We start from the raw sequence: 114,890 nt of genomic DNA on the forward strand, positions 1-114,890 counted from the left end.
GTACGACGACCACCTGCGAGCCCGGCAACAATCCGGGACCCGCGCTGAGCCTCGACGTCACGGCCGCAGGTGGCGGCGGCGGTTCGTCGGAGACCTCCCCCGAGGGCGGCACCGAGAGCGGCGCGGACTCCGGCGCCGAGCTCCCGCAGACCGGCCCCGAGGACTCCGCGATCGCCCTCGGCACGCTCGGCGGCACTGTGCTCCTCGCCGGAGCGGCCGGGGTGCTGTGGCTGACCCGAAGGAACCAGGCGCCGCGCTGACCTTTCGTTTTCGCGTACGCGCAGGACTGGCCTCCCCCAGCCTTCGGCCGGGGGGACCTCCATCTCGCTGCGCTCGCCGTACGCCGCACCTTCTGGTCTGGAGCCGCCTGTGACATCCGTGCAGTCCGCCGCCCGTGGCCTCTGTGTCCTCGCTCTCGCCGCAGCAGTTCTGCTCGGCCTGCCCGGCGTCGCACCCACCGCCGTGGCCGACGAGGGCTGGTCCGTCGTGCCGTCGGCGGGCGGCCGGGAGGGGCGGCCGTACTTCTACGCGGAGGGCGCGCCCGGTGCGGTCCTGCAGGACACGGTGTCGGTGATCAACCCGGGCGAGGAACCACTCACCGTACGGCTGCGCGGCGCGGACGCCGACAACAGCCAGGAGGGTGGCGGCTTCGCGCTGCGGGCGAAGCCGCGTGACACCGGCTCGTGGATCACTTTCGCCGAGAAGACCGTGAAGGTGCCCGCGCGGACGCGCGCCGACGTTCCGTTCACCATCGGCGTCCCCGAGGGCGCCATCCCCGGCGACCACCCCGGCGCGATCGTCGCGAGCGGCGGCGGCCGGTCCGCGGCCGTACGCGTCCAGCTGCGGGTCGGCGGCCCGACCCTGTCCGCGCTCACGGTCGAGGACGTGGCCGTACGGGACGGCCGTATCTCGTACGACCTGGTCAACCGCGGCAACACCGTACTGACCCCGAAGCTCGCCGTACGCGCCGACGGACTGTTCGGCGAGGTGCTCGACCGCGCCCCGCGCGCCCTCCCCGTCGAACTGCTCCCCGGCCGCCGCGTCACCCTCCGCGAGCCCTGGCACGACCGGCCCGCGTTCGACTCGGTCGACGTGAGACTCACGGTCACGGCGGGGGACGGGGCGCACGACGAGGCGGGCACCGCGGCGCGGTTCGTGCCGTGGGGAGCGCTCGCGGGCCTGGCGGGCGGGCTCGTGCTGTGTGCGGGCGGTGCCGGTTGGTACGTACGACGTCGAAAGCGCATCGCGGAGTCCGGCGAGCCCGGTGGACCCGGTGGATCTGGTGGGCCAGAACAGCCGCGTACGGAAGTCGAGTTGACGGGAGCGGTGACGTGAGCGGGAAGGTGCGGATTCCGGCGTTGGTGGTGGCGGTGCTCGCGCTGCTCCTGCTCCCCCTGGGCGGGGCGGCTACGGGCGCGGACGGGAAACCGGAAGTCAAGCTGTCCAAGTCCCAGGCGGGAACGGGTGGTTCGATCACGGTGACCGGCTCCGGATGGCGGCCGGGCGCCCTCCTCATGATGCTGATCTGCGGTCAGTCCTCGCCCGACCGGGGCGTGATCGGCGGCACCAACTCCTGCGCCAACTCGGACGGTCGGGCCGTCACCACGGACGAGAAGGGCGCGTTCAAAAAGAAACTGCCGGTCGTCGAGCCGCCGCAGCCGTGCCCGTGCGTGGTGCACGTGGCGACCGTGACCGGTCAGAAGGCGGACGCGGACGCCGCGTTCCTGGTAGCAGGGCACGAGGTCGAGCCCCTGCCGAAGGAGGACACCAGCGGGCGGCTCTCGGTGCTCACCGACACCCGGCTCGACGGATCGAGCGGTCCGCTGACCTGGTTCGGCGCGCCGCCCTCCCGCGACTTCGTCTTCACCGTCGGCAACGTCGGCTCCCTGCCCGTCAAGGATCCCGTCTTCCAAGTCGGCACCTCGCACGGCGTGTTCGCCCCGCAATGGGAGGAACAGCAGTGGCGCGGCACCATCGAGCCCGGCAAGAAGGCGCAGATCGAACTGCCCGTCGAGCTGTCGACCGGCGCGCACGGCGACTACACGGTCTCCGTGAAGTACGGCGGCAAGGTGCTCGCCGAACAGCCCTGGGGCGTGGGCCGCCCCTGGGGCGTGACGCTCTTCTGGATCCTGCTCTTCATCGTCGTACCGGCCGCCGTGTTCCGGATCGGGATGGCCGTGGTGGACCGCGTACGTCCGCAGGGCAGGTCCAGGCCGGCCGGGCGCTGGGGCTCCCGCCCGAGGAGCGGTGGCGGTGGCGGGCACGCCGGTCCGCGCCGGAGCCTGCGGCTGCCCGAAGTAACCGTACGCATGCCGAAGTTGAGCCTTTCGTCCACGGCGTCGTCCCCCCACGCAGACGCCGACGGCGACACCCGTACGAACCCGACCTTGCCGTGGTTCACCCCGGACGCCGATCCGGGGGCCGAGGCCGGTCAGCTCTCCGCACCGCAAGAGAACAGCCCTTCGACCCCCACCAGAAAGGGAAACGCGTGAGCACGCTACGGAGAGTCCGGCCCGGAGACGGCGGCCTTGGGGCGCAGAAGCGCCCTGGAGCGAGCGCGGCCGGAGTCGCGCTGATGCTCGGTGGCGCGGGCATCCTGCTCGGTGTGGCCGCGGTGCCCGCCCAGGCGGCCGAGGTGTCGTACAAGACCGAGTGCGTACCGCCCGCGATCTCCGGGATGGATCCGGTGCAGGGAACGACCCAGGTGGAGATCACCGCGCCCGCCGAGGCGAAGGTCGGGGACGAGGTGCAGATCACCTGGAAGTTCGTGAAGGCCGCCTCCAAGAACCCCGACATCATCGATCTGGAGAAGGACACCGTCCAGCCGACCGGCACCCTCAAGGCGGGCGGCGCGCAGACCGGCGACATCGCCATGGAGGGGCCGCGGCAGAACCCCGCCATCCCGAAGAACAGCGACATGAAGCTCTCCGACATGAAGGGCACGCTGAAGCTGACGGCGGCCGGGGAGGTCACGCTGACCCCGGACGCGTACAACGTCAACGTCAACAAGCCCGTGTCCGCGGACACCAAGTGCACGCCGACGGAGGCGGTGAAGTCGGCAGCGACGATCAAGGTGAGCGGGGGAGACTCCGGGGGGACGACGGGTGGGCTGCCGACGGGGGTGCCCCCTGTGCCCACGGAGGTTCCGACGGAGCTGCCGACCGGGGGTACGCCTCCGTCCTCGCCGTCTTCGCCCTCCGAGAGCGCGACCGGGGGTGACGGCGGCTCCGGTGGTTCGGACTCCGGTGGGTCCGGTGGTGGGCAGACCGCGTTCACGGGCAAGGAGGTCGAGATTCCGTACGAGTGCAAGACGCCGATCGGAGACAAGAGCGCGACCTCTCCCGTGCAGATCGACGCCAAGAAGGACGGCGGGAACTTCGGGCTGACGGTGCAGTTCAAGAAGTCGGTCATGGACAGTCCCGCGGACATCCCGGCGGACTCCGTGAAGCCGTCGATGGAGGTTGCGCTGGGCGGCGCGGACAAGGGCACGGTGCGTGTGGAGGGTCCGACGAACCCGGAGCCGATCAAGTCGGGTGATCCGATCGAGATTCCCAACCTGACGGGCACCTACAAGCCGGGGGCGGACGGTGAGTCGACGCTTTCGCCGGGTGTGCTGACGGTGGAGGCGCTGGGTACGACGACTACGTGTACGCCGGCCAAGAGTGAGGTTTCGCTGACGCTGGATACCTCGTCTCAGCCGGGCGGCTCCGCCGGTGGAGCGGGTACGTCCGGTGCTGGCCCCGCGTCCTCCGGCGGTGGGCTTGCGGACACGGGCTCTGACGACAACGGGCTGTTGCAGGCGCTCGGCCTGCTGGCGGGCACGACGATTCTGTTGGGCGGGGCTGTGTTCACGTTTATGCCGCGAGGTCGCATGCGCTAGCGCTCCGCGGGGTGCGGTTTGAAGCTGCGGGTGCGTTGTGGCTGGTCGCGCCCCGCGGCGGAGCCGCTGATGTCACAGCCCCGCGCCCCTGGGTGCGTGGTGGGTGCGGGGACGTGGGCCGGTGCGTCAGCCCGTCGCCAACAGGGCATACGGCCCTTCGGCTGACACAGGGCGCAGGTGGGCCGAGACAGAACCTACGCGACGGGCATACGACGCACCGGCCCACGTCCCCTCCCGCCGGTGGGAGAGTGCGGGTGCGTGGGGGTGTGGGCTTGTGGTGGGGGAGAGATCCCGATCTTCCCTCACGATGGTTGTCCACGTCGGACTACCATCACCCCATGACCCGAGTACTGCTCGCCGAGGACGACGCGTCCATTTCGGAGCCGCTGGCCCGTGCTCTGCGCCGGGAGGGTTACGAGGTCGAGGTACGTGAGGACGGACCCACCGCGCTCGACGCCGGCATCCAGGGTGGCGTCGATCTGGTCGTGCTCGACCTCGGGCTGCCCGGTATGGACGGACTGGAGGTGGCCCGTCGGCTGCGTGCCGAAGGCCACACCATCCCGATCCTCATCCTGACCGCGCGCGCCGACGAGGTGGACACCGTTGTGGGCCTCGACGCGGGCGCCGACGACTACGTCACCAAGCCGTTCCGCCTTGCCGAGCTGCTCGCCCGGGTCCGGGCGCTGCTTCGGCGCGGGGCCACGGAGCCGCAGCAGGCGCCCGCCACTCATGGGGTTCGCATCGATGTCGAGTCGCACCGGGCGTGGATGGGGGACGAGGAACTCCAGCTGACGGCCAAGGAGTTCGATCTTCTTCGGGTGCTGGTTCGGGATGCGGGGCGGGTTGTCACGCGTGACCAGTTGATGCGTGAGGTGTGGGACACGACGTGGTGGTCGTCCACCAAGACCCTCGATATGCATATCTCGTGGTTGCGCAAGAAGCTTGGCGATGATGCGGCCAATCCGCGATACATCGCCACGGTACGAGGGGTCGGGTTCCGCTTCGAGAAGAGCTGAACCCTCTCCGGGGATGCGGAGCCGCAGATTGACGCGCCCCGCCCCCCTTCGGGGCACGGCACACTGGACCTCGTAAACCAGCTGCCCGGAGGGCCCCGTGCGTCGCCGTCTTATTCAGTCCACCCTCGCCGTGGTCCTTGTTGTGATTGCCGTGTTCGGGGTTTCGCTCGTCATCGTCGAGACCCGGACCATCAGTGCCAGTGCGCAGGAGCGCGTGGATCTGGAGGCGCTGCGGCTGGCCAGCATCGTCGACAGTCGGATTCTCGGTGATGAGCAGATCAGTGCCGAGATTCTCGAGGATCAGGTCACGGACGAGCGGTATGCGCTTGTCGAGATTCCGGGGCGGGATCCGATCGAGATCGGCACCAAGCCCAGCGGTCGCGTCATCCAGTCCAAGGAGGCCAGGGGCGAGGAGGGCGAGACGGTCACGGTCGAGGAGCCGCGGTCCTCGGTCACCCGCGAAGTCGGCCGTACGTTCCTGATCATCGGCGCGGTCGCCCTGCTCGCGGTGATCGCCGCCGTACTGCTCGCCGTACGCCAGGCCAACCGGCTCGCCTCCCCGCTCACCGACCTCGCGGAGACCGCGGAGCGGCTCGGCTCCGGGGACCCGAGACCGCGCCACAAGCGGTACGGAGTGCCGGAGCTGGACCGCGTCGCCGATGTGCTGGACAGTTCCGCCGAGCGCATCGCCCGGATGCTCACGGCCGAACGCCGGCTGGCCGCCGACGCCTCCCACCAGCTCCGTACGCCCCTCACTGCCTTGTCCATGCGCCTGGAGGAGATCACCCTCACCGACGACCCGGACACGGTGAAGGAGGAGGCGACCATCGCGCTCGGTCAGGTGGAGCGCCTCACGGACGTGGTGCAGCGGCTGCTCACCAACTCCCGCGACCCGCGCACCGGCTCCGCCGTCACCTTCGACCTGGACGAGGTCATCAACCAGCAGCTCGCGGAATGGCGCCCTGCCTACCGCAGCGCGGGCCGCGCCATCGTCAGCTCGGGCAAACGGCATCTGCAGGCCGTGGGCACCCCCGGAGCCGTGGCCCAGGTGCTGGCCGCCCTGATCGAGAACTCGCTCATGCACGGCGGCGGCACGGTCGCCCTGCGCACCCGCGTCACCGGAAACCAGGCCGTGGTCGAGGTGACAGACGAGGGCGAGGGCGTCCCCGCCGAGCTCGGCGCCCGGATCTTCGAGCGGGCCATCAGCGGCCAGAACTCCACCGGCATCGGCCTCGCCGTGGCCCGCGACCTGGCGGAGGCGGACGGCGGCCGGCTCGAAATGCTCCAGGCCCAGCCGCCTGTCTTTGGCCTGTTCCTGTCGCGTACGCCGAAGAAGCGGGCGTCGGCGGGCCAGGAGCCGGAGCAGACAGTGCGATAGCGCCGGGGCCGGTGTCAGCGCACGCGCTGGAACTGGCGGGTCGGGCGGTCCTCCGCCAGGAACGATTCGGCACTGGCCACGGCCTCGCGGGCCGGGAGCGTGCGGAACACCCAGCTGCGGTAGGACCAGAAGCGGAACAGGGTCGCGATGCCGATGCCGAGGAACTTGAAGACGTTGCTCTGCAGGGGGCTGTCGAGGCCGAGGCCGTAGGTGGCGGCGAACAGAATGCCGTTCTCGATGACCAGGCCAATGGCGCTGAACAGCAGGAAGAGCGAGAGTTCCTTGGTGCGGCCGCTCTTGTCGCGGTCGCGGTAGGTGAAATAGCGGAACCCTATGTAGTTGGAGACGATCGCGACCACCGTGGCGATCACACTGGCCCGCACGACCTGCAGGTCCGTGGCGCTGCGTACGAGGTTGAAGACGAGAAGGTTGACCAGCAGCCCCATGCCGCCGACCGCCCCGAACTTGGCGACCTCCCGTGTAAGCCGGTCGATGCGCTGGCGTACCGCGCTGCGCGGCGCGGCATGTGCCCCGCGTGAAGCACCTTTGCCCATGGTGTCGCCCAGCCCCCGTCTCGTCGGATATGCCAACTTCGTCAACTTCCGTCGACTCAGCCATGCTATCCAGCTCTTCCTGTCCAGTCCTGGGCAGAGCCGGAAGATGTGGCCAGTACGTGATGAACATGCGGATGTTTCGATGATCATGCGGGCTGCTTGGACGCCCCGGGGCGCCCGTTACCCTGGGTGCGTGACGTTCCCGGTAGTCGGCATGGTCGGCGGGGGCCAGCTCGCTCGTATGACGCACGAGGCTGGCATCCCGCTCGGCATCAGATTCAAGCTCCTCAGTGACACTCCCCAGGACTCAGCGGCGCAGGTCGTCAGCGATGTCGTCGTCGGCGACTATCGCGATCTCGACACGCTGCGTGACTTCGCGCGGGGCTGCGATGTGATCACCTTCGATCACGAGCATGTGCCCACCGAGCATTTGCGGGCCCTGGAGGCGGACGGCATTCCCGTACGCCCCGGCCCCGACGCTCTTGTGCACGCCCAGGACAAGGGCGTGATGCGCGCGAGACTCGACGCGATCGGGGTGCCGTGTCCACGGCACCGGATCGTGAGCGATCCCGAGGACGTGGCCGTGTTCGCGGCGGAAGGCGACGGCTTTCCCGTCGTGCTGAAGACCGTCCGCGGCGGCTACGACGGCAAGGGCGTGTGGGTCGTACGGTCCGCGGCGGAGGCCGAGGACCCCTTCCGCGCCGGTGTCCCGGTCCTCGCCGAGGAGAAGGTCGACTTCGTACGGGAACTCGCCGCGAACGTGGTCCGCTCGCCCCACGGCCAGGCGGTCGCATACCCCGTCGTGGAGTCGCGGCAGGTCAACGGCGTCTGTGACACGGTGATCGCCCCGGCCCCGGACCTGCCCGCGGAGCGGGCGCTCCAGGCCGAGCAGCTCGCCCTGAACATCGCCAAGGAACTCGACGTCATAGGCCACCTCGCCGTCGAGCTCTTCGAGACCCGCGACGGCCGCATCCTGGTCAACGAGCTGGCCATGCGCCCCCACAACTCCGGCCACTGGTCCCAGGACGGCGCGATCACCTCCCAGTTCGCCAATCACGTCCGCGCGGTCCTCGACCTGCCCCTCGGCGACCCGCGCCCGCGCGCCAAGTGGACGGTCATGGTGAACGTCCTCGGCGGCGACTACCCCGACATGTACTCCGCGTACCTGCACTGCATGGCCCGCGACCCGCAGCTCAAGATCCATATGTACGGCAAGGACGTGAAGGTGGGCCGCAAGGTCGGCCACGTCAACACCTACGGCGACGACCTGGCCGACGTCCTCGACCGCGCCCGTCACGCAGCCGCATACCTGAGAGGGACGATCACCGAATGAGCACTTCGGCTGAGTCTGCAGATTCTTCGGCGGGTCCCGTCGTCGGCATCGTCATGGGCTCGGACTCCGACTGGCCGGTCATGGAAGCGGCGGCCCAGGCCCTGGACGAGTTCGAGATCGCGTACGAGGTCGATGTCGTCTCCGCGCACCGGATGCCGCGCGAGATGATCGCGTACGGCGAGGAGGCGGCGGACCGCGGCATCAAGGTGATCGTCGCGGGTGCGGGCGGAGCCGCCCATCTGCCGGGCATGCTCGCCTCCGTGACCCCGCTGCCCGTGATCGGCGTGCCCGTGCCGCTCAAGCACCTGGACGGCATGGACTCGCTGCTGTCGATCGTGCAGATGCCGGCCGGGGTGCCGGTCGCCACCGTGTCGGTCGCCGGCGCGCGCAATGCCGGACTGCTCGCGGCCCGTATCCTCGGCGCCCACGACGAGGAACTCCGCGGCCGTATGCGGGAGTTCCAGCAGGAGCTGAACGACCAGGCGGCGGAGAAGGGCAAGCGGCTGCGCGCCAAGACCGAGGGCGCGGCGGGCTTCGGCTTCGGTTCGGGGAGCTGAGGGCGTGGCGCCGCTGACGTCCCTGGACGAAGCCCGGGAACTGCTGCGCCAGTTCCCGGTCGCCGACGGGCACAACGACCTCCCCTGGGCCCTGCGCGAGCAGGTCCGCTACGACCTGGACGCCCGCGACCTCGCCACCGACCAGAGCGCGCACCTGCACACGGATCTGCCGCGGCTGCGCGCGGGCGGCGTGGGCGCCCAGTTCTGGTCGGTGTACGTCCGCTCGGACCTGCCGGAGCCCGTGCCCGCCACGCTCGAACAGGTCGACTGCGTACGGCAGTTGATCGCGCGCTATCCCGCGGACCTGAGGGCCGCGCTGACGGCCGCCGACATGGAGGCGGCGCGCGCCGAGGGCCGTATCGCCTCGCTGATGGGCGCGGAGGGCGGCCACTCGATCGCGTGCTCCCTGGCGACGCTACGGGCGCTGTACGCGCTGGGCGTCCGCTATATGACGCTCACCCACAACGACAACATCCCCTGGGCGGACTCCGCGACGGACGAGCCGGGCGTGGGCGGCCTGTCGGCCTTCGGCCGCGAGGTGGTCCGGGAGATGAACCGCGAGGGCATGCTCGTGGACCTCTCGCACGTCGCGCCGACGACGATGCGCGACGCCCTCGACACGACTGTCGCGCCCGTGATCTTCTCCCACTCCTCCTCGCGCGCGGTGTGCGACCACCCGCGCAACATCCCCGACGACGTACTGGAGCGCCTGCCGGCCAACGGCGGCGTGGCAATGGTGACGTTCGTGCCGAAGTTCGTCCTCCAGGCGGCCGTCGACTGGACGGAGGCGGCGGACGAGAACATGCGCGAGCACGGCTTCCACCCCCTGGACACCACGTCGGAGGCGATGAAAGTCCACCGCGCCTTCGAGGACGCGCACCCCCGCCCGGCCGCCACGGCCGCGACGGTCGCCGACCACCTGGACCACATGCGCGAGGCCGCCGGAATCGACCACATCGGCATCGGCGGCGACTACGACGGCACGGCCTTCACCCCCGACGGCCTGCACGACGTCTCGGGCTACCCGAACCTCATCGCCGAACTCCTCAGCCGCGGCTGGTCGAAGCCCGACCTCGCCAAGCTGACCTGGCAGAACGCGGTACGGGTGCTGGGAGCAGCGGAGGACGTGGCACGCGCCGAGCGCTCCCGCAGGGGCCCGTCGAACGCGACACTGGCGCAACTGGACGGCTAGCCAGGGGGCTTCTGCCGCTGGACGGGATGCCCGATCAGCATGGTCGGAGCGCCCCGGACTCGAGTCAGGAACACCGTCGCCGAGTTCGGCCCCTGCGGCTTCACCTTGCGGCGGAGTTCCTCCGGCTCGACGGCCGAGCCGCGTTTCTTGACGGTCAGGGTGCCGACCTCGCGCTCTCGGAGCAACGCCTTCAACTTCTTTACGCTGAAGGGGCGTTGGTCGGTGATCTCGTAGGCAGTGGCGTACGGGGTCGGGGTCACGGCGTCCGCGGTGACGTACGCGATCGTCTCGTCGAGCAGTCCGCCGCCGACCTCCTCGGCGACCTCCGCGACCAGATGGGCGCGGATGACGGCACCGTCTGGTTCGTACAAGTACCGCCCCGGCGGCCGGACTTGAGGATCGGGCAACCCACGGCCACGCAGGCTGCGCGGCCCTGGCAACAGGGTGGCGCGCACAAGGCCGGGCTCGGTGCCGAACCACAGCACGGCCTCCTTCACGTCCCCGGAATCCGAGACCCACTCGGCCTCGGCGTCGCCCGGAACCGCCTCGTGCGGAATCCCGGGCGCGATCTTCAGCGCGGCACGAGGCGCCTTGAGTGCCGCCTCGACGGCCCAGGAGAGAGGCGGCGAATAGGCCTCGGGATCGAAGACGCGACCCCGCCCTCCACGCCTGGCGGGGTCGACGAAGACCGCGTCGTACGAGAACGTATCGACCTCCGTGACATCCGCCTCCCGTACCTCGATCAGGTCGCCGAGCCCGAGCGCGTCGGCGTTCGCTCGCGCCACCGCGCAGGTCAGCGGGTCGCGATCGACAGCCAGGACACGTACCCCCGCGCGGGCGAGGGCGATCGCGTCGCCGCCGATGCCGCAGCAGAGATCGGCGACGGACCGTACGCCGAGCTCCGTGAAACGCTCCGCCCGGTACGCCGCGACCGTCGCCCGGGTCGCCTGCTCGACCCCGTTAGCGGTGAAGAACATCCGCCCGGCGTCGGCGCCCCCGAACTTCCCCACCGCCCGCTGCCGCCACCGCGCCTGCGCGATCGCCGCGGACACGAGCTCGGCGGGATGCTCCCGCCGCAACCGCGTGGCCACGGCCAGCTCCTGCGCCGGTTCGACCTCCCGCACCTCGTCGAGGAGAAACCGTCCGCGGTCGGTGAGCAGCGCGGCGAAGGAGGCCAGGGGGTCGTGATCGTCCACGGTTCCATTGTGGGCCAGTCGGTGGATGGTGTGCGCCCGCCGGCGGTGTCGGGGGGCTCGTACGGCTCATGGCCTGTGAGGATCCGGGACCATGCGTTCAGTACGACAAGATGTACGACAAGATGGCAGAACTGGCTTCAGTCGCGCTCTCGCCGTGGCCGTACTCGCGTCCGCACTGCTCGCCGTCGGCGCCACCGGCTGTTCCCGGCCCGTCGACCCGGTCGAACGGCTCGACAAGAAGGCGACGTCGACGCTGCGGACCCGCAGCCTCCCGGCCGCGACGTACCGCCGCTGGGGCCTGGCCGCCCCGCTCCCCCCGGCGCCGAAGCCACCCGGCCGCCCCGCCGTACGCCCCGCGGGTCCGGGCCTGCCGCCCGTCGTCGACCGCGTCCCCACCCGCGACAAGGTGGTCTTCCTGACCTTCGACGACGGCGCCGAACGGGATCCGAGGTTCGTCGACATGGTCCGCGAACTTCGGCTGCCGGTCACCATGTTCCTCACGGACAGCGTCGTCGGACCGGGGTACGCGCACTTCGGCCGCCTGCGCGCGGTGGGCGCGAGCGTCCAGAACCACACCCTGGACCACCCCTACCTGCCCGGCCTCCCCTACGCCGGCCAGCGAGCCGAGATCTGCGGCCAACAGGAGAAACTCAAGCAACGCTTCGGAATCCGCCCCCGCCTCTTCCGCCCCCCGTACGGCGCCTACAACGACGACACGCTCAGAGCAGCCGCGGACTGCGGAGTCACGGCGGTGGTCCTGTGGCGCGGCCCCGACCGCCTCAGGCCGGGTGACATCCTCCACTGCCCAGAGGGCCAGACCGGCAGCACGCTCACGGAGACGACGACCAGATTGCTGCACCGCATCCAGGAGCAGGGCTACACGGTGGCGCGCTTGGAGGACTACCTCTAGCCACTTCAGCCTGTCCGGCGATTGAGGACGAGGCCGCAGGCCGATACGGGGGTCTGGGGGCGGAGCCCCCAGGGGTCGGCGACACCAGCCCAGGGTGCCCAATATCCGCGAACACGCCGGAGGCGATTGGCACTCCGCTTGACCGAGTGCTAATCGCGGTCATAGTCTCAGGTCTGGCACTCCCCAGTGGAGAGTGCCAACAACGCGACGGGCAGGTCCGGCACCCGCGACGACGGATCGACCTGGTCGCCACCTCAGACAGTTAACCCCGTGAGATCTCCGAAGGGGGAGGTCGGATCGTGACGACCGCCAGCTCCAAGGTTGCCATCAAGCCGCTTGAGGACCGCATTGTGGTCCAGGCCGTCGAGGCCGAGCAGACCACGGCCTCTGGCCTGGTCATCCCGGACACCGCGAAGGAGAAGCCCCAGGAGGGCGTCGTCCTCGCCGTGGGCCCGGGCCGGTTCGAGAACGGCGAGCGCCTGCCGCTCGACGTGAAGACCGGCGACATCGTGCTGTACAGCAAGTACGGCGGCACCGAGGTGAAGTACAGCGGCGAGGAGTACCTCGTCCTCTCGGCTCGCGACGTGCTCGCGATCATCGAGAAGTAATTCACCCAGGTTTGCTTTGAACTGCGCCCTTGGCCCCCCGCAACCACTAAGAAGCCGGGCGCCGGGGGCGCGGTTCGTTTTTTCCGAAAGGACTGACTCAGCTCCATGGCGAAGATCCTGAAGTTCGACGAGGACGCCCGTCGCGCCCTCGAGCGCGGCGTCAACAAGCTGGCCGACACGGTCAAGGTGACCATCGGCCCCAAGGGCCGCAACGTCGTGATCGACAAGAAGTTCGGCGCGCCCACCATCACCAACGACGGCGTCACCATCGCCCGCGAGGTCGAGGTCGAGGACCCGTACGAGAACCTCGGCGTCCAGCTGGTGAAAGAGGTGGCGACCAAGACCAACGACGTAGCGGGTGACGGTACGACCACCGCCACCGTGCTGGCCCAGGCGCTGGTGCGCGAGGGCCTGCGGAACGTCGCCGCCGGCGCGTCCCCCGCCGCCCTGAAGAAGGGCATCGACGCGGCCGTCGCCGCGATCTCCGAGGACCTCCTCGCGACCGCCCGTCCGATCGACGAGAAGGCTGACATCGCCGCCGTCGCCGGGCTTTCCGCCCAGGACCCGCAGGTCGGCGAGCTGATCGCCGAGGCGATGGACAAGGTCGGCAAGGACGGTGTCATCACCGTCGAGGAGTCCAACACCTTCGGTCTCGAGCTGGACTTCACCGAAGGCATGGCCTTCGACAAGGGCTACCTGTCGCCGTACTTCGTGACGGACCAGGAGCGCATGGAGGCCGTCCTCGACGACCCGTACATCCTGATCCACCAGGGCAAGATCTCCTCCATCCAGGACATGCTGCCGCTGCTGGAGAAGGTCATCCAGACCAACTCCTCCAAGCCGCTGCTGATCATCGCCGAGGACGTCGAGGGCGAGGCCCTGTCGACCCTGGTCGTGAACAAGATCCGCGGCACGTTCAACGCGGTGGCCGTGAAGGCCCCCGGCTTCGGCGACCGCCGCAAGGCGATGCTCGGCGACATGGCCACCCTCACCGGTGCCACCGTCATCGCCGAGGAGGTCGGCCTCAAGCTGGACCAGGCCGGTCTTGACGTGCTGGGCACCGCCCGCCGCGTGACCGTCACCAAGGACGACACGACGATCGTCGACGGCGGCGGCAAGTCCGACGACGTCGCGGGCCGCGTCAACCAGATCAAGGCCGAGATCGAGACCACGGACTCCGACTGGGACCGCGAGAAGCTCCAGGAGCGCCTCGCGAAGCTGGCCGGCGGCGTCTGCGTGATCCGCGTGGGCGCGGCCACCGAGGTCGAGCTCAAGGAGAAGAAGCACCGTCTGGAGGACGCCATCTCCGCGACCCGCGCCGCGGTCGAGGAGGGCATCGTCTCCGGTGGTGGCTCCGCGCTCGTCCACGCCGCGAAGGTCCTGGAGGACTCCCTCGGCAAGCAGGGCGACGAGGCCACTGGTGTCGCCGTCGTCCGTAGGGCCGTCGTCGAGCCGCTGCGCTGGATCGCGGAGAACGCGGGCCTCGAGGGCTACGTCATCACCGCCAAGGTGGCCGAGCTCGACAAGAACCAGGGCTTCAACGCTGCGACCGGCGAGTACGGCGACCTGGTGAAGCAGGGCGTCATCGACCCGGTCAAGGTCACCCGCTCCGCCCTGGAGAACGCCGCCTCCATCGCCTCCCTGCTCCTGACGACCGAGACCCTGGTCGTCGAGAAGCCGGCCGAGGAGGAGCCGGAGGCCGGGGGCCACAGCCACGGTCACTCCCACTGAGCCTCGGACAGCTCGGACAGTAGGGCGGTACGTCCCTGACGACGCCCGGCGAAAGGCCCGGTACCCCAAGCGCGGGGTACCGGGCCTTTCGTGCTGCCAAGCCGGATGCCCGGCCGTCTGCTCGGCTTCCCGGCTAGAGTTCGAGCGGGTCGAGCACCCCGAGCTGGGCCATCAGCCCCAGCCGGTCGTACTGCCACCAGCCCTCGACGATCTTGCCGTCCTCCCGGCAGCGGAAGATGGTCGTTCCCGTCATGCCGACCGTCCTGCCGGTCGACGGAATCCCCAGGAAGTCACCTTTTTGGGTGCCGTTCCAGGTCCAGCGCGTACAGACCCGGTCTCCCTGGGCGATCTGGTCGTCGAGGGTGAACGTGAAGTCGAACGCTCCGCGCCACATCCCCATCTCGCGCCGTATCGCGTCGAGTCCGATGACGTCCTGGTCGTTGGAGGGATCGTGGTCGTGGTAGTTCTCCGCGATCAGATCGTTGAGCGGAGGCAGTTCACCTTTCGTGCCCATCGCCTCGAAGAGCCTGCTGACGTTGGCCGCGTACAACTGCTCGTCCCGTACGACGTCCAGGTCCGTGAACGTCGGCATCTCCTCGCAGAGCGCCACCATCTCGCGGAAGACCTCGTCCGTTTCGGGCAGATTCGAGTTCCGCATAGCCTCCTCGTACGACGGGAACTCGACGATCTCGATGATGTGCGACGAGTCGGACCGGTCCTGGCCGATCAGACTGTGCGTCGCCGTCCGCTTCCCCTTGGTCCGCTCGACCCAGGTGTCCATGAGCTGGTTCACCTCGTCGAACCGATTCGTCTTGCAGTCGATGAGTTGCACAAAGGTCATGACGCCGCCTCCAGCCCCCCTGACTCCGGCTGAATCCCCCATTTTAGTGAAAATCGCCCAGGAGTGTCTTAGTTGAATGAGCGACTTGAACGCGTGCTTTGAATGAAGGCCTTGAAATTGAGGGGTTTGAAATAAGGGCTTGCGGCGACCAGGCGCCGGCTGCGACGGCCGGCCGCTACTGCGGCCCGTATTTCCGCCCCGTCCTCGAGCTGATCCCGCCGAGCAGACCGCGCGGGGCCACCTTCACCATGCCCATGAGGGCTTTGTACCGAGGGTCGGGGATGGACACCGACTTGCCGCGGGCCAGGTCCGCGAGCGCCGTCGTGACCAGCTTGTCGGCGTCGAGCCACATCCAGTTGGGGATGTTGTCCGTTCCCATCCCGGCCCGCTCATGGAACTCCGTACGCACAAATCCGGGGCACAGCGCCATCAGCCGGACCCCGGACCCGGCCAGATCCTTCGCCGCCCCCTGGGTGAACTGCACGACCCACGCCTTGGACGCCCCGTAGGTGCCACGCGGCAGGAACGCGGCCACCGACGCGACGTTGACGACACCCCCACGGCCCCGTTCCCGCATGGACTCCGCAGCCGCCGAGGTCAACCGGAGCACCGCCTCGCAGTGCACCTTGAGCATCTTCAGCTCGTCCGCCATCGGTACGTCCAGATAGCGGCCCTTGTTGCCGAAGCCGGCGTTGTTGACCAGCAGGTCGACCGGGTGCTTACGGTCCGAGAGGCGGCCGGCCACCGCCTCGATGCCGTCGTCCGTCGCCAGGTCCGCCGACAGCACCTCCGCCTCGATGCCGTGCCGGTCGTGCAACTCGGTCGCCTGCTCGCCGAGCCGCTTCTTGTCACGCGCCACCAGCACGAGGTTGTGGCCGTCGGAGGCCAGGCGCCGTGCGAAGGCGGCGCCGATGCCCGCGGTCGATCCCGTAATCAGAGCCGTTGTCATGGCCCAAGGTTATTGAGTACTCGCCGACTTGAGAGCACCGGATTCCCGGATTCCGCCCCGCTGGAGTGACGGTTCGTCAACTCTGCTGCGCCATATAGGTCCTTGCCCTCTCGATCGCCTCCGGATGCAGCGCATCGCCCGCCGCAAGCAGCCGCGGAAGCAGCTCCCGCTCGGTGGTGACCGCGCGGAACTGGAAGGCGACGGTCACCTCGTGGTCCGGCCGGTGCACGATCTCGATCGGGTCCCCGGAACGTATCTCCCCCGGCTCGATCACCCGCAGATACGCTCCGGGCGCCCCCTTCCGCGTGAACCGCCTGACCCAGCCCTTCTCCCCGAGATGGCCCTGGAACGTACTGCACGGAATCCGCCCGCTGGTGACCTCGAGGACCACCTCGGAACCGATCCGCCAGCGCTCCCCGATCTTCGCGCCGGACACGTCGAGCCCCTCCGTGGTGAGGTTCTCGCCGAACGTGCCGCTGGCCAGGGGCCGCCCCAGCTCCCGCTCCCAGTCGTCGAGATCCTCGCGCGCGAAGGCGTACACGGCCTGGTGGTCCCCACCGTGATGCCGCGTGTCACACACGGCGTCTCCGGCCACCCCACTGGCGCCGACCCCCTTGGGCCCGGGCGCCGCCACCCGCACCGGCCCGTCCACCGGTCGCTTGTCGATCCCGGTCACACGCTCCGGCTGATCCGTGTGCTCGCTGACCTCGGCCCGGCCCAGATTCAGAGACAGAAGCTTCATGTCGGCACGCTAGGCGATGGGCGACCAAAGGTGCGACGCAATATTCAGCAACATACCCAAGATGCGCTTATGCTCAGGATGTGATCGAAGCCCGTCATCTCCGTGTGCTGCGCGCTGTGGCCGCCACCGGTTCCTTCTCGGCGGCGGGGCGTGAACTGGGCTGCACCCAGCCCGCCGTCAGTCAGCAGATGAAGGCCCTCGAAGCCTCCGTCGGTACCCCGCTGCTGATCCGCACGGGCCGCGAAATGCGCCTGACCCAAGCGGGCGAGGCGCTTGTGCGCCATGCCGCGGGCATCATCGCCGGCCTCACCGCCGCCGAGGAAGAGGTCGCCGCGATCGCGGGCCTGCGAGCCGGACGGGTCCGCCTGGTCTCGTTCCCCAGCGGCAGCTCCACGCTCGTGCCGACCGCGCTCGCCGCCCTGCGCGCCGCACACCCCGGCACCCGGGTCTCCCTGGAGGAGGCCGAGCCTCCGCACTCGGTGAAGATGCTCCGCGAGGGCGACTGCGATGTGGCGCTGGCCTTCCGGTACCAGGGTGCGGCGGGCGCCGAGGAGTGGGACGACCTGGTGGTACGGCCCCTGCTCAGCGACCGGCTCGTCGGGCTCGTACCGGAGGGGCACCGGCTGGCCCGTGCGAAGTCGGTCGCCCTCGGCGAACTCGCCGGGGACCCGTGGATCGCGGGCTGCCCCCGCTGCCGCGGCCAGCTCGTCGAGGCCTGCGAGAGCGCCGGTTTCACCCCTCGTATCGACTTCGCGACCGACGACTACCCGGCGGTGGTCGGTCTGGTCGGTGCGGGTCTCGGCGTCGCCGTCCTGCCGGAGCTCGCCATCGAGTCCGTACGCCCCAAGAGGGCACGCACGGTGACGGTGGAGCCGGCGCTCCGGCGGGAGATCGTCGCGCTCACGCTGCCCGATCTGGCCCAGGTGCCCGCGGTGGCGGCCACGCTGAACGAGCTGGCCCGCGCCGCGGCGCGCTGAGAAGAGCGCAGCACCCAGCAGAGCATCTCCTGCGCGAACTCTGCGCAGAAACGTTCCTTCAATTGTTCAGTTGTTCGATGGAACGCCCCCGCTCGGCGCCGAGGCCGATACCAGCCGGCTGCGGGCGCGACCCATGAGCTCTTCGCGTTCGTCCTCGGTGAGTCCGCCCCATACCCCGTACGGCTCGCGCACCGCCAGCGCGTGCGCCGCGCACTCCGCGCGTACCGGGCACCTCATGCAGACCTCTTTGGCCGAGTTCTCGCGAGCGCTCCGGGCTGCCCCGCGCTCGCCCTCCGGGTGGAAGAACAGGGAGCTGTCGACTCCTCGGCAGGCCGCGAGGAGCTGCCAGTCCCACAGATCCGCGTTTGGTCCGGGAAGGCGGGAGAAATCTGCCATTGCGTTGTCCCCTTGTGGCCGTTCAGGCGGATGCATGCCCATGATCGCGTGTAGACGATCTAAGGAGATGAAAATATGACTCATTGCGAATCTAGCTACAGACACCAGCGAATGGGAAGAAAAACGTCTGAATGGGGCATGCCTTGTGATGAAACCTTGAGGGTCCTTTGCGGGTGTCTGCACCGTGTCCGCGCCCTCACGTAGAGTGCCGAACGTGGCTCACCGTCCCGTAACTCTTTCGAGTGACCGTCGTTGAGTGTGCTGAGGCGGTTGAAGGAACAAACGCTCGGTCGGACGGCAGAATCCGTCGGCGAGTATCGACCGCACAGGTGACGATTCGTACCAGCCTGGAGGCTCAAGGTGACGCGCAGCAGCTGTGAGAGCCGCGGAGGACAGCCATGACATCGGTCCTCGTCTGCGACGACTCCCCGCTTGCCCGAGAGGCGTTGCGCCGCGCGGTCGCGACCGTGCCCGGCGTCGAGCGTGTGACGACGGCGGCCAACGGCGAGGAAGTCCTCCGCCGCTGGGGCGCCGACCGCTCGGACCTGATTCTGATGGACGTACGCATGCCCGGTCTGGGTGGCGTGGAGACGGTCCGGCGGCTGTTGTCCGCCGATCCCGGTGCGCGCATCATCATGCTCACCGTCGCCGAGGACCTCGACGGCGTGGCGCTCGCCGTGGCCGCCGGTGCCCGCGGTTATCTGCACAAGGACGCCTCGCGCGCCGAGCTGCGGGCGACCGTGACGCAGGCACTCGCCGACCCGACCTGGCGGCTCGCTCCGCGCAGGCTGCGCTCCGCCGAGATGGGTGCCGCACCGACGCTCACCGCGCGTGAGATCCAGGTGCTCGAGGGCATGAGCCACGGCCGGTCGAACGCGGAGATCGGCCGTGAGTTGTTCCTCTCGGAGGACACCGTCAAGACCCACGCCCGGCGCCTGTTCAAGAAGCTCGGCGCCTCGGACCGCGCCCATGCGGTGGCGCTCGGTTTCCGGTGGGGCCTGGTCCGTTAGGTGAAGTGCAGCGGGGGTAGGAAAACCCCCGCCTGCCGCGTGGTGGGCGGGGGTGGAGAGAGGGCCCGACAGGTGCCCGCTGCTCGTTTCGGCGCCGATGCCGCATCCTTGAGGTGTGGAGTTCCTCGGGGACGAGTCGGTCGAGCGGGAGGGGAGGGCGCAGGAGATGAGTTCCGGCGCACCTGCTCATAACGCTTCGGTGCACAACAACGAACGCGGTGCCACGGATCGGACGACGCCAAGGCACCATGGACCGATGCGCGACGACGAGGCGGCCACTGCCCAAGGGGCAATCGGTTCCCTCGTGCATCGTGCTGTCGACGGTGACGAGCAGGCCACGCACGATCTGCTCGCCCACGTCCACCCCCTCGCGCTGCGCTACTGCCGCACCCGGCTGTCCCGGCTGCCTGGTGACGCACGGCACTTCGTCGAGGACCTGGCGCAGGAGGTCTGCGTGGCGGTGCTGCTCGCACTGCCGCGCTACAAGGACACGGGACGCCCCTTCGAGGCCTTCGTCTTCGCCATCGCCGCGCACAAGGTCGCCGATCTGCAGCGCGCCGCGATGCGCCACCCCGGCTCGACGGCCGTGCCCTCGGACGAGATGCCCGAGCGGCCCGACGACTCCCTCGGCCCAGAGGAGCGCGCCCTCCTCAGCAGCGACGCCGAGTGGGCCAAGAAGCTCCTGGCAAACCTTCCGGAGAACCAGCGTGAGCTGCTGCTCCTGAGGATCGCGGTGGGCCTCACGGCCGAGGAGACGGGACAGATGCTGGGGATGTCTCCGGGAGCGGTCCGGGTCGCCCAGCACCGGGCGCTGAGCCGCTTGAGGGCGCTGGCCGAGCAGTAGGGCCGGCTTCCGGGATCCCTGGATTGGCGGGAGGTCGGGGCAGGTGGTGAACGAGGAGGCCACCAGGACCGTACGAACCCACGAAGCGGCGGAGCAGCCCATGGTGTGGAATCAGAGCCCCCAGTTCGCCGTTAGCATGGACATCCGCACCGATCAAGGCCATTTGGGGAAGGTGTCATGACTGCCAACGTCGACGGAGTGCCCGAGAAATTCGCGACACTCGGGCTGACCTACGACGACGTGCTGCTGCTGCCGGGCGCGTCGGAAGTGCTTCCGAACGCGGTCGACACCTCGTCCCGCATCTCCCGCAACGTGCGCGTGAACATCCCGCTGCTCTCGGCGGCGATGGACAAGGTGACCGAGTCCCGCATGGCGATCGCCATGGCGCGACAGGGCGGCGTCGGCGTACTCCACCGCAATCTGTCCATCGAGGACCAGGTCAACCAGGTCGACCTGGTGAAGCGCTCCGAATCCGGGATGGTCACCGACCCGATCACGGTGCACCCGGATGCGACGCTCGCCGAGGCGGACGCGCTGTGCGGCAAATTCCGTATCAGCGGTGTCCCGGTGACCGACGGCGGCGGCAAGCTGCTGGGCATCGTCACCAACCGCGATATGGCCTTCGAGACCGACCGCTCCCGTCAGGTGCGCGAGGTCATGACCCCGATGCCGCTGGTCACCGGCAAGGTCGGCATCTCCGGCCCGGACGCCATGCAGCTGCTGCGCCGTCACAAGATCGAGAAGCTTCCCCTGGTCGACGACGCGGGCGTCCTCAAGGGCCTCATCACGGTGAAGGACTTCGTCAAGGCCGAGCAGTACCCCAACGCCGCGAAGGACGCCGAGGGCCGCCTGATCGTCGGCGCCGCGGTGGGTGCCAGTCCCGAGGCGCTCGAGCGGGCCCAGGCGCTGGCCGAGGCCGGGGTGGACTTCCTGGTCGTCGACACCTCGCACGGTCACAACAGCAACGCCCTGAGCTGGATGTCGAAGATCAAGTCGGGCGTCCGCGTCGATGTGATCGGCGGCAACGTCGCCACCCGTGACGGCGCTCAGGCTCTGATCGACGCCGGTGTCGACGGCATCAAGGTGGGCGTGGGCCCCGGCTCGATCTGCACCACCCGGGTGGTCGCCGGCATCGGCGTCCCCCAGGTCACCGCGATCTACGAGGCGTCCCTCGCGGCCCTTCCGGCGGGCGTCCCGCTGATCGGCGACGGCGGCCTGCAGTACTCCGGCGACATCGGCAAGGCGCTCGCCGCCGGCGCCGACACGGTGATGCTGGGCAGCCTCCTCGCCGGCTGTGAGGAGTCGCCCGGCGAGCTGCAATTCATCAACGGCAAGCAGTTCAAGTCCTACCGCGGGATGGGCTCGCTCGGTGCGATGCAGTCCCGGGGCCAGGGCCGGTCGTACTCGAAGGACCGCTATTTCCAGGCCGAGGTGGCCTCCGACGACAAGCTCGTGCCCGAGGGCATCGAGGGCCAGGTGCCCTACCGCGGCCCGCTGGCCAACGTGCTGCACCAGCTCGTCGGCGGTCTGCGCCAGACGATGGGCTACGTGGGCGCGGCCTCCATCGACGAGATGGAGACCAAGGGCCGCTTCGTACGGATCACCTCCGCGGGCCTCAAGGAGAGCCACCCGCACGACATCCAGATGACGGTCGAGGCGCCGAACTACAGCCGCAACAAGTAGTCGTACGACGCTGCAATCGGCATCCACGCGCGCGTGCAGCACGGCCAAGGGCGGCCCCGGGAGCTTCGGGGCCGCCCTTGTCATAGGCGTCGGGGATACTGGAAGACGCTGCAACGAAGAGGGAAAGGCCACAGAACGTGACTGAGATCGAGATCGGGCGCGGCAAGCGCGGCCGCCGGGCATACGCCTTCGACGACATCGCCGTCGTCCCCAGCCGCCGTACGCGAGACCCGAAGGAGGTCTCGATCGCCTGGCAGATCGACGCCTACCGCTTCGAGCTGCCCTTCCTGGCCGCCCCCATGGACTCGGTCGTCTCTCCGGCCACGGCCATTCGCATCGGCGAGCTGGGCGGCCTCGGCGTACTGAACCTCGAAGGCCTGTGGACGCGATACGAGGACCCGCAGTCGCTCCTTGACGAGATCGTCGAGCTGGACGCCGAGACCGCGACTCGCCGCCTCCAGGAGATCTATACGGCTCCCATCAAGGAGGAGCTGATCGGGCAGCGCATCAAGGAGGTGCGCGACTCGGGCGTGGTCACCGCCGCCGCGCTCTCGCCGCAGCGCACGGCCCAGTTCTCCAAGGCCGTCGTGGACGCGGGCGTCGACATCTTCGTGATCCGCGGTACGACGGTGTCGGCCGAGCATGTGTCGGGCGCCTCCGAGCCGCTGAACCTGAAGCAGTTCATCTACGAGCTGGACGTCCCCGTCATCGTGGGCGGCTGCGCCACGTACACGGCGGCGCTGCACCTGATGCGTACGGGCGCGGCCGGTGTCCTGGTCGGCTTCGGCGGCGGCGCCGCACACACCACGCGCAACGTCCTGGGCATCCAGGTGCCCATGGCCACGGCGGTGGCGGACGTGGCGGCGGCCCGCCGTGACTACATGGACGAGTCCGGCGGACGGTATGTGCACGTGATCGCGGACGGCGGTGTCGGCTGGTCCGGCGACCTCCCGAAAGCCATCGCCTGCGGCGCCGACGCGGTCATGATGGGCTCCCCGCTGGCCCGCGCCACGGACGGCCCCGGCAAGGGAAACCACTGGGGCATGGAGGCCGTCAACGAAGAACTGCCGCGCGGCAAGAAGGTCGACCTCGGCACGGTGGGCACGATCGAGGAGATCCTCGCGGGTCCGTCCCACACGCCGGATGGCTCGATGAACTTCTTCGGGGCGCTGCGGCGGGCGATGGCGACCACCGGGTACAGCGAGCTGAAGGAGTTCCAGCGGGTTGAGGTCACGGTGGCGGACTCGCAGCACAAGCGGTGACGTGACGCTGCGCTCGGCTTGAGCGGTGGGAGGGGCTCGGTTGCCCGTGTGGGTGACCGGGCCCCTTTGCTGTGCCCAAGTGGGCTGGTGGTGGCGCGTGTTGCGCGAGAGGGGCGCGTGGTGGCTTTCGGGGCGAATGTGGGCTGAACGGGCGTAGTGAGGCGATAGCGTCCGTGTTCGGCGACCCAGTTCTCTGGGGCGCCCCCTTCCAAGGAGAACGTTTCCGGACCCCGGCCCTCGGGGCCCGGCCCGAGCTCCAATGGGCCGTCCACCGGGCTACTGGGCGGCGTCATGGAAGGGGGCGCACCCATGGGTCGTCACCGCAAGCCCACCCGCTGGGACCGTATCCGTCTGCGGATGGTGAAGTGCCGGAGGAGGTGGATCTTGTGGATGTACGGAAGGTGGGCGGCCACCCCCACGAGGACTAGGGGTGGACACTCCGTTCACTTTTCAGGAGCCTGCCGCAGCAGCCACTGCGGTGGGCTCCACCCTTTTGTACGGTACCGGATCCGCCGACGGGCGGCGCGGCACCGGAGGAGATGGATCCTCGGTTGGTGAGTGGCCACCCCACAAGAACTAGGGGTGGACACTCCATTCACCATCCAGGACCCCGCCACCGGGCTAACAGAGGCGGGATCCCGCTTCCGTACGCTACCGATGCGAGGATGCCCCGTGCCACCAGCCCCAGAGGCACAAACCCCCGCACGCGCCCCCGTTCACAACCTGTGCGCCGCCCCCGTAGGCGTAGCCCCCCGCGTGTCCAGCAGCAACTGTGCCTTCACCGACAACCCCTGGAGGTCGTACGTGCGGTGGTGCTGGAGCAGGATCGTCAGGTCGGCGTCGGCGGTGGCCTCGTAGAGGGAGTCCGCGCGCGGGATCGGGTGGTCCAGGACGCTCCAGGACGGTACGTACGGGTCGTCGTAGGTGATGGCGGCGCCCAGTTCCATCAGCCGGAGCGCGATCTCCCGGGCGGGGGAGCCCTGTTGGTCGGCGTGGTCGGGCTTGTACGTCACGCCGAGGAGGAGTACGCGTGCGCCTCGGACCGACTTGCCGTGTTCGTTGAGGAGCGTGGCCGCGCGCTGGATGACGTACTGGGGCATGTGGTTGTTGACCTGCTGGGCCAGTTCGACCATGCGCAGGGCGCGGGTCTTGGGGCCCGCGAGGTCCCGGGGGACGGCGTGGCCGCCGACTCCGGGGCCGGGGCGGAAGGCCTGGAAGCCGAAGGGCTTGGTCTCGGCGCAGCGGATGACGTCCCACAGGTCGACGCCCAACTCGTGGCAGAGGACGGCCATTTCGTTGACCAGGGCGATGTTGACGTGCCGGTAGTTGGTCTCCAGGAGCTGCACGGTCTCCGCTTCGCGTGGTCCACGCGCGCGTACCACCTTGTCGGTGAGCCGGCCGTAGAAGGCGGCGGCCGACTCGGTGCAGGCGGGGGTGAGGCCGCCGATGACCTTCGGGGTGTTGGCGGGGGTGTGGTCGCGGTTGCCCGGGTCGACACGGCTGGGCGAGTACGCGAGGTGGAAGTCGCGGCCCGCGCGCAGCCCGGAACCCTCTTCGAGGAGAGGGCGCAGGAATTCCTCTGTGGTCCCCGGGTACACGGGTGACTCCAGGATGACCGTGGTGTGCGGACGCAGATGTGTGGCCAGAGCCCGCGCGGCGGCGGTCACCTGGGTCAGGTCGAGCCCGCCGTCCGCCCCGCGCGGGGTGGGCGTGCAGATGACGGCGGTGCGGACGCGGCCGAGTTCGGCGGGGTTGGTGGCCGGGCGGAAGCCTGACGAGAGCATCCGGCGCAGGTCGGCGGCGGACAGCGGTGCGGGGTCGCCGCTCTGGTAGCCGAGCGTGGGGATGCCGGCGGTGGCGGCGGCCTGGGCCAGGGGCAGGCCGAGCTGGCCGAGGCCGATGACGGCGAGATCTGCGGGCATGGCGGTGGGCCGTCCTTCCCAATAGCCGAGGCGGGACAACGGCGCAAGCCCTGTGGACAGAACGGGCGAGCGCAATGTCAGACTAGGAGTAAATATGACCGATTTGCGGGATTGTCCGGTGGTGATTCCTTGCGAGTCGCCGAGAGTTGTCCACAGGCTGGCGGTGGGTGGTGGCCGAAGTCGGGCAACGCCGTCAGACTTTGGGTGTGGGGGATGTGGGCCGAGCCTCACCGACCAGATGAGGCCGGCTCGACGGAAAGCGGGAGGCAGCGGTGAGGACAGCGACACTGGGACCGGCGGAGCGCGCCGAGTCACTCGCATCCATGGCCGAGCACGAGCTGGATCTGCTGGTCGTGGGCGCCGGCGTGGTGGGCGCAGGCACCGCTCTGGACGCTGCGACCCGCGGACTGTCCACGGGCCTGGTCGAGGCGCGTGACTGGGCGTCAGGCACGTCGAGCCGGTCGAGCAAGCTCATACACGGCGGGCTGCGCTATCTGGAGATGCTCGACTTCGCGCTCGTGCGGGAGGCGTTGAAGGAGCGTGGCCTGTTGCTGGAGCGGCTGGCACCGCACCTCGTGAAACCGGTGCCGTTCCTGTATCCCCTGCAGCACCAGGGCTGGGAGCGGCTGTACGCGGGATCGGGCGTCGCGCTCTACGACGGCATGTCGATGGCGCGCGGTCACGGACGAGGGCTGCCCATGCACCGTCACCTGACGCGCCGCCACGCCCTACGCGTCGCCCCCTGCCTGAAGAAGGACGCACTGGTCGGGGCCCTGCAGTACTACGACGCTCAGATGGACGACGCCCGCTATGTGGCGACACTGGTGCGCACGGCGGCGGCGTACGGCGCGAAAGTCGCCAACCGTGCGCGCGTGACCGGCTTCCTGCGCGAGGGCGAGCGTGTCGTCGGTGCCAGGGTGCAGGACGTGGAGGCGGGCGGGGAGTACGAGATCCACGCCAAGCAGGTCGTCAACGCCACAGGGGTGTGGACGGACGACACCCAGGCGATGGTGGGCGAGCGAGGACAGTTCCATGTGCGGGCGTCCAAGGGCATCCACCTGGTCGTCCCGAAGGACCGGATCCACTCGACGACGGGGCTGATACTGCGGACCGAGAAGTCCGTGCTGTTCGTGATCCCGTGGGGACGCCACTGGATCCTGGGTACGACGGACACCGACTGGGACCTGGACAAGGCGCATCCGGCGGCGTCCAGCGCGGACATCGACTATCTCCTGGAACACGTCAACTCGGTGCTGGCGGTGCCGCTCACACGTGACGACGTGCAGGGGGTGTACGCGGGGCTGCGGCCGCTGCTGGCGGGGGAGTCGGAGGCCACCAGCAAGCTGTCGCGCGAGCACACCGTGGCGCATCCGGTGCCGGGGCTCGTGGTCGTGGCGGGCGGCAAGTACACGACGTACCGCGTCATGGCCAAGGACGCGGTGGACGAGGCGGTGCACGGTCTCGACCAGCGCGTCGCCGACTGCGTCACCGAAGACATCCCGCTCGTCGGCGCCGAGGGGTACCGGGCGCTGTGGAACGCGCGGGCACGGATCGCCGCGCGGACCGGGCTCCATGTGGTGCGCGTGGAACACCTGTTGAACCGGTATGGGGCGCTCGCCGAGGAGGTGCTCGACCTCATCGCCAAGGACAGCTCACTGGGCGGGCCGTTGCCGGCCGCCGAGGACTATCTGCGCGCCGAGATCGTGTACGCCGCCTCGCACGAGGGGGCGCGGCACCTGGACGACGTACTGACCCGGCGTACGCGCATCTCGATCGAGACGTTCGATCGCGGGACGCGCAGCGCACGGGAGGCCGCGGAGCTGATGGCGCCGGTGCTCGGCTGGGACAAGGACCAGATCGAGCGTGAGGTGCAGCACTACGAGAAGCGGGTCGAGGCCGAGCGTGAGTCGCAGCGGCAGCCGGACGACCTGACGGCCGACGCGGCACGGCTGGGAGCGCCGGACATCGTGCCGCTGTAACGCAGCGTGCCCTCGCCGCGGTTGGGGGTGGCGCATTCCGCTCGTGGGCACCCTGGGCGCTGACTGGTCGTCGGGTGAGGGACAATGGAGGCTCTGTCGGGGCGGGTTGCATGAGGGGACGCATGTCGGAGCCGGAGCGGGACGGGACATCCCGTCAGGACAAGAGTGAACGTCTCCTCGCCGGTCGGTACCGGCTGGGAGAAGTCCTCGGCCGCGGCGGCATGGGCACCGTGTGGCGAGCCAAGGACGAGACGCTGGGCCGGACGGTCGCCGTCAAGGAGCTGCGGTTCCCGTCGAGCATCGACGAGGACGAGAAGCGGCGGCTGATCACGCGCACCCTGCGTGAGGCCAAGGCGATCGCGCGGATCCGGAACAACGGCGCGGTGACGGTCTTCGACGTGGTCGACGAGGACAACCGGCCGTGGATCGTGATGGAGCTCATCGAGGGCAAGTCCCTCGCCGAGGCGATCCGTGAGGACGGGCTGCTCACACCGAAGCGCGCCGCGGAAGTCGGGCTCGCCGTCCTCGACGTACTGCGTGCCGCGCACCGCGAGGGCATCCTGCACCGTGACGTGAAGCCGTCGAACGTGCTCATCTCTGAGGACGGCCGGGTCGTGCTCACCGACTTCGGTATCGCGCAGGTCGAGGGCGACCCGTCCATCACCTCGACCGGCATGCTCGTCGGCGCGCCCTCTTACATCTCGCCCGAGCGGGCGCGCGGCCACAAGCCGGGGCCCGCGGCCGACCTCTGGTCGCTCGGCGGTTTGCTGTACGCCTCGGTGGAAGGTGTGCCGCCGTACGACAAAGGGTCCGCCATAGCGACGCTCACCGCGGTGATGACCGAGCCGCTCGAACAGCCGAAGAACGCGGGGCCGTTGGAGGAGGTCATCTCCGGGCTCCTTGTGAAGGACCCCGAGCAGCGGCTCGACGAGGCGGGTGCGCGGGCGATGCTCACTGAGGTGATCCACGCGCCCGAGCCCAAGGAGACCGAGCCCGAGCCGATGGATGCGACGAAGGTCGTGCCCTTGCCGGACGTGCCGGAGGCCCCCTCGAAGAAGGGGAGTTCGGGCGGCGGGGCCGGGACCAGGCCGGGCAAGGCGAGCAAGAAGGGCGAGGAGGCGGCCGAGCGGTTGCTCGGGGCGTTTCGTTCCGTACGGAAGAGCGCTGCCGCGTCAGCGGGGGCGGCCTCGGCCGCTGTGGCCGGGGTGCGGGGGAAGCCGGACAGATCCACCGCCGACTCCGAGGGCTCTGCCGAGTCATCCGGCGCCACCGAGTCGGCCGAATCCGGCAGCTCCGCCGAGCCCGCCGCCACCTCCGCCGATTCAGCCGGCTCTACCGAGTCCGCCGGCTCTGCCGGCTCGACCGAATCAAAGGTTTCCTCCGGGGAGGGCGCGGCGACCCCGAGCGAGAAGACGCCCGCCGGCGAGAAGGCCGAAGCACCCGCGAAGGACAGCGAGAAAGCCGCTGTCGGGCTGAGCTCTGGAGGAGTGGACTCCCACGCAGCAAGCGGGACTTCGGAGGCCGGGACTTCGGGGGCCGGTGGCGGGACGCCGTCGTCCACCACCCCCAGGGCGCCGCTCAGCGATGTGGTGTCGCGGCGGACGTTGGTGATCGTCGCGGTGGCCGTGGCCCTCGCCGTACTCGGGACGATTCTTGCGGTCGTGCTGGACAGTGATGGCGATGCCGGGGCTCAGGGCGACAAGGGTGGAGGCAACGCAACCGCGTCCAGCGGGGCGAACGCCGGAAGCGGCACCAAGCAGGACGAGAACAGCGGTACCGGCACGGACGGCGGTGAAAAGCCGGAGTCCGCTGCCGGAGCCTCCGGAAGCCCGACCACGGGGGGCACGCCGAGCCCGAGCCCGACCCCGAGTGCGCCGAGTGGGGCGAACGGAGGCGGTGGCGGGGATTCGAAGGACATCGCCACGTCGACGTACAAGGCAGGCCAGGGATACTCGATCGGGCTGCCGAAGGGGTGGAAGTACCAGTCCACGAGCGCGAGCGGGGACAGGTTCGCCGGTCCTGACGGGCAGCAGCTGCTGGTCGCCTGGACGTCCACGCCCAAGGATGACCCCGTGGCGGACTGGAAGAGCCAAGAGCAGTTCATGGCGCGGTCGCAGTATCAGCGGATCCGCATCGAGAAAGTGGGCTACCGCGGCTGGAACGCGGCCGACTGGGAGTTCACGTTCACGGAGGGCGGGACCAAGTACCGCTCGATCGACCGCGGGTTCGTCGTCAACGACCGGCTCGGTCATGCGCTGATGTACACCGCGAAGGCCTCGGCCTGGCGCAGCGATCTTCGCAGGGACACCTGGCAGACACTCACGCGGACGTTCGAACCGAAGTCCTGAGGGACACAAGAGGGATACGGGAGTCTTGAGATCTGGCATCCCCTCACTGCGAGTTGTCTCCGGCACGTATCGTGAGTGGTTGCGGACCGTACGCAGCCGGATATGCGGCCACAACGGGACGTGTGACGAACGGATTTGACCGACCGGGCGGCCGGGGGAGGCGTCGTGGACGACTATGCGGGACGGGTACTCGCCGACCGCTACCGCCTGCCGCTGCCGCCCTCGGACGAGTACGAATTCGCCGAGAGCCGGGCCTTCGACACCTACAGCGGGCAGGAAGTGCTGGTCAGGCAGGTGCCCTTGCCCGAGGTCGTCGAGGCGGAGGTGATCGACGCCGACGGCCTGCCCGACGGGTTCGTGGCGCGGGACGGCGGGGCGCGGCGGTCGGCCGCGCGGCCCACCCGGCGGCCCACCGAGCCCGCCGTGCGCCGGGCGATCGAGGCCGCACAGGCGGCGGCGCAGATACCCGACCACCCTCGGCTCGACCAGGTCTTCGACGTGTTCGCCGAGGGCGGGTCGCTGTGGATAGTGAGTGAGTTGGTGCCCGCCCGGCCGCTGGCGGCGCTGCTCGCGGACCGCCCACTGACTCCGTATCGGGCCGCCGAGGTCGCCGCCGATGTGCTGACCGCGTTGCGGGTGCTGCATGCGCACGGCTGGGTGCACCGGAACATCACGGTGCGTACGGTGCTGGTCTGCGACGACGGCCGGGTGATGCTCACGGGGCTCGCAGCAGGTGCGGCCGAGGAGGCGCTGTGCGGGTACGACCCGGTGCCGGTTGCGGAGGGTGAGGGCGGCGGGGGGTCTGAGGGGGCCGATTCCGGTTCCGCTTCCGGAACGGCCGCCGGTTCGCCGGATCCGCACGGACAACCTGGTCAGTCCGGTCCGTCGGGTGGCCCCGGTCACTACGGCTCGCCCGCTGTGCCCCATACCCGAGTCCCCGGTGACGACCGCTCCGCCGTAGAGGCGGCGCCCGGCGGTCATGGAGCCGTGGCACCCGTTGCGCAGCCGCCGGTCGCGGGGCGGCGGGCGTTGGAGCCGAGCAATGACGTACGGGCGGCCCGGGCCGGAGCCATCGCGGCCTATCGCGCCGGTGCGCGGGCAGCCGCGCGGGTGCACGAGGAGCAGCGGGACGGACAGCACGGACAGAACACAGCGTTGCCCGCCCCGCGGCCCCGTCCCGCCGATAGTGACACCGAGGCCGGGCAGACCTCCGCGTACGGCGTGGAGCACACTGCGCCGCCCGGCCAGATCGCCGACCCTTACGGAGTGGGCGGGTCGAACCCTTGGCATGGCGCCGTTCCCCGGGCCGGTGCCCCCGCGCTGCCCGGCAACGGCCAGGGCCGGCCCGCGCTCCCGGGCCAGACGAACGAAGCCGGCACGGGCATACCGGGCAACGGATTTGGCGCTTCGGGCACAGGAACCGACGTACCGGGGAATGGAGCCGCCCCCGAGGCAAGCGGCGTACCCACCCGTTCCCCCGACTACCGCACCAACCCGCACGCCCCGGACCCTCACGCCCCTGACCAGCACACTTCCTCCGGGCCCACCCGCTGGACCCACCTCGTCCCCGAACGCACCCCCCACCGTGGCCCCACCACCGCCCTCGCCGCCGAGCGCGCACGCCAGGCGCGTATGGCGGTCGTGGGACCGGTCACCGAGCGGTGGGCGCCCGAGCAGGCCGGGCCGGTGCACGAGAACTGGCAGTTGGCGGCGCCGATCGGGCCCTCGACCGACCTGTGGGCGCTGGGCGCGCTGCTCTTCCGGGCCGTGCAGGGGCATGCGCCGTATCCGGAGGAGAACACCGCCGAGCTCGTGCAGCTGGTGTGTGCGGAGCCGCCCGCGTTCGCGGAGGAGTGCGGGCCGCTGAGGCCGGTCGTGGAGTCGCTGCTGCGTCAGGACCCCACCGAGCGGCTGGACTTCGAGGAGCTGCGCGGCTGGCTGCGTTCGCTCGTACGGTCGGCGCCCGAGCCAGAGGCGGGGACGTATGTGGTGGCGGCGCCGCCGGTGGATGCCAGGCGCCTCCCGGTCGTACGCCGCCGGGGCGAGCTCGTCCGCAAGCGTCGTGCAGGGTTGCCCGACCGGCATGCCCGTCACAAGCGGCAGGAGAAGGCGCCGAAGCCGCGCCGTCTCGGCCGCACCCTGCTGGTGCTGATCCTGCTGGCGCTGGCGGCGGCCGTGGCATACGCCATCGTCTTCATGCCCAAGGCCGAGCCGGACGCGAGCGGCGGTGCGCAGACCGGTGCCGCCGGGGACGCCGCGCCCGCACCCGAGGCCTCGTCCGACACCGACCCGAACCCCGGCACGGACGGAAACGCGGGCACGGATCCGCAGCCCGACGAGACCCCGAGCGCGACGCCGAGCAAGGAGAACAGCCCCAGCCAGTCGTCCAGTTCCGGCACGCAGACCACCGGCCCCGACCTCCCGCAGGGTTTCACGCTACGTAAGGACTCCGAGGGCTTCAGTGTCGCGGTCGCGCGCGGCTGGGACCGGACGCCCAAGAACGGAAGCGGGCAAGTCGTCTACTCCCAGGGCAACTTCGAGCTGCTGATCGTGCCCGGACGCGACACCGCCAGTCAGTACGGCGATGATCCGATGACGTATCAGCGCGAGGAGGAGCGCGAGTTGCAGCCGTTCCGCGACTCGACCTGGGCCACGTCCAGCGGGATGCGGCGGATCGACGTGGGCGGACGGACCATGGCCGAGGGCCAGTTCACCTGGCAGGACGCCGAAGGACGCGAGATCTACGTACGCAATCTCGCGATCCTCGTCGACGGCCGTTACCACGTGGTGCAGTTGCGCGGCCCCGAGGCCGAGCGGGACGAGGTGTCACGGCTGTACGAGCAGGCGTCGGCCACCTATCGGATCACCGGTTGACGGCCGGAACGCCCGGGCCGGATCGCCCCGCCGGGTGCGCCGGTGACTGCCCACCAGCCCTGCGGTTACCGCCAGTTCCCGCAGGTCCCTCCATTACGCACAAGGCACAACCGTCACAGTGCGGTACCGAGTGTCCGTGCGGGTTCCCCTGTTCGATGGCCGGTCCCTAGTCTGAGCCTGTCAAGAGCATTGCGGGGAAACGTGAATCAGATGCAGGGCGTGCTCCTCTCGGGCCGCTACCGGCTCGTCGACTCCATCGGGAGCGGCGGCATGGGCCGGGTATGGCGCGCGCATGACGAGGTGCTGAACCGTGCCGTCGCCATCAAGGAGCTGACGGCCGCACTGTACGTGTCCGAGAGCGATCAGGCCGTACTGCTCGCTCGTACCCGGGCCGAGGCGCGTGCGGCCGCGCGGATCAACCACTCGGCCGTCGTCACGGTGCACGACGTGCTGGAGCACGATGGCCGGCCGTGGATCGTGATGGAACTGGTCGAGGGTCACTCGCTCGCCGACGCGGTCAAGGATTCGGAGCGTGTCGAGCCCCGGGAGGCGGCACGGATCGGGCTGTGGGTGCTGCGTGCGCTGCGGGCCGCGCACTCGGCAGGCGTACTGCATCGCGACATCAAGCCCGGCAACGTACTTCTCTCCCGGGACGGCCGTGTCCTGCTCACCGACTTCGGGATCGCGCAGATGGAGGGGGACACGACGATCACGCGGACCGGCGAGATCGTCGGCTCGGTCGACTATCTCGCGCCCGAGCGCATTCGAGGCCATGACCCCGGCCCCTCATCCGACTTGTGGGCACTGGGCGCCACGCTCTACACGGCGGTCGAGGGGCGGTCGCCGTTCCGGCGGACCACGCCGCTGACCACCATGCAGGCGGTGGTCGAGGAGGAGCCGGGGGAGCCGGAGCACGCGGGCCCGCTCGGGTCCGTCATCACTGCCCTACTGCGCAAGGATCCGGCCACCCGGCCCGACGCGGCCGAGGCAGAGCAGATGCTGGCCGAGGCGGCGGAGGGACGGCGGCCGGACGCGGCGCAGGTGTACGTGCCGACTCAGCACGCCGTTCGGTACGAGCCGGAGGCGCGCATGGGGCCCGCCGGCACCGGAGCGGAGACGGACACGGGCACGCCGTATCCGCCGATGACGGGTCCGACACGGGTCGGAGCGCAATACGACACCGCGGGGACCGGGACGGGCACGGGTGGGGGCGACGCTCTCGTACGGCCGCCCAAGCGCCGTCGGCTGCGCACGCTCGCTCTCGTCGTGGTGCTCGCGGCGATCGTCGGCGGGGGTGTCGCGGTCGCGTTGCAGCAGTTCGGCATGGGCAGCTCCACCGACTCCGGCTCCGGCACGCCGAGCCCGAGCACCAGTGCCACGCCGACCGAGGAGGGGGGCCAGGGGGCGGTTCCCGCCAGTTGGGAGCAGTACGACGACCCGGCGGGCTTCAGCGTCCACCTGCCCAGGGGATGGAAACGGTCCGTCTCCATCAAGGAGCAGGACGGCCTCCAGCAGGTCGACTACTCGCCCGACAAGGGCAAGCACCTCCTCCGTATCGCCGTGGACACCTCGCCGGACTTCAGCAGCGCGTACGACCACCAGCGCGACCTGGACCAGCAGATTTCCCAGCGCCTTGTGGCCTACAAGCAGCTGAGCCTGAAGAAGGAGATCTTCCGCGACCTGCCGAGCGCCCGCTGGGAGTACACGTGGACCGCACTGGCGAAGGACCCGCCGTACTTCCCGGGGCCGCGCCGCGCGATCGACGTGGGGTACATCGCGCGGGACGGCGTCGAGTACGCCATCTACATGTCCGCACCGGCCGAGGACTGGGCCACCACGCGCAAGCAGTTCACCTGGGTCCTCCAGAGCTGGAGGGAGGGCTAGGGCCGGTCCGGTCGGGGGGCGCCGACATGATCAGTATAATCCCGCCGAACGTGATGTGAACATGCCGGAAAGGTCCGGCTGTCCATCGTGTAACGGGAGGCTCTCATGCTGAAGCGCATTGCTCGGATCGCGGCTGTGCCCGCGGCTGTGGTGCTGGGACTGGCGGCCGGCACCGGACCGGCGTACGCCGGCACCAACACGGAGGCGTACCTGGTCACGGGCGGGTACACCGTGGGCAGCGTGCACTGGACCGCCAACGGTGACTCCCTGCTGGTGTGCGACCAGCGGAAGAACGGTGAGGCGGTCTGGGGCGCTGTGGAGCACTACGAGACGGGCAACGTATTCGACAGCCTGTACAACAACGCCGGATCGGGCAGTTGCCTGGGCTTGACGGTCAACCTGGTGGAGGGCACGTACATCAAGCTCAAGGTGTGCAGCGCTTCCGGCGGCAACGTCAACTGGGACGACTGCGAGTACTCCCCGCGCGGCCGAGCCTGAGCTCCCGGAAGTGTGCCGCCAACCCCCGTGGGTCGGCGGCACACTTGGCCGGTCAGTGCCGCGGAAGGCAGGCGTCCGGCGGGGCATGATGGGGCGCATGGGGACCGAGGGCGAGAACCTCCGTGTCATCGCAGGTCGTTACCGGCTTGAGGGCTCGGTCGGTCGGGGCGGCATGGGTGTCGTATGGCGGGCCACGGACCTGTTGCTCGGCCGGCAGGTCGCGGTCAAGGAACTCGCGGTCGACCCGTCGCTCCCGGAGGAGGAGTCCCGCTCGCAGCGCGAGCGCACGCTGCGGGAGGCGCGGGCCGTCGCGCAGCTCGAGCATCCGAACATCATCGTGGTGCACGACGTGGTCGAGGACGACGAACGCCCGTACATGGTCATGGAGTTGATCGAGGGCAGCTCGCTCGCCGACCGGATCTCCGCGCACGGGCCCGTCGACGCGGCCGAGGCGGCACGGATGGGCATCGCCCTGCTCGGCGCGCTGAGCAGGGCGCACGGCGCGGGCGTTCTGCACCGTGACCTGAAACCCGCGAACGTCCTGGTCTCCGAGGAGGGCCGCGTCGTGCTCACCGACTTCGGGATCGCCCGGGTCGAGGGCGCGACGACGCTCACCGAGAACGGTTCGTTCGTCGGCTCGCCCGAGTACACCGCGCCCGAGCGCATGGCCGGGGCCAGGACGGGACCCGAATCGGACCTGTGGTCGCTCGGCGCACTGCTGTGCACGGCGCTGAGCGGCGAATCGCCGTTCCGCCGCGACTCGTTGGGCGGCATTCTGCACGCGGTGGTCTCCGCCGAGATCCATCCGCCTGACGAGGCCGCGCCGATCCTTCCCGTCGTACGAGGGCTCCTGGAGCGGGATCCCGACCAGCGCCTCGGCTCGGAGGAGGCGGAGCGGATGCTGCGGGCGTTTCTCGACACAGGCCGTACGCCACCGGTGCCGCCCGGGCCTGCGACGCCGGCACAGCGGGACGTACCGGAACGGCAGCCGGTGACCGCGCCGCCCCGCATCCCCTCGCTCACGCGGCCGGGGAGGCTGTCGCCCCGGAGCGCGCTGATCGCGGCGGCGCTGGTAGCCGCGATGGCGGGGGCGGGTGTGTCAGCCGCCGCGCTGCTGATGAGAGGGGGCGGGGACAACGACCGTACGCCGCCGCCCACGAGCTCGGCGCCCGAGACGAGCCCCGGTACGAGTCCGCCGACGAGCCCCACGCCCTCGGTGACCGTCACGCGCTCGCCGACGTCCATCGCGGACACGGCTCCGTCGCCGGACCGGCCGCCCAGGATCCCGTAGCCGGTCGCCCAGGACCCCGTAAAAGGAGCATAAGGAACGTCGTGCGTCACGGGTGTGTGACCGGTGGGCATCAGGGCTGGAAGCCGGCCACCTGGCGCGATAGAGATGGGTCCTATGAGCAGCAACGGGGGAGCCCCTTACGGGCCGAACGAGCCAACCAGTTTCGGTCTGCAACCGCCGCAGCCGCGTGTGCCCGGACAGCAGCCCGGCGCACCGCAGCCCGCCGGCGTCCCGCATCCGGGCAACCCGTACGCGGCGCCCACCCAGGTCGTGCCCCAGCAGCAGGCGCCGCAGGAGCCCGGCACGGGGCGCCTGATCGCCGGCCGTTACCGGCTGCTGGGCAAACTCGGCCATGGCGGCATGGGCACCGTATGGCGGGCTCAGGACGAGACGGTGGACCGTGAGGTCGCCGTCAAGGAGCCCCGCGTGCCGGACCATCTTCCCGAACGCGAACGCGCCAACGTCTTCGAGCGCATGCGTCGCGAGGCGCGCGCCGCAGCCCGGCTCGATCACCCGGCTGTCGTGAATGTGCACGATGTCGCAGTGGTGGACGACCGGCCGTGGATCGTGATGGAACTCGTGCCGGGACGCTCGCTCGGCGCCGCGCTGCAGGAGGGCACGCTCGGGGTGCGCGAGGCGGCGAAGATCGGCCTCGACGTCCTCGGTGCGCTGGACGCCGCGCACGCCGCGGGCATCCTGCACCGCGACGTCAAGCCCGACAATGTCCTGCTCGGCCCGCACGGCCGCGTCGTCCTCACCGACTTCGGCATCGCCCAGATCGAGGGCGAGACCAACCTGACGGACACCGGCGGCTTCGTCGGATCGCCCGAATTCATCGCGCCCGAGCGGGTGTTGGGGCAGCGGCCGGGCCCTGCCTCCGACCTGTGGTCGCTGGGTGTCGTCCTGTACGCGGCCACGGAGGGCATCTCGCCCTTCCGCCGCACCAACACGCCCGCCACACTCCAGTCCGTCCTCAACGCCACGCCGGCCGCACCGAACGCGGCCAAGGGCCCGCTCGCCGACGCCATCAACGCGCTCCTGAACAAGGACCCGGCCCGCCGACCGAACGTCGCCCAGGTCCGCCAGCTCCTGGAACAGGCCGCCCAGCCGCCGCAGGAGACCAAGCTCGTCCAACCCGCGTCCCCCGGCGGCAAGTCGGTCCGCATCGGCCGCAAGGGGTGGATCGGGATCGCCGCGGGGCTGGTCGTGGCGACACCGGTCACCGGGTTCCTGGCGATGGGCAACCCGTTCGCGGGGCCGCTGCCGGACGGCTGGAAGCAGCAGACACTCAGTGGGAAGGTGAGGGCGAGCGTCGGCGTGCCCGCCGGGTTCGTGAAGGACAAGCCCGACACCAATTCGGACGGCACATACGAGTCGTACAGCGACCCGAGCGGCCAGGTCTCGATCACCGTCGACCGCGATGTGAAGGCCGACGACACGAACAACGAGATCCCGGACTCCGCGTCGGCCAAGGCCTTCGAGGACTGGGCGGCGATGAAGGACGGCGAATACAGCTGGGACATCGCCGAGAAGCCCGCACCGAAGGGAGAGCCGAAGGAGGCCACGTACAAGGAGAAGAAGGCCGCCGAGAACACCGTCGTCTACACGAACACGGACACGCAGAACCCGCGTCTGCGCGAGGCCACGATCTTCTACTACCGGGCCGGGAACGGTGACATGTACCGGCTCTGGATCGACTACCCGGGCAAGGGAATTTTCACTGAAGAGGGCCGCGAGATCGCGAAGACCGCCATCGCCAATCTCGACATCGACAAGCTCTGAGGTGACCTCGGGTTCATCACCCGTCCTCTCCCTGGGTTCAGGTCCTTGAGCTAATGCCCTGATCAGGGTGTTTCCCGCCAGCGGCCACTGGCGTGATGTGTGTACTCCGTGAAGTCGGTTACCACCGGGTACCAAAAGTCTTCGGGCCGGAATACGCTGCGGCTCATGACGGACTCGCAGGCCCCGGCAAAGACCGGCACGAACCCCCTCGCACCCGCCCCCGAGGGCGCCCGCACGGCCGCCGACGTGGTCACGCCGGAGCTGGTCGCCCAGCTCACCAAGGGTGTGGCCGGCTCGGGGCGTACCGCCAACCACACGCCGTTCACCGGCGAGAAGCTGGCCGATCTGCCCGAGTCCACCCCCGAGGACGTTCAGAAGGCGTTCGAGCAGGCCCGCGCGGCCCAGGTGGTCTGGGCCCAGGTGCCCGTGCGGCAGCGTGCCGCCGTACTCCTGCGCTTCCACGACCTGGTGCTGGAGCGGCAGGCCGAAGTCCTCGACCTCATCCAGCTGGAGACCGGCAAGGCCCGGCTCCACGCGCACGAAGAGGTGCAGGCGGTGGCGGTGGCCGCCCGTCACTACGGCCGCAAGGCCTCCTCGTACCTCAAGCCCAAGCGGCACACCGGCGCCGTACCGACCCTCACCAAGGTCACCGAACTGCGTCAGCCACGCGGCGTCGTCGGGCAGATAGCGCCCTGGAACTACCCCCTGGAGCTGTCGGTCGGCGACGCGCTGCCCGCCTTCCTCGCGGGCAACGCGGTCGTGATGAAGCCCGACACGGAAACCTGCCTGACGGCACTGTGGGCCCGCGATCTGCTGATCGAGGCGGGGCTGCCGATCGAGGTGTTCCAGATCGTCATCGGCGAAGGCCCGGTCGTGGGGCCCGAGGTGGTCCGGCACGCCGACTACGTCTCCTTCACCGGCTCCACCCGCACCGGCCGCGAGGTTGCCCAGAGCGCGGCGGGCCGCCTGGTCGGCGTCTCCCTCGAGCTCGGCGGCAAGAACGCCATGCTGGTGCTCGACGACGCCGACATAGAGAAGGCCGCGGCGGGCGCCGTGCGCGCCTGCTTCTCCTCCGCGGGCCAACTGTGCATCTCCATCGAGCGGTTGTACGTCCATGAGTCGGTCGCCGACGCCTTCGTGGAGCGGTTCGCCGCCCGCACCAAGGCGATGCGGCTCGGTACGTCTCTGTCGTACGGCGCCGAGATGGGCTCGCTGGCCGGTGAACGCCAGCTCCAGGCGGTGACCCGGCACGTCGACGAGGCCGTCGCCAAGGGCGCCAAGCTGGTCGCGGGCGGCGTGGCCCGCCCGGACATCGGCCCGTACTTCTTCGAGCCCACGATCCTCGACGGCGTCGAGGCGCCGATGGCCGTCTGCAACGAGGAGACGTTCGGCCCGGTCGTCTCCATCTACCGCGTCAAGGACGACGACGAGGCGATCGAGCTCGCCAACTCCACGCCGTACGGCCTCAACGCCTCGGTCTGGACGAGGAACGGCCGCCGAGGTGCCGAGGTCGCCGCCCGGCTGCGTACCGGCACGGTCAACATCAACGAGGGCTACGCCTCCGCATACGGCAGCGTCCAGTCCCCGATGGGCGGCATGAAGGACTCCGGCCTGGGCCGCCGCCACGGCTCCGAGGGCATCCTCAAGTACACCGAGGCACAGACGATCGCCCACCAGCGGCTGCTTCCGATGGCCCCGTCGTTGGGCATGGACGACGAGAAGTACGCGCAGTTCATGAGCCGGAGCCTGCGCCTGATGAAGGCGTTGCGCTTCCGCTAGGAGTCACCGGTTCTCGAATGGTTCTCAACGAGGAGAGCACATGTCACAGGAGGACTCCGTCCAAGAGCGGGGCCACGAGGCGTACGACTATGACGTGATCGTCGTCGGTTCCGGCTTCGGCGGCTCCGTCACAGCCCTGCGCCTGACCGAAAAGGGCTACCGCGTAGGGGTGCTGGAGGCCGGCCGCCGCTTCACGCCCGGCACGCTGCCCAAGAACTCCTGGGACCTCAGGAACTACCTCTGGGCGCCGAAACTCGGCATGTACGGCATCCAGCGCATCCATCTCCTGGGCAACGTCATGGTGCTGGCAGGCGCCGGCGTCGGCGGCGGTTCGCTGAACTACGCCAACACCCTCTACGTACCGCCGAAGCCCTTCTTCGAGGACCCGCAGTGGAAGGACATCACGGACTGGCAGGAGGAGCTGAAGCCGTACTACGACCAGGCGCGGCGGATGCTCGGCGTACGGCTCAACCCGACGATGACGCCGTCCGACGTCCACCTCAAGGCAGCGGCCGAGCGGATGGGCGTGGGCGACACCTTCCATCTGGCGCCGGTCGGCGTCTTCTTCGGTGACGGCGAGGACGCCGACGGGACTGCGAAGGCCGGGCCCGGACAGCAGGTGAACGACCCGTACTTCGGCGGCGTGGGCCCGGCCCGCAAGGCCTGCACAGAGTGCGGCGAGTGCATGACCGGCTGTCGGCACGGCGCCAAGAACTCCCTTGTCGAGAACTACCTGTACCTCGCCGAGAAGGCTGGCGCGGTCGTCCACCCGATGACGACGGTCGTGTCCGTCACCGACGACTCGCAGGGCGGGTACGCCGTCGCCACCCTCCCGACCGACCGGAAGCGCAAGGGCGAGGGACGGGTCTTCAGGGCCCGCCGGGTCGTCCTCGCGGCCGGTACGTACGGCACCCAGACCCTGCTGCACCGTATGAAGTCGGGCGGTCAACTCCCGTACCTCTCCAGCAGGCTGGGCGATCTGACCCGTACCAACTCCGAGGCCCTGGTGGGCGCGCAGACCGACAACCGGCGCTACCGCAAGGTCACCGGCGAGGCGAGGGCCGACTTCACCCGCGGTGTCGCGATCACCTCATCGATCCACCCCGACGCGAACACGCATATCGAGCCGGTCCGTTATGGCAAGGGCTCGAACTCGATGGGCGGTCTGTCGATCGTCCAAGTCCCGTACGCGGAAGGGTCGTCGAGAGTCCTCGGCTTTCTGTCCCACGCGGCCCGGCATCCGCTGCTCGTGCTCCGCTCGCTGTCCAACCGCCGCTGGTCGGAGCGGACGATCATCGGGCTCGTCATGCAGTCCCTCGACAACTCCCTGACGACCTATCTGAAACCAAAGGGCGCGGGGAAGGGCCTGTTGACGGCTCGTCAAGGGCACGGGGCGCCCAACCCCAAGCAGATCAAGGCGGCTTCGGAGGCGGCGTCGGCGATCGCCGCGGAGATCAACGGCTTCGCGGGCAGCAATGTGGGCGAGCTGATGGGTACGCCGCTGACGGCCCACTTCCTGGGCGGCTGCCCGATCGGCGCGTCCGCCGACGAGGGTGTCATCGACCCGTACCACCGGCTGTACGGACATCCGGGCATCTCGGTCGTCGACGGCGCCGCGGTCTCCGCGAACCTCGGCGTCAACCCGTCCCTGACCATCACCGCCCAGGCCGAGCGTGCGATGTCGTACTGGCCCAACAAGGGCGAGGCGGACCCGCGTCCGGCGCAGGGAGCCGCGTACGAACGCCTGAAACCGGTCGAACCCCGCTCACCCGTCGTCCCGGCGGACGCCTTCGGCGCGCTGCGACTGCCGTTCCTGGGAATGCCGACGGTGCCGCCGAAGAAGTAACCCCCAACGACAAGACGAAGGACCTGCGCCCCCCTCCGAGCGCAGGTCCTTCGTCTCTTGCGTCACGCCCCTTCAGAGGGCGCGGAGTACTGCGCGACCGGCCCCCACCGGCCCGCAGTTCATCACCGCGCCTCCAACAGCGGAGCGATTAGGCGTCGGCGCCCGTCTTGCGTCGGCGCACGATGAACACCGCGCCCGCACCGGCGACGAGGGCGGCACCGCCGGCGAGGCCGATCATCGGCAGGGCGGAGCTGGAACCGGTCTCGGCGAGGTTGCCGGTCACCTTCGCGGTCTCGTTCTTGTTGGGCTTCTCGTTCGTGACCGGAACCTTGCCGCCTTCCTGCGGCTTGGTGCCGTCCGTGTCGGTGCCCGCGGCCACGATCTGGAACCTGTACGAGATCTGGCCGAAGCCCGTGCACTCGGCGTCCGGGTCGCCATAGATGCTTGCACCGAGAGAGAAGCCCGCACCGACCGGGGCGTTGGACTTCACGTTGATGCGCAGCGGGATGTTGACCTCGTAGTCGGGCTCGAGCTCGTCGGTGTAGCCGACGTATCCGACCGCGTAGCCGCCCTCGTTGAGGTCCTCCCAGGTCTTGTCCTCGGGGTTGTAGGCCTGGAGCTGGACCTGCTTGCTCTTGAACAGCTCCTCGCCGTTCTTGTCGGGGGAGGCCCCGGCGAAGAAGTCGAGGTCGTTGAGGGTGGAGTGGGAGTTGTTGGCCACGTTCAGCGAGAACTTGTGCCAACCGCTACCCGCAGCGATTTTGCCGGGCAGACCAGTGATGGTCACGTCGACCTTGGAGTCCTCGCACAGGGAGGGCTCCGGCTCGGGCTCCTCGGTGGGCTTCCCGGGCTCGGTCGTCGGAGCCGTCGGGTCCGTGGTCGGAGCCGTCGGGTCCGTGGTCGGCGCCGTGGGATCGGTCGTCGGAGCCGTCGGGTCCGTGGTCGGAGCCGTCGGGTCCGTGGTCGGCGCCGTGGGATCGGTCGTCGGAGCCGTCGGGTCGGTCGTCGGAGCCGTCGGGTCGGTCGTCGGGCCGGTCGTGGGCTCCGTGGTGGTCGTCGTGCTGGGACCGTCTGTGGCGAACGCGGCAGGAGCCGACAGCAGCGCGAGCGGGGCTATGACGGCCGTCGCGGCCGCAGCGGCCATGGCACGGCGAAGCTTCATCAAGACCTCGGTGAGTCCGGCGTACCGCAGCATCACGGTACGAGATGTGGATGGATGCCTCCCGCGCACGAGACGCGTTGTGGCTGTTGGTTCCGCAAGTGAGACACGGGAAGCCTGTGAATGGTTGTCCTCGATTTCACAGGATTCTTATGTGGGCTGAGTCACACATGTGAACTCCGAACTCGACTTGTGAACTTCCTTGGTCACGGCTTAGAACGGATCCTCGTCTGCCCATCGGGGGTGGGCAGTTGACAGGGGGAGAGGCGCGAGCGCCGTGGCCGAGAAGCCGTCCGAGGACCCCAGGGGCTCCGAAGGCCCCAAGGACTCCGCAGACGACCTGTGGGAGAAGTTCGTACGGGACAGCGAGCTGGACATCCGCACCTCCGACGCACCCAAGGAGCCCTCCGCGCGAGCCCGCATGGTGACGGAGCGGCTGCGTCACCAGGACGCGCGGGGCGAGGCGCCTCCGGGGTGGCGCACCGGTCCCGCTCTGCAGGGGATGAACGGGCGGCCCGCCCGCCGCCGCAAGCTCTGGGCGATCATCGGCTTACCACTGGCGCTCGCCGTCGCCCTGGTCGCCATGAAGCCGTCGTTGCTGCCCGGCGACCCGTTCGGCACGGGCAGTACGGGCGGTACGGGCACCGAATCAGCAGCTCCTCTGCCCGAGGAGACCGCGCCCCCGTCCACCGCTCCCTCCTCCGCACCCGGGACGCCCACACTGGACCGGCCGTTCGCCGGATCTCCGGCCGCTCGGTATGCCGACGGGGCGGCAGGGATCGTGCTGCCGGAGGCGACTGCGGTCGGCTCGTTCAGCAAGGACCAGGTGGGCCAGGCCCTGAAGCAGACCAAGGCCCTGCTCGTCGACGCGAACCTCGACCGCAAGACCCTGCTCGGCGGCACCCCGGAGACCGTGCTCGACATCCTCGACCCCAAGCAGCCCCGGATGCTCGCCGACGCGAGGTACTGGCTGCGCAAGCCGGACAAGCAGAATGACCCGTTGCTGCTGTTCAGCCGGTTCGACAAGGACGAGGTGCGCCTCGTCGGCGATGTGGTCAAGACCCGTGGCCGCCTGACGTTCGAGCGGGGCGAGAACGGGTCCGTCGTCGTCCACGCCGACTACACCTTCGTCTACGCGGTGGCCCCGGCCGACCCGGACTCGACGGAGGTGACCCGCGTCATCGTGCGCCGCATCATCGAGACGGAACTCGCCGACCCGACGCGATTCCAGGTCACCCCGGGCAAACTGCTGGTCGTCCGCTTCGACCAGGATCTCGCCAACTCCGCCTGCGGCATCTACGACGGCTACATGCACCCGCAGTTCGACTCGGGCATCACCCAGGGGCCGCCGCCGACTGGGCCCATGGTCGACCCGTACGACCGCAGCCGCGACATCCAGAACTCCGATACGGAGACGTGCGGCACGGTCTCGCGGACCTGAGGGGGACCTGACGGGCAGGCGCACAGTTCCGGGCAAGCGAAGGGCCCCGCGGCGGGGGATCCGCGGGGCCCTTCCTGGTCAGCACCGACGTCAGGGCAGCGCCGGTGCCTGAGGGGCGGCGCCGGGGGAAGCGCCGCTGGTTCGGTGGTGGTGCGGGTGTCCGCCGGTCTGCGCCCCGGAGCACTTGGGGAGCGTCAGTGGCGTAGACCTTTGGCAGTTGGGCGAGGCATTGCGGTTGTCTGCGCTGGGACTGGGGTGGGCTGTTCGATTTGGGACTGCTCCACGCATCGTGCTCGATGGGCGGAGGCCTCCGCAACCGTTTCGACCGCTCTCACACAGATTCGGCCGGTCGGCTCCGGGCGTCCCCGGAGCCGGCCTTCTCTGGTTGTGACCGGGCTGCTGTCCCCTGCCGTCCGGTCACGTCTACTGGAGCGAGGTCCCACGACGCACGTCCGTACGCCTCATCGCTCCAGCGGAGCCACGCGTGGTTTCTTCGGGCCCGCGCCTGGCTGGCACGGACACCGACACCAACGAAGCGCGTCGCGACACGGTCACGCGATTTCCGGGTGCGGGGACATGGGTACGTGCGTACACGGAACTCAGATGCGGAGACTCGGATACGGGACTCAGGTACGGGGACTCAGATGCGGCCCCGGCACAGCTCCAGCAGCGTCATCGCCAGCGACGTACCGGGCTTGCCCAGGGCTTCCCTGTAATGGCCGAGGATCTCCATCTCCCGTGACAGGTTCACCCGCCGGCCGCCGGACGCGATCCGCTCCTCCTGGATCACTGCCGACACGGCCATGCGTTCCTGTACGAGACCGATGATCCGGTCGTCTATCGCGTCGATACGCTCACGCGCACCGGTGATCACGCCGGCCGCCTCATCGGTACGCGCGCCGGTCTTGTTCAGTACGTCGGCCATGTCGGGCTCCTCTGCTTCGAGCGACGCCCTGGACCGGCAAGACCCGGAAACGTCAGGCGCCCCGGACCTTGTCGGCCCGGGGCGCCTGGTAAGTCGCTTGTCAGTAGCTCAAGCAGCACGACCATGGCAGCCGGTGGGCCGGTTGCCATAGGTAAAGACGAAGGTCTGGTGCGTGAGCATGAGGCGAGTATGGACCGGGCGGCAGGGGCGAGCCAAGCGGTTCCGGATGCTGAGACGACCGGAGCTTCTCAGCCCGGTCCCGCATCAATTCAGCCCGTCCGGCGCTTGAGGACGAGCCCGAAGGGCGACCGGGGGTCTGGGGGCGGAGCCCTCGGTGACGGCGCCACCACCCCCGAGCTCCCGGCTAAACTCGGGGACACAGCCCTGCTCAACCGCCGGAAGGCAACCCGTGCCAGAAGCGAACCCCACCGCCCCCGACACCGTCCTGGTCGTCGACTTCGGTGCGCAGTACGCCCAGCTCATCGCCCGACGGGTCCGCGAGGCCCGGGTCTACAGCGAGATCGTGCCGAGCACCATGCCGGTCCAGGACATGCTCGCCAAGAACCCGGCGGCGATCATCCTCTCCGGCGGCCCCTCGTCGGTGTACGCGGAGGGCGCCCCGCGCCTCGACCGCGGGCTCTTCGAAGCCGGCGTCCCCGTCTTCGGCATGTGCTACGGCTTCCAGCTGATGGCGACGACCCTCGGCGGCACGGTCGACAACACGGGCGCCCGCGAATACGGCCGTACGCCCCTGCACGTCTCCAAATCCGGCTCCACCCTCTTCGAGGGCACCCCGGACGAGCAGTCGGTCTGGATGTCCCACGGCGACGCATGCAGCGCGGCCCCGGACGGCTTCGCCGTCACCGCCTCCACGGACGTCGTCCCGGTCGCCGCCTTCGAGAACGACGAGAAGAAGCTGTACGGCGTCCAGTACCACCCGGAGGTCATGCACACCACGCACGGCCAGCAGGTGCTCGAGCACTTCCTGTACCGGGGCGCGGGACTCACCCCCTCCTGGACGACGGGCAATGTCATCGAGGAGCAGGTCGCGGCCATCCGCGAGCAGGTCGGTACGAAGCGCGCCATCTGCGGGCTCTCCGGCGGCGTGGACTCCGCCGTCGCCGCCGCCCTCGTACAGAAGGCCATCGGCTCGCAACTGACCTGCGTGTACGTCGACCACGGTCTGATGCGCAAGGGCGAGACCGAGCAGGTCGAGAAGGACTTCGTCGCGGCCACCGGTGTGCAGCTGAAGGTCGTCGACGCCGAGGAGCGCTTCCTCAAGGCACTCGCCGGGGTCAGCGACCCCGAGGAGAAGCGGAAGATCATCGGGCGCGAGTTCATCCGGGTCTTCGAGCAGGCGCAGGCGGAGATCATCGCGGACGAGGGCCCCGAGGTCGCCTTCCTCGTGCAGGGCACCCTCTACCCGGACGTGGTGGAGTCCGGCGGCGGCACCGGCACGGCCAACATCAAGTCCCACCACAACGTGGGCGGGCTGCCGGAAGACCTCGAGTTCCAGCTGATCGAGCCGCTGCGCAAGCTCTTCAAGGACGAGGTCAGGATGGTCGGCCAGGAGCTGGGCCTGCCGGACGAGATCGTCCAGCGGCAGCCGTTCCCCGGCCCCGGCCTCGGCATCCGTATCGTCGGCGAGGTCACCAAGGAGCGCCTCGACCTGCTCCGCGAGGCCGACGCCATCGCCCGCGAGGAGCTGACCGCGGCCGGCCTCGACCGCGACATCTGGCAGTGCCCGGTCGTGCTGCTCGCGGACGTGCGCAGCGTCGGCGTCCAGGGCGACGGACGGACCTACGGCCATCCGATCGTGCTCCGGCCGGTGTCGAGCGAGGACGCCATGACCGCCGACTGGTCGCGACTGCCGTACGACGTCCTCGCGAAGATCTCGACCCGCATCACGAACGAGGTCGCGGACGTCAACCGCGTCGTCCTCGACGTGACGAGCAAGCCGCCGGGCACGATCGAGTGGGAGTGACGCCCTGGAGAACGGGGTTTCGCCTCAAAGGCGAAAGACCGCCCACATGATTGGGTCGCATGAGCAGTGCGCGTCGCGAGAGCCAAGCACGTGCAAACTCCTTGTCTTTCGGGGCAACCGGGCTGGTTCCAACCCGGCTGGTGTTGAACGGGTAAGACTCGGACCTCGCTGAGGGACTGAGCGCCGTGAGTCAGGAATCCCCCTGCCTTTGGCTGGGGGAGGGTTCAATTGCGCTTGACGGTGCGCACTGGTTCGCCGGGCTTCCAGATCTGCACGACCAGGTACGTGTTGTCCTCGACGTAGGTCCGTACGACCTCCGTCAGCTCGGTGCGGAAGAGGTGGAACGACTCCGGTGGTTCCACCTCTTCCGCATACAGCGCCCTCGTTTCGGGATCGGTGACCTCGACGGCGCGTCCCGAGATCCGTACGTCGCCGCCGGCCATCTCCGTACCGGACCCCGGGTTCGCCTGGATCGCGAAGCGCGGATCGCGGCGCAGGTCCAGTGCCTTGAGCGAGTCCGGCATCATGCCGAGCCACAACTCGCCGTTGTTGAACTGGACTTCGAGCCCCGAGGTACGGGGCGACCCGTCCTTGCGAATCGTCGCGAGGATGTGGTGCGTGAAGGCGCCGAAGCGTTCCTCGGCCGTCTTGGCGAGGTCGGGTTCGGCGGTGGTGAAGGCTGCCCAGTTCGGTTTCTGGCTCGGGTTCGGTTTCGGCGTCATACGACGAGTCTGACGCCGAAACCCGACATCCACTGTCCCCTTTGATGGGCGGTGAAGAGCGGTGCACAGACGTTGAGCCGTGGTGCCTCAGAGCAGCCCGTGTGCCTTGAGCCGTCGCGCCAGCCGGTCCTTGCGTCCGAGTTCCAGGCGCAGGAAGACCGCGAACACCAGGCCCATCGCGCCGCCGGCGCAGAGCGAGGCCCTCCATCCCGCGGGGATCAGCAGCAGCATCATCAGGGCCGCGCTGGCGCTCATGAAGATGGCCTTGCGGCGCCAGTCGAGGTCGTCGTCCATGGCATCGAACTCGATGCGGGCCCTGAGTAAGCCGACCGCGGGCGCCGCGTCCGGAAGGGGTGTGAGGGTGCCGGGGCGCATACCCGGCGTGCGGCCGGCCGCCAGCCGGCTGAGCGCGGCCGTGCTCCGCTCGCGTGCCTCGGGGCGGTTGTCGCGGATCAGGCGGACCTGGAGCATCTGACCGTGCCTGGTCGTCTGCCCGTACCGGAATCCGTACTGGACGGCGATATAGGTGAGCGCGGCCAGTCTGCGCGGTGAGCCGCCGAAGTCGTTCAGCACGACCACGTCACGGGTCGCGATCTGCCGGAGCATGTCCGTGATCCGGCGTTCGGTTTTGTTCATGCCTCCCCTCATCTCTCCGCCCTTCCTAATGGCCCGACTGGATCGTGCCTGCTCGGACCGTGCCCGACCGGGCAGTTGGTCTCACTCTCGCAGACACGCAGACACTCGACCCCGCACAACGGTTGTGCACTCTCTTCACGAACATCTCTGTTCCTCTGCGCTGACCGACGGTAATTTCCGGGTTGCAAACAAGTCCGTACCTCTGGGCTGGAGGACATATGCACGGGCCCACCCCGCCCCTGCCCCGACCCACCGAGCAACTGCGCTTCGCCATGCCGCCGATGCACGAGTCGCTCGACGACGAGCGGCGGCATCGCAAGGAACGGCTCGCAGGGGCGTTGCGGATCTTCGGGCGGCTCGGTTTCGAGGACGGGGTCTCCGGCCATATCACCGCGCGAGACCCGGAGTTCAGTGACTGCTTCTGGGTCAACCCGTTCGGGATGCCCTTCAAACATGTCACCGTCGGCGATCTTGTCATGGCCAATGGAGAAGGTCAGGTGATCGAGGGGCGCTATCACGTCAACCAGGCGGCGTTCACCGTGCACGCCCAGGTGCACGCCGCCCGCCCGGACGTCGTCGCGGTCGCCCACTGCCACTCGGTGCACGGGCGCGCCCTGGCCGCGCTCGGCGAACTGCTCGACCCGATCACCCAGGAGAGCTGCGCCTTCTACGAGGATCACGCACTGTACGACGCGTATACCGGCGTCGCCGTGGACGCCGAGGAGGGGCGGCGGATCGCCACCGCGCTCGGCTCCCGCAAGGCACTGGTGCTGCGCAACCACGGACTGCTGACCGTCGGCGACTCGGTCGACGCGGCGGCCTGGTGGTTCGTGTCCATGGAACGCTCCTGCCAGGTCCAGCTCACCGCCCGCGCGGCGGGCCGGCCCGTGCTCATCGACCACCGGCAGGCGGTGGCGACACGTGAGCAGCTCGGCGGGGATCTGGTGGCGTGGATCAACTATCAGCCGCTGTGGCAGGACATCAGCCGGAGTGAGCCGGATCTGCTGTCGTGATCTGAGGGTTCCGGCCTGCGGGTTCCCGTTCCGGAGCCTGTTCTGGACTTCGGGTTCCAGGGCGTCCTGGTGCGTCTGGGTCCTCAGAATCCGCGGAGTACGGCGGCCTTCGTCGCCGCGAACTCCTCGTCCGTCAGCACGCCCTCGCGGTGCAGCTCGCCCAACTCCCGGAGGCGGCGAAGGAGTACGTCGTGATTTTCGGGCTGCGGCTCGGGCGGTACCGCATCCCTGGTCGTCAGCGCGAGGCGGGGCGCGTCGACGGGAAGATACTCGCCGGTGCGGGTGGACGGATGGGGGAGACGGGCCGTGACCGCGGTGGCGACCAGCGCCGTGAGCAGGTCGCGGCGGGCGCTGCCCCACAGGTCGAGGGCGTACGGGTCCTTCTCGGGCGGGAGTTTGGAGAACGCCGTCTCGCGGGTCACGAAGCGCAGGAAACCGTCCTCATAACCGGAGTTGGGCAGCCACTCCACCTGGACGAGATCCGGTACCTCGATGATGCGCGGACCCGTCGCGCGCTTCACCCGGTCCGAGGTGTCACTCCAGTCGATCCGGACCTGGGCTCCGTCGAACGACACCATGCCGTCGCTGGAGCGTACGGACACCGGCACGGGCGGGCCCGGCAGAAGGTACTCCTTCGCGGGTTCCTTGGGGATCTGCTCGAGGAGCAGCGCACGGCGTATCTCCTCGGCGACGTACTCGGCGATCCCCGAGCGGTCGAGGTCCACCGTCAGCCGGTACGGTTCCGCAGCGTCGGGAAGCCGGCCACCGGTCGCCTGGAGCAACGGGTCGGCGCCCTCCCGGAGTCTCAGGCGCAGTCGGCCGCGCTTGCGTTCGGGTTCGTACACGACGCTCGCGACCGCTTCGAGGGGCACGGCGATCTCTCCGTACGTCTGCCGGAACAGCGGTACGGAGCGGTGGAGTCCCGGCGTGATCCGGACCGTGTTGCCGTCGAAGGCCCAGGTCCCGTCACGCTGGATGATCTCGGCCATAGGGAAATTCTCGCAGCCGGGTCAACAAGGGGTCGGGGGTTGGGGCGACGGCCTCCCCGGTGGGGCGCGCTGGTTCGCCACCACTGGCGGACCTGCCGGGTGGGGGCGCAGTGGCGTACGGCACAATCCCGGTGCTTGGTACTTGTGGTTATGGGTTGGTTCTACGAGTCGGTTCTACGAGTTGGTTCTACGGAGCGGTGCGGGAAGGCGGCAGCGGGCGGTGGCGGTGCAGGAGGCTGGACAAGGCGCGCACGAAGGGGGCTGCACCTGCGGGGACTGTCCGCAGGGGGCGCGCGAAGGGCATCGAAGAGCTGTTGCCGCATTCCTTTCCAAACGGGACGAGTTGGCCTCCGGCCGGGGGTTGCCCGCCGCGGTCGCGCACTCGGCGGGCGCCTCGCGGCAGTGGGTGTCGGACGAGCTGACCCAGTCCGCGGACCTCGTCGTCGAGCGGAGCCGGGCCGAGGGTGAGGCATGGCTGGGGCTGCTGTGGCGGCGTACGGCGCTTGCGGTGGCGGGAGTCGTCGGGGGCCTGCTTCTGATGCAGGCGCTCACCGCGATCGGGGCGGGCTGGACTGCCGCGCGGACTGCCGGCTTCCTCGCCGCGGTCGTCGTGGGCGGGCTGCTGGTCGGGGCGTCGTGGTTCCACCGGGCGCGTGGAGGTGCGCTGGCGCCCGTCATCGGTGAGGACAATCGGCTGTCCACGTCCCGTGCGGTGGCGGCGAGTTGGGTGCTGTTCGTCGTCTACGCCGTGCTGGTGCTGGCGGGCCGGCTCGCGGGCGCGTCCTCTCCGGGCGAGCGTGACGCGTTGATCTCCGGGCTCGAACTCACCCGGGGCGCCGGGATCGTCACCGTTCTCGCCGTGGTGTGCGGGATCGCTGTGCTGGTGCGGCGGGTGGTGGGCCTGCGGGTGCTCGGTCAGCGCCTGCAGAAGATACGTGCCGACCGGCCGCGGGCCGCTGATCTGCTGACCGATGACTCGGGGCGGGGCAGCTTCACGGACACGCAGTACGTGGTGATCGCCGGTGCCGTGCTCGTGTTCGCGGCGGTACGGCTCGCTCGGCGGCCCGAGCAGTTGCCGGACCTGCCGTGGGGGCTGGCGTTGGTGGTGCTGGTGTCGGCCGCGACGTACGTTGCCGCCAAGTACGCGGAGGGTGGGCGGCCGGTGATCTATTCGGTCGTCCGGTCCCGCGAGGCCGGGGACCTGGACGCGCCGATCCGCACGGGGGACGACATCGAGATCCGGGGGGCCGGGTTTGTGCCTCCGGGTGCGCACACGGCTGACCGCCTGTCCCGGATGGTGGTCCGGATCGGGACCGTCCATGTGCATGTACCGCTCGTTCCTGTGGCCGGGGGCTTCCGGAATCCGTCCGACGCGGTTCTGACTGTGCCGGTGCCTGCCGATGTGGAGCCTGGGCGGGTGGATGTGCAGGTGGTTACTGCGGCGGGGGTGGAGACGAATCGGTACGGGATCGATGTGACGGATTGACTCCGTCGGTTGGGTCCATCGGTTGCGTCCGTTGTCGGGTGCCGATTCGTTGTGGTTGCTCGCGCCCACGCGGCGGAGCCGCAAATTGGCACAGCCTCGCGCCCCTGGGGGGCCGGTGGGCCGGTGGGTCGGTGAGGGCACGTCGGGCTGGTGAGCATGATGGCTGACGGCTCCAGGACGCCCCTTCAGGGGCGCGGGGCTGTATCAATCTGCGGCTCCGCCGCGTGGGCGCGACAAGCCACGACGGACCTGCACCCGCACCCGCCCATGAACCGAACCCACCATCCCCGTAGGCGCCCTGCTCATCCGCCGGAGGTAAAAAGTTCGGTCCAAGGTTGAGCCGCCCGCCTCAGGGCTACGTATGGTCTGTTGAGGGGTGGACTGTCGGTTCGGTGAGAGGTGGCGGAGAGCGATGGCTCACGGTATGCGGATGGATACGCACTCCGGTTACCTCGACGGTGGAGGCGGAGACTGGCGGGACGCCGCCACGCGGTACGCCCTGCTACCGCTGCGCGTCTTCCTCGGCGTCACCTTCATCTACGCGGGGATCGACAAGCTCACCGACAGCGCGTTCATGTCGGAGGCCGGTTCCGGTTCGATCGGCGACATGATGCGCACGGTGCGTGACTCCTCGGCGATCCCCGAACTCGTCGACCTCTCCCTCAAGAACCCCGTCGGCTTCGCATATGCCATCGCCTTCGGCGAGCTCGCCGTCGGCATCGCCACCCTGATCGGACTGCTCGCCCGGCTCGCTGCGTTCGGTGGTGCCATGATCTCCCTCAGCCTCTGGCTGACCGTGAGCTGGCCCTCGGACCCGTACTACTACGGCAACGACCTCCCCTACCTGATGGCCTGGCTCCCCCTCGTACTGGCCGGCGCCTCCGTGTTCTCGATCGACTCGATGCTGCGATCACGACGAAGGCAGCGAGCCGGCGCGTACTAGGGCTGGCCAGGGTCTCCGGCGATCAGACTTGGCTCCTAGCTCTGCATCGGCGCCTCCCGTGTCTCCCGGGAAGCGAGCCTCCTGCGGCGGTGGCGTATCGCGTGTGTCACCGTGCCCGCTACTGCCGCCAGGCACAGGCCGCCGGTGACGAGAGGGATCACCGCGAACCAGGGGGTCTCCCAGAGCCCGCCCGCGTCGCCGGCGTAGATGATGCCGGTGAGCGTGAGGAAGAAGCCCGCTATCAGTCGGCCGGGCTGGAAGTCATGACGTAGCACGGGCCACCTCCGCCTGTCCGACGCCGACCTCGAGGGTGAGGTCGAGCGTGCCGCCGTTCTTGGTGCTGCTCGTGGGCCTGAGAGTCCGTTCCTCATACTTGCCGGGGGCCACGTCCACGTCCTGCTTGCCGTCGCCGGGCAACTGGATGTCTCCGACGCCCACTTCGACGTTCAGCTTCACCGTCGCGTCCTTGGGCACGACGACCTTGAGCCGGCCCACGCCCACCTCGACGCTCGTCGTCACGGTCTGGCCCTCGGCGAGGGGTATCCGGGTCAGATCGAGCGTGCCGACGCCGGTGCCGAGTTCATAGGCAGGCCGTACGTCCGCCACCGCGGCCGGTGTCCAGTTCGTGCGCACCCAGTGCGTGCTGATGTCCTTCGGGAGCGCCGCCGAGCAGGCCAGCAGGGCCGCGGTGATGATCGCGAGGAAGACCGACCCCGCCCCCGTACGCCCCAGGAACGCGCTGACCGCTATGCCTGCGCCAAGAACGATGAGAGCGCTCGCCAGACCGGCCTGGAGGCTGGTGCCCAGCGCGTGGTCGTCCCAGGTCGCACCGGTGCCGAGGGCGCCCGCCAGCAGGGCGAGCAGGAACACCCAGCCGCCGATCCAGCGAGGGCCGCGCGGCTTCGGCTCGCGTGCGCGTATGTCCCTGCCGTAGTTGCCCTGCGCGATATTGACTGCCGCCGTGATGTCCCGGTCCCGGGTGTCACTCGGCCCCCATAGATAACCCGTGCCTCCTACGTGGGTGCCGTCCTTGACGATGGGGTCGCGCCACCAGGAGGAGAAGGAGTGGGGGACGGGCGGTGCCTGGGCTTCCGGTGGCGCGTCGGCCACCGCCTGCGCGGCGAGCGGGTCGGGGCCGGGTGCGCCGCGCTGCCGCGACCAGTAACCGGCGCCCGTCAGAACCAGCGCGAGCGTGGTGGCGAAGGTGAGCACCCCGCCGTTGCCCAGCATGGACAGGAACACCCCGCAGCCGACCAGCGCGAAGAGCACGGCCGTCAGCGCCTGGCCGTCGACGCGGCCGGTGAGCAGCTTGCGCAGCTCGTTCTCCTCCTCGTCGTCGTACGCCACGAACAGCCAGGCGAAGCCGTAGAAGATGAGGCCGATGCCGCCGCTCGCCGAGAGCACTGCGAGCCCGATGCGGAAGATCACCGGGTCCATGTCGCACTGCCGCCCTAGTCCCGCGCACACGCCGCCCAGCATCTTGTGCCGCCGGTCGCGCCGGAACTTCTGCGGGACCTCGGGCACGACCGGATCTCCGGGCGCGGGCGGGTCCCCGTGCGCGCGCGGTTCCTCACCCGCGGTGGCCGGGGCGCCGGCCGCGGGCACCGCGTCCCGCGGCCCGGCGGGCGAAGCCTCGCCCGGGCCGGAGCCGGGTACTGGACCCGTCGCGGCGTGCTGGTGATCTGTCATGTGTCCATGGTGACGGGCGCGGCGGCCCGGCGGCAGTCGGGACGACCCTGGCCGAACCCTGAAATCGTCCCCGAGGCATCAGGCCCTTGATCCCCGAGACGCCCCGGGCGTCGAAGATCAGGGGAGTCTCGGGGGTCGACCCTGATGTCCTGGCTCGACTCGCGTGTGAATATCGATGACATGCCGGAAGTCGCAGCTGTGCCCGTCGAGGACCCGCGGCCGCCGCGCAAGCTCTACCGCAGCAGCGACGGACGCTGGCTCGGTGGTGTGGCGCGGGGGCTCGCCGGGCATCTCGGGCTGCCCGTCATCTGGGTGCGGCTGGTCTTCGTCGGTCTGTTCATGGCCGAGGGCCTCGGGGCCTTGCTGTATGCCGCGTTCTGGTTCTTCGTGCCGCTCGGCGTCGGAGGCGTGGACACCGGACGACCTCCGTCCATCGCCACCGAGACCTCCACCGACGGGCGCCGCAGACTTGTCGCCCGCAAGCCCGACAAGGGCCAGATCGTCGCGCTGCTCGCGATGGTCGTGATCGCGATGATCTTCGTCGGCAACGTGGACCTGAGCGGCGGGGCGAAGGTGTATCTCTGGCCCCTCGTCCTCGTCGGCGCGGGCGTCGCCCTGGTCTGGCGCCAGGCGGACAATGCGCGCCGGGCCCGCTGGATGGAGGTCGGCCGCCACCGGCGCACGCTGACGCTGGCCCGCTCCGCGGCCGGAGTCCTGCTGGTCACCGTGGGCGTCTCCGGGATATTCGTCCTTCAAGGCTCGGCCGCCCACCTCGGCTCGGTGTTGCAGGCGGCGCTCGCGGTCCTCGTCGGCATAGCGCTGCTCGCCGGCCCCTATCTCGTACGCATGACCCAGGACCTCTCCGAGGAGCGGCTGATGCGTATCCGTGCCCAGGAACGGGCGGAGGTGGCCGCCCATGTCCACGACTCGGTACTGCACACCCTGACGCTGATACAGCGGAACGCGGAGAACGCGGGCGAGGTCCGCCGCCTCGCCCGCGCCCAGGAGCGCGACCTGCGCAACTGGCTGTACAAACCGGAGGGCACGGGCAAGGACGAGGCCGACGAGCCGGACACCCTCGCCGAGGCGGTCCGGCGCAGCGCGGCGGAGGTGGAGGACAAGCACGGCGTCCCCATAGAGGTTGTGGTCGTCGGCGACTGCCCGCTCGACGACAGAATCGGTGCCCAGATGCAGGCCGCGAGGGAAGCGATGGTGAACGCGGCCAAGTACGGTGGCGAGGGCGGCGCGGTGCAGGTCTACGCCGAGGTCGAGGGCAGGACGGTCTTCGTGTCCGTCAGGGACCGCGGCCCCGGCTTCGACCTGGAAGCGATACCCGACGACCGCATGGGCGTCAGAGAATCGATCATCGGCCGCATGGAGCGCAACGGCGGCACGGCCCGGCTGCGCGCCGTACCGGACGGCGGCACGGAGGTCGAGCTGGAGATGGAGAGGGCGGAGACATGAGCGACGCGAACGAGCCGGCCAGGACGGTCGAGCCGGGCGGTGGCGCTACCGGCGCGGGTGCGGCCGACGGCCCTGCCGCGGAGACCGGCTCTGCCGCGGCCGACCCGCCGCCGCAGGCCGCCGCCGAAGCCAACGACCCGGCGGGCACGCCTGATTCGGCGGATGCCGGGCCGGTTCGGCGGGTCCGGGTGGTCCTCGTCGACGACCACCGCATGTTCCGAACGGGGGTCCAGGCGGAGATCGGGCAGACCGAGCGGACGGGTGTGGAGGTGGTCGGGGAGGCCGCCGACGTCGACCAGGCCGTCTCGGTCATCACGGCCACACGGCCCGAGGTCGTCCTCCTCGACGTGCACCTTCCGGGCGGCGGCGGGGTCGAAGTCCTGCGCCGCTGCGCCCCGTTGATGGCGGATGCCGAGCAGCCCGTACGGTTCCTCGCGCTGTCCGTCTCCGACGCCGCCGAGGACGTCATCGGCGTCATCCGGGGCGGCGCCCGAGGCTATGTGACGAAGACGATCACCGGCACGGACCTCGTCAACTCCGTCTTCCGCGTCCAGGACGGCGACGCGGTCTTCTCCCCGCGCCTGGCCGGTTTCGTACTCGACGCCTTCGCCTCCACCGACGCACCGCCCGTCGACGAGGACCTCGACCGCCTCACTCAACGCGAGCGCGAGGTCCTCCGCCTCATCGCCCGCGGGTACGCCTACAAGGAGATCGCCAAGCAGCTGTTCATCTCCGTCAAGACCGTCGAATCCCATGTCTCGGCGGTGCTCCGGAAGCTCCAGCTGTCGAACCGGCACGAGCTCACCCGCTGGGCCACGGCACGACGGCTGGTGTGACCGTGAGTCGTCACAGCGCCGCGGCGACGAGCGCGGTGAGCGGTGGCAGGCTCTGGGCAAGCGCCCCGCTCAGCCCCGTTCCCCGCTCCCGCCCCATCGCCAACCGGTCGGCCATGAAGAGCACGATGCCGGAGAGGAACATGAACAGGCACGTGTAGATGACGAGCGCTTGGCCGACCGTCTCGTAACCAGTACTCCACGCGATGACTCCGGCGACAGTGCCGCAGGCGAGGAACAGGTTGTAGAAGCCGACGCCGAATGCCCACAGCCGGACGGCCGCGACGTCCGCGGCCGGGATGGAGAAAACGCCCTGATGCACGCCGGGGCGTTGAAGCAGCAGGGCCTCCCAGACGAAGGCAACGATGTGCAGCACCGCTGCCAGCAGTGCGAAGGTCCACACGACCGCGGTCATCGGGCGGCCTCCAGGCCGGCCACGGTCACGTCGTGGCGAGCCAGGACCTGCTGGATCTCCTGTGCGGCCTCCTCGATCGGGCGCCCGTGGGGCACCGTGGCGTCGAGGTCGGCGTGGAAGCTGCCCATGGCGCCGGTCAGGCTCATCACCAGGAACTTCGTCGTTGGGCTGAGCACAGTGAAGGTGTGGAGGGCTCCTGGTGGGATGGTGATCGACGACCCTGGTCCGAGGTCGAAGCCCTCGGCCTCGATCTGGACGATCATGCGGCCGTGGAGTACGTAGTAGGCCTTGCTCCAGCCGGTCCGGTGCGGTGGTGTTGTCGGCCCACGCGGCGCGTCGACCTCGAAGAGCTCGTAGTGACCGTCGGTGTGCCCCGCGTCGATCTTCACGGTGAGGACGGCGTCCGGGGCGGTGAGTTCGGCGCCTTCGCCGGCGGAGGTGTGCTGAATGTGGTGCGTCATGCCTTCGACGCTAGGCAGCCCGCCCGGCGGGATCGATCCCAGAATTCTGGGATTACGTATCGGACCTGACGGCGACATACTTCCCATGTGTGGGAGGAACGGGCTCATCGTGCCCGCCGGGAGATAGCGGCGCTGGCCGCCGCGGGACTCGGCGTCGGCGAACTCCATGCCGCGGCGATCCAGGTGATCGGCACCGCGGTCGGCACCGAACTGACCTGCTGGGCGGCCATCGACCCGGAAACACTGGTGATCAGCACCATGATCAGCGGCGAGACCCGGATACCACCGGAGTACGAACCACGGCTGGCCGAAGCCGAATACTCCGCCGCCGAGCCCCACACGTTCGCCGCGCTGGCTCGGCGCAGGGAACCCGTGGCGAAGCTCTCCGATCTACCCGACCGCGAGCGAGCCCGAAGCGCCAGACTCAACAACGTGTGGCGGCCCTTGGGGCTGGACAGTGAACTGCGCATGCTGTTCCTGGCCGACGGGGCCTGCTGGGGCGCGGCGGGCCTGGTGCGCGTGGGCCGTGACTTCACCGACCGCGAGACGGAGTTCCTCGCCGCAGTGGCGCCAGCCATCGCGGGGGCGACCCGGCTGGCGGTGCGCTCGGAGGCACGCGCGGGGGCTCCGGGCGGGCATTCGGCCATCGTCGTCCTCGGTCCGCGCGGCGAACTTCGCTCGGCCACCCCGGCCGCACGGGAATGGCAGGACGGGATCGACGAGATCGCCCCCGGGCGGTTCATGTTGATGATGCAGGTCATGGCCGTAGGTGCCCGTGCCGCAACCACGGGGGCTTTCCGCGCGCGGTTGCGAGACGTACGGGGCAGGTGGGCCTTCCTCCAGGCCAGCCCGCTGATCGGCGGGGACGACGAGCAGGTCGCCGTGACCATCGAACCGGCGAGCGGCGACCTGCTGATGAGCCTGCTTCTCGTGGCGTACGGTTTGACGTCTCGCGAGCGCGACATCTGCCGCGAGGTGATCGCCGGCCATTCGACCGCCGACATCGCCGGCCGCCTCTTCATCTCCGCCCACACAGTGCAGGACCATCTGAAGTCGATGTTCGCCAAGGTAGGCGTCCGTAGCCGTGGCGAGCTCGTGGCTCGGCTTCGACCGGACTCGCCCGGCTCGCCCGGATCGCAGGTCTGATCACGGCGACTGCGGGTTCACAGCGACCGCCTTGAAGAACGTGTAATGGAACGTGCCGTCATCAGCCGCTGTGCGGTGGAGGTCGGCTATGCCTCGATCCCAGTCCGACGGGGTGATGAGGCCCGCCGCCAAGGCCTCCTTGCGTACGGATTCGATCATGGCGATGAAGGTGTTGCGGGTGAAGCCGTCCACCAGGGTGGGCCGGGAGCGGTCGGTGTTGACGGTGCGGGGGCGGACGGTCACGTCGTCGTATCCGGCGCCGGCTATGAGGGGATGCAGTTCGCGGCCGATCAGGGCGTTTGCGCCGGGTGCGGCCTGGAGTTGGATCAGGCAGTCGATGGCGGCGTGGGCGTACGGGCTGTGGGGGTGGAAGAACGTCGAGCCGTGGTCGCCCTCGATGACCGTGAGCGTGCCGCCGGGGCGGAGGACGCGGCGCAGGGCACTCAGCGCCTGGCGCGGGGCGGCCAGATGTTCCAGGACGAAACAGACGAAGATGTGGTCGAACTCGGCGTCAGCGAAGGGGAGTTCAAAGAGGTTCGCCTGGTGCCACGTCACGTGGGCCTGGGGGAAAAGGGCCGTGACGCGGGCGCGGGCCTGGGCGAGGGATGCAGCTGAGACGTCCACCGCCGTGAAGTGCGCCTCCGGGCTCGCCTCGACCAAGTGGACCGTCTGGGCGCCCACTCCGCAGCCCACCTCCAGGACCTCGCTGCCCGCGGGGTAGGCCGTGTCGGCGTGGAGCAGTTGCGCCAGGGTGTCGGCCTGGTCGCCGAGGCGGCGGGTCTCGTGGGCGGAGTAGCCGTGGACGTAGTCGATGGGTGTGGTGGTGGTCATGAGGCGAGCCTCGTCCGAGAATGGTCCGGTGGACAGGTCCAATGGGCGTGCTGTTGAGGGAGCCAAAGATGTCCAGGACGGGGACGTGACTGCCGGTTCCGACTTCCTGCAGCTCGACATACGGGATGCGCCGCTCGGCGGGCGGGCCGACTGGCTCGCCGGGCGGTTGCGGCGCGCGATAGCCGACGGGCGGCTGCCGCTCGGGAGCCGGCTTCCCGCGACGCGTGTGCTCTCCGCGGAGTTGCGAGTGTCGCGCGGGGTGGTGACCGAGGCGTATCAGCGGCTGTCGGAGGACGGGCATGTGGAGGGGCGGGGGCGAAACGGGACCGTGGTGGTGGCGGTGCCGGTCGGCGTGGCAGAGCCTGCGGCCATGACAGTGGCTTCGGGCATGGCAGAGCCTGTGGGCGTGGTGGGCAGACGGGTGCGGGGAGCGCCAGTCGGCTTGGGCGCGGGTGTACGTCGCCTCCGGCCGACTCATCCGCGCCAACGGCCTGTCGCCGCCGCTCTGTTCGGCCTTCCGCCGGGCGAGGACGTCTTCGACCTGATACGTGCCGCGCCCGCGCGGATCGATCTGTCGCCCGGAGTGCCCGATCTGGCGGCGTTCCCGCGGGCGGCCTGGCTGCGGGCCGAGCGGGAGGTACTGGGGGAGCTGGCGGCGGTCGGGTTCGGGTACGGGGATCCGCGGGGGACTGTGGAGTTGCGGCAGGCGGTCGCGCACTGGCTGGGGCGGAACCGGGGGATCAGGGTCGAGCCCGATGAGGTGCTGATCGTCGCGGGGACCGCACAGGCGCTCGCGCTGATCGGCGGCGTGCTGCGCAAGGACGGGGTCGAGGAGCTCGCTGTGGAGGATCCCGGATCGCTCGGGATTCGACAGCACCTGGCGAACCAAGGACTTCGTACTCCGCCGGTGACGGTCGACGGCGAAGGCGTGCTCGTATCCGAACTGGCCGAACCGGGCGATCACCGGGCGGTGTTGCTGACCCCGGCTCATCAGTTCCCGACCGGGGTTGTGCTCGGGGGCGCGCGGCGCCGGGAGTTGCTGCGGTGGGCCGAAGGCGGCGGCCTGGTGGTCGAGGACGACTACGACGCCGAGCACCGTTACGACCGGTCGCCCGTACCCGCGTTCCGGTCGATGGCGCCGGAGCGGGTCTGTTACCTGGGGAGCGTGTCGAAGCTGCTCGCGCCGGCGCTCCGTATGGGGTGGATGGTGGCCCCGCCGCGGTACCGGGACGCATTGGTGTCGGCGAAGCGGTTCGCTGATCTGGGGAATGCGGTGTTGCCGCAGCTCGTGCTGGCCCGGTTGATGGAGTCGGGGGAGTTGGAGCGGCATCTGCGGCTGCTGCGGCAGCGTCATCGTCGTCGGCGGGACGCCATGATCAAGGCGATAGGGGCGCATCTGCCGGGGTCGGTCGTGCACGGGGCCGCAGCTGGGCTGCATCTGCTGGTGACGTTCGAGGGGGTCGGTCGCGCCGACACCCACCTCACCGCAGCCGCACTGGCCCGCGGCGTCAAGGTGCACCCGCTGTCGTGGCACCGGCAGCGGCCGGGAGGTTCGCCGGGAGTGCTTCTGGGATACGCGGCGACTGCGACGACCGCGATTGAGGAAGGCGTGGCCACGGTGGGGGAGGCGCTGAGAGAGGTGGCATAGGTGGGCGCCCCGTCAGAGGCGCGGGGCTGTATCACTGTGCGGCTCCGCCGCGTGGGCGCGACCAGCCACAACCGACCCCGCACCCGAGGTACTTCCTGAGGGGGGGCCTGGGGCGTAGCCCCCGGCCCCCCAGGGATGATTGGGCCTCCGCCCGAACGCAGCCGAGAGCGGAGGAGGGTAAGGGCGGCGGGGGCGAGGCAACCTCACACCACCCTCGTGGCCCCCGCGAACGGCATCTCGTCGAGCGGAGCGAGCCGCACAGGCGCCGAAGGATTAGGCGCGTGGATCATATGCCCGTTCCCCACGTAGATCCCCACATGGCTGATGCCGGAGTAGAAGAACACCAGGTCCCCAGGCCGGAGGCCGGCGCGCGAGACGCGCTCCCCGGCGTCGATCTGGGCATACGTCGTCCGAGGCAGCGAGATCCCCGCGGAGCGGTACGCGGCCTGCATGAGGCCCGAGCAGTCGAAGGCATCGGGACCGGTGGCACCCCACACGTACGGGCTGCCGAGCTTCTCGTATGCGTACGAAATGGCGGCCGCCGCCCGGGAGTTGGGAGCGGCATCGGTCGATCCCGGAGCCGGCGGAGCGGAGCGTGAGGAGCGGGCCGTGGCGGCGTCGTCCGCGCCGATCCGTGCGCGCTGTTCGTCCGTCAGGCGGGACAGCAGCCGGCGGGCCTCGCCGAGCTTTCCCGTGACCGTCTTCTTGTGCCGGTTCAGCGCCGCTTGCTGGGACTTGAGCGAGGCCAGCTCGACATGGGCGGCCCCGCGCAACTGCTCGATCTCGCGCAGTTGGCCGCGTACGCGCGAAACGGTCGAGGCCTGCCGGCTGCCGGCGCGTTCGGCGAACGCGGCCTCATCCAGGTACTGATCGGGCTCCGAGGAGAGGAAGAGCCGCAGCGCGGGGTCCAGCCCCCCGTCCCGGTACTGCGCGGCAGCCACCGAACCCAGCGCGTCCCGCTCGGAGTTGAGCCGCTCCGTCCTGCGGGCGGCCTCGTCCTGGAGGGAGTCCACCCGCTCCTCCGCCTTGTCGGCCTTCTCCTTCGCCCCGTTGTACTTCTCGGTGGCGATCTCCGCCTCCTGGTACAACTTGTCGACTTTGGCCCGCACCTGATCCGGGGTCAACCGTGGCTCGGCGTGCCCCGCCCCGTCGAAAGAGGTGGCGCTCGCCGCGCCCGCGAGTGCGATCGTGAAGGCGGTGCGGGCCGTATTGCCACCGAGCGAGCGCTGTCTTGGCTTGCGGTGCGCTGCCACCTGGACCACTTCCTTCCCGAACGGGCCGGTCACGCGTCCGGCGGCGGCCCGCACAGGGGGAGCGGGCCGCCGCCGGATCTTCTCGGCGGTGATGTCCGGCTGCCGCCCCTGGTCCGGACGGCGGTGGGGAGCCGGTCACCTGGGGAAGGACGCTAAACCTGAGCGTGCCGGCTCGGTAACGCCATGTACGGAACTGACGGGACTGAGCCGCGAGATGACCGTGTACGACCGTGATCCCGGCCTGACGGCGCCGAGTTGCCGCGAGGCGTTGACCGATGCAGCAGTCGTGGAGGACCGGGCGGTTCGGCGGTGCTATGGGGCCGTCAGTGTCCGTAGGCGTCCGTCAGGGCCTGTACGGGTTACGCCCAGCGGCGCGGGGTGGTGTGAGGCCGTGCACGAGCCCCCGGTTAGGCTCCGGCGTCATGGACGTACTCATCCATCTCTTCGTCGCCCTGCACATCATCGGTATCGCCGCACTCCTCGGCGGCTTCCTCACCCAGATGAAGGCGATGGGCGAGGGCACGGCCCGCTTCGGCCCCGCGATGCTCCACGGCGCGTTCACCATGCTCGTCACGGGCGTGATCCTGGTCGGCCTCAACCAGGCCGACGACCAGGCGGTCAACAACATCAAGATCGGCGTCAAGCTGGCGTTGCTGATCGTGATTCTGGGTCTCGTGTATGTGAAGCGGGACGAGGAGAAGGTGGACAAGGGCTTGTTCGGCCTGGTCGGCGGGCTGACCACCGCGAACATCTTCATCGCGGTGCTCTGGACCTGACGGCCTGAAGAGCCTCAAAAGCGGCCCCTTGAAGAGCCCCAAACGGGCTCACGCGCGCGTGCACCCCGAAAAGGGGCCCACGCGCGCGTGCCTCACGCCGGACGGACCACGCTGTGGATCGGCATGTAGTAGATCGACTCCTCGCGGACATACGCACCCGGCTTCGGGGCGTGGATCATCATGCCGTCGCCGAGGTAGAGGCCGACGTGGCTGATGTCGTCGTAGAAGAAGACGAGGTCGCCGGGCTGGGCGCTGGCGACCGAGACCTGGGTGCCCACCTTGACCTGGTCCCAGGTGGTGCGCGGGAGGGTGACGCCGGCGGCTTTCCAGGCGGCCTGGGTGAGGCCGGAGCAGTCGTAGGAGTCCGGTCCTGACGCGCCCCAGACGTACGGCTTGCCGGTCTGGGAACGGGCGAAGGCGATCGCCTTCTCGCCCTTGGCGGTCGTGGTGCCCGCGGAGGTGCCCGTGCCGGTCGAGGTCCCCACGTCGGTGGAGGGCGTGGGAGTCGGCTGGGCCTGCTGCTGCTGCTGCTGCTGTTGGCGGCGCAGCTCCTCCGCGGCCTGTTGCTGCCGCGCCAGCTCCTCCGCCTTGCGCTGGGCCTCCTCGCGCTTCTCCCGCTCGATCGCCGCGAGCCGCGCCTTTTCCTCGGTGGTCAGCTGCGAGAGCAACTGGCGCGCCTCGGCGAGCTTCCGCTGAACGTCCGCCTTGGACGACTTCAGGGTGTTCTCGGTCTTGGTGAGCGCCTGAAGGCTCTCAGAGGCCTCCTGACGCTTCTGCGTCATCTCGGACTGCTGCGTCGCATAGTCATCGACGGCCTGCTGCTGGCGGCTGGTCAGCCGGTCCATCAGCTGGTTCTGGTCGAAGTAGTCCTGCGGGTTGTCCGCGAGCAGCAGGGACGCGGTGTCAGGGGCGGCGGCGCCCGTACGGTACTGCGCGGCGGCGAACGTACCGAGCTCCTCACGCGCTTCGTTGAGCTTCTGCGTGCGGGAGGCCACGTCGTCAAGGAGGTTGTCGACCTTCTTGCGCTGCTTGCCGGTCTTCTCCTTGGCACCGTTGTACTTCTCGGTCGCCGTCTCCGCCTGCTGGTAGAGGTCGTCGACCTTCTTCTGGACTTCGTCGAGGCTGGGCTTCGGCTCCGCCGAGGGCGAAGCGTTCGCCGTCTGCGACAAGAGGGCCACCGAGGTGAGAGCGGCGGTGGCGAGGGCAGGGGTCCGTATGCCCATGGGACTGGACGACCGCGCTTTGCGGTGTGGCGCCACGAAGGCGACTCCTTCCGTGCTCCGCCTACCGAGTTAGCTGTCGGGTTCGGGCGTGTGCTTCGGAAGGTTTGCCCTACGGTCTTTGTCCCCTGAGGGAGTTGGACCGATTCACCCCAAGGTCGGTGGGTCCCCGGCTCCGGGTGGCCCGCAAGGGCGTACCGGACTCGGCGGGAGCCGCACGGCCCGGCGACGTTCGCCGGTGGGGGTCGAGCGGCCCACTGCGAAAGCTAACCAACTCGTGTGGCTCCTGTGAAGGTTGATGTGCGAATTGTCCGATACGTTTTCGTGACCTTAGCCTCAGGCGCCATGATCCGTCGCCGACCGTGACAGGACGGTCCTGGAGAGTGAGAGGATTCCTGGCAGGCTCGTACCGGCAGAGCCTTCAGGGTTTTGAGCGCAGCTTTTCAGGGCGGCCGCGAGGTGTCAGTGGGGGAGCCTAGACTCGGAGAGCGATGAGCAGCCTCTTTGATGACAGCTTCCTGGCGGACCTCAAACCCTCGCGGGACCACGAGGAAGAGCCCCCGCCGCAGCCCGAGGACGAGCACGTACCGGAGCAGGTTCCGGACGATCTGTTCGGCGGGAAGTTCGACGTGCCGCCGGACCGGGAGGCCTACTACCGCGATGGTGCCCCCCGTCCCCATGTGGACGCGGCCGCGCTTCTGGAGGGGCTGAACGACAACCAGCGCGCGGCGGTCGTGCACTCCGGCTCCCCCCTGCTCATCGTGGCCGGCGCCGGGTCCGGCAAGACCCGTGTGCTCACGCACCGGATCGCGTACCTGCTCGGCGAGCGGAAGGTGCACCCGGGCCAGATCCTCGCGATCACGTTCACCAACAAGGCCGCGGGCGAGATGAAGGAGCGCGTCGAGCACCTCGTCGGCCCGCGTGCGAACGCGATGTGGGTGATGACTTTCCACAGCGCGTGCGTACGGATCCTGCGGCGGGAGTCGAAGAGGCTCGGCTTCACGTCCTCGTTCTCGATCTACGACGCCGCCGACAGCAAGCGCCTCATGGCCTTGGTCTGCCGCGACCTGGACCTCGACCCGAAGCGCTTCCCGCCCAAGTCCTTCAGCGCCAAGATCTCGAACCTCAAGAACGAGCTGATCGACGAAGAGGACTTCGCGGCACAGGCCTCCGACGGCTTCGAGAAGACCCTCGCCCAGGCGTACGCGCTCTACCAGTCGCGACTGCGCGAGGCGAACGCCCTCGACTTCGACGACCTGATCATGACGACGGTCAACCTCCTGCGTGCCTTCCCGGACGTCGCCGAGCACTACCGCCGCCGCTTCCGCCACGTCCTCGTGGACGAGTACCAGGACACGAACCACGCCCAGTACGCCCTCGTACGGGAACTCGTCGGCACCTCCGAGCACCCCGTGGACGTACCCCCGAGCGAGCACGACGTGCCGCCCGCCGAGCTGTGCGTCGTCGGTGACGCCGACCAGTCCATCTACGCCTTCCGCGGCGCGACCATCCGCAACATCCTCCAGTTCGAGGAGGACTACCCGGACGCGACGACGATCCTCCTGGAGCAGAACTACCGCTCCACACAGACGATCCTGAGCGCGGCGAACGCGGTCATCGAGCGCAACGAAAGCCGCCGCCCCAAGAACCTGTGGACCAACGCGGGCGCGGGCGCGCGCATCACCGGCTACGTCGCCGACACGGAGCACGACGAGGCGCAGTTCGTCGCCGACGAGATCGACCGGCTGACGGACGCCGGTGAGGCGAAGGCGGGCGATGTCGCCGTCTTCTACCGTACGAACGCCCAGTCCCGTGTCTTCGAAGAGGTCTTCATCCGCGTCGGCCTGCCCTACAAGGTCGTCGGCGGCGTCCGCTTCTACGAACGCAAGGAAGTCCGGGACGTCCTCGCGTACCTGAGGGTTCTCGCCAATCCGGAGGACTCCGTACCGCTGAGGCGGATTCTCAACGTCCCCAAGCGGGGCATCGGTGACCGGGCCGAGGCGATGATCGACGCACTCGCCTCGCGGGAGACGATCAGCTTCTCCCAGGCGCTGCGCCGCGTCGACGAGGCGTACGGCATGGCGGCCCGCTCCACGAACGCCGTCAAGCGGTTCAACACGCTGATGGAGGAGCTGCGGACCATCGTCGAGTCGGGCGCGGGCCCGGCCACGGTTTTGGAGGCCGTGCTCGAACGCACCGGCTATCTGGCCGAGTTGCAGGCCTCCACGGACCCGCAGGACGAGACCCGCATCGAGAACCTCCAGGAACTCGCCGCCGTGGCCCTGGAATTCGAGCAGGACGCCGGTGAGGGCGAGGCTGCGGGCGGGCTGTCGGACTTCCTGGAGCGGGTCGCGCTCGTCGCCGACTCCGACCAGATCCCGGACGAGGAGGAGGACGGCTCCGGCGTCATAACGCTCATGACCCTCCACACCGCCAAGGGCCTCGAATTCCCCGTGGTGTTCCTGACCGGCATGGAGGACGGCGTCTTCCCGCACATGCGCTCTCTCGGCCAGACCAAGGAGCTGGAGGAGGAGCGGCGGCTCGCCTACGTCGGCATCACACGCGCGCGGGAGCGGCTGTATCTGACGCGGTCCTCGATGCGGAGTGCCTGGGGGCAGCCCTCGTACAACCCGCCGTCCCGCTTCCTGGAGGAGATCCCGGACACCCATCTGGAGTGGAAGCGGACGGGGTCCATGGGAGCGGTGGCCTCCGGCCCCGCGGCGGGCGTGGCGGCCTCCCTGTCCTCCTCCCGCTCGCGCTCGGCGGCCTCGGGCGCCTCCGGCTTCGCCACGCGGCGGGGCGGTGCCACGGAGAAGCCGGTGGTGTCGCTGGCCGTGGGGGACCGGGTCACACACGACCAGTTCGGGCTCGGCACGGTGGTCGGCGTGAAGGGCGCGGGGTCGAACGCGGAGGCGACGATCGACTTCGGGGACACAAAGCCGAAGCGGCTGCTGCTGCGGTACGCGCCGGTGGAGAAGCTGTAGCCCTGCCGGGCTCGGTGGCCGCGCGGCGGGGCGGTTACGTCGGGTTGAGGCCGTGGCTGCGGAGCCACGACAGGGGGTCGATCGCGTCGCCGCCGCCAGGGCGAACCTCGAAGTGGAGGTGCGGGCCCGTCGAGTTGCCGGAGTTGCCGGAGAACGCGATCGGATCGCCTGCCTTCACCTCGGTCCCGGAAGCGACCTTGTAGGTGGAGAGGTGGCAGTACCACAACTCCGTACCGTCCTTCGCGGTCACGATCACCATGTTCCCGTACGCGCTGTTCCACTGCGTACGGACGACGCCGTCGGCCGCTGCCATCACTGTCGTGCCATACGAGACGGGAAAATCGATGCCCGTGTGCACGGACATCCAGTTGATGCCGGACTGGCCGTAGTAGGCGCTGAGCCCCTTCTGCTCGACCGGCAGCGCGAACTTCGGACGCAGCCGCTCCTTGCGCGCCGCCTCCGCCGCCGCCCGCTTCTTCTCGGCCACCTGCTGGGCCTTGAGATCGATCCGCTCCTGCGTACGGCTCGCCCGGTCGGCGAAGTCGTCCGCGTCCGCGGTCAGGCTCTCGAGCTGGGTGTCGAGCTTGTTGTTGGCGGTCGCCGGCTGCACAGCCGTCGTGCCGGTCGCGGCCGTCGTCTCATTGCCTTCGTTCCCGTTCCCGCTGCCCACGGATGCCGCCGCGATCCCGGCCACACCCATCACGCACGCGGACGGCACGGCGACGGTGAGCAGAGCGGAACGCTTGGGAGGGGTACGGCGGCGGGAGCGGGAGGCTGCGCGGGACCCCGGGCGGGGGGCCGGCAGGACGGCGGTGGCGTCCGGGGCGAGCTCTTCGGGGCCGTCGAGGAGAGGGGCTTCGTCGTGGCTGCCGGCGCTGATACCGGTGCCGGCGTCCGGATCCAGGTCGCCGGAGGGGGAAAACTCGTCTTCTATGGCGGCCTGTTGTTCGTATGTGACCGGCTCGAAGATCGCTGTGGCCGATTGATCGTACGGCTCATGCGGCTCGTGTTGGTCGTACGACTCGTGCTGTTCGCCGCCGTCGGAGTTCCATGCCGTGGCGTCGTACGCACCCGAGTCGAAGGTCTGCGTGTTCCACTGCTGAGGCTGGCCGAACGGTTCGGCCTGCAGCCAGGCGTTCGCGTCCCACTGACCGCTGATGTCGGGGCCTGTGGACTGCGCAGGGATCCCGACGAGCGGCTGGTGACCGGAGGTGTCCGTCCACAGGCCGGTCGCGTCATGGCCGCCGGTGTCGTACGCGGCGTGATGCTGGGCCGCGTAAGGGTCGTAGTTCAGCGTCTGGTGACTGCCGGTGGACGTGTACGAACCCGTAGCGCCGCTGCCCGGCATGTCGCCGAAGAGGGGATCGGTCTCGAAACTCGTCGTGGCCTCGAAGGGAGGCGCCGCGCAGGCGCCCGGTGTGCCGTATGTGACGTAGATGCCGGTGGGCGCCGCGTCAAATCCGGTGGCGGTGTAGGCGTCGTACGTGGTGAAGTCGTCGTACTGGACCCCGTGCTCGCCATGCGACGCGAAGTGCGTCGAGGCAGCTTCGGGAGCCGCGGCCGGGGGCGGCACGGTCCCCGACGGGTGACGGTCGTTCACCAACTTCTCTTTCGCCTCGACGACAGGGGCGCTGGCAGAGCAGTGCGGTGACTGTACCCGGCTGTTGACGGGCGCGACAATCTTCGGCCGTCATCCCCCGCTCGGGAAACGGGCATTCGGCCGCCTTTCGGCGGACTGCGGGTGCGACTTTGGCCTTTCGTTCGATGAACGTTCGAGGGCGCGGGGGTGTTCCCAGCTGTTCGGCGTTCGATGTCCGGCCGGTGTGCGGGGCCTGTTGTGACTTACGCCACGGTCAGTCCGCCGGTGCGTGCGGCGGCAGGGGCTCCCGCGGTCTCCTCGAGGTCGAGCGCCTGCCGTATGCCGGCTGCTACCGCCGGGTGCACGGGCAGGGCGAGGTGGCCTATCCCGCTCACCCGTACGTTCTGCGCGAGCAGGTCCGGGTGCTCGACGCAGGCCGTCTCCAACGGGTCCATCAACTGGTCGAGATCGCTCCAGAAACTCACAAACCGGGTCCGGCAGGCCGGTGCGGGCCCGCGCAGTTCCTCGAGCACGGTGGAGCCGGGCCGCATCTGCCGCACGATCGGATGCGCGTTCATCAGCGGTGCCACGCGCGTGCCCGAGTGCGGTGTGCCCAAGGTCACAAGCGTCCGTACGCGTACGTCGCCGCCCAGACGCTGCACGTAATAGCGCGCGATCAGTCCGCCGAGGCTGTGGCCGACGATGTCCACCTCCTGCTGACCGGTGCGCTCGCAGATCTCCTCTATGTGCCGGCCGAGCAGTTCGGCGGCGGTACGTATGTCGCAGGTCAGGGGGGAGTAGTTGAGCGACTCGATCTGTTGCCTGCCGTGCTGGGCCAGGGAGCGGCGCAGCAGCACGAATACCGAGCGGTTGTCTATGAATCCGTGGAGGAGGACGACCGGGGGTTTGGGCTGGGTGGGCAGGCGGTGCGCCTCGGCGTCACGGTCGGTGCCGGTCTCGGTCCCCATCTCGGAGGTGAGGTCGTCGGGTGCACGGCGGGGCCTGGGCAGTGAGGCCGAGGGGAGCGTGGGGGCCGGGGAAGGCGAAGCGGCGCCCAGGCGGCGCTCTTGGGTGATGCCCGTGGGATAGAGGATCAGGTGTCCCGCGAGGATCGCGACCTCAAGGGCCGTGGCCTTCAGGAGAGTCAGTGAGAGTCCGGCCAGTCTGCTGGGCAACAGCCGTTGACAGAGCGGCAAAAGCGGATAAAAGGGCGCTACTGCCCTGGTGACCTTCATGGCCGACCTCCCGTCGGCGCACGGAAGGACGGCTCTGTCCCCCGTGTGCCCTCATGGGAAACCGCCGACGAGGAGTACGACGGTGCACGGGTGGCGTATGTCACGCCCGTTGAACGACGGGGGCTCCCGTCGTCGTGCGATCGCCGAAATGCCGCGCCGTCCTGCCGCCCGGCTGGCGGCGCGGAGGTGCGACGACCTCGTGGCGGCTCCCCTTGCGCCCGGCCCGGCTGTGGCCCATGTGCCTCAGGGTGCGGGATCGGTGCGCGGCGAACTTGTCCCATCGTGTGATTTCCCCCTCGGTCTCCACCGTGAAACTGCCGGTTGCGGGATGCTGGCGATAACGTTCGTTCACTTCCCCGGCCGACGCGGTGCGGGGTGGCTGTGCCGCTGGGTACACCTGACGTGGGCTGACCTGTTGCGGTTGCGACGAGTCGCCGTCAGCGTCTTGAGGTGTTATCAGTCGATACAAGCCGGTGCGGGACGGTAACAGTTCAAATCGGGTTTTTGCTAGATACGGATTTTCGCAGTCCGGTTCGCTGGAGATCCTTTCTCAGCGGGGCGGAAGTCGGTACATGGAGGCAACAGTGATGGGTGTGGCAGCCGGTCCGATCCGCGTGGTGGTGGCCAAGCCGGGGCTCGACGGTCACGATCGTGGGGCCAAGGTGATTGCGCGGGCCCTGCGTGATGCGGGCATGGAGGTCATTTACACCGGCCTCCACCAGACGCCGGAACAGATCGTCGACACCGCGATCCAGGAGGACGCGGACGCGATCGGGCTCTCCATTCTTTCCGGGGCCCACAACACGCTTTTCGCCGCCGTCATCGAACTCCTCAAGGAGCGCGAGGCATCGGACATCAAGGTCTTCGGTGGCGGAATCATCCCTGAGGCGGACATTCCGCCCCTCAAGGAGAAAGGTGTCGCCGAGATCTTCACGCCCGGGGCCACGACGGCGTCGATCGTGGACTGGGTCCGAGCGAACGTGCGGCAGCCGGCTGCCTCTAGTTGAGCGGGCGCGCCTACGGGGGTGGCGGGTTCGGTTCGTCGGCGACTGCGGGTGCGTCGTGGCTGGTCGCGCCCACGCGGCGGAGCCGCAAATTGATACAGCCCCGCGCCCCTCAAGGGTGCGCCCCTGGAACCGCCGGCCACCATGTTCACCAGCCACCTACCAACCCGCACTCGGCTGTGAACCCGAACCCACCACCCCCATCGGCGCCCCGTCCAATTCGAGCCGCATAGTCGCGCGCAACCGCAACGTCCCCACCAGCCGCTGGAACGACTCCGCCCAGTACTCCCCGGCACCGGGCGACGCGTTCTCCGGCTCGTCAGGAACGGCCGTGAGGGCGTCGAGACGAACCGCCTCCGACGGGTCGAGGCAGCGCTCCGCGAGCCCCATGACCCCGCTGAAGCTCCACGGATAACTCCCCGCATCCCGCGCAATATTGAGCGCGTCCACGACAGCCCGCCCCAGAGGGCCCGCCCAGGGAACACCGCACACCCCGAGCAGCTGAAACGCCTCGGACAACCCGTGCACGGCTATGAACCCGGCCACCCACTCGGCCCGCTCGGCGGAGCCCAACGTGCCGAGCAGTTTGGCCCGCTCGGCCAGCGACACTGCACCCGGCCCGCCGGCCTCCGGCGCCGAAGGTGACCCCAACAGCGCCTTCGACCAGGAGGGATCGCGTTGCCGCACCGCCGCCCGGCACCATGCGGCATGCAGTTCGCCCTGCCAGTCGTCCGCCACGGGCAACGCCACGATCTCCTCCGGCGTACGCCTGCCGAGCCGCCGGGACCAAGTGGCGAGCGGGGCTGCCTCGACCAACTGGCCGAGCCACCAGGACCGTTCGCCCCGGCCGCCCGGCGCCTTGGCCACCACCCCGTCGCGCTCCATGCCCGCATCGCACGCATGCGGCGCCTCGACCACGATCGTGGGCCCGCGGCCCGTATGGTCGACGGCCACGCACGAGCCCGCGCGGTCCGCCATCCGCCCAGCCAGCGCCGAACTCGGCAGCGCGGACAGCAACTCCGCCGCCGTGGCTCGCACATTGCGGCTCCGGTCGGCCAATGCCTGTTCCAGGAACGGCTCGTCCGCCGCGCTCAGCCCGGTGCGCAGAGAGTCGAGGAACATCAGCCGGTCCTCGGCCCGCTCCGTCGCCCAGGTCGTGGCGAGCAGTTCGCGCGCGGCTGCCGCGTCCCGCGCCCGTATCGCCGCGAGGAGTGCCACCCGCTCGGCGAAGAGGCCCTCCTGCCACAATTGCCGTGTCCGCTCCGGTTCTCCGATACCGGGCAGCGCGGCTCCGCCGCCCGGTGTCGCCCGCAGCGCGAACCGCCAGTCCGGGTTCAGCCGTGCCAGCCACAGCGCACGCGGACCCGCGAAGGTCAGCGCAGCCGGCCGCAGATCCGTACGCCCCCTGGCCGCGTCCAGGAGCGAGGGCAGCAACTCCGGGGGTGCCGCGAACCCGCGCTCGTTCGCCAGGGCGAGCCACTGCGGCAGCAACTCCATGAGGTCGGGCGCCGTTCCTCTGCGGCCGCCGCTCCCCGTGCCAGGCCGGTCGGTGAGGAGCATCGCCAGCCTGCGCGCGGCGGGGCGGGGAAGCGCCGGGCGCGGATCCTCCGCCGCCCGCTCCGGCCGTGCCGCCGCCCGCCCCGGCCGCAATCCGGCCCGCCGCCGCACCGTCTGTACCGCCGCCGCGTCCAGCAGTGCTCCCGGGGCCTCCCGTCCGGGCGCCGTCCCCGGCAACGTACGCCGCTCGGTCCCGAGCAACGCCACGGTCACCAACTCCTCCCAGGAGCTCCCGCTGGGCGTGTCCGTGGCAGTGAGGGGGCTGTTCATGAGCGTCCCTTCCGTGCGGGGGTGAGGGAATCAGGTGAGCTGGTCGATGTCGATAGGGAGAGACCTTGCGCCGGCGTCAGCACAGCGGCACCGCCTCTCCCGCTTCCTCAGGCCACGCCGTCAACGGCGTGAAGCCGCGGTGGCCGCACTCTCCGAAGACCGTGACCGGGGCTCCGCCCGACAGCGCGACCAGGCGCCACAGGCCGGAGCGGGACTGGGCGGCCGGGGTGAGGGGGAGCGCCAGGTCGCTGTCGGCGTCCGCAAGTTGCCAGGAGTCGGCGTCCGGTGTCGGTATGACGCGGGCCAGCGTCACCGGGTGGGAGTCCAGCCATGGGTCGTCCCGGAGGGCCTGGCCGTACCGGGCCGCCGCCTGTGCCACGCTCACCCCCGGTGGGCGGAGCGTCACGGGGGAAGGGGGCGTGAACTGCTCGCCCAGGGCCACCCGCAGCTGGCCCGCGCCCGGGTACGCCGACACCTCCGCGTCGAGAGCGAGTCCGACGGGCAGTGCCAGTTCGGGTGCGCGGCCGGCAGCTCCGTATGACAGGAGCAGGACCGTGCGTCCCGACTCCGCTCCGTGCAACCAGATGCGGCGGGTCGTGAGGCGGCTGTCCGCCGTGTCGTACTGGGCGAGGACCAGCCAGCGGTCGCGCGCGGGTGGGCCGTCCGCCGAGCCGGTCAGCCCTATCCGGGAACGGACCGTCGCCGCGAGTCCTTCCGGTAGCCGCTCGCGCCGCAGCCAGCCCTGGTCGAGCAGGTGGAGCAGGGCACACTCCTCGAGCAGCCGGACCGGCCAGCCGGGGCCGGAGGACGGAATCGCCCCCAACTCCCGTACGCGCGCGGCCAGTCCCGGTGCCTGCGCGTCGACCATCCGGGCCGCCGTCTCCTCCCACAGCCCGTACCCCGCCTGCTCCGCCGCGGCCAGACCGCCGCGCAGCAGGTCCGTCAGCCGCTGCTCCAGCTCCGTCGCGCCGGCCGTGATCCGCTCGGCACGCCGCTCCGCCCGGCGTCGCGCCGCCTCGGGATCACCCGCAGGAGAGCCGGACGGCCCGCTCGTCGTCCGCTTCTCCTCCGCGCGCTGCCTTCTCCCCTTTATCCACTGCTCGGCCCAGTCCGGCGCCGCCTGCCCCCGCGGCACCGAGCTGTCCGTCCCGCTCTCGCCCGCCCAGAGCAGCAGCAGTCCCAGCGCGTGCTTGCACGGGAACTTGCGGCTCGGACAACTGCACTTGTACGCGGGCCCCGTCGCATCCGCGAGGTCGATGACCGTTTGATACGGCTTGCTGCCACTGCCCCTGCACAGTCCCCATACCGTCCCCTCGTCAGAACTGCCCGCCTCCGACCACGGCCCGGCCGCGCCGAGTTTGCTTCCCGCTTTGCGTGACGCCGAGTCAGGTGCCAGTGCAAGCACCTGACCCGCAGTCCAGCGCACCCCCTGCTGAGTCATGACATCGAAGGTAGATCCCACCACTGACAATCGACCCTCGCGAGAGCATTTGCGCAGGTCAGAGCGCATTGTCAGTGGTGTGGTGCAGGGTGGACACCAGATCCGAACCGGCCGACCCGGCCGAGCTGGAGGGGGACCTAGCGATGCCTGTTTCCGTTGACCCGACGTCTGTCGACCCGAGCCGCGACCAGTCCGCGCCCGCGAACACGAGCGCGGGCGGGCGTACGTCCGTGCAGGCGCCCGCGGGACAGAAGGGCGAGGAGCTGCGGCCGCACGCCGAGGACGCGTTCGCCGCCGAGCTCGCAGCGCTGGCCGCGCAGGACGACCGCCCGCGCCCGGCCCGCTGGCGGATGTCGCCATGGGCCGTCGCGATGTACCTGCTCGGCGGCACCCTGCCGGACGGCACGGTGATCACACCGAAGTATGTGGGCCCGCGCCGCATCGTCGAGGTCGCTGTCACCACACTCGCCACCGACCGGGCACTGCTCCTGCTCGGCGTGCCCGGCACGGCGAAGACATGGGTGTCCGAGCACCTGGCCGCCGCGGTCAGCGGTGACTCGACGCTGCTGGTGCAGGGCACGGCCGGCACACCGGAGGAGGCGATCCGGTACGGCTGGAACTACGCGCAGCTGCTCGCCCACGGCCCGAGCCGCGACGCACTGGTGCCGAGCCCCGTCATGCGCGCCATGGCGGAAGGAATGACAGCGCGCGTCGAGGAGCTGACCCGTATCCCCGCAGACGTACAGGACACGCTCATCACGATCCTGTCGGAAAAGACGTTGCCGATACCGGAGCTGGGGTCGGAGGTGCAGGCCGTACGCGGCTTCAACCTGATCGCGACCGCCAACGACCGCGACCGCGGCGTCAATGACCTGTCCAGCGCACTGCGCCGCCGCTTCAACACGGTGGTGCTGCCGCTGCCGGAGAGCGCCGACGCCGAGGTCGACATCGTCTCGCGACGCGTCGACCAGATCGGCCGCTCCCTCGACCTGCCGGCCGTGCCCGACGGCATCGACGAGATCCGCCGCGTCGTCACCGTCTTCCGCGAGCTGCGCGACGGCATCACCGCCGACGGCCGTACGAAGCTGAAGTCGCCCAGCGGCACGCTGTCGACCGCGGAGGCCATCTCCGTCGTCACCAACGGACTTGCCCTGTCCGCCCACTTCGGGGACGGCGTCCTGCGAGCGAGTGACGTCGCCGCCGGCATCCTCGGCGCAGTCGTCCGCGATCCGGCGGCCGACCGCGTCATCTGGCAGGAGTACCTGGAGGCGGTCGTCCGCGAGCGCGACGGCTGGAAGGACTTCTACCGCGCCTGCCGGGAGGTGAGCGCGTGAACGGATCCATGCCGGAGGCCGCGCGGGCCGCAGGTGCCGGGCGCGGTTCGGGGCCCTTGCTGCTCGGGGTGCGGCATCACGGGCCCGGTTCGGCGCGGGCCGTGCGGGCGGCCCTGGAGGCGGCGAACCCCCGGACGGTGCTGATCGAGGGCCCACCGGAGGCCGACGCGTTGATCGCGCTGGCCGCCGAGGAGGGCATGCAGCCGCCCGTCGCGCTCCTCGCGCATGTCGTGGACGAGCCCAGGCGGTCGGCGTTCTGGCCGCTGGCCGAATTCTCCCCGGAATGGGTGGCCATCCGCTGGGCCTTGGAGCACGAGGTTCCGGCCCGCTTCATCGACCTCCCCGCCACGCACACGCTGGCGTGGGGTCAGGAGGAGGCGCCCGACGCGACCGCGACACCGGACGGGCCTGATGCGTCCGCGACACCGGACGGGCCCGAAGCGCCGGAGACGTCAAAACCGGATACGTCGCAGACGTCGGACAGCGGTGCGTCCGAGGAGGCCATCCGGATCGATCCGCTCGCCGTCCTCGCCGAGACCGCCGGGTACGACGACCCCGAGCGGTGGTGGGAGGACGTGATCGAGCACCGTGGGGTGCGGGGCTCGGACGCGTTCGGGCCCTTCGAGGTGCTGGGGGAGGCCATGGGGGCGTTGCGGGAGGCGTACGGGAGCGGGGGACACGAGCGGGATCTCGTACGGGAGGCGTATATGCGGCTCCAAGTGCGCGCGGCACAGCGGGAGTTCGGGGACGACGTGGCCGTGGTGTGCGGGGCCTGGCATGTGCCCGCGCTGCGGCACAAGACGGCCGTCGCCGCCGACAAGGCGCTGCTCAAGGGCCTGCCCAAGGCGAAGGTGGACATGACGTGGGTGCCGTGGACGCACCGACGGCTAGCCCGGTCCAGTGGTTACGGCGCGGGGATCGACTCGCCCGGCTGGTACGGGCATCTGTTCAGCGCCCCCGACCGGCCGATCGAGCGCTGGATGACAAAGGTGGCGGGGCTGCTCCGCGGCGAGGACCGGATCGTTTCGTCGGCGCACGTCATCGAGGCGGTGCGGCTCGCCGACACGCTCGCCGCGATGCGGGGCCGGCCGCTGCCGGGGCTGACCGAGAGCACTGACGCCGTACGGGCCGTGATGTGCGAGGGCTCGGATGTGCCGCTCGCGCTCGTGCACGACCGGCTCATTGTCGGCGACGTACTGGGCGAGGTGCCCGAGTCGGCGCCCGCGGTGCCGTTGCAGCGTGACCTGGACCGGATCCAGCGGCGGCTGCGGCTCAAACCGGAGGCGCTGGAGCGGGAGTTGGAGCTCGACCTGCGCAAGGAGAACGACGCCGGGCGCAGCAGGCTGCTGCACCGGTTGCGCCTCCTCGGCATCGAGTGGGGTGCGCCGACGGAGTCGCGGGGGAGCACGGGTACGTTCCGGGAGACCTGGCGGCTGCGCTGGGAGCCGGAGTTGGCGGTGCGGGTCGCCGAGGCCGGGGTGTGGGGCACCACGGTGCTCGCCGCGGCGACCGCGAAGGCCGAGGCGGACGCCGTCGCTGCGGGCGCCCTGGCCGACGTCACCACCCTCGCGGAGCGCTGCCTCCTCGCCGAACTCCCGGACGCCCTCCCCGTGGTGATGCGGATCCTCGCCGACCGCGCGGCCCTCGATGCGGACGTCGGCCACCTCGCCCAGGCCCTCCCCGCCCTGGTCCGCTCGCTGCGCTACGGCGACGTACGCGGCACGGGCACGCACGCCCTGGCCGAGGTCGCGGCGGGTCTCGCCGAGCGCGTCTTCGTCGGCCTGCCGCCGGCCTGCGCCGCCCTCGACGCGGACGCCGCAGAGGAGATGCGTCGCCATGTCGACGCGGTGCATGGAGCGGTGGGCTTGCTGGGGGAGGTGCGTACGGAGGCGTCGTCTGTAGCCGAGGGCCAGGACCCTCGTCCGGAGACCGACGGCACCGGTATACGCACCCGCTGGCACACCGTGCTGCGGACGCTCTCCGCGCGCGAGGCGATCCCGGGGGTCATTCGGGGGCGGGCCGTTCGACTGCTGCTGGACGACGGGGAGTTGGTGGAGGGAGAGGCCGCGCGGCTGATGGGGCTTGTGTTGTCGCCGGGGACGGTGCCGGGGGACGCGGCGGCGTGGATCGAGGGGTTCGTCGGCGGAGGCTCCGGAGGCGGGATGCTGCTCGTGCACGACGAGCGGCTGCTCGGGCTGGTCGACGCATGGCTGACCGGGGTGCCGGGGGACGCGTTCACGGACGTACTGCCCCTGCTGCGGCGGACCTTCTCGGCGTACGAACCCGGGGTGCGACGCACGCTCGGCGAACTGGTCCGCCGCGGGCCGGGAACGCGGGAGCGTGCCGCGGCCACCGGCTCCGCCATACCCGGCTTCGCCACCGACCTCGACACCGACCGCGCGGACGCCGCCCTCCCGATGCTGCACCTGCTCCTGGGGCTGGACGAGAACGACGCCGACGCGGACGACGCAACTGGCAACGACGTGAACAACAGCGACGTGAACAACAGCGACGCGAACGACAACGACGCCAACGACCTTGCGGGGGTGGGCAGATGAGCACGGAAGCGACGGGCCGGGCCGGCGCGGCCGTCGAGGCCGGTGCCTGCGACGAGCGGCTTCGGCGGTGGCGGCTGGTGCTGGGTGGGGCGGAGGCGGACGGTACCGGGTGTGAGCTGACCGGGCAGGACGCCGGGATGGACGGGGCGTTGGGGGCGCTGTACGGGGGCGGGGCCGCAGGCAAGGGACGTGCGGGGAAGGACCGGTCGGCGGGGCTGGGGGGCTCCGCGCCGTCGGTCGCCCGATGGCTGGGGGACATACGGACGTACTTTCCGTCCTCCGTGGTCCAGGTCATGCAGCGGGACGCGATCGACCGGCTCGGGCTGTCCACGCTGTTGCTGGAGCCGGAGATGCTGGAGGCGGTGGAGGCCGATGTCCACCTGGTCGGCACGTTGCTTTCGCTGAACAAGGCGATGCCCGAGACGACCAAGGAGACGGCACGTGCCGTCGTGCGCAAGGTGGTCGAGAACCTTGAGAAGCGGCTCGCGACCCGCACCCGGGCCACGCTCACCGGCGCCCTGGACCGCAGCGCCCGCATCAGCCGGCCGCGCCACCACGACATCGACTGGAACCGCACGATCTCGGCCAACCTCAAGCACTATCTGCCCGAGTACCGGACGATCGTGCCGGAGCGGCTGATCGGTTACGGGCGCGCGTCCCAGTCCGTGAAGAAGGAGGTCATCCTCTGCATCGACCAGTCGGGTTCGATGGCGGCGTCCGTCGTCTACGCGTCGGTCTTCGGCGCCGTACTGGCCTCGATGCGATCCATCAACACCCGGCTCGTCGTCTTCGACACGGCTGTCGTCGACCTCACCGACCAGCTCGACGACCCGGTCGATGTCCTGTTCGGCACCCAGCTCGGCGGCGGTACGGACATCAACAGGGCGCTCGCGTACTGCCAGTCGCAGATCACCCGCCCCGCCGACACCGTGGTCGTGCTCATCAGCGATCTCTACGAAGGAGGCATACGGAACGAGATGCTGAAGCGGGTCGCGGCGATGAAGGCGTCGGGGGTGCAGTTCGTGACGCTGCTTGCGCTGTCCGACGAGGGGGCGCCCGCGTATGACCGTGAGCACGCGGCGGCGCTCGCCGCGCTGGACGCACCGGCGTTCGCGTGCACGCCCGACCAGTTCCCGGAGGTGATGGCGGCGGCGATCGAGAAGCGCCCGCTGCCGATACCGGACACCGGGAGCCCGGGACGGTAAAAGGGGGGCATGCGGGGCTGGTTGAAGGAAACCGGACATGAATGCCCAACGGGAACGGGGGGCTTGCGCAACCTCCCGACTCCCATGCAAGGATCGTCGCGACTTCAACGGTGCGCCGTGTGCCGCCCCGTCCTACTTCGTACCCGCCTCATCCCGCCTCACGGGAGGCTCTCCCCGTCTTGACCGTGTCGACCCTGTCAGCCGCACTGCCTGGTGCCGCTCTGCGCATGACGCGCACGGCGGCCGGACGGCGTGCGCTGCAAGTGGGGTTGCTGGTGGGTGGGTTGTTCGTGCTCGGGATGCTGTGCGGGGCGCGGGCGGGTGCGGCGGACGGTGCGACTTCGGGTGTGACGGCGACGGGCGTCGTGCGGTCGGTGACGGGTTCGGCCGAGCGGGTTGTGACGGGGTCGGTCGGAGCGGTTGCGCGGGGCGCGGAGCAGTGGCGTGCGGAGCGGCCGGGTTCGGAGCAGCGGTCGGCGACTGCTGAAACCTCCAGGGCAGGAGCCGCCGGGGCTGAAACCTCCGGGGCTGCAACCCCAGGGGCTGACGGGTCTGGAGCCTCCGACGGCATCAGGCTCGACGGCATCGGGCTCGACGGCCTCGCCGGCCTCAGCGAAGCCGCGTCATCCGAAACCGAAGCCGCCCCCGGCGCCGCGTCGGGGTCCGGGGCCGCGTCGGGGTCCGGGGCCGGCTCGGAGCCCGGCGTCGAGAACCCGGTCCGCCCCCGCACCATCGCCCCCCTTGATCCCGTCCACGAGGTGACCGCCCCGGTGACCGACCCCGTGACCGACGGAGTCCACCGCGTCGTACACCCGGTCACCGAGCGAGTCGTGCGCCCGGTCACCGAGCAAGTCATACGGCCGGTCACCGATGGCGTCGTACGGCCCATAGGTGGCCTGGTGGAACAGGTCGTAGGCGGTGGCGTTGCCAAGCCCGAGGCGCCCGCCTCGCCATGGTGGCCGCCCCGGGCCGTACTCCCCGGACTTGAACTCCCCGCTCTCCCGCACCTGCCGGGACTGCCGGTTCTGCCGGGCGAGACGTTGCCGGTCGGTTCGCAGCCTCAGTTGCCCGGTGGGGCGGCGGACGAGAACGGGTCGGCCGGGCAGGACGCCGGAGAGAAGTCCGGCGACCGTTCCACGGGCGCGCCCGGGCCGAGGTTCAGCGGCGGCCACGTGACGCCCGACGCCGGTGCGAGCGACAACGACGAGGTTGCGCGGCACCCCGCGCAGCCGCCGGCGCACCAGGAGCACGAGGGTGCCCCGAGGGGTGCGCTCGGGCATGGTTCCGCGGCCGACAACGGTTCGCCGCGGCACGGCGACGCGCATGCCGTCGCGTTCAGCAACCGGGCTCAGCAGAAGCTGGTGCCCGGTATCGCCGCGGCGGTGACCGCGGCCGAGACCAGGGACAGATACCGGGACATTCCCGTTTTCCCCGGCTAGGGCAGCCCTTCCCGCGCTGACCTGCCGCGCGGGGGCGGAACAGGTCTGCCCGTCGTCCGGACATCCCTCCGATCTCCGGACACAGCCAACGGGATCCGGACCGGAGCCGCTGCCGACACCACCGGTCCTCAACTCCCCGGACCGGTAAGGGGATCGGCGCCGCATCCGACACCGGAAGCCCCCCACTCCCGAAGTCCTCAAGTCTCGGTATCCCGAAGGATCTGAAGCACGCATGCACAAGAACATTCGCCGTTCCATCGTCATCACCGCCGGGGTCACCGGCGCGTGGGCGCTCGGCTCAGCCGTCGCCGGCGCTGACGAACTGCCCAAGTCGACGGCCTCCGTACCCGACGCGTCCCTCTCCGTGGACGAGGCGACCGGCGACGCGGTCGACAGCCCCGTCGGCGAAGGGGTCGATGACGTCCTGCACGACGTCTCCGACGTCTCCGACACCACCTCAGACGCTGCCACCGTCACCGTCACGGACACGATCACCGGCATCACCGGCGCCCCGACCACCAAGGCGCAGAGCACGGCCTCACACACGACGGTCAAGGCGCACGACGCCGTCACCGGTGCCACCGCCAAGGCGAAGACAACCGCCTCCGCGAAGACGAACACGAAGGCGGCCGCCGGCGTAGCCGACCAGGCCCGCCAATACGTCGAGGCCGAGCTGCCCGCCCACGAGGTCGCCCGGGCGAAGGCCGCCGCGCAGGAGGCCAGGTCCGCGGCGGCGAACAAGGCGGCGAACGCTGTGTCCGACGCCGCCGGCCCCCAGGACGAGGTCGACTACCTCTTCGGCCCGCTGTCGACGTTCGCCCCGGAGCTCGAGCAGGCGCTCGCCGCCGCGCAGACCAGACTCGCGGCCACTGAGCGCACCGCGACGGGCGCACCGTCCGACGCCCGGGCCGCGGTCCGGCAGACGGTCGCCACCACCGACAGGACCGTCGCGTCCGTGGGCAGGACGGCCGCTCCCGTCGGCACCACGATCGACGCCACCCGCCAGACCGTGAACGGTGCCCCCGCCCAGGTCCAGGCCACCGTCACCTCCCTCCCCTCCACCATCCAGGGCATCCACGACACCGCCACCCCGGTCGTCGACGAGACCGCCGCCTCCGCCCTCCCGCCCCTCGCCGCCGACGCCGTCCACGGCGTCACGCCGGTCGCCGGTGAGGCGTTCGGCGGTGTCACACCCATAGCCGACCAGGCCGTTCACGACGTCACCCCTGTCGCCGGCCAAGCCGTCGGCGGGACAAAGGCGCTGGCGTACGGAGTCGTGGCCGACGCCCGGACGTACGCAGGTGGAGTCGCCCAAGGCACCACCCCGTACGCGCACGGCGTCGTCGGTGACGCGCAGACGTACGCGAACGGCGTTGTCGGCGACGTCCCCCCGTACGCCACCGGCCTCGTGGGCCAGGTCACCGAGGACGCCGCCGCCTCCGTTCTCCCGCCGGTCGCCCGTGCCGCCGTGGACGGTGTGGTGCCGGCTGCCGGGCAGGCCGTGGGTGACGCGGGCGTGCTGGCGGACGGTGTCGTCGGTGATGTGCGGCCCTTCGCGGACGGCGTCGTGGGTGACGTTCCGCCGGTCGCGTACGGCATGGTGGGCCAGACCGGCCCGTTCGCGCAGGGCGTCGTCGGGCAGGTGCCGCCGTTCGCCGAGGGCGTCGGCGGGGCCGTGCGGCCGGTCGTGGACACCGTCGTCGGCTACGCGCAGCCCGTCGCGCAGGGCGTCGGCGGCAGTGCCACGACGTTGGCGTACGGCGTCGCGGGCGATGTGCAGCCCTTCGCCTACGGCCTTGCCGGCGAGGTCTCCCCGTTCGCCGGCGGTGTCGCCGGACAGGCCGCGCCCCTCGCGCAGGACGTGACCGGAACCGTCGAGACGGCCGGTGGGCCGCTGGTCCACAACGCGGTCACCGGCGTCCAGGGCGCGGCCGAGTCCGTCACCCCGAACTACCTGCCGGGCGCCGCACACAGCGCCGCGTACGGCATCTGACCGGACCGCCGTACGCCCAGCCGTACGGCACCCGACCGACTCCGCGGGAACCAGCGCCGGGCAGCCGAAAACCATCGGCCGGCCGACCGAAATCCCGCGGACAGGGGCGGGTGGTCCCCAATGGGGTGGGGACCGTCCGCCCCGCAACCCCTGAGTGGCTGTTCGCGCGTTCCTCAGGGGCTGTTACAGGGGCCTCACCAGGCCAACCCCAGCCTGGTGAGGCCCTGATCAGACCCGCATCTGTGACCGTAATCACCGCTCAGGTGTGATCTGCGATTTACGACCCCGCCGTCAGCGGCGATAACCTGCGAGACGGACATGCCGCGTGCCGGCCACCGTGCCCACGCCCTCCTAGTGACCGCGCAGTCACGTTGCCCTCGCGGCACGCCCACGGAGACCAACGAACCGCGAGATACCTGATAGGGACGGACGCGCGTGGACCTGTTCGAGTACCAGGCGAGGGACCTCTTCGCCAAGCACGGTGTACCGGTGCTGGCCGGTGAAGTCATCGACACGCCTGAGGGGGCGCGCGCGGCGACCGAGCGTCTTGGCGGCAAGTCCGTCGTCAAGGCCCAGGTCAAGGTCGGCGGCCGGGGCAAGGCCGGCGGCGTGAAGCTGGCCGCCACCCCGGACGAGGCCGTCGCCCGCGCGACGGACATCCTCGGCATGGACATCAAGGGCCACACGGTCCACAAGGTGATGATCGCCGAGACGGCTCCCGAGATCCTCGAGGAGTACTACGTCTCGTACCTCCTCGACCGTACCAACCGCACCTTCCTCGCCATGGCGTCCGTACAGGGCGGCGTGGAGATCGAGGTCGTCGCGGAGGAGAACCCCGACGCCCTCGCGAAGGTGCCGGTCGACGCCAACGAGGGCGTCTCGATCGAGAAGGCCCGCGAGATCGTCGCCCAGGCGAAGTTCCCGGCCGAGGTCGCCGACCAGGTCGCCGACATCCTCGTGACGCTGTGGGACACCTTCATCAAGGAGGACGCCCTCCTCGTCGAGGTCAACCCGCTCGCCAAGGTCGCCTCCGGCAAGGTCATCGCCCTCGACGGCAAGGTCTCGCTCGACGAGAACGCCGACTTCCGCCAGCCGGAGCACGAGGCGCTGGAGGACAAGCAGGCGGCCGACCCGCTCGAGGCCGCCGCCAAGGCCAAGAACCTCAACTACGTCAAGCTCGACGGCGAGGTCGGCATCATCGGCAACGGCGCGGGCCTCGTCATGAGCACCCTCGACGTGGTCGCGTACGCCGGTGAGAACCACGGCGGCGTCAAGCCCGCCAACTTCCTCGACATCGGCGGCGGCGCCTCCGCCCAGGTCATGGCCAACGGCCTGGAGATCATCCTGGGCGACCCGGCCGTCAAGTCCGTCTTCGTCAACGTCTTCGGTGGCATCACCGCCTGTGACGAGGTCGCCAACGGCATCGTGCAGGCCCTGGCCCTGCTCGCCGAGAAGGGCGAAGAGGTCACCAAGCCGCTGGTCGTGCGCCTCGACGGCAACAACGCGGAGCTGGGCCGTCAGATCCTGTCGGACGCCAACCACCCGCTCGTTCAGCGCGTGGACACCATGGACGGCGCGGCCGACAAGGCCGCCGAACTCGCGGCTGCGAAGTAAGGAAGAGGGACTCAGACCACCATGGCTATCTTCCTCGACAAGGACAGCAAGGTCATCGTCCAGGGCATGACCGGTGCCACAGGCATGAAGCACACCAAGCTCATGCTGGCCGACGGCACGAACATCGTCGGCGGCGTGAACCCGCGCAAGGCCGGCACCTCCGTCGACATCGACGGCAACGAGATCCCGGTCTTCGGCACGGTCGCCGAGGCGATCGAGAAGACGGGCGCCAACGTCTCCGTCCTCTTCGTACCGCCGGCCTTCGCCAAGGCCGCCGTGGTCGAGGCCATCGACGCCGAGATCCCCCTCGCGGTCGTGATCACCGAGGGCATCGCGGTCCACGACTCCGCCGCGTTCTACGCGTACGCGGTGGAGAAGGGCAACAAGACGCGGATCATCGGCCCGAACTGCCCGGGTCTGATCACCCCCGGCCAGTCGAACGCCGGCATCATCCCGGGCGACATCACGAAGCCGGGCCGTATCGGCCTGGTCTCGAAGTCCGGCACGCTGACGTACCAGATGATGTACGAGCTCCGTGACATCGGCTTCTCCTCGGCCGTCGGCATCGGTGGCGACCCGGTCATCGGTACGACGCACATCGACGCGCTCGCCGCGTTCGAGGCCGACCCCGACACCGACCTGATCGTCATGATCGGTGAGATCGGCGGCGACGCCGAGGAGCGCGCGGCCGACTTCATCAAGGCCAACGTGTCGAAGCCGGTCGTCGGTTACGTCGCGGGCTTCACCGCGCCCGAGGGCAAGACGATGGGCCACGCCGGCGCCATCGTCTCCGGTTCCTCCGGTACGGCCGCGGCCAAGAAGGAAGCGCTCGAGGCCGCCGGTGTGAAGGTGGGCAAGACGCCCACGGAGACGGCGAAGCTGGCGCGCGCGATTCTCGCCGGCTGAGGTCTCTGCAGCTGAGCGGTTTCTTCAGCTGAACGTCGGGTGGGCTCGTATCCCTTGCCGGGATGCGGGCCCATCGCGCGTTTCCCGCAGCGTTGGCGGCTCAGTGGCTCTGGGGAATCAGTCTCTCGGGGCCGTTCGCCGATTCCGACTTCAGCTTCGCCCGTAGTTTCTGCTCTTTGTCCGAGAGGGTGCCGGGGACCGCTCGGGGCGGTACACCGTGGATCTTCTCGCCCGGCGGCACCGGAGGTTCGTAGTGGCTCGGGGCCGTTTTGACGGTGATGGCCGTGGCGGTGACAAGCAGGATGGTGAAGGCGATGGCCGCGCGGGTCCAGTGCTGGGCCCGACGTTCGCTGCTTATGCGGACTGTTACGGGTTTCGGGGCGGTCCGCAGGCGCTCCTTGTCCGCCAGTTTCATCAGCCTCGTCAGGCGGCGTCGTAGCTCCTGTGGATCCATCAGGTCAGGGAAGTGCTCGGCGATGGCCTGGCGTGCGTGCAGCAGGCGGTTCGCAGCCGCGACGGTGCTCGCCTCCGTCTCGGCCGCGGTCTCCGGCAGACCGATGCCGAGGCCGTCGTGGAGGAGCAGCGTGCGACGGTACGCGGGCGGAAGGCTCAGCAGTACGGAGAGCAGGCGGCGATCGCTCGGGGCGGCGGGCGGTGCGTCCGGGCGCCGTTGGCGAAGGCGCATCCGGTGCCAGGGCGACAGAGCGTATTCGTAGGCCACCGCCCGCACCCAGCCCGCCGGGTCCGGGTCGACCGCCACCTCCGGCCAGCGTTGCCAGGCCAGTTGGAACGCACGGTCCACGGACTCTCGCGCCAACTTGCGCCGCCCGGTGAGGAGATACGTCTGCCGTACGAGGCTCGGTTCGCAGAACGAGTAGAGCGCGTCGAAGGCTTGGGCGGGGGTCAGGGTGGGGGTGGAGAGCTCGGCCACGGGTTCGGCTTCGGCCACCGGCTCAGCCGCAGGTTCGGGTTCGGCCACCGGCTCGGGCTCGGGCTCGGGTTCGGGTTCGGGTTCAACCTCAGGCTTCGCATCGAGCGGAGCCAACTCCGCCAACAGCCGTGCGTACGCTTCCCGCCTGCGCCCCCGTGGCGTAGTGCGGCCGGTCTCCCAGGAGTGAACCGTCTTGGGGGTGACGCCCACCCTGGCGGCGACCTCGGCCTGGCTCAGGGAGCGGGCCTGGCGCAGACGGCGACGTTCCTTCGGGGGCGGCAGCGGGCTGGCGAAGCTTCTGGCAGGGCTTTGTGTCACTGGACGCCCCTCCAGACATAAAAGTGCATAAAACAGATTTTGAGCGACGCGTCCAGAGTTCGCCCATTACACCGGGAAAGTGTGTGTCGTTGGGAGTATGGCGGCGTGACTCACCCGACCCACTCGGCCTACTCGAGGCACCCGGCCCGCGTGGCCCGTCCGACCCACCTGACCGACCGCGGCCCGATGCCGTCGCACCCGCCCGCCCGGTCGCCTGCGCTGGTGGTCGGCCTCGTGGGCGGTGTTCTCGCGGCCGGGCTGGGGCTCGGCTCGTTCGCCGTCCTCGTGATGCTCCTGTGGATCAGTTCGCCCTACCCGGACAGCGGTCCCGACGGGGCGTTGCACATCGCCGCCGCTCTGTGGCTGCTGGCGCACGGCGCCGAGCTCGTCCGCACCGAGACCCTTTCCGGCGTACCCGCGCCAGTCGGCGTCACCCCGCTGCTCCTGGTCGCGCTGCCCGCGTGGCTGCTGCACCGGGCGGCGCGCGATGCGGCGGAGGGCGACGACGGGGGCGCGGTGCCTGCCGCCCGCAGCGCGTGGGGCGGTGTGGTCGCGGGCTATCTGGCGGTCGGCGTGGCAGTCGTGCTGTACGCCTCGGGCGGTACGTTCCGCCCGTCCTGGACGGTGGGCGTCGTGTGGCCGCCACTGTTCGTCGTGGCCGCGGCGGGGGCGGGGGTGTGGACGGCGTACGGGCGCCCTGGCGGGCCCCTGCCGCCGTTCGTCCGTCGTGCCCTTCCCAAGGGCGTACGCCGTCTCGTCGCGGGCGGCGTTCTCGCCCCCGCCGGGCGCGCGGCGGGGGCCGGGGCAGCGGTGCTCGTCGGGGGCGGGGCTCTGCTGGTGGGCGTTTCGCTGGTCTGGCACGGAGCGCCGGCCCGCGCCTCGTTCCTGGAGCTGACCGAAGCGTGGTCGGGTCGTTTCGCCGTACTCCTGCTGGCGCTGGCCCTGTTGCCGAACGCGGCGGTATGGGGCGCGGCGTTCGCACTCGGCCCGGGCTTCGCTCTTGGGGCCGGGCACGTGACGGATCCCCTGTCCTCGTCGCCCGCGCCTATGCTGCCGCCCTTCCCCCTGCTGACGGCGCTACCGGACGCGGGCCCTGGGACCTGGCTGAACTGGGCCGCGGCGATGGTGCCGCTGGTGGCGGGGGTGGCGGTGGCGTGGTTCGCGGTGGCGCCGGGGTTGCCGAGGGGTGAGGGCCGGGGGGACATGGGGGCGACGGCGCCCGCGCGTGGTGAGGCCTGGTCGTGCGGGCGGATCGCCGGAACCGTGACGCTCGCGGCGCTCCTGTGCGGGCTCGCCCTCGCGGTACTCGCCGCCCTGGCCGGTGGACCGCTCGGGGTGGCCGCACTCGCCGACTTCGGCCCCGTCTGGTGGCAGACGGGGCCTGCGGCGGCCGGGTGGATCGCGGGGGTCGGGGTGCCGGTGGCGGTGGGCTTGCGGGCGTGGCGTCTGCGCGAGCCGCGGGCACGGAAGATCTGGGGACGCGAACCGCAGGCGGGCGAGGCGTCGGCATCCGCGCCCGAGGCCGAGCCTCAGGCCGCATCGACGTCCCGGCCCACCTGGTCTTGGCCCACTTCGTCCTGGCCCACCTGGCTGAGGCTGCCCCGCCGGCGTCGCCGGGAGACGCCCACCGCCCCCGAGGACCCCGACTTCGAGCCGTACGACTTCCTGCCCGTCGACGTTGTCGACTCCTCGGACCCCTTCGCCTCGCTCCCTCAGGACGCCGTGCCCGGCGAGCGTGGACGGGCGCCGGGTCAGTAGGCCGCGTCCAGCCTCGCCCGCTGGTCCGGTGTCAGTCGCAGGTCCACCGCGGCCAGGTTCTCGTTCAGTTGGGCCACCGAGGAGCAGCCGACCAGGGGGATCGACGGGATGTCGGCGTCGATCAGCCAGGAGATGACCACCTGGTTGACGGTGGCGCCGGTTTCCTCGGCGACCGAACGGAGTGCGGCCAGGCGCGTGGGGGTGCCGGCATGGTCGAACTCGGGGCCGAGGGGCTTGTCCTCGCGGACGTAACTCCCCTTCAGCAGCGGGGAGTAGGCCACGAGTGTCAGCGAGGGCTCGGCGCGGAGATAACTGAGCAGGTCGCCGCCGGTCGCACCCTGGTCGCCGTCCGGCGAGAGCTGGCCAGGCAGGTCCGCGCGCCTGCGCAGATAGCTGTGCTGGTACTGGAGGATCTCGTATCCCGGCAGACCGGCCCCCGCGGCGAGGCTGCGGGCCCGCTCCAGGCGCCACGTCCAGTGGTTGCTCGCTCCGAGGAGGCCGACGGTGCCCTCGGCGACGAGATCCGCTAAGGCCTCGACGGTCTCTCCCAGAGGCACGGTCGGGTCCTCGATGTGGGCGTACAGGAGATCCAGTTTCGGTACGCCGAGCCGTTCGCGGCTGCCCTCCGCCGCCGCGCGGATGGCCTTGGCGGACAGGCCCTCGGGGTTGTCGATATAGCTGTTGCCGGGGGCGAGCGGGCGTGCGCCCAGCTTCGTCGCGATGACGATCTCGTCTCCGATGCCGCGGCTGCGACGCCAGCGGCCCAGCAGAGCCTCGCTCTCGCCGCCCTGCGTGCCGTTGATCCAGAACGCGTAGTTGTCGGAGGTGTCGATGAAGGTGCCGCCCGCCTCGACGTAGCGGTCGAGGATGGCGAACGAGGTCTCCTCGTCGGTGACGGTGCCGAACAGCATCGCGCCGAGGCTGAGGACGCTCACCTCGCGGCGGGTCTTCGGGTCCGAACCGATCGTGCGGTAGCGCATGCGGGTGTCCTCCCCTTCCGGCCCGCCGAATGGCGGGGCGTTGAGCGGGAGTATGCAAGTTGAAGCGCTCTCCAAGTCAACGGTGGCCTCCGGCGGTTGAGCAGGGGCGCCTACCCAGGGGTGGTGGGTTCGGTTCGCTGGCGACTGCGGGTCCGTCGTGGCTTGTCGCGCCCCCCGGCGGAGCCGCTGATGTCACAGCCCCGCGCCCCCTAAAAGCAAAAGCCTGCGACTCCCCCGGGCCCTGAAAGCCCGCACCCCCGACTACCCGCGCCCTCCCACCGGCGGGAGGGGACGTGGGCCGGTGCGTCGTATGCCCGTCGCGTAGGTTCTGTCTCAGGCCGCCTGCGCCCTGTGTCAGCAAAGGGCCGTATGCCCTGTTGGCGACGGGCTGACGCACCGGCCCGCGGCCCCGACCCACCACGCACCCAGGGGCGCGAGGAACTGCGCGAGCAACCACCCACCCACCCGCACCCAAAACACAACCAAAGGATGAGGGCGGAGTCAGCTCCGCGACCCCAGCAACCCCCGCAACTCCTCCGGCAGGAGCTTGTCGCAGGACTGCCTCGCCGTGTTGGTCAGGGAGTCGTTCACGCACGTGTAGTAATCGCGGTACACCAGCTGCGCCGTAAAGCCCGCCGCGACCATGGCGAGGGCCAGCGACGCGGTGACCAGGCCGCTGATCGCCGCCGTGGTCTGGGGGCGGGCGCCGGAGCCGGGCGGGGGAGCCGGGGTGTCCGGGTCCGCGGTGCGGGGCTTGGCGCGCAGAGTGCTGATGCCCCAGTACAGGGCCAGCGCGCCGAGCAGCAGTGCTACGTACGGCCAGCTGAAGAGCGCGAAGAAGAAGGCCCATATGCCCGAGAGCAGGGCATAGCGGGCGCGGCGCTGGGTCGGGTCCGTCGGGTCCCAGCGCAGACCGGTGTTGGGGCCGCCGGATCCCTCCGGGCTGCCCTGCCCGCCGGGACCGCCCGAGGGGCCGGGCCGGTCACCGAAACCGCCGCCCTGCGCAGGCCCCGGCTGCCGGTCGCTCCACTGGCTGCCCCAGGGAGAGTGCCCGCCGTTGCCGCCCTGCCCCTCGTCCGACCCCTGCCCGTCCGCGGGCCGGCGCGGCTGCCACGGCCGGTCGGGGGCACCCTCCGGCGGAGGCGCGAACGGGTTGTCGTCCGCGGGCGGCGGGGCTCCCTGCCCGCCCTGCGGCGACGAGTCCCCGCCCGGGTTCCCGTCACCGGAGGCACCGGAGGCACCGGAGGCGTCCGAGGGTCGCGTCGAGTCGCTCCCCACCCCCTCGCCCTCACGCGGCGGAGTGGCCGACGAGGACGAGTGCCGCTCCCGTAGCAGCAGCCCTTCGCGCCCGCCCCCCTGCGCAGGCGTGACCCCGGACGGCCGGTCGGACGCGAACGACGGGAAGGACGGGTCGAACGCACCCCGCCCCCCTCCCTCCGCGACCCCCGAAGGGCCGGACACGAGGGAGGGGAGGAGTGGGAGGAGTCGGAGGCTGCGGTCCGGCATCAGGTGTGCGTCTTCCCCTTGGCGAATCAGGCTGGCGAATCAGGTCTGCGAATCGGGTTGTGGAGCAAAATCGATGGGTCGCGCTGGTCGAGAGGGTGGTGAAGCAGGCGGCGGGCGTCATGCCCGAGTTTCGTCCCCGCCCCTGGACAACGACCCATGCGTCGGAGGCGTTCCCCCCACGCGGTCCTTGTTCCCCGGCGGATCCTTCCCAGACGCTACCTTCCGGCCACGCCCCCGTCCCAAGAGGGCCGATCGCTGTGCCGGTATCGTTGCTGACGGTCGGCCGCTTCGTAGACTTCCCCGTATCAGGGGGCGTGAAGCATTCGTACGACCCTACAAACGCTCTCCCGAGAAAGGGCCCCGCCGTGGCCGCCAATCCCGTGGCCAAGCGCCTCGTCGTGCTGGTCTCCGGATCAGGTACGAACCTGCAGGCTCTCCTCGACGCGATCGCCATGCAGGGGCGGGCCGTCTACGGGGCCGAGATCGTCGCGGTCGGCGCCGACCGTACGGACATCGAGGGCCTCGCACGTGCCGAGCGCGCGGGCCTGCCCACCTTCGTGTGCCGTGTGAAGGACCACGCGACCAGGGAGGAGTGGGACAGTGCGCTGACCGAGGCCACGGCGGCGTACGAGCCGGATCTGGTCGTCTCGGCCGGGTTCATGAAGATCGTTGGCAAAGAGTTCCTGGCCCGCTTCGGTGGCCAGTTCGTGAACACCCACCCCGCGCTGCTGCCCAGCTTCCCGGGAGCGCACGGTGTCCGCGACGCCCTCGCGTACGGCGTGAAGGTCACCGGCTGCACCGTCCACTTCGTCGACGACGGCGTCGACACCGGCCCGATCATCGCTCAGGGCGTGGTCGAGGTCCGGGACGAGGACTACGAGGACGAAGGTGCCGCTCTCCATGAGCGCATCAAGGAAGTCGAACGAAGGCTGCTCGTCGATGTCGTGGGGCGGCTCGCCCGTCACGGCTATCGCATCGAGGGACGAAAGGTAGTTATCCCGTGACCGCCGAAGTGACCACGGAAGGCACACAGCGCCCGATCAAGCGTGCGCTCATCAGCGTCTACGACAAGACCGGGCTCGAAGACCTCGCCCGCGGGCTGCACGAGGCCGGGGTCGCACTCGTCTCCACCGGCTCGACCGCCGGCAGGATCGCCGCCGCCGGCGTCCCGGTCACCAAGGTCGAGGAACTCACCGGGTTCCCCGAGTGCCTCGACGGCCGGGTCAAGACGCTGCACCCGCGCGTGCACGCCGGGATCCTCGCCGATCTGCGGCTCGAGGACCATCGCAACCAGCTGACCGAGCTGGGCGTGGAGCCCTTCGATCTCGTCGTGGTGAACCTCTACCCCTTCACCGAGACCGTCGCCTCGGGCGCCTCGCCCGACGAGTGCGTCGAGCAGATCGACATCGGCGGGCCCTCCATGGTCCGGGCCGCCGCCAAGAACCACCCCTCGGTCGCGGTCGTCGTCAGCCCCGACCGCTACGGCGACGTCCTCAAGGCGGTCGCGGACGGTGGCTTCGACCTCACCGCGCGCAAGCGGCTCGCGGCGGAGGCGTTCCGGCACACCGCCGAGTACGACGTGGCGGTCGCGGGCTGGTTCGCCGGTGACTACGCGGGTGACGGCGGGGAGTTCCCGGGCTTCATCGGCGTCACGTACGAGCGCAAGAACGTGCTGCGGTACGGCGAGAACCCGCACCAGCCCGCCGCCCTGTACACCGGAGGCTGCGGCGGTCTCGCCGAGGCGGAGCAGTTGCACGGCAAGGAGATGTCGTACAACAACTACACGGACACCGACGCCGCGCGCCGGGCCGCATACGACCACAGCGAGCCCTGCGTCGCGATCATCAAGCACGCCAACCCGTGCGGCATCGCGATCGGTGCCGATGTCGCCGAGGCGCATCGCAAGGCCCACGCCTGCGACCCGCTGTCCGCCTTCGGTGGCGTCATCGCCGTCAACCGTCCGGTGTCCGTGGCGATGGCCGAGCAGGTCGCCGAGATCTTCACCGAGGTCATCGTGGCCCCGGACTACGAGGACGGCGCGGTCGAGATCCTCGCCCGCAAGAAGAACATCCGCGTCCTCCGCTGCCCCGAAGGACCGCAGCCCCCGGCCGAGTTCAAGCCGATCGACGGCGGCGGTCTCGCCCAGATCACGGACGTACTCCAGGCCGAGGGCGACGCCCCGGCCAACTGGACGCTCGCGACCGGCGAGGCCCTGTCCGCCGACGAGCTGGCGGACCTCGCCTTCGCCTGGCGGGCCTGCCGGGCCGTGAAGTCCAACGCCATCCTGCTCGCCAAGGACGGGGCTTCGGTCGGGGTCGGGATGGGGCAGGTGAACCGGGTCGACTCCTGCAAACTGGCCGTTGAGCGCGCCGGGGCCGAGCGGGCACGTGACTCGTATGTCGCGTCGGACGCGTTCTTCCCGTTCCCCGACAACATCGACGTCCTGAGCGCCGCCGGCGTCAAGGCCATCGTCCAGCCGGGCGGTTCGGTTCGTGACGAGCAGGTCGTGGAGGCCGCGCAGAAGGCGGGCATCACGATGTACTTCACGGGGACGCGGCACTTCTTCCACTGACACCGACTGGAAGCGCGAACGGCCCGCCGGTGGTCCACCGGCGGGCCGTTGTCGTCTGCCGTTACGTCTTCTACGTCCTACTGCGCAGCGCCGCCCACGTGTTGGGCCCCACGTCGCCGTCGACGCTCAGTCCCTTGTCGCCCTGGAACCGCTTGACCGCCCTCAAGGTGTCCTGGCCGAACTGGCCGTCCACCCCTGCAGCCCCGACGCCGTATCCGCGTTTGGTGAGCATGCACTGCACCTGCACCACCCGCTGGTTCTTGTCGCCGAGCTGCGTGAGCTGGGTGCCGGAGTAGTACGTGCACTGGGAGAGCCACGGCGGAGTGGCCGGCTCGGCCGTGCTCTTCGTCGGGGAGGGGCCCGGGGTGGTGCCGCCACCGCTCCCGCCGCCGTTCCCACCGGACGGCGTGGGCGTCGGGGTCACCGTGGGCTTGGTGTCCTCAGCACCGCCCGCGCCGCCTCCGGCCGTGGATCCGGCTCCGCCTCCTCCGGAGGAGGCGTCCTCCGCGTCCTTGTCCTCCTCGCCGCTCCCGTCATCCTTCTCCTTGGTGGGGGAGGGGGAGGGTTCGGCGGAACCGGGCAGTGGTGCCCTCGCCTTGTCATCGGGCGTGCTGGTCTCGGATGCAGTCGGCGACGAAGAGGCCGCCGTGTCCTCGGTGGCCGGCCGGGTGAGCAGGAAGGCGCTCACGACGACGGCACACACGGCGAGCACCGCGGTGACGGCGAAGTACACCTTCTTGCGACCGCCACCGCGACCGCCGGCCGGAAGGTGACTGTGGGTCGGTCCCGTCTGCGGTACGCCGACCGGGGGCGGACCGAACTGCCCCGGCGGCGTCGGTGCACCGTACGCACCAGGCGGTGTCTGTGCTCCCGCCCCGTACGCGCCTGGGGGAGTTTGCGCCCCGGGCCCGTACGCCCCCGGTGGCGTAGCCGGCCCGAACGCCGGCCCCGGAGCAGGAGCAGCCACCCGCTGTGTAGGCGTGCGTGAGTGACCGGTCTGCTGCACGGAGGCGTGCCGCAGCACCTCGCAGGCCTGGCGGCGGTCGAGGAGCCGGGAGACGAGCGGCGCCTGCCAAGGGGGCGCCGTGGAGCTGCTGTCGCCGTACGCCTCGGCCGCTTCGATCAGCTCCTGCGGGCTCGGCCGTCCGGCGGGATCCTTGGTCAGGCAGGTGTCGAGCAGGTCGGCCAACGAGGCGTCCATGGCCTCGAGTTCGCGCATGACCTCCGCATTGGGCTCCTCGTACGCCACCCGGTGCAGTACGTCCACTCCGGTGCCGTCGCCGAACGGGGCGTGCCCGGTGGTGGCGTACACGAGCGTGCCCGCGAGCGAGAACACGTCCGAGGCGGTGTCGCAGCGGCCCTCCCTGAGGTACTCGGGCGACATGAAGGAGGGGGTGCCGACCCTGTTGCCGGTGCCGGTGATCGCGCTGGCGTCCACGGCCTGCGAGATGCCGAAGTCGATGACGTGGGCGCCCTGTTCGGACAGGATCACGTTGGACGGCTTGAGGTCCCGGTGTACGACCCCTTCGGCGGACAGCGCCGACAGGGCCCGGCCGAGCTCCGCCACGAGCCGCCAGGCGCCGGCCGGTTCCAGTACGCCGCATTCCTTGACGGCGTCCGAAAGGCTGAGGCCGGGCAGATACTGCGTGGCCATCCACAGCAGCTCGTCCTGGAACCCGGTACTCAGCAGCTCCGGCGCGTGCGGCGGTCCGACCCGGGCGTGCACGGCCGCCTCACGCTCGAACCGCCGCCGGAAGTCGGCGTCCTCGGCGTACTCGGGCCTGATCACCTTGACCGCGGCGAGCCCCGGCCCGTCGTCGACGGGCCGCGCCAGATAGACCCGGCCCATCCCGCCGCTGCCGAGCCGCCCCAGCGGTACGTACGGGCCGATCTGCCCCGGATCCGAGGGCTGCAGCGGGGTGGCGCCGACCTGCCCCAGCGCGGCGTTCCCGGTCGCCGGCGAATACGGCGACTCGGGCCGCTGGTCTGACATGGGTCCCCCCGATGCGCTGTTCTTCCACAGCCGGTCTTACGCAAATGGCTGGTTCGTCACCCCAGTTGACACGAGGCTATCGCGGCCTCGTGTGTCCCGCCGTCGTCTCAGGCCAACGGCGGCTGTGCATCGAGCCGTTGCCGCAGTAACTCTGCGGCGGTACGGCCGGAGCCTGGCGCGGTTGGGCAGGGAACCGCCCGCTGCCGTACGACTGAGCGGCCGGTTGGGTACGGGCGAACCGGTGGTGCCGGGGGTTCCGGCGGCGCGCCGACGGGCGCCGCCGCCGGAGACGGCCGCGGCGCCGATCATCAGGCCGACGCCGGCGAGGGCATCGACTCATCCCTCATTCGTTCTCGTTCTGCTGCCTGACGTACCTGCGGGGTGTTACGGAAGGGTCCCGCAGACGCCGTCGTGGGCCCGCCACCTCAGCTTGTCGCGGGTCAGGGGGCCATACACACCGTCGTCTTCGAGGTCCAGGCGCCGCTGCACGATCTCCAGCTGCGTTTCGGTGATCTCCCCGAAGTGGCCGTCGACTTCCACCGTGCTCCGCCCGTGGCAGTAACGCAGCGAGCGCTGGATCGCCTTCACATGCGAACCGGAGGCTCCCCGGGCGGTGATGCAGTCCCGGTTCGCGTTGTAGGCGGGGATCTGGGCCAGGCTGTGGTCGCCGCCGCTGATGAAGTCGCCCTGTGTGGTGTTGCACCAACTCGCCGCCGCGGCCGGAGTCGCCGTGGCGACCACACCCAGCCCGGACAGCAGCATCATTCCCGCGACTACGCTCGCCTTGGCGCGTACTGTGCGGATCCTCTTCATACGTCACTCTCCCCGTTGGCTGTGAATGGGATTGGGCTGGAGGGCTCGGCGCTCACGCGAGAGCGCGGGGCGGTGCTCAGAACGACCCACAGCCCTGGTAGCTGCCGTCCAGCTTCTTGTAACGCGGCCACTTCAACGCGTCGCGGGTGTTGGGACCGTAGATCCCGTCCTGCTCGGTACCGGCCTTGCCCTGCGCGGCCCACAGGGCCGAGTAGGTCTTCGGGCCGAAGATCCCGTCGACATCCCTCTCCGATTCCAGGCCCACGTCGTAGCAGTCCTTCAACGCCCGCTGCAGCGCCTTGACGTGGTTGCCGCTGGCGCCCTGGGCCATGGTGCAGTTGGTGCTGGTCCCGTTGGCCGGAACGAAGATGTGGTTGTAGGTGCCCTTCATGATCGACTTGCCGGTGTTGCAGTAGCCGGCAGCCGCCGCCGGAGAGGCCGTAGCGGCCACGCCCAGTCCGGCGACCAGCATGAGCCCGGCCGTGACACCCGCCCTGGTGCGCAGCGTGTGAACCTTCTTCATGAGTTGCTCCCCCTTGTTCTCGGTGTGCGTGGGCGTTTCAGTCGCACCTGCACGCGACGAGTCTCGGGGACAGCCACGCCGCGGCATACCTCAAACGTTTCAGGGTCGGCCCCGAAGCCGCCCGTGGCCCGTACGCGACTCCAAGAGCACCCGGGGCCCTGCCCTCCTGTTCCCCGCGAGCGCCCGGGCCCCTTCGTGGATGCGCTCAAGGGCGAGGCCGCGTCGGCACGTTGATCAGAAGGTGATGGTGAGAGAGGCCCACAGGGGCAGGTGGTCCGAGTAGAGGGACTTGGTGGGGCCGGCGGAGTTCACCTCGACCACTCCCCGGGTCAGGAAGATGTAGTCGAACTTCTCGCCGCTCAGAGTGGTGGCGCCCCCGGACAGGCAGGCGGGACCCGGGGTGGGAGGTGTGTCGGTCTCGCAGGGGCTGTCGACTTCTCCGTACCGCCCGGTGGTGTCGGTGGAGTAGCGGCTGCTGTAGATCTGCTTCATCTCGTTGTCGAGCGGTTCGGCGTTGAAGTCACCGCCCAGGAAGTGGACGTATCCCGCGTACTCCGTCTCAAGGATGTTCACGGCGTTGGCGATCTCCGTATCGCGATAGTCCGCGCCCTGATCGGTGCGTGCGGAGGTCGTGTGCGCGGAACATGCCGCCGTGCTGAGGAAGTTCGACGTGACGCACAACATCTCGCGCTGTTCGCCTGAAGGGGTACCGAGGCTGTGGCTCTTCGCGGTGGCTCCGGTGCCGAAGTACGTGTTCTTCGTGATCATGGCGTTGCCGTAGAGCGAACGAGGACTGTTCCTGTCCGGGCCTCCGTAGCCGGGGTCGTTCTCGTCCTGGATCGGGTTGTAGCACTGGGCGTCCGCACCGGATCCCGTCTTCACCGGGTCGAAGCTGATGGTGTACGTGGGCAGCTTCTCGGCCAGCTCGTCCATCCAGTCCCCGCACGCCTCCTGCACGGTGAGGAATGCGGGCTGGTGGTCCGCGATGCTCCTGTAGAGGGCGTCCACGGCGTGCTGGCCCGTGTAGGTGTCCTCTTCCTCCTCCCACACCTCCTCCGGGATGCTGCGCTTCACGTTGCCGCCGGCCATGTTGAACGTGCCTATCTCACCGAGGTCGTACCGGTTGTTCCGGCTGACGGCCGAGTCGGCGGTGGCAGCGACCGAGGTCGAGGTGAAGGCCGACGTACCGAGCAGACCCAATGCCAGCGCTGTGGCCGCGGCGCGAGCCGTTCGTGTACGGGTCCTACCGGTGGACCTCTGGCGGTTGTCCCGGGACTGGCTGCCGAACATGAGGACTCCTACTCCTGCTGTCTCTGTGCCGGATGAGGGAAACCGTCGTCATGGAGGGACGCGTGGTCCCCATGGCGTACGTACCTCACCTTGGCCGGAGTGAAGGGGGCGGGGAACCTGAAGAGTTTCAGGTTCCCCGCCCCCTTCACGATCCGTCACCGTGGTGGCCACGGCGCACGAGGCCCAGAGGACGAGGGCCGGAGACTGGCGCCGCAAGCCATCGACAGCGGGGGTTTCTCATGACCAGGCACAAGCGGTTCGTCACTGTCGCCGTGATCGGCGCGCTCGCCGGCGGCAGCCTCGTCGGCAGCACGGCGGGCACCGCCGGCGCGGCCACGCAGGGAGAGGCGGTCGCCCAGTCCTGCTACGGCGACGCGTGGAGTTACAGCAAGCCGGCGAACACCTTCTTCCAGCCGAGCAGCGGCGCCCTCTACTTCACGACCGACAACTGCGCCGACATCAACATCAAGACCGGCACCAGCCGCAAGGTGAAGGTCTGCTTCTACGCCGACGGCGGCGGTCTCAACTACTGCCAGAGCGAATACAAGACCACCACGGCCGGTGCGTGGAAGGTCATCGCCAGCAACGTCAAGGACGGCACCAAGTTCAAGTTCCAGTTCGCGAGCTCCGCCGCGTCGACGGGGATGCGGGCCCACTGATCCCCCCGCACGTGCGCGACGGTGTCAGTCCGAGGCTCCGTCCCCGCAGTGCTCGATCCACCTGTGGGACAGCGGAGCGTAGGTGCCCGCCAGGTTCCCCTGGGCACGTTGGGCGGTGCAGCCGGTCCGGTTGCGTGAGTTCTTGCGGGTGATGTCCACTCCGACGGGCGTGAAGTCGCGGCCCCGGTAATAGGCCACACCAGCGAGGCCCGTCGACTCGTCACCGTTGTTGAAGATCGACTTAACCGGGCGGTCACGGGTCCACATGCACGTCTCCTTCCCCGACAGCCAGTCGGCGTCGTCGCCCTTCCAACTGCACATCTCGCCCATGCCGAACTCCTCGCTGAAGAAGCAGACGGACCCGAAGGGGCAGCGGTGATAGCCGTACGTCGGCCCGTCGTCCCGCATCGCGTACGTCACCGTCGCGGCCAGCGCCAGCACAGCCGCCGCCAGGCCGGTCGCCAGGGCGGGGCGGCGCCACCTGCGAGGGCGGAGCCGGGGCAGGCGGGTCGAGCGGACGGTGCCGGCCGCCTGTTCCACCCGGCGCAGCAGCGAGGCTGTGTCGGTGTAACGGGCGTCGCGCTCCTCGTGTCCAGGGGCCAGGCAATCCGCGATGATCTCCCGCCAGTCCGGGGGGAGTTCGGCGGACAGGCGTAGGTCCTCGGCGCCGCGCGCGTACCGCACCGCCGCGTCGCAGCGGGCCTCCGTGGTGCCGCCGGGCAGGGGGAAGACACCGGTCAGGACCAGGTGGGCCAGCACACCGAAGGCCCAGATGTCGGCGGTCGGGCGGATCTGCTGGCCGCGTTCGCTGATCTCGGACCAGAGGAGTTCCGGTGGGGTGTAGTCGGGGGTGGAGAAGGCGGGCGCGTACGCGTGGGTGCCCTCCATCTCCGCGGCCAGGTTGAAGTCGGCGAGGCGGGCGGAACCGTCCTTCATCAGCAGGACGTTGGCGGGCTTGAGGTCGCCGTGCACCCAGCCCGCGTGGTGCAGCTGGTGCAGGCCTTCGCAGACCTGGGCGAGAAGGGCGGGCCCGGATTCCGGGGTCGCGGACCGGTCCAGCAGCGCGGCCAGGGAACCCTCGGCCCGTTCCAGTACGAAAACGGTGGCGCCGTCGAGTTCGGGATGCTGAGGGTCGTCGACGGTCAGGGCCTCGTACATCCGGATGAGGTGTGGTGAGCGCAGCCGCTTCAGCAACTCCTGTTCGCGGTGGGCCAGTTCGCGCAGGTGGTGGAGTTGGCGCGGGGTGCGGGTGCCGGTCGGCAGGAACTTCAGCGCCGCGTGCCGGGGCAGCGGACCGGCTCCCTGACCGGCGATGGTCTCCCCGGCGTCGGCCCCGTCCCCGGTGCGCCGGGCCGCGTAGACGCTGCCGAACGCGCCGGACGCAAGCGGCTCGCGCACTTCCCAGGGGCCCACCCGGTAGCCCTTTGGAACGGGGACGGCGTGGGAGCGTCCGTTCACCGCGCCACCTCGCTCGGGACCGCCGCGAGCACGACGAGATCGTCTTCCCGTACGAGGTCGAAACGGAGCGCGAGCGAGACCAGCGACTCCTTCTTGCCGTAGAGGCGTGGGCCAGGTTCCGCCGTGTCCGGGGCGGGTCTCAGGCGGAGCTTGACCGCCAGGTAGTCGATGTTCCAGTAGACGGAGGAGCGGTTGGCCGCGGGCCAGGTGCGCCGCAGGCGCTCCACGAGCTGGTCGACAGTGGGCAACGGGGCGTGCGGTTCGCCGCGTAGCCGGGGTTCGCACAGGGCGGCCAGCACCGCGAAGTACCGCTTGGTGCGGTCGAGGGAGAACGCCTGGGCCGTGGTGGCGCCGGAGAGCCCGGGGTGGGCTGCGCTGCGGTAGGTGTGTCGCGGCGCCCACACGTCGAAGCTGAGCAGCTCGCCCGCCGCGGGCAGTACCACGCGCGAGAACTCGAACGACACGGGCGCGTCCAGACGGCCCGGAGCGACCTTGATGTGCTCGCCCGCGCCCTCCGGGTTCTCCACCACGTACGTCTGGTCCTGGCTGAGGTTGCTCAGGATCCAGAAGGCCCGGTGCGCGGTGATCTCACCGGCGATCCGGGAGACCCCTTCGTGTGCGATCGCAAGCCCGTTGCCGGTCTCGGACCGGCCGAAGGTGAGCCGCTCACCCGCCGAGAGCCTGATCTGGTCGTCCGATCCAGTGCCGCACGGCGGCACCACAATGACGCTGTACATGGAGTAGTCCCCCTCCTCCTGGTCCAACGATGGTCAGACTAAGGGGTGTTACTGGGGACATGTCCCGGCGGCGCGACGAGGACACGGCCGTTGAGCGGGCGACAGTGCGAAGCCACGCGGATCAATCACTTTTCGTTTGCCTGATGTTCATTGGATGCCTGCTTGCGAACGGGAAGCAGCCCTGCTTACGCGCCTTGCGGAAGCTCGCACCACACCGTCTTGCCGCCCGGCCCCTGCTCCACGCCCCAGTGCAGCGCGACCGCGTCGAGCAGCAGAAGGCCACGGCCTGTCTCGTCGTCCGGGCCGGGCCGCCGGCGGATGAGCCAGGCGTACGCGTCCGGGTCGCTGACCTCCAGGCGTGTACGGCCACCGTCCATACGGGTCAGACGGACGGTCACGGGCGTGCCCTCGCCCAGGTGATTGATCACGTTCGCCAGCAACTCGCTCACGCAGAGCTGCACTTCGGGACAGGGTGCGCCCAGGTGCTCGCGCACAGCGCGCCGGACTTCGGGAACGGCCTTGGGGACCGCGAGCAGTTCGAGGGTCAGGGGCTTCATCGGCCTGCCGCCTTGTGCAGCGCCTCGGCGAGCTTGCGGGCGGTGGCCGTGTTGCAGTTGCCGAGCGCCACAAGGCCCCCGAAACCTGGCGGGTAGGTCCCCGCGAAGGCCGCGGCCTCGACGCCGAGCGAGGGCAGGGTGATGCCGTTCGCTTCCAGCCCGGTGCGGAGTTGTTCCACGCAGTCCAGTACGTCGTCGTGGGGGTCGCCGTGGTGGGTCATGGCTGTACGCCTTCCTGTGCGTTGCGTGACGAGCTCGTCACACATTGACGTCGGGCGGCGTACCGTAAAAGGGGTTTGGGGTCCACGGCACCGGGTGTGGAAACAGGTGGTCAGCGATGGTTGCGCGCAAGGACATTGACGGTTCGGCGAGCGTTCCCGAGTTCTACGGCAAGGAGTTGCGGTGGAAGCGGGAGGAGATGGGGCTCACGCTGCAGGAGACGGTGGAGGGCAGCTTCTACGCCCCTACTTACCTGAGTGAGATCGAGCGGGGGCAGCGGAGAATGCCCGAGGATCTCGCCGGACATGTGGACCGGGTGCTGAAGACGGACGGGTTCTTCGGGCGGCGGTGCGAGGACGTTCGGAAGGCCAAACGGAAGGGGCATGCCGGGTACTACGAGCGAGCTTTGGAGGCAGAGAAGCACGCGAAGACCATCGAGGTGTGGGCCCCAACGGTTCTGCCCGGTCTGCTGCAGACTGCCGCGTACGCGCGTGCGGTGGTGCGGGCGACACATCCGCTGGCGCCCGACGACGAGGTGGAGGAGAAGGTCAGCGCCCGTATGGCGCGGGCCCGCCTCTTCGAGAACGACCACAAGAAGCCGCTGTACTGGGCGGTCTTGCACGAGTCGATCCTGCGCCACCCCATCCTTCCTCCGGAGGGAATGGCCGAACAACTCGACCGCATCGCGGCGCTGGCGAGGCGCCACCGGATCGCTCCACAGGTCCTTCCGTGGAACAGCGGGCCGCATCCCTTCATGCTCGGCACGGCCATGATCATGACCTTTTCTGACGCCCCTCCGCTCGCGTATACGGAGTCCCTGCACAGTGGTGACACCATTGACGATCCGGCCCTCGTGGAGGAGTACCGCAGGTCGTACGATCTGCTCAGGGCCGCCGCACTGCCGCCTGAGGCGTCCCTCGCCATGATCGAGGAAGCGGCAGAGGACTATCGAAATGGCAAGCAAGCAGATTGACTTGAGCACCGCCGTCTGGCGCAAGAGCAGCTTCAGCAACGGCTCCGGCGGAGAGTGCGTGGAGGTCGCCGAAGGCTTCCCCGGCGCCGCCCGCTGGCGCAAGAGCACCTACAGCAACGGCTCCGGTGGGGACTGTGTCGAGGTCTGCGACAACCTCCCCGGCCTCGTCCCCGTACGCGACTCCAAGAACACCCAGGGCCCCGCCCTCCTCTTCCCCGCGAACGCCTGGGCTCCCTTCATCACCGCGCTCAAGGGCGGCGACGTACCGACGAGTTGATCGCCTATGGAGCCTCGACACCGGAAATCCGGTACCTGCTCACCGCGGCGTCACGGATCTGAGCCGTCTGCTCAGGCTCGGGTCCCGCGCCGCGGAAGCGTTCGAGGTCGGCGTCCGTCTCCCAACGCTCGTACACGTTGATGCGATTCGCCTCGATCAGGTCGGCTGACAGGGCGAAATCGAGGCAGCCGGGAGCGGCCCGGGCCTGCTCGATCACCTTCGAGCATCCGGCCAGGTACGCGTCGCGGGCAGCAGCGTCCACGTACAGCTTTCCGGCAATGATGATCACGTTTGCTCCAAGTCGTGTGAATACTCGCCTGTGGTGCAGCGCGACCGGCTTTCGGCAGCGCCGCTGCGGAGACAGACCGCAGCGGCACGGCGAACTCATCGGTCACACGACGAGACACCGCCTGGTGTCGGGATCGTGGAGACGTCACATCGGCCCGCCGCGCGGGTGATCTGCCTGGACGCCGCCCAACGCCTGCTTCTTCTCCACTGGCGTGATCCGTTTGATGGGGCACAGCTCTGGGAGCCGCCCGGTGGGGGTACCGAACCGGGCGAGACCCCGCTGGCGGCGGCACGTCGTGAACTGGCCGAGGAGACCGGCCTGGACCCGGCCGCGGTCCTTGACCGTTGGGTGCCGGTCGAGCGTGACGTGCGGTGGAACGGCAAGCGGTACGTCGGGCAGGAACACTTCTTCGTGGCCCATTTCGCCGAGGATCAACCGGAGTTGGTGCAAACCGGCCTGCTCCCCGATGAACGGGCCAACCTCCACTGTTACGCCTGGCTCGCATGGCCCGACCTGGACTCGCTGCCGGATCGGATCGAGCCGCCACAACTGCCGGCCGTTCTCCGGGCCCTGGCGCCCGAGTGCCCTTGGCGCGACGTCGCTCAGTGACCCGGAAGGTCACCGTCAGAATCGCGATTCGCGGGCTCCGGCGTCAGCCAAGACGGCGGCGGTAGCGCAACTTGTTGAGAGAGGCACCGCCGGTCGTGTCCTCCACGGCCGCGCCGTCCGGGCGCCAGCCGGCGGCTTCATAGAACCGCCGGGCCCGTTCGTTGTCCTCCAGGACCCATAAGGTGACCTGCGTGTAGTTGGCCTGTCCGAGGGTCGTCAGCGTGGCCGACATCAACTGCTTTCCGATCCCGGTGCCCCAGACCTCGGGCATCGCGTAGAGCGTGCCGATTTCCGCGGTGGCAAGGGTCTCCTGAGACGAGCCGAAGCTTGCGAATCCGACGATGCCCGCCTCGGTTTCGGCTACCAGTACTCCCGTCCACGGCCACTGTGCCTCCGCGATGCGTGCCTTCCACTCGGCCTCTTGGCGGCTCCGGTCCATGGCATCGAGGTAGTGACGGGGAACGAGCTCCGCAAAGGCCACCTGCCAGGAGCGCACATAGACCCCAGCGACCGCTGATGCGTCATCAGGACACGCCTGTCGCGTCTGCATGGCCGTCATTCTGCAAGGCGCCACAATCCGGGGCGAGTTGTTTTCGCGAGGGTGACGTCGAGTGCTGCTCTCGGACCCGCCCGAAGGCGAGCCGTGGCCGTGACGCGCCAGGGCCGTGTCCCTCCCTTGCGGGGTGGGACACGGCCCTCGGCGTGAGTGGCGTGAGCGCGCCCGTCAGGCCTTGACGACCACCGTGCTGCAGACCTTGTCGGCGAAGGTCTGCTTCTTGTCGTCCCAAAGCGGCCACAGCCAGCCGAGGTAGCAGGCGGCGCTGTCGAGGATGTGGGCAAGGCGGCGGGCGAATGCCATGCCGAAGCCGAGCGGCTGGCCGTCGCTCTCCCGCAGCAGTCGGATGCCCATGGTCTTCTTGCCGATGGTCTGGCCGGTCTTGCCTTCCTCCATCAGCAACCAGACCACCACGCCGATCATGGCAACGATGGTGATGAGGCCGCCGATACCCGCCGCCGTTTCACTGATCAGCGCCCCGATCACCGCGGGGAGGTAGGCGACGAGGAGGATGAGCGAGTCCACCAGTGTCGCGAGCACCCGCGACCCCCAGTGGGCATAGGGGGGCGTACCGCCGTACATCTGCCCCTGCTGCGGGTACTGCCCGCCGGGCTGCTGGGGGTAGCCGTAGCCCTGCTGGGGCGGGACACCCTGCGGGGGCTGCTGCGGGTAGCCGTAACCGGGCTGGCCCTGGGGGGCGCCGTAGCCGGGCTGGCCCGGGGGCTGCTGGGGGTAGCCGTAAGGCTGCTGCCCGCCCTGCGGGGGAGGCTGTCCGTACGGGTTGTTCGGGTCGCCAAAGCTCATGGCGGTGATTCCTCCGTTGAAGAGTGCGGGGACTACGCGGCTTGTACGGAGGAAAAGATCGAGCTGATCGCGGCCTGTCCCCCCGTGCACTGCCCGCGGCACTGCGCCGCTCATCGTTCTAAAGGCCAGGCGTATATGTCCAGCCAGATCGTGGAGGAGTTGTGCAAGTGCAACATCGGTGATCTTGACAGACGCGGGGGACAACGTGGGACAGGCCATCGAGCGGGTCTTGGGGGCGTCGCGCCTGGGCTCGGAACCGCCTCAGTGGCGCGGGCGGTTGAACCAGGCGGCGCCGTCCGACCGGCCCACGAACACCGCGATGAGGATCGCGAGCACGGTGTGCGCCAGGCCGATGATGATGAACGGGTAGATGCCGAGGATCGCGGTGATGATGGCGAACACCATGGCGGCGATACGGATGCCGTTGCCGCCGCTGCCGATCTTCGCACCGAGGAAGATCGCGAAGACGCCCCAGGCCAGGACCGCGACGGTCGCGAACCACAGGACGCCGGACGAGTAGTCGGCGAGCTGCTGGAACTCGACCTCGTTCTGGAGCGACGGGTCGTCCTTGGCTGCCTGGACCGCGACGGCGGAGATCGCCATCAGGATGGCGCCGATCAACTGGAGACCGGCGATGACGAACAGCATCACGCGCGCGGACTTCACGCCGCCCGGCATCTGCATCGGACCGCCGGGGTAGCCGCCGTACGGCTGCTGCTGGAGGGGCGGCGCCTGCGGGTAGCCGTAACCCGGCTGGCCCTGGGGGGCGCCGTAGCCGGGCTGGCCCGGGGGCTGCTGGGACGGGTAGCCAGGCTGCTGGCCCTGCGGCGCGCCGTAGGGGTTGTTCGGGTCGCCGAAGCTCATGGCGTCTTGCCTCCGTTGTGGCGTGAGTGCGGGGACGACGCGGCACATTTCGGAGGAAAGTTCTACAGGTGCGGTTCGTCCCCCCGGTACTGCCCGCGGCACTGTGGCGTTCATCGTCCTTAACGTGTCGCTTATTTGTCCAGACGGATTCGAAATGTGTTGTGCAAGTGCAACATCGTTGATCTTGGACGGATACGAGGGACAGGGCGCCGAGCGGCTCCGGGGATGCCTTGGGGAGGTCTTGAGGTGACCTGATTGGAACCGGGGCACGGTCATCCGCGAGGATGGGCACATGACCGCCCAGATTCTCGATGGCAAGGCCACCGCAGCCGCGATCAAGTCCGACCTGACCGTCCGCGTGGCGGCCCTGAAGGAGAAGGGCATCACGCCCGGTCTCGGAACCGTCCTGGTGGGCGATGACCCCGGCAGCCAGAAGTACGTCGCCGGGAAGCATCGCGACTGCGCACAGGTCGGTATCGCCTCCATCCAGCGCGAGCTGCCCGCGACCGCCACGCAGGAGGAGATCGAGGCCGTCGTCCGGGAGCTCAACGAGGACCCGGCCTGCACGGGATACATCGTCCAGCTGCCGCTGCCCAGAGGCATCGACGAGAACCGTGTCCTGGAGCTGATGGACCCGGACAAGGACGCGGACGGTCTGCACCCGATGAACCTCGGCCGTCTCGTACTGAACGAGCCGGCGCCGCTGCCCTGCACGCCGAACGGCATCCTCACCCTCCTGCGCCGGCACGGCGTGGAGATCAAGGGTGCCGAGGTCGTGGTCGTCGGCCGTGGCGTGACGATCGGCCGCCCGATGCCGCTGCTGCTCACCCGGCGCAGCGAGAACGCGACGGTGACGCAGTGCCACACCGGTACGCGTGATCTGTCCTCCCACCTGAAGCGGGCGGACATCATCATCGCCGCGGCCGGCTCCGCGCACCTGGTCCGCCCCGAGGACGTCAAGCCGGGTGTCGCGGTCCTCGACGTCGGCGTCTCCCGCAGTGCCGAGGGCAAGATCGTCGGCGACGTCCACCCGGGAGTCGCCGAGGTCGCCGCCTGGATCTCCCCGAACCCCGGTGGAGTCGGCCCCATGACCAGGGCCCAACTCCTCGTCAACGTGGTCGAGGCGGCGGAGCGCAGTGCCGGCTGAGGACACGACCGAGAACCGGGACGCGACCGAATCGCCGGAGGCGACGCGGGCACGTGACGCCGATTCGGGCTCCGGGTCGGCGCGAGCCGGCGACGCCGAGCCGGGTACAGGGTCTGCACAGGCACGCGACGCCGGACCGCGCGCCGGGTCCGCGCGGCCCGCGAAGTCGGAAGCCGACCGGCCGCGCCACGGAGAGCCGCGTGCCGCGAAACGGCAAGGCCCGGAGTCGCCCGCCGCATCCGCGCAGGCTGAGGAGCCGTCTGCCGGCGGTTCGCCGGGCGCTGAGCCGCACGGCGAGGAGCCGGCGGGCAGCGGGCCGGGTTCCGTCGCGGCGGGCCGCGACATTCCGCGGGAGGGCGAGATCGTCACCCGGGACGCCGTCAGTACCGTCGGCCCCGATGTGGAGCCGCAGCGGACCACCCGGCGGTTTCCGCGGATCACGAGGGACACCGCTCGGCCCGAGGGCGGGGGGCGGGCCGCGTCCGGCGACGCGCCCGCGCCCGCGCGCCAGTGGCCGATGCTCACCGTCGCGGGGACCGTCGGGCTCGGGCTGCTGCTCACCGCGTTCGACGTCTTCCGGTACGGCACGCTGCTGATCGGAGTCGGGCTGCTCATGGGCGGCGTACTGCGCTGGGCACTGCCCGGCGTGGGCATGCTCGCCGTCCGCTCCCGCTTCACGGACCTCGTCACGTACGGCGTCCTGGGCGTGACCATCGTGCTGCTCGCGATGATGGTCCAGCCCGACCCGAAGCTGGAGATCCCGTTCCTGGAAGACATACTGCACTTCACGATCCGCTGAAGCCGAACACGCAGGACGGCGGCCCGTCCTCTCCCCCGGGGAGGACGGGCCGCCGACGCGTGGAGAGATCAGCGGCGCGTGCTGGGAACGTAGTCGTAGCAGGCGGACCGCCAGGTGCCGTCGCCCTGGAGGTTGTCCAGGATGCTGTTGCCGGTCTTCTTGCCGACGATCCCGTCGTCGTCGAGGCGGGAAGCGCGCTGGAACTTCTTCACCCAGGTCTCCGTCCTCGTGCCGAACAGCTTGTCCTCCGACAGGGGCTGACCCTGTCCGGTCCGCTGAGCCCAGTTGTTGACCGCGTGCTGGACACAGAGGACACCGCCACGGTTGGCGCTGTTCTTGGCGATGTTTCCTACACCGGGAGCCGCGTCTGCCGCCGGGGCGAGGGCCAGGCCGCCGCCGAGAGCCGCGGTGCTGATGACGAGTGCGATGCGCTTGCGTGCGTTCATGGTTGGGATGCCTCCCCGTTGTCGGAGCGGGCGGTGTGCCCGTTACGTCACCGACCGTGCCGTCCCGGCCATGCCAACCGCCAGATCCGGCGGGGTTTCCGGGGGTAGCGGGGACGTCCCACGCCCTGACCTGGTGGGATGCCGTGGCCAATGACAGCGGGGTGGGACGGGGGATGCCGTTCCGGTTGGGTAACGTGCCCCGACGGGACGCAACCGCACTGCCCCTGTGCGTCCTCTCACCTGACGGAACCTCATATGCGTACGCGCCAAATGATCACGGGGGTGGCGACATGGCGCGATGGAAGGAACTGCCCGACTCCCTCGACCAGCGGGAGAGGCAACTCATCGTTCAGCTGCGGCGCTTGAAGGACCGCAGCGGACTGAGCCTGGCCGCGCTCGTGGCGAAGACCACGTACAGCTCCTCGTCATGGGAGCGCTGGCTCAACGGCAAGAAGCCGGTTCCCCGCGGGGCCGTGACCGAACTCGCACGCGTCTGCGGCACGGACCCGACCCGGCTGCTCGTCCTGCATGAGGTGGCGGAGGGGGCGCGCGAGACGGCTCCGGGGGCGGCGGGAGCTTCAGGGGCGTCCGGAGCGGAGCCTGAGGAGGCGCCGGCCACAACGCGAACCGCCGTCGCGCGAACGGTCACCATGCGAACCGGCGCCTTGCGAGCGGCAACCGAACCCCGCCGCCGGAGCGAACCACCCGCCGTGCGCCCCCGCCCCCGCCTCGTCCTCGCCGCCGTCGCCGCGCTGCTCGTCGCGTTCGGCGCGGGGACGATCGTCGGGCCGGTCTGGCAGCACGACTCCGACGGTCCCGGTCAGCAGACCGCGCTCGCTGCCGAGAGCTACCGGCGCGGACAGGCGTACGACTGCGACATCTCCCGCAAGGACGGCGGACTGTACGCCGGGCACAGCGCCTCCGAGCGGGTGCTGCTCGACATCAACCACGTCGGCTGGGACGTCGTGGAGGCGCAGTGCCTGCTGGCCCGGCACGGCTTCGATCCCGGCGACATCGACGGGGTCTACGGCGAGAAGACCAAGAGCGCGGCCTGGGCCTTCCAGGAGAAGCGCGGGCTCGCCCTGGACGGCATCGTCGGCCCCGAGACCTGGCGGGAGCTGCGCAAGTGACTCCGGAAGTACGCCAACTGACCGCAGGCTTGAAGGGGTTACGGGAAGCGGCGGGCCTGAGCCTGAGCGAGCTCGCCGCCCGCACGCCGTACAGCAAGTCCTCCTGGGCCCGCTATCTCAACGGCGAGAAGCCCGTTCCGTACGACGCCGTCGTGGCGCTGTGCCGAGTCGCGGGGGAGCGGCCCGAACGGCTGCTCGCGCTGTGGGAACTGGCTGACGCGGAGTGGAGCGGCCGGGGGAGGAGCGCTTCGGAGGCGGAGGCGGAGGCGGAGGCGGAGGCGGGCGGGCGGCACGGCGGCCGGGTACGCCGGGTCGCGTTCGCCGCGGGCGCGGCCATCGCCGCTGCCGTGTGCGCCGCGGTCCTCCTGCTGCCGGACGAGTCGGCGGACAGCGCGGTGCCCCCACCGACGTACTCACCCGGCTGCACCGGCCCCGACTGCGACGGCCAGAACCCCGTCGACATGGGCTGCGGCGGCGACAACATGGTGACCACGGCCGCCCAGCGCACCTTCGCCGACGGGCAGCGCGTGGAACTGCGCCACGGCACGACGTGCCACGCGGTGTGGGCGCGCGCGACGCGGCTGCGGATCGGGGACCGGGTCGAGCTGAGCCGCTCCGGGGCCGGCCCCAAGGAAGTACGGGCGGCCGTGCGGGATGACACGACCGGCTATCTCGCGACGGCGATGACGCCGGCGGACGATCCGGCCGGGACCCGCGTCTGCCTGATTCCGGCCAAGGGTGACCGTGTCTGCATCGAGGCCTGAGTTCGGTTTGCGCCCGGTTTGCGCCCGATTCGCATCCGTGCCTGAGCCCGGGACCGGCGGCGTGACGGCGACGTCCGTCCACTCCCCCGAGCGAGGACGGACGCCGCCTGCGCTCAAGAGTCATGGACGTGCCGACGGGGCTTCAACACCTGTGAGTTCCCTGTGGCACGGAGGTGACCGTTCCGGTACCTCGTGCTTGTCGTGCCACGAGTCCCGTAACGATCTGTACTTCACCCGCCGGTAGGTGTGCGATTCCCCTGATGCATCCGGTTCACTAGTGACAGACGATGTCGTGTATGTGTTCCCGTTGTGTCGATGTATTGACAAGTTCGGGGATTTGATCTGATCACGTCCAACGTCGGGGATAACGTGGGCAATCGGGACGGTCCGGGACTTCCCGTGCGCTGACCAGGGGGCCCAGCAGGTAGCACAGGATCTCGGTGGGACACTGGACCGCATACCAGCGGGCGTGCAACGGTGCATGCCCACGGCTCGAAATGCTCCTGTGCGCCCGCACCCGGGGAACTGAGATCCTGGCTCCGCGCATCCCTGTGGGTAGGCCGGAACGGGGACTCGGCAGAGGGCGTCACGCGCGAGGAAAGTAAGCACGTACGGGGGGAAGAGGGGGAGCAATGCCTCGTTGGAGGGCCTTGCCGGATGAACTCGATCCGCAGGTCAGGGAGTTCGCCAGCCAGTTGCGTCGACTTGTCGATCGCAGTGGGCTGAGCGTCGCTGCCGTGGCCGACCGCACCGGTTACAGCAAAACGTCCTGGGAGCGGTATCTGAACGGCCGGCTGCTCGCGCCCAAGGGCGCGATCGTGGCACTGGCCGAGGTGACCGGAACGAATCCGGTCCATCTGACCACGATGTGGGAGCTGGCCGAGCGGGCATGGAGCCGCTCGGAGATGCGCCACGACATGACCATGGAGGCCATACGGATCTCCCAGGCGCGCGCCGCGCTCGGGGAGTTGGGGCCCACGTCTCCCAAGGCCAAGGGTGGCAGCCGCGGCAAGCCGGCGAGCAAGGCCGCGGCTGCGGCCCCGCCCAAGCCGGCGGGCGCCGGGGCCTCGGCGCCGCCACGGAGTCCATCGTCGGGCGGGGATGCGCCGACGTCGTTCCTCGGGCGGCTTCCGCAGAAGGAGTCGTCGGGCACCTCAGGCTCGTCGAGTTCGGCGGGTGGGGCTTCGTCCGGTGCGTCCGGTAGGTCTGGTACGTCCACTCCTGGTGGCCCTTCGGCTCCGCGTACGGGCAGTTGGGGTGTTGCTCCTCCGTCGAATCTCTCCGGTTCGGCGGGACTGGCCGGCAAGTCCGGTCAGTCGGCATGGTCGGGCCAGTCGGGTTCTTCCGGGCAGTCCGGGTACTCCGCGCCGACCGGGCCCTCCGGTCCGACCGGAGGGCCGCCCGAGGACGCCCGGCCGCCGCGCTCCGGTGGTTCCCCGGACGCTCAGCGGCGGAAGCGGCGGGTCACGATGTTCCTCGCGGGCGTCGTCGGCGCGCTCGTGGTGATCGCGGCTGCCCTCTACCTCACCGACCCCGGTGGGAAGGGCGGGAGCGCGGACGAGGCGAAGCCGAGCCCGACCCCCTCCGTCAGTAAGAACCTGCCGTCCGGTGTCCAGTGCAGCGGCAAGGACTGCACGGGCCAGGACCCGGAGAACATGGGCTGCGGCGGCGAGTTGGCGACGACCACCGACAACGTCACGGTCGGCACGGCCCTCATCGAGGTGCGCTACAGCAAGACCTGTGGCGCCGCCTGGGCCCGCATCACGCAGGCCACGGTCGGCGACGAGGTCCAGATCAGCTCGTCGGGTGCGGCCGAGCAGACCGGCAAAGTGAAGGTGGACACCGACACGTACACGCCGATGGTGGCCGTGAAGGATGCGGGCGATGCGAAGGCTTGCGCGACGCTGGCTTCGGGCGAGGAGGGCTGTACGGCGTCCGCCGGTTGAGCAGGGGGTTCGTTGCCGGGTGCGGGTGCGTTGTAGCTGGTCGCGCCCACCCGGCGGAGCCGCAGATTGATACAGCCCCGCGCCCCTGGGTTCGTTGGGGGTCGGGGCCGTGGGCCGGTGCGTCAGCCCGTCGCAGGGTGGGCATACGGCCCATTGCTGGTACAGGGCGCAGGTGACCTGAGACAGAACCTACGCGACGGGCATACGACGCACCGGCCCACGTCCCCTCCCGCCGGTGGGAGGGCGCGGGTAGTTGGGGGTACGGGCTTTTTCTGGGCGCGGATCCTCTTGGGGCGCGTGGAGTCGCAGGCTTTTGCTTTTCAGGGGCGCGGGGCTGTGACATTAGCGGCTCCGCCGCGGGGCGCGACCAGCCACGACGGACCCGCAGTCGCCCATGAACCGAACCCACCCTCCCGGTAGGCGCCCCGGAGGCAACCTCGCACAACAGGAATGACCCGCCAACTCCGGGGCAGGCGAACTCCAACCCCCACGGGAATCCGGTCCCGGCCGGGAGGTGGCACCCACCTCCCGGCCCCGGCACCCCCACCCGGCGGCCGTCGTCACCCCCTCTCCCGGACCGGCGGCCGCCGCTTCGTGGGGCTGTGGGGTGGGCCACACGGACCCGGACGTCCGGGATCCTGGATGCGCGATAGCCTGATCGCTGGATCTCTCTTGACGCCAAGAGATCGATCATCTGTAGGTCCGCACCCCGGGGCAAGGACGCCCCACCGCCAGCTGTCATACGGAGAACGCCATGACCCGCACTCCCGTGAACGTCACCGTCACCGGCGCGGCCGGCCAGATCGGTTACGCCCTGCTCTTCCGCATCGCCTCCGGCCAGCTGCTCGGCGCGGACGTGCCGGTCAAGCTGCGCCTCCTGGAGATCACCCCCGCGCTGAAGGCAGCCGAGGGCACGGCGATGGAGCTCGACGACTGCGCCTTCCCGCTCCTCCAGGGCATCGACATCTCGGACGACCCGAACGTCGCCTTCGACGGCACGAACGTGGCCCTCCTGGTCGGCGCCCGCCCCCGTACGAAGGGCATGGAGCGCGGCGACCTGCTCGAGGCCAACGGCGGCATCTTCAAGCCGCAGGGCAAGGCCATCAACGACCACGCCGCGGACGACATCAAGGTCCTCGTCGTCGGCAACCCGGCCAACACCAACGCGCTCATCGCCCAGGCCGCCGCCCCGGACGTACCGGCCGAGCGCTTCACGGCGATGACCCGTCTGGACCACAACCGTGCGCTGAGCCAGCTCGCGAAGAAGACGGGCGCCTCGGTCGCCGACATCAAGCGCCTGACGATCTGGGGCAACCACTCGGCCACCCAGTACCCCGACATCTTCCACGCCACGGTCGCCGGCAAGAACGCCGCCGAGACCGTCAACGACGAGAAGTGGCTGGCCGAGGACTTCATCCCGACCGTCGCCAAGCGTGGCGCGGCCATCATCGAGGCCCGCGGCGCCTCCTCGGCGGCCTCCGCTGCGAACGCCGCCATCGACCACGTCCACACCTGGGTCAACGGCACGGCCGAGGGCGACTGGACGTCGATGGGCATCCCGTCCGACGGCTCGTACGGCGTCGCGGAGGGCCTGATCTCCTCCTTCCCGGTCACCGCGAAGGACGGCCGGTACGAGATCGTCCAGGGCCTCGACATCAACGACTTCTCCCGCACCCGCATCGACGCGTCGGTGAAGGAGCTGGAGGAGGAGCGGGAGGCAGTCCGCGGTCTCGGCCTCATCTAACGGCCTGACCTGAGCGGCTGATCCGAGACGATCCTCGGCGTTCGGCCGAGCCGACCCCCGGCATTCCGCGAGCCCGTACGGCCACACCCGGCCGTGCGGGCTCGTCCTTTCTCCGCGTACGGCAGCGCTCATGCACGGGTCCGGGAAGATTCACCTGTTCGAGCGGGATTTCCGTTCGCCCCTCCCGTCACCGTGGTTGCTCCGCTAACGTCAACTCCCTTGTCCACCAATGGAATTCGCCCGCAGTCGGTATGCGCCTGCGGCAATCGGGAGTGTCGGGAGCATGGGAAGCGAACCGTCGAGGCGGCGCTGGGGCCACACAGAGGCCACCAGGCTGTTGTGCGCGGGTGCCCATCTGGACGCGGGGTTCCGCAGGCGCGTCATCGACGAACTCGTCGGACACGCGGAGCGCCCGGTGGCGCCGACGCTCGGCGCGGACGTCCTGCCCGTCCTCGCACACGCACTGCGCGCCCGACGCGAAGAGGTGCGTACGGCCCTGCTGCTCCTCGCGGTGTGGGTCGGCTTCCTGGTCAGTGATGTCGTGATGATCAGGGACACCGTGGAGGACCGCGCCGGCGGCGACACCGGGCTGTCCTTCCTCGACTACGTCCGGTATGTCTTCGATTCGGAGGCCGGGGACGAGTCCGGGGCGCCCGGCCTGTTCGACGGGGTGGTACCGGGCACCTGGACGACTTCGTACGCCCTGGTCGTCCTGCTGCTGTGGTTCGCCCGGGTTCTCTCCGGCCGGGGCACGGACACCGCCGTGGTGCAGCGGCTGAAGCTGCCGCCCGCGCTGGCGTGGGTGCGGCCGCG

Annotated in this window: 96 protein-coding genes, 2 pseudogenes and 1 riboswitch (2 of these 99 cut by a window edge); of the genes and pseudogenes, 59 read left to right on the top strand and 39 right to left on the bottom strand. The window is 70.0% G+C overall.

The annotated features are described in order from the left end of the window. From ACGFNK_RS15555 to ACGFNK_RS15580, 6 genes are all read left to right on the top strand, one after another. Positions 1–260: the final stretch of an LPXTG cell wall anchor domain-containing protein gene (locus ACGFNK_RS15555; protein WP_393416013.1), read on the top strand. The gene continues 451 nt to the left of window position 1, outside the view; 260 of the gene's 711 nt are visible here — the last part of the coding sequence; its start codon lies beyond the left edge, outside the window; its stop codon occupies positions 258–260. Positions 261–378: 118 nt separating this feature from the next. Then, positions 379–1,335, top strand: coding sequence for a hypothetical protein (locus ACGFNK_RS15560; protein WP_393416286.1), 957 nt, complete (start codon positions 379–381; stop codon positions 1,333–1,335). After that, a complete protein-coding gene (locus ACGFNK_RS15565) occupies positions 1,332–2,492 on the top strand; it encodes a hypothetical protein (RefSeq protein ID WP_393416014.1) in 1,161 nt (386 codons plus the stop codon). The genes ACGFNK_RS15560 and ACGFNK_RS15565 overlap by 4 nt, the downstream gene beginning before the upstream one ends. 83 nt (positions 2,493–2,575) lie before the next feature. Continuing rightward, complete coding sequence (locus tag ACGFNK_RS15570) at positions 2,576–3,880, top strand: hypothetical protein (protein WP_393416288.1); 1,305 nt, start codon at positions 2,576–2,578, stop codon at positions 3,878–3,880. A gap of 338 nt (positions 3,881–4,218) precedes the next feature. Then, the gene (locus ACGFNK_RS15575; RefSeq protein WP_386351476.1) at positions 4,219–4,896 is read left to right on the top strand and encodes a response regulator transcription factor; all 678 of its coding nucleotides are present in this window, start codon (positions 4,219–4,221) and stop codon (positions 4,894–4,896) included. 97 nt (positions 4,897–4,993) lie between these two features. Then, positions 4,994–6,274 (top strand): ATP-binding protein, encoded by a 1,281-nt coding sequence (locus tag ACGFNK_RS15580; protein ID WP_393416016.1) that lies wholly within the window; start codon positions 4,994–4,996, stop codon positions 6,272–6,274. A 14-nt stretch (positions 6,275–6,288) separates the two neighbouring features. On the opposite strand, the gene ACGFNK_RS15585 is transcribed toward ACGFNK_RS15580, so the two are convergent. Further along, on the bottom strand, positions 6,289–6,828 hold the full coding sequence (locus ACGFNK_RS15585; RefSeq protein WP_393416290.1) for a GtrA family protein: 540 nt from the start codon (positions 6,826–6,828) through the stop codon (positions 6,289–6,291). 193 nt (positions 6,829–7,021) lie between these two features. Here ACGFNK_RS15585 and ACGFNK_RS15590 point away from each other — a divergent pair, with 193 nt between their 5' ends. Genes ACGFNK_RS15590 through ACGFNK_RS15600 form a run of 3 tightly spaced genes read left to right on the top strand, consistent with a single transcriptional unit; the run spans position 7,022 to position 9,910 of the window. Continuing rightward, positions 7,022–8,161, top strand: a complete 1,140-nt coding sequence (locus tag ACGFNK_RS15590; RefSeq protein ID WP_393416018.1) for a 5-(carboxyamino)imidazole ribonucleotide synthase — start codon at positions 7,022–7,024, stop codon at positions 8,159–8,161. Then, positions 8,158–8,718 carry a 5-(carboxyamino)imidazole ribonucleotide mutase gene (gene purE / locus ACGFNK_RS15595; RefSeq protein ID WP_393416020.1) on the top strand — a complete coding sequence of 187 codons (561 nt, stop codon included), beginning with the start codon at positions 8,158–8,160 and terminating at the stop codon, positions 8,716–8,718. The genes ACGFNK_RS15590 and purE overlap by 4 nt, the downstream gene beginning before the upstream one ends. A gap of 13 nt (positions 8,719–8,731) precedes the next feature. Then, positions 8,732–9,910: a dipeptidase gene (locus ACGFNK_RS15600; RefSeq protein WP_393416292.1), complete on the top strand. Its 1,179-nt coding sequence runs from the start codon at positions 8,732–8,734 to the stop codon at positions 9,908–9,910. Here ACGFNK_RS15600 and ACGFNK_RS15605 read toward each other — a convergent pair. Next, a complete protein-coding gene (locus ACGFNK_RS15605; protein WP_393416022.1) occupies positions 9,907–11,106 on the bottom strand; it encodes a methyltransferase domain-containing protein in 1,200 nt (399 codons plus the stop codon). The two genes, ACGFNK_RS15600 and ACGFNK_RS15605, sit on opposite strands and share 4 nt — an antisense overlap. 91 nt (positions 11,107–11,197) lie before the next feature. Between ACGFNK_RS15605 and ACGFNK_RS15610 the strand changes: the two genes are divergently transcribed. The 3 genes from ACGFNK_RS15610 to groL all read left to right on the top strand — a co-directional run bounded on the left by ACGFNK_RS15610 (position 11,198) and on the right by groL (position 14,355). Beyond that, positions 11,198–12,016, top strand: a complete 819-nt coding sequence (locus ACGFNK_RS15610; protein ID WP_393416024.1) for a polysaccharide deacetylase family protein — start codon at positions 11,198–11,200, stop codon at positions 12,014–12,016. A 299-nt stretch (positions 12,017–12,315) separates the two neighbouring features. Further along, on the top strand, positions 12,316–12,624 hold the full coding sequence (groES, locus tag ACGFNK_RS15615; RefSeq protein ID WP_328769227.1) for a co-chaperone GroES: 309 nt from the start codon (positions 12,316–12,318) through the stop codon (positions 12,622–12,624). Positions 12,625–12,729: 105 nt separating this feature from the next. Further along, positions 12,730–14,355 carry a chaperonin GroEL gene (gene groL / locus ACGFNK_RS15620; protein ID WP_393416025.1) on the top strand — a complete coding sequence of 542 codons (1,626 nt, stop codon included), beginning with the start codon at positions 12,730–12,732 and terminating at the stop codon, positions 14,353–14,355. A 133-nt stretch (positions 14,356–14,488) separates the two neighbouring features. Here groL and ACGFNK_RS15625 read toward each other — a convergent pair whose 3' ends face one another. The 3 genes from ACGFNK_RS15625 to ACGFNK_RS15635 all read right to left on the bottom strand — a co-directional run bounded on the left by ACGFNK_RS15625 (position 14,489) and on the right by ACGFNK_RS15635 (position 16,887). Further along, entirely contained in the window at positions 14,489–15,196 is a 708-nt protein-coding gene (locus tag ACGFNK_RS15625; RefSeq protein WP_393416027.1) for an ester cyclase, read from the bottom strand. 175 nt (positions 15,197–15,371) lie between these two features. Continuing rightward, complete coding sequence (locus tag ACGFNK_RS15630; protein ID WP_393416029.1) at positions 15,372–16,145, bottom strand: SDR family NAD(P)-dependent oxidoreductase; 774 nt, start codon at positions 16,143–16,145, stop codon at positions 15,372–15,374. A 76-nt stretch (positions 16,146–16,221) separates the two neighbouring features. Beyond that, the gene (locus ACGFNK_RS15635) at positions 16,222–16,887 is read right to left on the bottom strand and encodes an MOSC domain-containing protein (RefSeq protein ID WP_393416031.1); all 666 of its coding nucleotides are present in this window, start codon (positions 16,885–16,887) and stop codon (positions 16,222–16,224) included. Positions 16,888–16,967: 80 nt separating this feature from the next. Here ACGFNK_RS15635 and ACGFNK_RS15640 point away from each other — a divergent pair, with 80 nt between their 5' ends. Next, positions 16,968–17,864 carry a LysR family transcriptional regulator gene (locus ACGFNK_RS15640; protein WP_393416033.1) on the top strand — a complete coding sequence of 299 codons (897 nt, stop codon included), beginning with the start codon at positions 16,968–16,970 and terminating at the stop codon, positions 17,862–17,864. A 66-nt stretch (positions 17,865–17,930) separates the two neighbouring features. Here ACGFNK_RS15640 and ACGFNK_RS15645 read toward each other — a convergent pair whose 3' ends face one another. Then, the gene (locus ACGFNK_RS15645; RefSeq protein ID WP_393416035.1) at positions 17,931–18,260 is read right to left on the bottom strand and encodes a WhiB family transcriptional regulator; all 330 of its coding nucleotides are present in this window, start codon (positions 18,258–18,260) and stop codon (positions 17,931–17,933) included. A 398-nt stretch (positions 18,261–18,658) separates the two neighbouring features. Between ACGFNK_RS15645 and ACGFNK_RS15650 the strand changes: the two genes are divergently transcribed. The 4 genes from ACGFNK_RS15650 (at position 18,659) to ACGFNK_RS15665 (ending at position 23,059) form a co-directional block, all read left to right on the top strand. Then, positions 18,659–19,270 (top strand): response regulator transcription factor, encoded by a 612-nt coding sequence (locus ACGFNK_RS15650; protein ID WP_003948568.1) that lies wholly within the window; start codon positions 18,659–18,661, stop codon positions 19,268–19,270. 256 nt (positions 19,271–19,526) lie between these two features. After that, positions 19,527–20,114: a sigma-70 family RNA polymerase sigma factor gene (locus tag ACGFNK_RS15655; protein WP_033323245.1), complete on the top strand. Its 588-nt coding sequence runs from the start codon at positions 19,527–19,529 to the stop codon at positions 20,112–20,114. 177 nt (positions 20,115–20,291) lie between these two features. Next, positions 20,292–21,797 carry an IMP dehydrogenase gene (gene guaB / locus ACGFNK_RS15660; protein WP_393416037.1) on the top strand — a complete coding sequence of 502 codons (1,506 nt, stop codon included), beginning with the start codon at positions 20,292–20,294 and terminating at the stop codon, positions 21,795–21,797. Positions 21,798–21,934: 137 nt separating this feature from the next. After that, positions 21,935–23,059 carry a GuaB3 family IMP dehydrogenase-related protein gene (locus ACGFNK_RS15665; RefSeq protein WP_388679006.1) on the top strand — a complete coding sequence of 375 codons (1,125 nt, stop codon included), beginning with the start codon at positions 21,935–21,937 and terminating at the stop codon, positions 23,057–23,059. Between the two features lie 716 nt (positions 23,060–23,775). On the opposite strand, the gene ACGFNK_RS15670 is transcribed toward ACGFNK_RS15665, so the two are convergent. After that, positions 23,776–24,981 carry a nucleotide sugar dehydrogenase gene (locus ACGFNK_RS15670; protein WP_393416039.1) on the bottom strand — a complete coding sequence of 402 codons (1,206 nt, stop codon included), beginning with the start codon at positions 24,979–24,981 and terminating at the stop codon, positions 23,776–23,778. A 272-nt stretch (positions 24,982–25,253) separates the two neighbouring features. Between ACGFNK_RS15670 and ACGFNK_RS15675 the strand changes: the two genes are divergently transcribed. The 9 genes and pseudogenes from ACGFNK_RS15675 (at position 25,254) to ACGFNK_RS15715 (ending at position 41,262) form a co-directional block, all read left to right on the top strand. Beyond that, positions 25,254–26,960 carry a glycerol-3-phosphate dehydrogenase/oxidase gene (locus tag ACGFNK_RS15675; protein ID WP_393416041.1) on the top strand — a complete coding sequence of 569 codons (1,707 nt, stop codon included), beginning with the start codon at positions 25,254–25,256 and terminating at the stop codon, positions 26,958–26,960. Between the two features lie 122 nt (positions 26,961–27,082). Next, entirely contained in the window at positions 27,083–29,308 is a 2,226-nt protein-coding gene (locus tag ACGFNK_RS15680; protein ID WP_393416043.1) for a serine/threonine-protein kinase, read from the top strand. 165 nt (positions 29,309–29,473) lie between these two features. Beyond that, positions 29,474–32,182, top strand: a complete 2,709-nt coding sequence (locus ACGFNK_RS15685) for a protein kinase (protein WP_393416045.1) — start codon at positions 29,474–29,476, stop codon at positions 32,180–32,182. 210 nt (positions 32,183–32,392) lie between these two features. Then, entirely contained in the window at positions 32,393–34,066 is a 1,674-nt protein-coding gene (locus ACGFNK_RS15690; RefSeq protein ID WP_393416294.1) for a protein kinase, read from the top strand. Between the two features lie 105 nt (positions 34,067–34,171). Further along, positions 34,172–34,564 carry a hypothetical protein gene (locus ACGFNK_RS15695; RefSeq protein ID WP_393416047.1) on the top strand — a complete coding sequence of 131 codons (393 nt, stop codon included), beginning with the start codon at positions 34,172–34,174 and terminating at the stop codon, positions 34,562–34,564. Positions 34,565–34,661: 97 nt separating this feature from the next. Continuing rightward, a pseudogene (locus ACGFNK_RS15700) lies at positions 34,662–35,837 on the top strand (serine/threonine-protein kinase); the annotation flags it as partial. A 132-nt stretch (positions 35,838–35,969) separates the two neighbouring features. Beyond that, the gene (locus tag ACGFNK_RS15705) at positions 35,970–37,637 is read left to right on the top strand and encodes a serine/threonine-protein kinase (RefSeq protein ID WP_393416049.1); all 1,668 of its coding nucleotides are present in this window, start codon (positions 35,970–35,972) and stop codon (positions 37,635–37,637) included. A 165-nt stretch (positions 37,638–37,802) separates the two neighbouring features. Continuing rightward, positions 37,803–39,416 carry a succinic semialdehyde dehydrogenase gene (locus ACGFNK_RS15710; RefSeq protein WP_393416051.1) on the top strand — a complete coding sequence of 538 codons (1,614 nt, stop codon included), beginning with the start codon at positions 37,803–37,805 and terminating at the stop codon, positions 39,414–39,416. A 40-nt stretch (positions 39,417–39,456) separates the two neighbouring features. Next, positions 39,457–41,262 carry a GMC family oxidoreductase N-terminal domain-containing protein gene (locus ACGFNK_RS15715; RefSeq protein WP_393416052.1) on the top strand — a complete coding sequence of 602 codons (1,806 nt, stop codon included), beginning with the start codon at positions 39,457–39,459 and terminating at the stop codon, positions 41,260–41,262. A gap of 148 nt (positions 41,263–41,410) precedes the next feature. On the opposite strand, the gene ACGFNK_RS15720 is transcribed toward ACGFNK_RS15715, so the two are convergent. After that, entirely contained in the window at positions 41,411–42,424 is a 1,014-nt protein-coding gene (locus ACGFNK_RS15720) for an LAETG motif-containing sortase-dependent surface protein (RefSeq protein WP_393416053.1), read from the bottom strand. Positions 42,425–42,698: 274 nt separating this feature from the next. Between ACGFNK_RS15720 and ACGFNK_RS15725 the strand changes: the two genes are divergently transcribed. Beyond that, positions 42,699–43,862 (top strand): hypothetical protein, encoded by a 1,164-nt coding sequence (locus tag ACGFNK_RS15725; RefSeq protein ID WP_393416055.1) that lies wholly within the window; start codon positions 42,699–42,701, stop codon positions 43,860–43,862. A 640-nt stretch (positions 43,863–44,502) separates the two neighbouring features. Here the strand turns inward: ACGFNK_RS15725 and ACGFNK_RS15730 are convergent. Then, a pseudogene (locus tag ACGFNK_RS15730) lies at positions 44,503–44,790 on the bottom strand (chorismate mutase); the annotation flags it as partial. 406 nt (positions 44,791–45,196) lie between these two features. Between ACGFNK_RS15730 and guaA the strand changes: the two are divergent. Further along, a complete protein-coding gene (gene guaA / locus ACGFNK_RS15735) occupies positions 45,197–46,771 on the top strand; it encodes a glutamine-hydrolyzing GMP synthase (RefSeq protein ID WP_393416057.1) in 1,575 nt (524 codons plus the stop codon). 224 nt (positions 46,772–46,995) lie between these two features. Here guaA and ACGFNK_RS15740 read toward each other — a convergent pair whose 3' ends face one another. Both ACGFNK_RS15740 and ACGFNK_RS15745 read right to left on the bottom strand, forming a co-directional pair. Further along, entirely contained in the window at positions 46,996–47,493 is a 498-nt protein-coding gene (locus ACGFNK_RS15740; protein WP_393416059.1) for a pyridoxamine 5'-phosphate oxidase family protein, read from the bottom strand. Positions 47,494–47,580: 87 nt separating this feature from the next. Then, positions 47,581–48,129 (bottom strand): hypothetical protein, encoded by a 549-nt coding sequence (locus ACGFNK_RS15745; RefSeq protein WP_393416061.1) that lies wholly within the window; start codon positions 48,127–48,129, stop codon positions 47,581–47,583. A 218-nt stretch (positions 48,130–48,347) separates the two neighbouring features. Here ACGFNK_RS15745 and ACGFNK_RS15750 point away from each other — a divergent pair, with 218 nt between their 5' ends. Beyond that, positions 48,348–49,142 carry a class II aldolase/adducin family protein gene (locus ACGFNK_RS15750; RefSeq protein WP_393416063.1) on the top strand — a complete coding sequence of 265 codons (795 nt, stop codon included), beginning with the start codon at positions 48,348–48,350 and terminating at the stop codon, positions 49,140–49,142. Between the two features lie 83 nt (positions 49,143–49,225). On the opposite strand, the gene ACGFNK_RS15755 is transcribed toward ACGFNK_RS15750, so the two are convergent. Then, entirely contained in the window at positions 49,226–50,131 is a 906-nt protein-coding gene (locus tag ACGFNK_RS15755) for a DUF4429 domain-containing protein (protein ID WP_393416065.1), read from the bottom strand. A 220-nt stretch (positions 50,132–50,351) separates the two neighbouring features. Here ACGFNK_RS15755 and ACGFNK_RS15760 point away from each other — a divergent pair, with 220 nt between their 5' ends. Beyond that, positions 50,352–51,617 carry a hypothetical protein gene (locus ACGFNK_RS15760; RefSeq protein WP_393416067.1) on the top strand — a complete coding sequence of 422 codons (1,266 nt, stop codon included), beginning with the start codon at positions 50,352–50,354 and terminating at the stop codon, positions 51,615–51,617. Positions 51,618–52,029: 412 nt separating this feature from the next. Beyond that, on the top strand, positions 52,030–52,560 hold the full coding sequence (locus ACGFNK_RS15765) for a DoxX family protein (protein ID WP_393416069.1): 531 nt from the start codon (positions 52,030–52,032) through the stop codon (positions 52,558–52,560). A 35-nt stretch (positions 52,561–52,595) separates the two neighbouring features. Here ACGFNK_RS15765 and ACGFNK_RS15770 read toward each other — a convergent pair whose 3' ends face one another. Continuing rightward, on the bottom strand, positions 52,596–52,835 hold the full coding sequence (locus ACGFNK_RS15770; RefSeq protein WP_393416071.1) for a hypothetical protein: 240 nt from the start codon (positions 52,833–52,835) through the stop codon (positions 52,596–52,598). Then, positions 52,822–54,249 (bottom strand): PspC domain-containing protein, encoded by a 1,428-nt coding sequence (locus ACGFNK_RS15775; protein ID WP_393416073.1) that lies wholly within the window; start codon positions 54,247–54,249, stop codon positions 52,822–52,824. Before ACGFNK_RS15775 ends, ACGFNK_RS15770 begins: the two co-directional genes overlap by 14 nt. 180 nt (positions 54,250–54,429) lie before the next feature. Here ACGFNK_RS15775 and ACGFNK_RS15780 point away from each other — a divergent pair, with 180 nt between their 5' ends. Both ACGFNK_RS15780 and ACGFNK_RS15785 read left to right on the top strand, forming a co-directional pair. Next, complete coding sequence (locus ACGFNK_RS15780) at positions 54,430–55,713, top strand: PspC domain-containing protein (protein WP_393416074.1); 1,284 nt, start codon at positions 54,430–54,432, stop codon at positions 55,711–55,713. Further along, positions 55,710–56,549: a LuxR C-terminal-related transcriptional regulator gene (locus tag ACGFNK_RS15785; RefSeq protein WP_393416076.1), complete on the top strand. Its 840-nt coding sequence runs from the start codon at positions 55,710–55,712 to the stop codon at positions 56,547–56,549. The genes ACGFNK_RS15780 and ACGFNK_RS15785 overlap by 4 nt, the downstream gene beginning before the upstream one ends. Before the next feature lie 10 nt (positions 56,550–56,559). Here ACGFNK_RS15785 and ACGFNK_RS15790 read toward each other — a convergent pair whose 3' ends face one another. Next, positions 56,560–56,961, bottom strand: a complete 402-nt coding sequence (locus ACGFNK_RS15790) for a DUF1304 domain-containing protein (RefSeq protein WP_393416078.1) — start codon at positions 56,959–56,961, stop codon at positions 56,560–56,562. After that, positions 56,958–57,422 (bottom strand): cupin domain-containing protein, encoded by a 465-nt coding sequence (locus tag ACGFNK_RS15795; protein ID WP_386351360.1) that lies wholly within the window; start codon positions 57,420–57,422, stop codon positions 56,958–56,960. The genes ACGFNK_RS15790 and ACGFNK_RS15795 overlap by 4 nt, the downstream gene beginning before the upstream one ends. Before the next feature lie 87 nt (positions 57,423–57,509). Here ACGFNK_RS15795 and ACGFNK_RS15800 point away from each other — a divergent pair, with 87 nt between their 5' ends. Beyond that, entirely contained in the window at positions 57,510–58,568 is a 1,059-nt protein-coding gene (locus ACGFNK_RS15800) for a LuxR C-terminal-related transcriptional regulator (protein ID WP_393416080.1), read from the top strand. On the opposite strand, the gene ACGFNK_RS15805 is transcribed toward ACGFNK_RS15800, so the two are convergent. Next, entirely contained in the window at positions 58,569–59,399 is an 831-nt protein-coding gene (locus tag ACGFNK_RS15805; protein WP_393416082.1) for an L-histidine N(alpha)-methyltransferase, read from the bottom strand. Here ACGFNK_RS15805 and ACGFNK_RS15810 point away from each other — a divergent pair. Beyond that, positions 59,398–61,047: a PLP-dependent aminotransferase family protein gene (locus tag ACGFNK_RS15810; protein ID WP_393416084.1), complete on the top strand. Its 1,650-nt coding sequence runs from the start codon at positions 59,398–59,400 to the stop codon at positions 61,045–61,047. The two genes, ACGFNK_RS15805 and ACGFNK_RS15810, sit on opposite strands and share 2 nt — an antisense overlap. A 203-nt stretch (positions 61,048–61,250) precedes the next feature. Here the strand turns inward: ACGFNK_RS15810 and ACGFNK_RS15815 are convergent, their stop codons facing one another. Further along, entirely contained in the window at positions 61,251–62,300 is a 1,050-nt protein-coding gene (locus ACGFNK_RS15815) for an NlpC/P60 family protein (protein ID WP_393416086.1), read from the bottom strand. A 422-nt stretch (positions 62,301–62,722) separates the two neighbouring features. Between ACGFNK_RS15815 and ACGFNK_RS15820 the strand changes: the two genes are divergently transcribed. Then, positions 62,723–63,076, top strand: coding sequence for a hypothetical protein (locus tag ACGFNK_RS15820; protein ID WP_388678925.1), 354 nt, complete (start codon positions 62,723–62,725; stop codon positions 63,074–63,076). A gap of 92 nt (positions 63,077–63,168) precedes the next feature. Here ACGFNK_RS15820 and ACGFNK_RS15825 read toward each other — a convergent pair whose 3' ends face one another. After that, positions 63,169–64,335, bottom strand: a complete 1,167-nt coding sequence (locus tag ACGFNK_RS15825) for an NlpC/P60 family protein (RefSeq protein WP_393416088.1) — start codon at positions 64,333–64,335, stop codon at positions 63,169–63,171. A 7-nt stretch (positions 64,336–64,342) separates the two neighbouring features. Then, positions 64,343–64,515: riboswitch (cyclic di-AMP (ydaO/yuaA leader) on the bottom strand. Between the two features lie 272 nt (positions 64,516–64,787). Here ACGFNK_RS15825 and pcrA point away from each other — a divergent pair. Continuing rightward, a complete protein-coding gene (pcrA, locus tag ACGFNK_RS15830; protein WP_393416090.1) occupies positions 64,788–67,280 on the top strand; it encodes a DNA helicase PcrA in 2,493 nt (830 codons plus the stop codon). A gap of 34 nt (positions 67,281–67,314) precedes the next feature. On the opposite strand, the gene ACGFNK_RS15835 is transcribed toward pcrA, so the two are convergent. Continuing rightward, complete coding sequence (locus tag ACGFNK_RS15835; protein WP_393416092.1) at positions 67,315–68,880, bottom strand: M23 family metallopeptidase; 1,566 nt, start codon at positions 68,878–68,880, stop codon at positions 67,315–67,317. Positions 68,881–69,122: 242 nt separating this feature from the next. Further along, complete coding sequence (locus tag ACGFNK_RS15840) at positions 69,123–70,094, bottom strand: esterase/lipase family protein (protein ID WP_393416094.1); 972 nt, start codon at positions 70,092–70,094, stop codon at positions 69,123–69,125. Between the two features lie 587 nt (positions 70,095–70,681). Here ACGFNK_RS15840 and ACGFNK_RS15845 point away from each other — a divergent pair. Continuing rightward, positions 70,682–71,101, top strand: coding sequence for a cobalamin B12-binding domain-containing protein (locus tag ACGFNK_RS15845; protein WP_386351338.1), 420 nt, complete (start codon positions 70,682–70,684; stop codon positions 71,099–71,101). Between the two features lie 156 nt (positions 71,102–71,257). Here the strand turns inward: ACGFNK_RS15845 and ACGFNK_RS15850 are convergent, their stop codons facing one another. Both ACGFNK_RS15850 and ACGFNK_RS15855 read right to left on the bottom strand, forming a co-directional pair. Then, positions 71,258–72,925: a DUF5691 domain-containing protein gene (locus tag ACGFNK_RS15850; protein ID WP_393416097.1), complete on the bottom strand. Its 1,668-nt coding sequence runs from the start codon at positions 72,923–72,925 to the stop codon at positions 71,258–71,260. A gap of 76 nt (positions 72,926–73,001) precedes the next feature. Then, positions 73,002–74,366 (bottom strand): SWIM zinc finger family protein, encoded by a 1,365-nt coding sequence (locus tag ACGFNK_RS15855; protein ID WP_393416099.1) that lies wholly within the window; start codon positions 74,364–74,366, stop codon positions 73,002–73,004. A 143-nt stretch (positions 74,367–74,509) separates the two neighbouring features. On the opposite strand from ACGFNK_RS15855, the gene ACGFNK_RS15860 reads away from it, so the two are divergent. The 7 genes from ACGFNK_RS15860 (at position 74,510) to sucD (ending at position 85,415) form a co-directional block, all read left to right on the top strand. Continuing rightward, positions 74,510–75,700 (top strand): AAA family ATPase, encoded by a 1,191-nt coding sequence (locus tag ACGFNK_RS15860; protein WP_393416101.1) that lies wholly within the window; start codon positions 74,510–74,512, stop codon positions 75,698–75,700. An 8-nt stretch (positions 75,701–75,708) separates the two neighbouring features. Beyond that, positions 75,709–78,258, top strand: a complete 2,550-nt coding sequence (locus tag ACGFNK_RS15865; RefSeq protein WP_393416296.1) for a DUF5682 family protein — start codon at positions 75,709–75,711, stop codon at positions 78,256–78,258. Next, positions 78,255–79,463: a vWA domain-containing protein gene (locus ACGFNK_RS15870; RefSeq protein ID WP_393416102.1), complete on the top strand. Its 1,209-nt coding sequence runs from the start codon at positions 78,255–78,257 to the stop codon at positions 79,461–79,463. Before ACGFNK_RS15865 ends, ACGFNK_RS15870 begins: the two co-directional genes overlap by 4 nt. 185 nt (positions 79,464–79,648) lie before the next feature. Then, positions 79,649–80,902, top strand: coding sequence for a hypothetical protein (locus tag ACGFNK_RS15875; protein ID WP_393416104.1), 1,254 nt, complete (start codon positions 79,649–79,651; stop codon positions 80,900–80,902). A 232-nt stretch (positions 80,903–81,134) separates the two neighbouring features. Then, positions 81,135–82,895 (top strand): hypothetical protein, encoded by a 1,761-nt coding sequence (locus ACGFNK_RS15880; RefSeq protein ID WP_393416106.1) that lies wholly within the window; start codon positions 81,135–81,137, stop codon positions 82,893–82,895. 435 nt (positions 82,896–83,330) lie between these two features. Further along, positions 83,331–84,509 carry an ADP-forming succinate--CoA ligase subunit beta gene (gene sucC, locus ACGFNK_RS15885; RefSeq protein WP_386351318.1) on the top strand — a complete coding sequence of 393 codons (1,179 nt, stop codon included), beginning with the start codon at positions 83,331–83,333 and terminating at the stop codon, positions 84,507–84,509. Between the two features lie 21 nt (positions 84,510–84,530). Further along, entirely contained in the window at positions 84,531–85,415 is an 885-nt protein-coding gene (gene sucD, locus ACGFNK_RS15890) for a succinate--CoA ligase subunit alpha (protein ID WP_033329097.1), read from the top strand. Between the two features lie 100 nt (positions 85,416–85,515). Here the strand turns inward: sucD and ACGFNK_RS15895 are convergent, their stop codons facing one another. Then, positions 85,516–86,664 carry a helix-turn-helix domain-containing protein gene (locus ACGFNK_RS15895; protein WP_393416108.1) on the bottom strand — a complete coding sequence of 383 codons (1,149 nt, stop codon included), beginning with the start codon at positions 86,662–86,664 and terminating at the stop codon, positions 85,516–85,518. Between the two features lie 105 nt (positions 86,665–86,769). Between ACGFNK_RS15895 and ACGFNK_RS15900 the strand changes: the two genes are divergently transcribed. Next, a complete protein-coding gene (locus ACGFNK_RS15900; protein WP_393416110.1) occupies positions 86,770–88,422 on the top strand; it encodes a DUF6350 family protein in 1,653 nt (550 codons plus the stop codon). Here the strand turns inward: ACGFNK_RS15900 and ACGFNK_RS15905 are convergent. Beyond that, a complete protein-coding gene (locus ACGFNK_RS15905) occupies positions 88,416–89,402 on the bottom strand; it encodes an aldo/keto reductase (RefSeq protein ID WP_393416112.1) in 987 nt (328 codons plus the stop codon). The two genes, ACGFNK_RS15900 and ACGFNK_RS15905, sit on opposite strands and share 7 nt — an antisense overlap. A gap of 501 nt (positions 89,403–89,903) precedes the next feature. Then, a complete protein-coding gene (locus tag ACGFNK_RS15910; RefSeq protein WP_393416114.1) occupies positions 89,904–90,908 on the bottom strand; it encodes a hypothetical protein in 1,005 nt (334 codons plus the stop codon). A 365-nt stretch (positions 90,909–91,273) separates the two neighbouring features. On the opposite strand from ACGFNK_RS15910, the gene purN reads away from it, so the two are divergent. Continuing rightward, positions 91,274–91,912 carry a phosphoribosylglycinamide formyltransferase gene (gene purN, locus ACGFNK_RS15915; RefSeq protein ID WP_393416116.1) on the top strand — a complete coding sequence of 213 codons (639 nt, stop codon included), beginning with the start codon at positions 91,274–91,276 and terminating at the stop codon, positions 91,910–91,912. Continuing rightward, the gene (purH, locus tag ACGFNK_RS15920) at positions 91,909–93,480 is read left to right on the top strand and encodes a bifunctional phosphoribosylaminoimidazolecarboxamide formyltransferase/IMP cyclohydrolase (RefSeq protein ID WP_393416118.1); all 1,572 of its coding nucleotides are present in this window, start codon (positions 91,909–91,911) and stop codon (positions 93,478–93,480) included. Before purN ends, purH begins: the two co-directional genes overlap by 4 nt. 70 nt (positions 93,481–93,550) lie before the next feature. Here purH and ACGFNK_RS15925 read toward each other — a convergent pair whose 3' ends face one another. The 4 genes from ACGFNK_RS15925 to ACGFNK_RS15940 all read right to left on the bottom strand — a co-directional run bounded on the left by ACGFNK_RS15925 (position 93,551) and on the right by ACGFNK_RS15940 (position 98,099). Next, positions 93,551–95,473, bottom strand: coding sequence for a protein kinase (locus ACGFNK_RS15925; RefSeq protein ID WP_393416120.1), 1,923 nt, complete (start codon positions 95,471–95,473; stop codon positions 93,551–93,553). Positions 95,474–95,857: 384 nt separating this feature from the next. Then, a complete protein-coding gene (locus ACGFNK_RS15930) occupies positions 95,858–96,286 on the bottom strand; it encodes a peptidoglycan-binding protein (protein ID WP_393416122.1) in 429 nt (142 codons plus the stop codon). 76 nt (positions 96,287–96,362) lie between these two features. Beyond that, positions 96,363–96,809 carry a peptidoglycan-binding protein gene (locus ACGFNK_RS15935; protein WP_393416124.1) on the bottom strand — a complete coding sequence of 149 codons (447 nt, stop codon included), beginning with the start codon at positions 96,807–96,809 and terminating at the stop codon, positions 96,363–96,365. A gap of 234 nt (positions 96,810–97,043) precedes the next feature. Next, positions 97,044–98,099 (bottom strand): endonuclease/exonuclease/phosphatase family protein, encoded by a 1,056-nt coding sequence (locus tag ACGFNK_RS15940; RefSeq protein WP_393416126.1) that lies wholly within the window; start codon positions 98,097–98,099, stop codon positions 97,044–97,046. 239 nt (positions 98,100–98,338) lie between these two features. On the opposite strand from ACGFNK_RS15940, the gene ACGFNK_RS15945 reads away from it, so the two are divergent. Continuing rightward, a complete protein-coding gene (locus tag ACGFNK_RS15945; protein WP_393416128.1) occupies positions 98,339–98,758 on the top strand; it encodes a hypothetical protein in 420 nt (139 codons plus the stop codon). A gap of 24 nt (positions 98,759–98,782) precedes the next feature. Here the strand turns inward: ACGFNK_RS15945 and ACGFNK_RS15950 are convergent, their stop codons facing one another. The 4 genes from ACGFNK_RS15950 to ACGFNK_RS15965 all read right to left on the bottom strand — a co-directional run bounded on the left by ACGFNK_RS15950 (position 98,783) and on the right by ACGFNK_RS15965 (position 101,731). Further along, positions 98,783–100,216 carry a serine/threonine-protein kinase gene (locus ACGFNK_RS15950; RefSeq protein ID WP_393416130.1) on the bottom strand — a complete coding sequence of 478 codons (1,434 nt, stop codon included), beginning with the start codon at positions 100,214–100,216 and terminating at the stop codon, positions 98,783–98,785. Continuing rightward, positions 100,213–100,953, bottom strand: coding sequence for an FHA domain-containing protein (locus ACGFNK_RS15955; RefSeq protein ID WP_393416132.1), 741 nt, complete (start codon positions 100,951–100,953; stop codon positions 100,213–100,215). Before ACGFNK_RS15955 ends, ACGFNK_RS15950 begins: the two co-directional genes overlap by 4 nt. A 185-nt stretch (positions 100,954–101,138) precedes the next feature. Further along, entirely contained in the window at positions 101,139–101,510 is a 372-nt protein-coding gene (locus ACGFNK_RS15960) for an ATP-binding protein (RefSeq protein WP_393416134.1), read from the bottom strand. Further along, a complete protein-coding gene (locus ACGFNK_RS15965; RefSeq protein ID WP_393416136.1) occupies positions 101,507–101,731 on the bottom strand; it encodes a hypothetical protein in 225 nt (74 codons plus the stop codon). The genes ACGFNK_RS15960 and ACGFNK_RS15965 overlap by 4 nt, the downstream gene beginning before the upstream one ends. 116 nt (positions 101,732–101,847) lie before the next feature. Here ACGFNK_RS15965 and ACGFNK_RS15970 point away from each other — a divergent pair, with 116 nt between their 5' ends. Together ACGFNK_RS15970 and ACGFNK_RS15975 are read left to right on the top strand one after the other, a co-directional pair. Further along, the gene (locus ACGFNK_RS15970; protein WP_393416138.1) at positions 101,848–102,702 is read left to right on the top strand and encodes a helix-turn-helix transcriptional regulator; all 855 of its coding nucleotides are present in this window, start codon (positions 101,848–101,850) and stop codon (positions 102,700–102,702) included. Continuing rightward, the gene (locus ACGFNK_RS15975) at positions 102,683–102,979 is read left to right on the top strand and encodes a DUF397 domain-containing protein (protein WP_393416140.1); all 297 of its coding nucleotides are present in this window, start codon (positions 102,683–102,685) and stop codon (positions 102,977–102,979) included. Before ACGFNK_RS15970 ends, ACGFNK_RS15975 begins: the two co-directional genes overlap by 20 nt. Before the next feature lie 4 nt (positions 102,980–102,983). Here ACGFNK_RS15975 and ACGFNK_RS15980 read toward each other — a convergent pair whose 3' ends face one another. Beyond that, on the bottom strand, positions 102,984–103,268 hold the full coding sequence (locus tag ACGFNK_RS15980) for a putative quinol monooxygenase (protein WP_393416142.1): 285 nt from the start codon (positions 103,266–103,268) through the stop codon (positions 102,984–102,986). 135 nt (positions 103,269–103,403) lie between these two features. Between ACGFNK_RS15980 and ACGFNK_RS15985 the strand changes: the two genes are divergently transcribed. Beyond that, on the top strand, positions 103,404–103,877 hold the full coding sequence (locus ACGFNK_RS15985; RefSeq protein WP_393416144.1) for an NUDIX hydrolase: 474 nt from the start codon (positions 103,404–103,406) through the stop codon (positions 103,875–103,877). 43 nt (positions 103,878–103,920) lie between these two features. Here the strand turns inward: ACGFNK_RS15985 and ACGFNK_RS15990 are convergent, their stop codons facing one another. From ACGFNK_RS15990 to ACGFNK_RS16000, 3 genes are all read right to left on the bottom strand, one after another. Continuing rightward, positions 103,921–104,427, bottom strand: a complete 507-nt coding sequence (locus tag ACGFNK_RS15990) for a GNAT family N-acetyltransferase (protein ID WP_393416146.1) — start codon at positions 104,425–104,427, stop codon at positions 103,921–103,923. Between the two features lie 174 nt (positions 104,428–104,601). After that, positions 104,602–105,237 carry an RDD family protein gene (locus ACGFNK_RS15995; protein WP_393416148.1) on the bottom strand — a complete coding sequence of 212 codons (636 nt, stop codon included), beginning with the start codon at positions 105,235–105,237 and terminating at the stop codon, positions 104,602–104,604. Between the two features lie 261 nt (positions 105,238–105,498). Further along, a complete protein-coding gene (locus ACGFNK_RS16000) occupies positions 105,499–106,101 on the bottom strand; it encodes a hypothetical protein (protein WP_393416150.1) in 603 nt (200 codons plus the stop codon). A 292-nt stretch (positions 106,102–106,393) separates the two neighbouring features. On the opposite strand from ACGFNK_RS16000, the gene ACGFNK_RS16005 reads away from it, so the two are divergent. Both ACGFNK_RS16005 and ACGFNK_RS16010 read left to right on the top strand, forming a co-directional pair. Continuing rightward, positions 106,394–107,248 carry a bifunctional methylenetetrahydrofolate dehydrogenase/methenyltetrahydrofolate cyclohydrolase gene (locus ACGFNK_RS16005; protein WP_386351278.1) on the top strand — a complete coding sequence of 285 codons (855 nt, stop codon included), beginning with the start codon at positions 106,394–106,396 and terminating at the stop codon, positions 107,246–107,248. Continuing rightward, positions 107,238–108,047 carry a DUF3017 domain-containing protein gene (locus ACGFNK_RS16010; RefSeq protein ID WP_393416152.1) on the top strand — a complete coding sequence of 270 codons (810 nt, stop codon included), beginning with the start codon at positions 107,238–107,240 and terminating at the stop codon, positions 108,045–108,047. Before ACGFNK_RS16005 ends, ACGFNK_RS16010 begins: the two co-directional genes overlap by 11 nt. Before the next feature lie 68 nt (positions 108,048–108,115). Here ACGFNK_RS16010 and ACGFNK_RS16015 read toward each other — a convergent pair whose 3' ends face one another. Next, entirely contained in the window at positions 108,116–108,493 is a 378-nt protein-coding gene (locus tag ACGFNK_RS16015; RefSeq protein WP_393416154.1) for a peptidoglycan-binding protein, read from the bottom strand. Positions 108,494–108,783: 290 nt separating this feature from the next. Between ACGFNK_RS16015 and ACGFNK_RS16020 the strand changes: the two genes are divergently transcribed. The 5 genes from ACGFNK_RS16020 to ACGFNK_RS16040 form a co-directional block, all read left to right on the top strand. Further along, positions 108,784–109,623, top strand: a complete 840-nt coding sequence (locus ACGFNK_RS16020) for a peptidoglycan-binding protein (protein WP_393416156.1) — start codon at positions 108,784–108,786, stop codon at positions 109,621–109,623. Then, positions 109,620–110,387, top strand: a complete 768-nt coding sequence (locus tag ACGFNK_RS16025; protein WP_393416158.1) for a helix-turn-helix domain-containing protein — start codon at positions 109,620–109,622, stop codon at positions 110,385–110,387. Before ACGFNK_RS16020 ends, ACGFNK_RS16025 begins: the two co-directional genes overlap by 4 nt. 632 nt (positions 110,388–111,019) lie before the next feature. Next, positions 111,020–112,333 (top strand): XRE family transcriptional regulator, encoded by a 1,314-nt coding sequence (locus ACGFNK_RS16030; RefSeq protein WP_393416160.1) that lies wholly within the window; start codon positions 111,020–111,022, stop codon positions 112,331–112,333. A 754-nt stretch (positions 112,334–113,087) separates the two neighbouring features. Further along, positions 113,088–114,077, top strand: coding sequence for a malate dehydrogenase (locus ACGFNK_RS16035; protein ID WP_386351265.1), 990 nt, complete (start codon positions 113,088–113,090; stop codon positions 114,075–114,077). A gap of 283 nt (positions 114,078–114,360) precedes the next feature. Then, positions 114,361–114,890: the 5' end (the start) of a hypothetical protein gene (locus ACGFNK_RS16040; RefSeq protein ID WP_393416162.1), read on the top strand. It continues 1,234 nt past the right edge of the window; the window shows 530 of its 1,764 coding nt (coding positions 1–530); the start codon lies at positions 114,361–114,363; its stop codon lies beyond the right edge, outside the window.

The organism is Streptomyces sp. NPDC048825 (assembly GCF_043198355.1).
In the GTDB taxonomy this organism is placed as follows: domain Bacteria; phylum Actinomycetota; class Actinomycetes; order Streptomycetales; family Streptomycetaceae; genus Streptomyces; species Streptomyces xiangluensis.

Excerpts from the sequence above, each read along its gene's own strand:
- ACGFNK_RS15965 (WP_393416136.1), bottom strand. The coding sequence starts at position 101,731 with ATGACCCACCACGGCGACCCCCACGACGACGTACTGGACTGCGTGGAA.
- ACGFNK_RS16030 (WP_393416160.1), top strand. The coding sequence starts at position 111,020 with ATGCCTCGTTGGAGGGCCTTGCCGGATGAACTCGATCCGCAGGTCAGG.
- ACGFNK_RS15940 (WP_393416126.1), bottom strand. The coding sequence starts at position 98,099 with ATGTTCGGCAGCCAGTCCCGGGACAACCGCCAGAGGTCCACCGGTAGG.
- ACGFNK_RS15805 (WP_393416082.1), bottom strand. The coding sequence starts at position 59,399 with ATGACCACCACCACACCCATCGACTACGTCCACGGCTACTCCGCCCAC.
- ACGFNK_RS15785 (WP_393416076.1), top strand. The coding sequence starts at position 55,710 with ATGAGCGACGCGAACGAGCCGGCCAGGACGGTCGAGCCGGGCGGTGGC.
- ACGFNK_RS15960 (WP_393416134.1), bottom strand. The coding sequence starts at position 101,510 with ATGAAGCCCCTGACCCTCGAACTGCTCGCGGTCCCCAAGGCCGTTCCC.
- ACGFNK_RS15650 (WP_003948568.1), top strand. The coding sequence starts at position 18,659 with ATGACATCGGTCCTCGTCTGCGACGACTCCCCGCTTGCCCGAGAGGCG.
- ACGFNK_RS16015 (WP_393416154.1), bottom strand. The coding sequence starts at position 108,493 with ATGAACGCACGCAAGCGCATCGCACTCGTCATCAGCACCGCGGCTCTC.
- ACGFNK_RS15635 (WP_393416031.1), bottom strand. The coding sequence starts at position 16,887 with ATGAAGCTTCTGTCTCTGAATCTGGGCCGGGCCGAGGTCAGCGAGCAC.
- purE (WP_393416020.1), top strand. The coding sequence starts at position 8,158 with ATGAGCACTTCGGCTGAGTCTGCAGATTCTTCGGCGGGTCCCGTCGTC.
- ACGFNK_RS15630 (WP_393416029.1), bottom strand. The coding sequence starts at position 16,145 with ATGACAACGGCTCTGATTACGGGATCGACCGCGGGCATCGGCGCCGCC.
- ACGFNK_RS15715 (WP_393416052.1), top strand. The coding sequence starts at position 39,457 with ATGTCACAGGAGGACTCCGTCCAAGAGCGGGGCCACGAGGCGTACGAC.
- ACGFNK_RS15720 (WP_393416053.1), bottom strand. The coding sequence starts at position 42,424 with ATGAAGCTTCGCCGTGCCATGGCCGCTGCGGCCGCGACGGCCGTCATA.
- ACGFNK_RS15780 (WP_393416074.1), top strand. The coding sequence starts at position 54,430 with ATGCCGGAAGTCGCAGCTGTGCCCGTCGAGGACCCGCGGCCGCCGCGC.
- ACGFNK_RS15925 (WP_393416120.1), bottom strand. The coding sequence starts at position 95,473 with ATGTCAGACCAGCGGCCCGAGTCGCCGTATTCGCCGGCGACCGGGAAC.
- ACGFNK_RS15865 (WP_393416296.1), top strand. The coding sequence starts at position 75,709 with ATGCCGGAGGCCGCGCGGGCCGCAGGTGCCGGGCGCGGTTCGGGGCCC.
- ACGFNK_RS15645 (WP_393416035.1), bottom strand. The coding sequence starts at position 18,260 with ATGGCAGATTTCTCCCGCCTTCCCGGACCAAACGCGGATCTGTGGGAC.
- ACGFNK_RS16005 (WP_386351278.1), top strand. The coding sequence starts at position 106,394 with ATGACCGCCCAGATTCTCGATGGCAAGGCCACCGCAGCCGCGATCAAG.
- ACGFNK_RS15575 (WP_386351476.1), top strand. The coding sequence starts at position 4,219 with ATGACCCGAGTACTGCTCGCCGAGGACGACGCGTCCATTTCGGAGCCG.
- ACGFNK_RS15995 (WP_393416148.1), bottom strand. The coding sequence starts at position 105,237 with ATGAGCTTTGGCGACCCGAACAACCCGTACGGACAGCCTCCCCCGCAG.
- ACGFNK_RS15860 (WP_393416101.1), top strand. The coding sequence starts at position 74,510 with ATGCCTGTTTCCGTTGACCCGACGTCTGTCGACCCGAGCCGCGACCAG.
- ACGFNK_RS15695 (WP_393416047.1), top strand. The coding sequence starts at position 34,172 with ATGCTGAAGCGCATTGCTCGGATCGCGGCTGTGCCCGCGGCTGTGGTG.
- ACGFNK_RS16020 (WP_393416156.1), top strand. The coding sequence starts at position 108,784 with ATGGCGCGATGGAAGGAACTGCCCGACTCCCTCGACCAGCGGGAGAGG.
- ACGFNK_RS15610 (WP_393416024.1), top strand. The coding sequence starts at position 11,198 with ATGCGTTCAGTACGACAAGATGTACGACAAGATGGCAGAACTGGCTTC.
- ACGFNK_RS15755 (WP_393416065.1), bottom strand. The coding sequence starts at position 50,131 with ATGGCCGAGATCATCCAGCGTGACGGGACCTGGGCCTTCGACGGCAAC.
- ACGFNK_RS15820 (WP_388678925.1), top strand. The coding sequence starts at position 62,723 with ATGGACGTACTCATCCATCTCTTCGTCGCCCTGCACATCATCGGTATC.
- ACGFNK_RS15810 (WP_393416084.1), top strand. The coding sequence starts at position 59,398 with ATGAGGCGAGCCTCGTCCGAGAATGGTCCGGTGGACAGGTCCAATGGG.
- ACGFNK_RS15840 (WP_393416094.1), bottom strand. The coding sequence starts at position 70,094 with ATGAAGGTCACCAGGGCAGTAGCGCCCTTTTATCCGCTTTTGCCGCTC.
- ACGFNK_RS15955 (WP_393416132.1), bottom strand. The coding sequence starts at position 100,953 with ATGTACAGCGTCATTGTGGTGCCGCCGTGCGGCACTGGATCGGACGAC.
- ACGFNK_RS15705 (WP_393416049.1), top strand. The coding sequence starts at position 35,970 with ATGAGCAGCAACGGGGGAGCCCCTTACGGGCCGAACGAGCCAACCAGT.
- ACGFNK_RS15795 (WP_386351360.1), bottom strand. The coding sequence starts at position 57,422 with ATGACGCACCACATTCAGCACACCTCCGCCGGCGAAGGCGCCGAACTC.
- ACGFNK_RS15905 (WP_393416112.1), bottom strand. The coding sequence starts at position 89,402 with ATGCGCTACCGCACGATCGGTTCGGACCCGAAGACCCGCCGCGAGGTG.
- ACGFNK_RS15570 (WP_393416288.1), top strand. The coding sequence starts at position 2,576 with ATGCTCGGTGGCGCGGGCATCCTGCTCGGTGTGGCCGCGGTGCCCGCC.
- ACGFNK_RS15655 (WP_033323245.1), top strand. The coding sequence starts at position 19,527 with ATGCGCGACGACGAGGCGGCCACTGCCCAAGGGGCAATCGGTTCCCTC.
- ACGFNK_RS15870 (WP_393416102.1), top strand. The coding sequence starts at position 78,255 with ATGAGCACGGAAGCGACGGGCCGGGCCGGCGCGGCCGTCGAGGCCGGT.
- ACGFNK_RS15670 (WP_393416039.1), bottom strand. The coding sequence starts at position 24,981 with ATGCCCGCAGATCTCGCCGTCATCGGCCTCGGCCAGCTCGGCCTGCCC.
- ACGFNK_RS15740 (WP_393416059.1), bottom strand. The coding sequence starts at position 47,493 with ATGACGCCGAAACCGAACCCGAGCCAGAAACCGAACTGGGCAGCCTTC.
- ACGFNK_RS15970 (WP_393416138.1), top strand. The coding sequence starts at position 101,848 with ATGGTTGCGCGCAAGGACATTGACGGTTCGGCGAGCGTTCCCGAGTTC.
- ACGFNK_RS15930 (WP_393416122.1), bottom strand. The coding sequence starts at position 96,286 with ATGAAGAGGATCCGCACAGTACGCGCCAAGGCGAGCGTAGTCGCGGGA.
- ACGFNK_RS15945 (WP_393416128.1), top strand. The coding sequence starts at position 98,339 with ATGACCAGGCACAAGCGGTTCGTCACTGTCGCCGTGATCGGCGCGCTC.
- ACGFNK_RS15975 (WP_393416140.1), top strand. The coding sequence starts at position 102,683 with ATGGCAAGCAAGCAGATTGACTTGAGCACCGCCGTCTGGCGCAAGAGC.
- ACGFNK_RS15585 (WP_393416290.1), bottom strand. The coding sequence starts at position 6,828 with ATGGGCAAAGGTGCTTCACGCGGGGCACATGCCGCGCCGCGCAGCGCG.
- ACGFNK_RS15790 (WP_393416078.1), bottom strand. The coding sequence starts at position 56,961 with ATGACCGCGGTCGTGTGGACCTTCGCACTGCTGGCAGCGGTGCTGCAC.
- ACGFNK_RS15765 (WP_393416069.1), top strand. The coding sequence starts at position 52,030 with ATGGCTCACGGTATGCGGATGGATACGCACTCCGGTTACCTCGACGGT.
- ACGFNK_RS15935 (WP_393416124.1), bottom strand. The coding sequence starts at position 96,809 with ATGAAGAAGGTTCACACGCTGCGCACCAGGGCGGGTGTCACGGCCGGG.
- ACGFNK_RS15850 (WP_393416097.1), bottom strand. The coding sequence starts at position 72,925 with ATGAACAGCCCCCTCACTGCCACGGACACGCCCAGCGGGAGCTCCTGG.
- groL (WP_393416025.1), top strand. The coding sequence starts at position 12,730 with ATGGCGAAGATCCTGAAGTTCGACGAGGACGCCCGTCGCGCCCTCGAG.
- sucD (WP_033329097.1), top strand. The coding sequence starts at position 84,531 with ATGGCTATCTTCCTCGACAAGGACAGCAAGGTCATCGTCCAGGGCATG.
- pcrA (WP_393416090.1), top strand. The coding sequence starts at position 64,788 with ATGAGCAGCCTCTTTGATGACAGCTTCCTGGCGGACCTCAAACCCTCG.
- ACGFNK_RS15880 (WP_393416106.1), top strand. The coding sequence starts at position 81,135 with ATGCACAAGAACATTCGCCGTTCCATCGTCATCACCGCCGGGGTCACC.
- ACGFNK_RS15750 (WP_393416063.1), top strand. The coding sequence starts at position 48,348 with ATGCACGGGCCCACCCCGCCCCTGCCCCGACCCACCGAGCAACTGCGC.
- ACGFNK_RS15845 (WP_386351338.1), top strand. The coding sequence starts at position 70,682 with ATGGGTGTGGCAGCCGGTCCGATCCGCGTGGTGGTGGCCAAGCCGGGG.
- ACGFNK_RS15910 (WP_393416114.1), bottom strand. The coding sequence starts at position 90,908 with ATGCCGGACCGCAGCCTCCGACTCCTCCCACTCCTCCCCTCCCTCGTG.
- ACGFNK_RS15745 (WP_393416061.1), bottom strand. The coding sequence starts at position 48,129 with ATGAACAAAACCGAACGCCGGATCACGGACATGCTCCGGCAGATCGCG.
- ACGFNK_RS15625 (WP_393416027.1), bottom strand. The coding sequence starts at position 15,196 with ATGACCTTTGTGCAACTCATCGACTGCAAGACGAATCGGTTCGACGAG.
- ACGFNK_RS15710 (WP_393416051.1), top strand. The coding sequence starts at position 37,803 with ATGACGGACTCGCAGGCCCCGGCAAAGACCGGCACGAACCCCCTCGCA.
- ACGFNK_RS15690 (WP_393416294.1), top strand. The coding sequence starts at position 32,393 with ATGCAGGGCGTGCTCCTCTCGGGCCGCTACCGGCTCGTCGACTCCATC.
- ACGFNK_RS16035 (WP_386351265.1), top strand. The coding sequence starts at position 113,088 with ATGACCCGCACTCCCGTGAACGTCACCGTCACCGGCGCGGCCGGCCAG.
- ACGFNK_RS15855 (WP_393416099.1), bottom strand. The coding sequence starts at position 74,366 with ATGACTCAGCAGGGGGTGCGCTGGACTGCGGGTCAGGTGCTTGCACTG.
- guaB (WP_393416037.1), top strand. The coding sequence starts at position 20,292 with ATGACTGCCAACGTCGACGGAGTGCCCGAGAAATTCGCGACACTCGGG.
- ACGFNK_RS15680 (WP_393416043.1), top strand. The coding sequence starts at position 27,083 with ATGTCGGAGCCGGAGCGGGACGGGACATCCCGTCAGGACAAGAGTGAA.
- ACGFNK_RS15990 (WP_393416146.1), bottom strand. The coding sequence starts at position 104,427 with ATGCAGACGCGACAGGCGTGTCCTGATGACGCATCAGCGGTCGCTGGG.
- ACGFNK_RS16000 (WP_393416150.1), bottom strand. The coding sequence starts at position 106,101 with ATGAGCTTCGGCGACCCGAACAACCCCTACGGCGCGCCGCAGGGCCAG.
- ACGFNK_RS15775 (WP_393416073.1), bottom strand. The coding sequence starts at position 54,249 with ATGACAGATCACCAGCACGCCGCGACGGGTCCAGTACCCGGCTCCGGC.